The organism is Bacillus silvicola (assembly GCF_050524305.1).
Lineage (GTDB): Bacteria > Bacillota > Bacilli > Bacillales > Bacillaceae_G > Bacillus_A > Bacillus_A cereus_AT.
Window position 1 is genome coordinate 1,095,174 of the sequence record NZ_JBNGVC010000001.1, and the last position, 115,343, is coordinate 1,210,516.

A 115,343-nucleotide genomic window follows, 5' to 3' on the forward strand; every position below is an offset into this window, starting at 1 on the left:
AATAGGTAACATCGTTTTCTTTATAATTATTTTTGAAATCACGAACCCATTGTTTAGCAGTTTCTGTACGAGGTTTCGTATCCAAAAAGACTTCAATTGTTGTCTTATTCTCTTTCGTATACGCTTCAAATATAGGAGTTATTTTCGCAGCTTCTGGTGATTGTAACATTCCAGCAACTTGATCTGCTTTCATTCCATTTAGCCCGTCATATACACTTTTCACCTTATATACTTTCTTATCATCTTTTAACTTTTGAACAACATCTTCTACCTTTTGTAAGCTTTCTTTTTCTGTCATATTTTTCTTCGTCTCTACTACTAATGTAACATCAGCATGTGTTTTGACAGTTTTATTAAATGCTTCTTCATATTTCTCATAAGCAACCCTTGTGTCACTCTTTTCAGGTAACGCTTCAACACCAGGAAACTGCAAGTTAGCTGTACGTAGCGGTAATAAACAAATAACAATAAATGTTGTAACAGCAATAATCATGACGATTGGATGTTTCATTACAAACTGTGCAAATTTACGCCATGCATTTGATGGCGTAGGCGCCGCCTGATTCTTTTTTAATATCCTTTTACCAATTAAAGATAATAGCGCCGGAAGAAGTGTGAGCGAAAACAAAATGCTCATAATAACGACAATCATCCCGCTAATAGCAACAGACTGAATATAATCAATCTTAAAGAAAAATAAACCTGATAAACCGACGAATACACACAGCCCTGAAAATACGATAGCACGCCCTGCCGTTTGATACGTAGTCGCTATCGCTTCTTTCACTGTTCTCTTCGCCACTTCCTCTCGAAAGCGATTTACAAATAACAGTGCAAAATCAATTGATAATGCAAGCCCAATCATCGGTGCAACATTTAATACAAAAATAGATAACTCTTTATCGCTACCTATAAAATATAAAATCCCCATCGTACTGATTACACTAAGTAGGCCATTTAAAATCGGCAAAATAGACGCAAGCAGACTACCAAATGAGAATAATAGTACGAGAAAAGCAATAGGCAAACCAATCATCTCTGCTACTTTTAAATCATTTTGCGTCCTTTCATTAATCTCCTGATTAATTTTCGGATATCCTGTCGGTGTTACTTTTAATACTGCATTACTTTCCTTCACAATTTTTTCAGCGAATTGTAATGTCTTTTCCATTCGTTCTTTATTTGTTTTCCCGGAAAATAATATCGTCGCATAACCGATATCATCTTTTAGCATCTCTTTATTTTGCATCGGATGATGGAAAGATTCGTATGTTTCCTTCTCTTGAATGTGATTTATAATTCCATCTATACGCTTTTGAAACTCCTCTTGAGAAGCATTCTTTTCTTTCTCAAAAACGAGTAAAAGCGTATCTTGAGACTGCTTAAAATCTTTATCTAAAATTTCTTTCGTCTTTTGATAATCTCCTTCTGTTTGGAAACCATCACCACCTAATACTCCTGGAAGCTTCGGAGCAAAAATCCCGAGCCCTACTGCGAGCAATAGTAGCGCTACAATTACCGTATACCGAAACTGATATAAAAAGGCTCCTATCTTTCCCCATTTATCAACTTTATGTACATTTGTCTTCACACATTTTCACCTACTTTATTTAGTGCAATCATCTACTTATAATGTATCACATCCGAATATAAACAAAAAATGCCTAAAAAACTATAACGACAGTTTTTTAGGCATTGTTCTATCTTTCTCTATTAAGCCCTAATCTTTCAGAAAGTAAACGATGACAATAAATTGCTATAATTAACAAAATACCACCTACGCAGTAACCTGCTAAAATATCAGTTGGATAATGCACATTTAAAATAACTCTACTTAAACCAATCAATAAAATTAATATTCCCATCAAAATCGTAATACCATATTTCCCAGCTACACTCTTCAAATTGGCAGCAATGATATAGGCAAGAAAACCAAATGTCATAATAGATAGCATTGCATGTCCACTTGGGAAGCTATATCCAAGTGCGTCAAGTGCCTCGTTTAATGATGGACGGTCTCTTTTTACAATTTCTTTTATCCCTTTATTAACAAGATGTGTCGTTAATATAGCCATTGGATACACGATCATAGCAGCATAATAACGTTTTTTCCAAAAAACGAGCAAACTTATAATTAGTGTCGTTATAACTCCAATTGCAGATCCTAGCTTTGTAAAATATGTGAAGAATGTAATTGAGCTTTCTGTTTGTAATCCTTTTACCATCTCTCGGACATATGTATCCAATGCTGTAACTCCGCTTGCTTGTACTCTCCAAGCGATAATGCCGAATAAAGCAAGTAATAAAATCATACACATGAACTCATATCGATGTAACTTTTTCTTCAAACGATTTCCTCCTACTTATGAAAAAATGCGATTTCTACTTTAGAAACCGCATTCCCTTACTTATTTACCTTTTGTTTTTAACTCTGTCCAGTAGCGATCATAGTCTTTTAACTTATCGTCTACATCAACAAGCCATTCAGTACGATCTAATTCTTCTTTCGTTAAGAAAATCATGTGGTTTTCACGATATTCTTTACTATGAAGAGGACGAGCTTTTTCATTTGGATTACTGTAACCAATTGACTCATAGTTTTTCACACTTACTTTTTCATCTAATAAGTAATTCATAAACTTCTCTGCAAGTTCTTTATGTTTCGCACCTTTTGGAATCGCTAACGTGTCAGCCCAAATTGTGCCTCCTTCTTTTGGTACAACGTATCCTACATCTTTGTTATCTTTCGCAATAAATGCTGCGTCTCCAGACCATACAGTCCCGATCCATGCATCTTCTGTAATGAATTTTTGTTTAATATTATCTGTATCAAATGCTAATAAGTTTGGAAGTAGCTTCTGTAAATCATTAGACGCTGTCTTTAACTGTGCATCCTCTTTTGTACTATTAGAGAAACCATTTTTCTTAAGTCCCATTCCTAATACTTCACGAGAATCGTTTAATAAAGTAACATGTCCTTTATATTTCTCGTTCCATAAATCATTCCAGCTTGTAGGTGTTTCTTTCACATACTTTTTATTGTATGCAATGCCTGTTACACCCCAAGTATATACTAGAGAATACTTATTCTCTGGATCAAATGCAGGTGTTTTAAAGTTAGAAACAAGGTTCTCGATGTTCGGGATGTTCTTCTTATCTAAAGGCGCTAATAAGTCCATCTTCGCCATCGTTTTCACCATGTAATCAGATGGCTGAATTAAATCATATGTCGCGCCACCAGCTTGTAATTTCGCAAGCATTTCTTCATTACTTGCATATTTATCATAGTTAATTTTCACGTTATATTTCTTTTCAAAATCTTTTAAAACTTGCTCATCAAAGTTGTCAGCCCAACTATAAATATTCAATTCTTCTTTCTTCTCACCACAGCCCGCAAGTACACCTGCAACAAGGCCGAAGCTAATAGCTGCGCCAGCTAATGTCTTCATCAATTTCATTGATTTTTTACCTCCTCGTTCTTTCTATATCATTCGTATTATAAAGGAAGGTGTCCTCCAGAGTTTTCTTCACCGTCTGCACCTTTATTACGGAAAATTTCCGATAGCACCATTAATCCTACAATTACAACAATTAATATTGTAGAAAGAGCATTAATTTCAGGTGATACTCCGCGCTTAACCATACTATAAATGTATAATGGCAATGTTGTTGATCCTGGTCCTGATACGAAGAAACTAATTACAAAATCATCAATCGATAATGTGAATGTTAATAATGCGGCTGAAATAACTCCTGGTGCAATTGCTGGAAACGTTACATAACGAAACGTTTGCCACGGCGTTGCTCCTAAATCGTTTGCAGCCTCTTCTAAATCACGTCCCATACCAGAAAGACGTGCCGCTAAAATAACAACAACAAATGAAATACTGAATGTAATGTGTGCAATAATAATTGTTGTTTTTCCAAGTTCCATACCTAATTGACTAAATAGGATAAGTAAAGATAATCCCATTAAAATATCAGGAATTAAAATTGGTAAATATACAAGACCGTTAATGGCTCCTTCAAAACGATATTTGTAACGGTGTAATGCAATAGCAAAAATCACACCAAAAACTGTCGTCACAATTGTCGTTATAAGAGCAATCGTAATACTATTTACAAACGCATCAATAACATCTTGTTTTTGAAATAAATCTGTATACCAATGGAGTGTAAAGCCCTCCCATTCCGCATTAATGCGAGAATCGTTGAAGGAATATACCATTAAAACCATCATTGGAAAATACAAAAACAATAAGATTAACCAAGAATAAGAAACTAAAAACTTCTTCATTTTTGCCTATTCCCCTCCGTTTCCATCATATTTATATACTTTCGTTGCACGATAATATAAGTAAATTAACAGAACAGAGAATAGAACAACAATCATAGATAACGCGGAACCAAACGGCCAGTCACGTGAGCCTAAGAATTGGTTTTGAATTACGTTTCCGATTAATGCTACTTTCGATCCACCCATAACGTCTGATACAACAAACATTCCGATAGAAGAAACAAATACTAAAATAGAACCAGTTGTAATCCCTGACATCGTCATCGGTACTGTTATATTCCAAAATGCCTTTACTGGTGTTGCTCCTAAATCATAAGCTGCCTCTAACTTACGCTTATCAAGCTGCTCAATTGCTGCATACACTGGTAAAATCATAAATGGTAATAAAGAATATACCATTCCGAGTATTACAGAAGGTGTATTATATAGCAGATTTAAAGGTTCACTAATGATACCTAGTTTCAATAGCAATGTGTTTACAAGTCCTTGTGAACGTAAAATAACAATCCATGCGTATGAACGAACAAGAAAGTTAATCCAGAACGGAATCGTTGCCAATAATAGAAGGATAGAACGATATTTACGATCAACAATTGTAATTGTATAGGCAAATGGATAACCGATTAATAAACATAGTACTGTAGTAATAACAGCTATCTTCACTGTTTCCCATAACGTCCCCATATATAATGGATCAAACACACGCGCTATGTTATCTAATGTAAATTTCATCTCCACTGTCCCGTATGCTCCGCGCTGCATGAAGGCAAATGCTAATACGAACAGAAGTGGAATTAGGAAAAAGAGTAACAGCCATACGACTGTAGGTAATGCGAGTAATTTCCCTTTCTTCAATTTAAGGTCACCTCGTCCTCTTGCTCCCAGCCTACATATACATTATCCCCAATGCTCCACTGCGTTGCTTCTTCAGCAGTTTGGTATGCCATTAGTAATTCCGCTGTTTTCTCCTCACGTACATATAGCTTTTCCATATTTCCAACAAATTCAATATCTTCAATATGTCCAAGGTGGTATTCTTTTAAAATTGGCTCTTCAACCGAGCGAACTTTTACATTTTCAGGGCGAACTGCTACGTAGTTTTCCCCATTTTTCACGATATTATTTTCACCGATGAACGTCGCAACAAACAATGTTTTCGGTTGATTGTAAATTTCTTTAGGCGTGCCGACTTGTTCGATATGCCCTTTATTCATAACGACAATACGATCACTCATACTCATCGCTTCTTCTTGATCGTGCGTTACGTATATGAACGTAATTCCTAAATTACGTTGTAAGTTTTTCAATTCACGTTGCAAATCTTTTCTTAACTTAAAGTCAAGCGCTCCAAGTGGCTCATCTAATAGTAATACACGTGGGTTGTTCACAATTGCTCTTGCAATTGCTACACGCTGCTGCTGTCCACCAGAAAGCTTAGAAGGTTTACGATTACGGAACTCAAGTAACTGCGTTAAACGCATTGCCTCTTCCGCACGTTCTTTCTGTTCTGCTGCTGATACTTTTTGCATTTTCATACCGAAACAAATATTTTTTTCAACATTCATATGTGGGAATAGTGCGTAATGTTGGAACACTAAATTCATATGACGCTTGTATGGTGGCAAATCGTTAATCTTTTCATCATCTAATAAAAGATTCCCTTTAGTTGGCGTTTCAAATCCTGCGATCATACGAAGTAAAGTCGTTTTCCCGCAACCACTCGGTCCTAAAATTGTTAAAAATTCTCCTTCTTTAATATCTAAAGAAAGAGGGGGGATAATCACTTGATTTCCAAAATGTTTTTCTACTGCTTCAACTTTAATAATCTTTTTCATTTTCCCGTCCTATCTACCTTAAATTTTAATTTTTATATTCATGAATAAATATTTATGTTCTATAGACTATTTTTTGTTTCGATCCAAACAAAAATGGTTATTTAGCAAGCGTTCACTTCTATTCTATATGTAGTATGTTTGATTCATTTTCGCATGATACATATGTCGAACAGAAAAACCCCTTCCATTGCGAAGGGGCTATTATCATACGGCTACGCCTACTGATAAACACCATCATCATTTTAACAACTTTCGTATGAATTTTAAAGCACTTTTTGTAGAAGAGTAACGAATTTTCATGTCGAACGCTGTAGATTGGGACAAAATGCTTTTATAATGGGAAAAAGTCCGAAAACTTTCTTCACCATGATAGCCGCCTAATCCACTGCTCCCCACTCCCCCAAAAGGTAAATATGGCGTTGCAAGATGATACACAACATCATTAATACATCCTCCGCCATATGGGATATTATTCGTCACTTGCTCTTGCACTTTTCTATCTTCAGAAAAAACATATAAAGCTAAAGGCTTCGGATGTTGCTGAATCGTTTTAATTACATCTTCTAGTTTATCATACTCAATAATCGGTAAGATTGGTCCGAAAATTTCATCCTCCATAACAGCACTTTGCCATGTAACATTTGTTAAGACTGTCGGCTCAATGTGCAATGTTTCTTTCTTATAACTCCCGCCAATCACCGGCTTGCCGTCTTGTAAAAATGTACATAATCGTTCAAAATGACGATCGCTCACAATTCGCACGTAATTGTCATTTTGTAAAGGCTCTTTTCCATACTGCTCTGTGATTTCATGTCGTAATGCCTCGATTAACTGTTCTTTCACTGAAGAATGAACATACATATAATCAGGTGCTACACACGTCTGTCCTGCATTTAAAAATTTGCCCCAAACGATACGTCTTGCAGTTACATCTAGCTTCGCATCTTTATGTACAATACATGGACTTTTCCCGCCAAGTTCTAACGTAAGAGGCGTTAATTTTTTCGCCGCTGCTTCCATTACAACTTTTCCGACTCCAACACTACCTGTAAAGAAAATATAATCAAATGGCTCCTTTAAAAGTGCAGTGCTTTCCTCAACACCGCCTTCTACTACCGATACAAGCTCTTCTGGGAATAATTCTTCTATTATTCTCGTAAGCACTTTTGAAACGTTTGGTGTTAACTCTGATGGCTTTAAAACAACTGTATTTCCGGCTGCCAACGCTCCTACAAGTGGTGCAATTGCTAATTGAAACGGATAGTTCCACGGTGCGATAATAAGAGTCACACCATACGGTTCTGGCACTACTTTCCCCTTTGATCCAAAATGAGTCAGTGCTGTGCGAACTCGCTTTGGTTTACTCCAAGAGGAAATATGCTTCATTTGAAACGAAATCTCTTTTAATACATATCCAATTTCTGTTGTAAATGATTCGTGAACTGATTTATTCAAATCTAATTTCAACGCTTGAAAAATCTCATCCTCAAAACGCTGAATTCCTTCATAAAGCTTCTTCAAATTATTCTTTCTCGTTTCTACACTTCTTGTATGTCCTTTATAAAAATATTCCTTTTGTTTATTTACAATAGAGGAACTACTCATTCACTCACCTGCTTCCACTATTTTTATCCAATTCTTTCATTATTTATATAGATTTTATATGTAACAAATTTCTATTCGTAAAGTTACATTATATATGACTTTTCCAGCTATTTAAAATTCATTGCTCACAAAAAAACTACCGAAAGAAAATCTCTCGGTAGTTTTACTGTATTAACGATATAAACGAACAGCACCTGCAGAATTATCATCAGCTTGTCCTACTACTTCAAACTTCAGACCAAGATTCGGTAAAATACGTCCTGCATCTGGAATCTGCTGATTAATATACGCTTTAGAATCATCAAACTTCGGTACGCCCGCTAAACCATTGTACGTAAACGTTCCACGCGTTGGAGATACAACTTTCCAAGCTGGCGTTTTATCGAATGAGAATGCCGCATCAGCGATTTGGAATCGTGTACTACTCTTAACTGTTGGTTTACCATTTAAAGTTCCTACAATTGCTTCTGGGTGAGAATCAACTACACCAAGGAAACCATGTCCTGGATGTACACCAACCCAGTTATCTGTGTAAGCTGAATCCGCATACCATACAACCATACCTGTGTTATATTCTGGACCACGAGCAAATTTCAATGCTTTATCTGCACCAGCATAGTTTCTCCACTCTACATAGTAGTTATGTTTTTTCTTCTCTGTTCCATTAGATACAACGAAACCATCTAATTTTAATTGTGGTGTACCTTCTGCATCATCTGAGAATACAACTTTACCATCTACTGTTAATGAAGCATTATCAAGAGCGAATCCGTTTAATGCTAGACCACCATCAGTAATGTAATCAAATGTTAATTTCACTTTCTTACCTTTGAACTGACTTAAATCGTATGATTTGTCAATCCATTTTCCATTTGTCGTATCTGCATTTCCACTATTTGCTTTCTCACCAAGACGTTCAATTAACGTTTGTTTACCGTCTTCTGTTACAGCGTGTACTTCAAGGAAATCGTAACCTGCTTCAATCTCATATAATGACTTGAAATCGAATTTCGCATTCGTTGCATTCGTTAAATCGAACAGCGGTGTCTCCATTTTTGTGTGAAGGTCATCACCTTTTGTGCTGTAATAATATTGTTTACCGAATGCTGGTGCAATCGTTTTTACATCTTTATCTGGTAAGTTAACACGAATCATACCTGGTCGGTCAGATTTCGTAACACTTTGGTCTAAATATGTTGCTAGACCAATACCTTTATTTAATTTCTCGTAATCTACTTCTACGATATTTGCCCAGTTACCACCGATTGTTTTTTGGAAAAACTCTTTATTTTGCGGTGAAAAACTTGTTGGCGTTGTGCCTGCGATTTTACCAGCCCAGCTTCCGCCACTCATAATAGACCAAGCTTCAATCGGCTCACCCTGACCGCTATATTGTGTATCATACTCATCCGGAAGACCTAAATCATGACCATATTCATGTGCGAATACACCAACTGCACCATCTTCTGGTTCAATTGTGTAATCATACGCAGCCATCTTTCCGCCCCAATATGGAACTTTCGACTTTGTTCCTTCAATTGGGAATGGTTTTGGTCCAACTGTCCAGCGATGTGACCAAATTGCATCATCACCTAATTTACCGCCGCCAGCTTCTTGTCCAACACCCGCATGAATAATCATTAAGTGATCGATTAAACCATCAGGTTGATTTTTATTTCCATCTTCATTTACATCATATTGGTCAAATTGATCAAACTCTGATAAATCAATACCGCTATCTACAGCTGCTTTTAATGCATCTTTTACTAGATCACGTGGTCCTTTTGGTCCTTTATTATCATGGCCGCCGCCTGCAGCATCTGCACCGTAATCAGCTGCTTTACCAGGAACTGTTAACCATTTTGTAACTGTTCCATCTACAGTGTAGCTACCACCAGATTGCTCTTCATAATATTGTTTAAACGTTTCAATTTTACTTCCATCATCTAATGTAAACGGTTCGTTACCGAATAACATTTTTTCATAATGTTCTTTATTAAAATCGTTCGAATACATATAGCCAGGCTCTTTATCAATATTGTTATGTTTGAAATCAGCGTACTCTACAAGTAAAACGAGTACTTTATCTTTACGAACTTCACCGTTATACTCTTTTTGTTTTGCTGGAGCAGTTGGTACTTTACCATTTAAACCGCCTTTAACTGGGCCTGCCGCTGCAGGTGTACCTGTCGCAGGTTGGTCTAATTTTTCTTTCGTTTCTGCTTTCGCATCTTTCACTTTCTTTAAAAAGTCAGATGCATCTTTCGTAAGTTGGTCCCCATTTGCCGCTTCTTTCCCAGGATTTTCACCCTTTTTGTTCTCTACATACTTTTCGACAGCATTCTTTGTTTCTGTCTCTGAAGCAGATGCATCAATTACCCCACGTTTTTTTAGCGCATTTGCTAATCTCTCTTCTGGGATTAAGTGATCATCAACTGGGCTTGTAGCTGTCTTGTTCTCCGGCGTTTCAGCATATGTAGGCTGACTTCCAGCACCAAGTGACAAGCCTAGAACAGCTGTCAAAGCGATTGATGATAACACTTTAAACGGTTTCTTTTTCATCCCTTATTTCCTCCCCTAATAAAAAAATATGTATTACACATTATATTTTATTAAAAATTCAGTATTTTTTCAATATTTAGTCATGTTATGTAATTTTTTTAATATATTTGTAAAAATTCCTTAGTTAGTATACGAATATATCATAATTCAACAATGTTTTCAGAAAATATTGAAAAATTTTGACAGAAACCTTATACTTTCCATAGAGGGAATTTAATGGGGATTTTATCTTTGTTTCATCTACACAATATTCGATAATTTGACACATAAAATATAAAAGTCGGTTAATTATCGTCTACTATGTAGCAGCAATTATGACCAATAATTAGGGAGGAATTACATTTGTACAAAGATAAGGCTGACTCACTAGATCAAGAATGGATTGATTTAATACTTGAGGCTCTAGATGCTGGCATTGCCCTGCAAGATATTGAACACTTTTTTCAACGTATGAAGCATACGAGCCAGGCTCAATAGCCTCGTTCTTTTTAACGAATTTTATGTTATAATATTCACATCATAAGACGACTACATATTGATAGAAAGGTGCGCAAATATGATAGGAGAACGTATAAAACGCCTTCGTTTACAAAAAGGCATTTCACTAACAGAACTCGCCGAAAAAGCTGGTGTTGCTAAATCTTACATTAGTTCTATAGAACGAAATTTACAAAAAAACCCTTCCATCCAGTTTCTTGAAAAAATTGCAGCTGTTCTACAAATTCCAGTTGATACTTTACTTCACGATGAAACAACAACGGAAAGTCATCTAGACTCCGAATGGACCCAGCTTGTTAAAGATGCGATGAGCTCTGGTGTCTCAAAAGAACAGTTTCGTGAATTTCTCGAATTTACACAATGGAAGAAAAATCAACAATAATACATAGTAAGGAGTGCTTAAAATTGGCACTTCTTTTTCTTTATAAAAAAAAGCGGGGGATACCCGCTTTTGATTTATTATTTTTCTTCGCCATCTGTTTGGCTTGCGTTGAATGTCCATTCTAAGTTCAATGAATCGCCTTGGAATTTGTTTTGATCTGTACCATCATCTTCGAATACAAATTGTACCCATAGATAGTCTTCTGTTCCAGCGTCTAAGCCACCTTTTTCACCCCACTCTGGAGAAAAGATATCTTTAGCTACAAGATCAGGATCAGCATTTTGTAAATCCGCTAAAGTTGTTTCATATACAGGCTCACTTTGCTTATCCCAGTTCCAAAGGAATTTCACTTTAATGTGCTTACCAAAGTCTTCACCAGCATTATCGTTTTTTGCATCTGTAACACTGTACTTTGTCGCTAATTTAACGTCTTTAATCGCTAAAGTACCGCTGTTCTTTAATAAGAACTCTTTCTTAACAGAATCCCCTGGTTTTAAATCTTTAATATCTACAAGCGTTTTAGGGTTTAATGTAAGATCTAACGTCCCAGCTGCAAATGTATTGTTCGATACTTCTTTATCACTAAAGAATGCAAATGTTCCTCCACCAATTAAAGATAACCCCAATGCCGCTGATGCAACTCCCATACCTAATTTCTTTTTCAGACTCACAATCAATTCCCCCTAGCTGTTTTTTGTATTTTTATCTCTTATTTCAAAATAAGAGGTGTAACTAAAACTATATTAGCTTAGCTAATATTTGTTCTTTTTAAAAACCTTAAGTTCATTATAACGAACGAAACTATATAAACACAATATATTTTTTGATTATTTTTATTTATCAACAATTTTTCTTTTTTTCAGAAAAGTATTGAGAAATAAAGTGAAACTTTAATCAGTGTTTTTTGTCCATCCCCACTGATTATTAGCCTTCACCAAATAGTGTGCGGCCAACTAACTTCTTCGCATTCGTTGAATTTTTTGGCCCTTATACCTTCAAAAAAAAACAAAGTAAATAGATGAGTAGTAGGGCTCTCTCATCTATTTGTCTTATGATTGTATTTATACCTTCCGAAATGCTGCTGTATTTTACTTGCTATTCCTATTTCTTCTGTTCTTCTTGTTTCTTGCTCTCTTCTAACTTTTTCGCTTCTTCTTGCTTCTTACTTTCCTCTAGCTTTTTCGCTTCTTCTTGCTTCTTACTCTCTTCTAGTTTTTTCGCTTCTTCTTGCTTCTTACTCTCTTCTAGCTTTTTCTCTTCTTCTTGTTTCTTACTCTCTTCTAGCTTTTTCTCTTCTTCTTGTTTCTTACTCTCTTCTAGCTTTTTCTCTTCTTCCTGTTTCTTACTCTCTTCTAGCTTTTTCTCTTCTTCCTGTTTCTTACTCTCTTCTAGCTTTTTCTCTTCTTCCTGTTTCTTACTCTCTTCAAGGTTCTTTTGCTTTGTTGTTTCATCTACTAATAATTTCTCAAAAGCTTGAATTTGTTTATCAATTACCTGTACATTAACCTCTTTATCAACATACTCACAGTTTTCTTTCACTATATGAAAACCCGCATTCACATAAGAGAATACTTGCTTAGTGGATTCACTTTTATTTTCCTTTAACTCTTCTTTCACTTTGTTATACGGATTTTCTATTGATACATATACTTTTTGTAACAGTTCCCTCTCCGCAACAATTTTCTCACGTCCTTGTTTCCACGTAGCAAGTGTCTGTTCTAGCTCTTGAGTGGAAGTGAAAGTTAATTTTGATTTCATCTCTTCATACTCATGCAAAATAACTTCCTTATGTTGCTTAGCTTGCTCTGTTAACTGATCAACTGTTTTTGGAAAAATACTTGCTGTAGAAATAGTAGCCTGCACTTTCGTCTCATGAATGAAAGCTGCTTCGGTATAAGTCATCATTTGAGAACCTAAATAAAAAGTAATAGAGCACAAACATGGCAATATAAGCATCTTTTTGAATTTGCGAGGTGCCTTCAGCATCTTAATCTCTCCTATCGAACAACTCGTTCTTTATCAAGAACTATATCTTTATTATAATAAAGTGAATTACAAAATGAAATACAAATTATGTTTCTTTTTACATTTCTCTTTTAACACAAAAAGAGACTACCACTTTTGATAGTCTCTTTTTGTTGTCATTATTATTTCGTTTCACCATCGCCTTGTTGTGCATCAAACGTCCAAGTTAATTGTAACTTGTCGCCTTGGAATTCATTTTGGTCTTTTTTATTATCAACGAATTCAAATTTCACTTTGAATTTATCAGATTTACCTGCAGAAATACCTTTTTCATCCCAGAACCAAGCAGCTAAATCATTATTTACTGCTGTAAGTGTATCACCCTTCAATTTATCTAATGTAGTTTCTTTCACAATCGTCTCATGCTTATCTACATTTTTTAAGAATGTTACTTTAATATGTTGGCCAAAATCTTCTTTATTATCTTTCTTCGTATCTTCTACACTATAGTCTGTTTTTAATAGAACCTTTTTAATATCTAAAGATCCTTTATTTTCTAGTTTAAATTCTTTTTCAATTGTATCACCAGGTTTTAAATTCGATACGTTAACAACTGTTGATGGATTTAATGATAAATCAAGCGTACCAGCCGCAAATGTATTATTTGACACTTCTTTATCGCTAAAGAATGCAAATGTTCCTCCACCAACTAAAGCTGCTCCTAGTACTGCCGATGCGATACCCATCCCTAATTTTTTCTTTAAAGTCATGTCCAAATCCCCCATAATATATATTTGTTAATTTCCTAGTAGGAAATTATAACTAAGATAACTAGACGGATTGTTCTACTTTTTTATCTTTCTTTTCTCCGTCGATGCTACGAATAGCGCCAAAAATAGAAATCGCGGAATAGCCAAGTAAAAAGACTCCTGGAATAATAAGAAGTAATGCTGCTCCCGCTTTTGAACTCGCATAATTCAGTCCATAACCAACGTATGGAACTGTAATATCTGCATATTTTCCGATTACATTCTCTGCAAGTACTGGTGCTAAATCTGGTCCGTTGTTGTTATCCCCTTTTGTTTCATACATTACTTTTCCGTTTATATCTTTCACACCGATAATACGATGAGTGACAATTTTGTTATCTTTCTCTTTAAACGTAATAACATCACCTTTTTGATATTTAGAACCATCTTTCGTTGGCTCGATCGCAATGATTGATCCTGTTAAAAATGTCGGTTCCATCGACCCTGAAAGAACACTTTTAAATTGATAGCCCATCACTGTCGGGTCCCCACCACTAGCTTTTGAAGAAATAACTACAAAAGCTAAACAAACCATTACTGCAAATAAAACAAATGAGATAACGTTGCTAATCACCTTCCAAATTAATTTCATCGTCTCTCTCCCTCTCCGTTGTTTTATATTATTTGAAGTATGCAATACCCACCTCGGTTCTCTAACAAGAACACAACTAAATAATATAACGAACGATAGAGGAATGCAATAAGAAAATTTACAATTATTAGTTATTAATAAGGGGTGTATTAACGCAAAAAAGACCGTGACAAAATCTCATCACAGTCTCCATACTAGCCATTTTATTTTTCTTCTGATTTCATCCCTTGGTTATTTCGGCGCAGCACTACATATAAAATCGCTCCAAATAATACAATCGCACCTATTCCAACACTTATCACTTTCACATTCGATTCCTTTACTTCAGGTTCAACTGTATCTTTTTTAGGCATCGTAAAAGTAACATCTTCTTTTGAAAGAACGTTTATCGTCGCAATTGTTTGATTATTCTTCGTGATATCCACTGCACCAACTACCTCACCACGGTGGATTCCTTTATGATACAACGAATCTTTATCTAATGAAGCCGCCCGGAAAGCCGTTCTCACATTTTTCCCTTCATCTTTCTTAAGCATAAGTTCTACACTTTTTTCAAGTTCACTATCAATATCTTTATTTAAATACGTTGTCTTTTGATGCCAACTATGTTTATCTAGTACCGTTTGCTTCACAAATTGACCAAAAGAATATTCCGCCATCTGCTTTAAATCTTCATAAATTTCAGGTCTTTGAGAAGCCATTACTACATTTATAATACGATTTCCATCTTTCTCATTTAATAAAACGAGCGTATTGCGCGCTTCATTCGTAAAACCCGTCTTACCACCAATACTATATGGATTTTCAAAATAAGTAGACTTATTAAAAATAGAAACCGTCTGGCTAGACGTCGTAACCGTCGTCCTTTTCGTATTCATCGCTTGTAAAATCTCAGGATACTTCTGCACCCCTCTTGTAATCATGGCCATATCATATGGCGTCGTATAATGATTTGGATCATGCAGTCCATTTGGCGTTACAAAATGGCTATCTTTCGCCCCTAATTGTTTCGCCTTTTCATTCATCATATTAGCGAAATTTTCAACACTTCCTCCAATACGCTCCGCAATCGCATACGACACATCATTCGTACTCAGCACCATTAAAATCATAAGTGCAGTATTTCTATTAATAGTTTCACCAGGTTGAAACTCAATTTGATAATTACTCTTCTCTTGATCTAATGCTAATTGTGAAAACGTAAATTGATCCTCTGGCTTCGTATGTTCCATCAGTAAAATCGCCGTTAACACTTTCGTTATACTAGCAGGAAACGCACGATGATGTGCATTTTTGTCGTACAACACATCTCCTGTTTTCGCATCAATCGTAGTCGCAAACTGACTAAAAACATTCGGCCCTTCCGCAGGCGGCGGTGCCACTTGCTCCGGATTTACTCCAATATTCGTCTCAGCATATAACGTCATAGGTGTCAAAAAAAATAAACAAATAACCATAATAAAAACCGAAATTTTCTTAAAATTTACCATATGACTCTCCCTTTTCACTTTACTTTCACATTCTATAAAATAACTCTACCAATCTATATGTAATTTGTATTAAATTGGAAGAATATTCACTATTTTTTACTATATCACACTTTTACGATGAGGAACATAAATATACAACAAAAAATAAGAAGGAATTACTCTTTCTTATCCTTCTCATCAATCAACGAATCTATTAACTTTTGCCCAGCTTCCTCGGCTGTAATCTCATCCGTCATACCCATAAACGACCAACCTTTAGAATCGACCCACTCTACAAACTCTTGCAAAAACTCATCATGTGTCACATCCACATCAAGAATCGATCCATTAATTGAAATCGTTCTATTTCTAGACACGCGCATCTTGAACGTTTTTCTTACCATTACAATAATTCTCCCTCTACTCCTGAATATTTATAAATATCTTGTACTTCATTTATACATGATTTCTTGAAAATTGTAAAAAGGATATATTGGCCAAATCGCATACTGAAAATGAAAATCTCTTATTATATAATTCTCAAACTGCATTCATTTGATCATAAATTGCATAATACATCCATATAAAAAAAACAAAACAACTTACATTTTATCACTTCAAATACAAATGACTTTAGTACAATAAAATAGAATATACTAGAAAAAACTGAAAATGAGGAGGAACTCCATGGCGTGTTGCACGTATTGTAAAAAGAAGTGGAAAGTAAAAGATGTATGGTCAATACTCTTGATATTTGAAAAAGATTGTCCATATTGCTCCGGAAGGCAATATCTATCAAAGAAAACATTGAACGCTATGCCAGAACTTATAAGCTTACCTTTACACTTCTTATTCCCTTTTCTTGTTGATTTGAGTGATAAAGGTCCTTTGGATTGGTATCGGAAATCATAACACCTCAGCATCTTCTACTTATTAAATATAAAAACATACATACTAATATACCTCTGAAATAAACCTATTTTCTATTACACTACCTCTTTAAAAACTTACTACACAAAAACATTGTAAATTTTCAGTTAATTATATATAATTGCTTTAGCATGATTATTAAAGATGCTATTATATAAGTATTTTTGAAGATCCCGTAGCTCAGCAGGGAGAGCGCCACCTTGACAGGGTGGAGGTCGTGAGTTCGAGCCTCTCCGGGGTCATATCCTTTTGTGTCAACTGTTGATAATTTCATATTTTGACCAAAACTAACGGTGAGTACCGCTCAAGTTTTGATTGAAACTCCTCCTTTAACTCTAAATGAGACTGAAGGAGGTTTTTTTTATGTCTTTAACATACTTCACCGAAAAAGAAATCGTAAAAAAACGACAACCCCACAAACGAAAAACTAGCAAAATTTCAAAAGAAGATTCTGTTGAGCGTGTATTCGAAAGATTTGTTGATAGCAAAGTAAAACAGAATTTACGCCCAAAATCCTTAAATCAATTCCTTCTTATGTTTAATAGCATTAAGGCATTTCATGAAACACAAAATGCTCATACGTTTTATATGACCGACATTACAACAAACTTTATTTCTGACTGGGTTTACTGGTTAAAAAATGAATATGTACGCTTTGATGGTCATGCATATGTACCTGAAAGTGCTCAAACTGTTGGATTAGCGGATGAAACTATCTCCAGTAGAATCAAGCGATTGAAAACATTTATAAATTGGTGTTTACGCCAAGAAATCATCAGCAAAAATCCATTCAATAAATTCGAGGGATTTCGGAAAGATAACACACAAATTGATATTCTCTCAGTTGATGAATTAAACAATCTATTGAAAGTGGCGAAATCATATTCCAATAAGAGTTTCAAGCACTTTCGTGACTATGTATTGTTACATCTTCTCGTTGATGGCATGTTTCGTATCACCGAAGCATTGTTGTTATCGCCATCAGATATTGACCATACAAACCGAGCGGTAATTATACAATCAAATAACGCCAAATCACGAAAATCTCGTACTGTACCATTATCGAATAAAACATATCGTCTACTCATGCAATTGCTGGAAGAAAATGAAGAATTTGAAGGCGATGTTGACGATTTAATCTTCTTATCATTGAGCGGGCGTATGTTAAGTAAAAACAATGCGTTACGCGATATGCGTAAATACGCTATTGAAGCAAAAATTAAAAAACGCTTCTATTTACATTTGATACGTCATTCAGCCGCTACTCATTATTTATCATCTTCTGGTGACGTTGAATCGTTGCGGAAAATCCTTGGACATGCTGACTTACGAACAGTGCTCATATATAGTCATTTAGCGGATACTACCGTCCAAGAAAAACATGCAACTCATGGATTCTTTGGAAGTGAAAATGTAATCAATCGTAAACGTAATAATAGAAGGAAATAAAAATAAAACCGTCTACTCCCCCACCGACCAAAGTTTGGGATTAAACGGTTCGCACAAATCCGAGAAGGACTTGCTTATTTAATTGTAGCAAAGTTTCTTCTCCATGAAAAGGAGAATGGAACATGTTATTAAACGGAAGACCAGAAGAATTAACACGGTATTCGAAATTGAAATATGATGCGAAATTATTCATTCAGAAAGCGTATGAACTATGGGAATACAGTGATTTACAGATTAGATGTGTATATTTAATATCCGACTTAGCAAAAAAAGGTCAGGGGGTGTTCAGCATCGCATATAGCACATTTCAAAAAATGTTTGAACAACGCTTTGATATGAAAATATCATTATCGACTGTTAGAAGATTTTTCGCTTTGATGGAGAAAATTGATCTTATCTCGATTCATGAAGCAAAACGGAAAAATGAACAACAATCTGCCAATGTATATGTTATTGAACAACAATGCGACGAGCCACAACATGAACAACCTGTAGAGCACCCATCTGAACATCAAAATACTGTTTCTAAAGAAACAGAAAACGATAAACAAAAACTTTAAATAATACTGTTGTTAACAATGATGTAATACACGAGGAATATGTACATGCACGTAAAAATGGGATTAGTAAGAAGATGTTCTTTAAGGTGATTGATGAAATAAAAAATAAAAGTGGCATAAATAACATAGGAGCATATATCCGTGGAGCGATTAATAACATAATCAATCACATATCGTTCCGTGACGGTACAAAAACATATGACAATCCCATGAGTCAATTATTTTATGAATGGCTGCACGAATGATATGTTATTTTATAAAAAGAATAATTGTTTACAAACGTTAATAAATAGTTGAATATTAATATTCAAAAAGTATCTTAAAAAAATAAATTTTCGGAATTTAGGAGGAATTGGTTGTTCGGTGTGGTAATAACTATACATACCACATAAAGGAGTGATATGTATGTCAACTGAAGTAGATTATGAAAATATGACCATTGGTGAAGGATTAGAACATTACAGTAAATTAATGCGAATGTTCAAAAAGAAAGGTGTCATACGAACCAACATGTTGGTGGGAGATATCGGAGAGTATATCGCAATTGAGCATTATAATAATACGCCAGAGTTACCCAATTTACGTTTGGTCGAAATAGGTACAAAGGACATTGATGCCATCAGCGATACCAATGAACGATACAGTATAAAAGCGTCAAGTGGAAGTGCTACGGGAGTATTTAAAGGATTGAATCCGCCAAATTCCAATTTGCTTGAGGAAAAGAAATTTGAATATGCAATTGTTGTGCTATTCAATGATGATATGAAGTTAAGAGCCATCTACGAATTTGATTGGCAATCTTTTTTAGAAGTGAAATTGTGGAGTAATACGCATAAGGCGTGGTATATAAATATAAGCGAAAAATCGAAACGTAAATCCAAAATAATATATGAACAATAACATACATAAAAAAATAACCACGTAGTTTCCAAGTACGTGGTTATCCTGTGAATGTAATTATAAATGAATGATAAACATGTAATAATACTATTATATTTGATTACTACCAAATGTAAGGAAGCCACATGAAAAAAGTTGATCTTGAGAATCTCATAAAATCCACATTTTACACATAAAAAAAATACGGAGTCCCGTAATGGGAACTCCGTCTCATTATCCGATACGAATTGCTTTTGTGCGAATGATTGATGGGCATTTTGGATTTGATAATGCTGTAGCATAATCAATTGCAAATCCGTCGGTAATAAATCCAGTTGCTAATGTTGATTCCAGTTCGTATGTTTGACCGTAAGAAGTTGCGAAAGATGGTCTTGGTGATACGCCCCAACCACCACTGATACCCAAAACGCTGAAAGATTTAATGGCTATTACTTTCTTATATTCAACTGCCATGATTATTCACCTTTTGCCTTTCTGTTGCGTGTAGTTTTTTGCTTAGCAACTTGTGTTTTCGGTGTTTCTTTAATTTCTTCGACTTTATCAACAGTATCTTCAAGTACTTCTTTCGGTTCAATTTCAACAGATTGAGCTTTTACAGATGCTTGAATTACTTTGGGATTAAAAATTTTAATTGCATATGGATTTACGACCATACCAGCTGCGCCCATTTCACTGTAGATACATTTATATCCACCTAAAGCGGTTGGTGTGTCACCATCAATTAAATTGGAATACATATCTCGCTCGTCAACAGAATAAGCATATGCTTTGCCTTTCATTAATACCATGTCAGCTTTACCGTTTAAATCATGTTGTAAAACAGGAATGTCACCAAAGATTGTGCCAATTGCACCATCAATACTTTTGCCTGCTTTAAAAATTGGTTGACCAGCAACATCGATCAAAGTTGAAACAAATTTTACACTTTTCACGATGCAAATTGCTCCGATTAAATTTTCAGGTTGTTTAATAAAGTCATCATACATTTCAATTGCATCTGTAAATGTTTTGATGTCAGCAATTTTATTTACATAATTGTTGTATTCAAAGATTGATTGCATATGTCCGTTAGAACCATCTGCATTTCCTTTTCCAAGTGTTTCACTTTGCATCTTTCTTAATAGACGTGGAACATTGCTTTCTTCAGATACTTGAACAACATCAATTGGCGTATCGTTAATCATTTGTTGTGTAATATTTGTGGAAGCTGACACTGTATCCTGTTCGAATAGGATAGGTTTAAAAATTAAATCTTTATCAATTAAGTTTTCTGGATTAATATCGCCTTCTTCTACGTCATAAAAGAAATAGCGTTGTGTGGAACTTGAAGCTTTAAACATATCAAATTGATTTGCGATATATGGTAAGTTTTTTGCTGATTCCACAAATGGGATTGTAATATCTGTTTGCTTAAATTGGTTTAAAATCATGTTATTATACCTCGTCTTTTTAGATTTTCAATAAAAAATAAGAGCCGTTATTTCACGACTCTTACTGTGTTAAGCTTGCATTTTTAGTTTTGCAAAACATTCCTTATTCGAAATTTTTCCATCAATATAGGTATCGAGAAGAAGTAAATGTTTGCGTTTATCTCTGCTGGCTTTATCTTTCCAAATATGTTCCAAATGTAAATCTTTTTTTACAGTTGTAGCATATCCTTCACCGAAATTCGCAAATAAAATAGGAGTTTTTCCCGCTTCAACTTTATCCATATTGTCGTCAAACACAATTGGATTTCCAAATAATTTTTGAATCGGAGCACCAGTGAGTTTATCTGGGAGAATTAATGAAGCACCTGTTTCATCTTTCATTTTCAATAAATGTGAAAATGTTGAACTATGCATCAACCAAATTCCGTCTTTAGAATATTGTGGTTTAACATTTAATACTACATCGTACAACTCTTCTGCGGTCATTGTATTCTTGGAAGCGGATTTAATTGTTGTAATTTTATCTATTCCATTTTCATCCAATGTTAAAACGCCTTCTAATCCTGTAGCACTGTTGTTGCCAAATAAAATATCCTTATCTATTACTCGACTTAATCTACGTCCAAGTACACCAAACGCATATTTTAATGGATTTAGGCCCATGTCATTTGCAACTTTATCAGCTAGTTCGATTGCTGTGCCGACACGTTTTTGTCCAAGTGAAATTTTATTCATTGAGAAATCACTTGATTCTATTACAATATTCTCGCCAACGAATCCAGCGTTACCAATGTTGTCTTCACGTAAGATTTCCAATTTACCTACAACAGCTGGATACTGTTTTGTACGAGAAAACAATTTAGCATCGTGGTGAATTTGTTTAATAATTTGGTCTGAAATTGAAGTTGGTACTAAATAAGCTCCAGTTTGCTTATTTGTTGTTAGAGCACGAACTTCATCATTCATTTCGCCTTTCATAACTGTTTCAATGGCACGATGTTCAGCGGTAATTTCTTCTGTTTTATCTTCCGAAATTACAATGATATTACGTTGTTCATTTTTATCAAGCTCTTCAATTTTGGATTCGAGTTGTGTTTTACGTTCTAATAAATCTTGTTTTTCTGCTTCCTCAAACTCATTTAATGAACGATTTTCTTTTCTAGCTTGAGCTTCAAGTTCTTTGCCTTCTTTGATGATGGCAATGCGTTCAGTTTTTAATTCGTCTTTTGTCATTGTATTTAAATCTCCTTTAATTTCGATATCTTCGACAATTTCCATAGAACGGGCTTGAATTGAACTTTGAATGTAAGCCGGTTTCCTAACTGCGCTCACTTCTAATAATTCAAGTTCATGTACTACACGTTCGTAAATTCCGTTTACACCTTTAGTAACTTTGTCTTTTAAGAGCCTGTTTATAGTCTTATAAATATGTTAGGATGTATGCAAAAACAGGAGATGAGTGTATGTCTTATCCAAGTGATATCAGCCGTGAAAAATTCGAGATCATTCGTGAGGAACTAGAAACGTTTAGCAAACGCACAAGTCCGCGAAAGTATGACCTTTATGATGTGTTCAATGCACTACTCTATGTTCTGAGTACAGGCTGCCAGTGGCGTGCTTTACCAAAAGATTATCCCAAATGGCAAAATGTTTACCGCTACTATGCAAAATGGAGTAAATCCAATGCCGAAGGTAGTAGTCTATTAGAGACCTTATTAAAAAAATTGTTGGGCAAATAAGGGAAGCAGTGAATCGCCCCAAAAGCTCTAGCTTTAATATTGTCGATGCCCAAAGTGTTAAGAATGCAGATACGGCTGAACAAAAAGGTTATGATGGTGGTAAGAAAGTTTCTGGTATTAAACGACATATCAGTGTAGATATTCTTGGATTTCCCCATGCAATCCATGTTACCACTGCCAATGTCACAGATCGAAAAGGCGCACTCGAAATGTACGAGCAATATCCTGAATTGAAAGAAACCATAGAAGCCATCCTCACGGATGGTGGGTACACAGGAGAAAAGTTTCAAAAAGAAATTCAAAAGCTATTGAATGCTGAAGTACAAGTTGCCAAGCGGTCCGAATTGCATCAATTTCAAGTGATCCCTAAAAGATGGATCGTAGAGCGCTCATTTGCTTGGTTAGAAAAATACAGACGATTGTTCAAAAATGTAGAGAGAAAACTAGAAACAAGTAAACAAATGGTTGTCCTAGGATTTCTCGCTATTTTAATAAAAAGATAAGACTATAAACAGGCTCTAACGCTCGGAAACCAAATGACATATGTTTGACTACGCCATTTTTGATAAGTTCGAAAGCATCTTTTCCATAACTTGTTGGAACAATTTTTGCTTCCATATACAAACCACGCGGATCTTCTCTAAGCGTCAAAGTGTTGCTTTCCACATCCGCTAACACTTGGTTTTTGTCATGGTTATATAAGAAATCAACGTTAGAATTTTTGCTTAATGCACGTTGAAAAGCTCCTGGTTCGATTTTTTCAATGAATCTTGTATTTGTTCCGAGTGTTTGACTCCAAGAACCCGTTTCATTTACATAGCCAGAAACTAAAAGAGACCCGTCGGCATTGTATTTAACACCGTCGAGTCTCATGCTTCTAACTTCTATTTGGTTTTTATTCATTTTGTTTTACCTCCGTGTTTTGTGTTTCAGTTCCTCCGTCCATATTTGGAACTTTCCATTTTTTTGTTGTTGGATTATACAAGGCATGTCCAATTGTATATTTCACAAATTCATCGTCATATGGTGCTCGGTCAAGTGTTTGACGAGCCTCATTGTTTGTGTAAAGACCTGCATTTACACTTTTAACTAGCGAATCAATTCGTTCAGATTCAGTAGCTCGTTCGATTTCTGCAACGTCAAATTTGAAGAAAAATCCTTCGTCTTTTTCGACATCATCAAGCAAGGAAATGTTACAACTCGCTTCAAAAGCATTGATGATTGGAGCTAAACAATATTTCAAAAAATGAAGATTGTTTGCTTCCATTGAGCCGTATTTATTAGCCGCTGAGCTAATCATTGACTCAGGAACATTGAATAATTTGCAAATTTCAGAAATTGTAGATTGCTTTAATTCGTTTAATTGTAAATCAGCTGGTTTTATTGAAATTGGTGAATAGTTCATACCTTCTTCCAAAATAACTGTCTTGGCGGAATTAGCGGAACCACCATATAAAGAAGCCCAAGAATTTCTCAGTCTGTCAATTGCAGTTTGAGATAATCGAGAGTTTGTTTGTAATAAACCAAGTGGTAAAGCTCCACGAGACATAAGATTTTTTAGATACCTATCTTCATGTAAAGCACGTTCCAAAATTTCACGACCATTTGTTAAAATACCGACACCTTGAAATCCGTGTTTTGAATTTTGTAAAACACGCAAAACCTTATCATGAGTCAAAATATCAGTTGAGTTTTCTTGTTGTTCTCCGTCACCAGAAGTGGTTACGGTGAATTTTGCATCAACAGTTTTATAGCCCTTTTTAGCAATTTTTACATCAACGTTTTTATTCGGTAAATAATGCAATTCATCTACTGTAAATTCAAAATCGTTAACAGTTTTTTCGATAGCTGCATAACCAGTTCCATGAAGTAAATAATCGACAATCAATTGTTTTTTAAAATTAAAACCATCTGCATGTTCATTTGGGGCAATATTTAATAATTTCGTTCGTTCGTCGCCTTCAATTTCAATCCGATTATGTTTTTCATCATTTTTATATAACAAGATTGGCATTTGAGCGATTGAGCCAGCAATTAAATTAACACAGGCTGAAACTGCTGGGATTTGCATTACATTTTGTTCATTGGGAGTAATCGTATTGCTTGATTGTGTATATACACCTTCAAAATTTGTATAAAGTTGTTCCGTAAGTTTCTCGACTTGAGTTGTCAAATTGCTTTGACGAACTTCAAATTCTTGTATTTTTTCAGTAGTTGCTTGTAATTCTTGCTCACGATGTTCTGCAAGATTCATAAATACTTGTTTTTGCTGAGTTTCCTTTTTTAAATCTAGCGCACGTTTCTCAAGCAACTTTTCTTTTTTTGAAAGTTCTTGGTTACGTTTTTTTAGTTCGTCTTTATGTTTAGGCCCATCTAAATAATCTCTGATTGCCATGAATTTCACCTCTTCTTTAAAATGCAAAAAACCACAGGAAAATTGATCCTGTGGTAATCGTTTATCAATATTGGAAAAGGCACGATAAATTCATGCCTTTTGAATGCTGATAAAATTTAGTACATTGACTTTTGAAATTGCAATCAAGCAAACTATAACCGAATTGAACCGTAGCGGAATGGAAGGATTCCCTTACAAAAGAGTGTTATAAATAACACCAAGCACACCACCAAATAAATGACATAGGACAATGCGTATATAAAATGATGATGGTGGTGTGTTTGCTACCATCTATTTATTCCACCATTTTTTGACCCATGATAATGAAATTGGTGATTGGTTGTGTCTGGGCAATCGTCTATTCATTCGTTTTAACACTTCTTTTTGTGTTAATTTGTGTTGTTTGCCTCTATTATCGTAATATCTAAAAGACTTTGCTTCTTGTAATTCTAAAGTACGTAAGATTTCATAGTATCTTTTTTCACCGATATGTTGAATCAGTGAAGTATCTAACATTGCCATTGGGCGTCACCTCTGTTGTTAATTATTAAGAAAGGAGTCCACCTTCAAAATTAATGAAAGGTGGAATGAACATTGGAGAGGGTTACATATCGTAACCGCCCTCATAATATATATACACTCCTTAATAGAAAGCAAAGACGTTTTTGCAACTTTTTAATCTTTTTAGCTTAACATCTCTAAAAATTAATGATTGCTTATGTTAAATTATTCATATCGACAATACAATGAATTTAATCAGAAAGTAGGAGCAATTTTATGATTCCAGAGGACTTCAGAATTTGTTTTCCAGAAAAAAACATTTTTATATCTTGCAATCACAATTGGGCATTCGCAGCTTGGGAGTTGTATAAACTACAAAAAAAAATAAAACCTAACGCTACATTAATTCATGTAGATGCTCATTTAGATGATATGTGGGATGGTTTAAAAGTAAAAGGTTTACATAACATAAAGAAACCCGAAGATGTGTATAATGTTGCTGGAAATTTACAAATTGAAAATTTTATATGGCCAGCAGTAGGAACTGGCACAATTGATAAAGTAATTTATGTTTCACAACAAAATTACGGTGACGAACCGTTTGATTTCAAAGGTTGGGATTTTTCCGAACCAGAATTAAAGCCAGTAAAAGATATTCTTGATAGTAAAAAATACATTGGCTTACGCTACTGGAATATTGAAGAGTTCCTTTCAAACAATGATGCCGATAAAATTCGAACTTTAGTAGGGGGCAAAGATTTAATTCTTGATTTAGATTTGGATTATTTTAATGAGAATGAAAACAATATAATTCAAGACAATTTAATGGATGAACAAAAAATAATAAATAATTTAACAACTTTACGAGATTTATATCCTTGGAGCTTAATTACAGTTGCGTTATCCCCCATTTACTGTGCGGGTGATGATAATGCAACATATTTATTAAACTTATTCTTTAAAGTTTTTGGTTTAAAGTCTGAGGATGCTATAAGCTGGTAATGGCATATACAAAACAGGAACGACAAGCTTGTCATTCCTGTTTCTTTAAAAATCGTATACTATATATACGCTACTCAATAAGAAGTAAAATTTGACCAAAAAATCCCAATAGGTACCTCTGGTGTGAACAAAGGTACAACTGGTCCTCTGCTCTTCTTAAATTTTTTCCTAAAACATAACGGGGGTATATAATCATATTAGATGAATAATTGAATATTAATATTCAACTTTTCAATCCATCAACTGTTTCTTCGAATGCTTTATCTTTGTGCCATTTGTTATATATGTATAATGGCATTGCATATTTACCATCCATGTACAATTGTGCATGTGATTTTAACAATAAATGACGTTCCATCATTTCTTCTATTTCTGTAGGTTTTGTCCCAACTGGACGTTTCACATCAACGACCTTGATATGACTTACATCAATTTCAATATCCGTATTATGTGGTTCGTGCTTATTCAATCCGAAATATGATTTCAATTTTTCTTGAATATGTGGATTGATAATTGGTTCGTAAATTACCACACAATAATGTAAACCATACGCTTCACCGACTTCTTGCAACACTTTCTTCCGTAAAAAGAATTTCGCTTTATCAATCTTAGAACTTTCGATCTGCTTTTTTATCATTGGAACGATTTGTTTTTGAAATTCTTCACGATATATTGTTTTATACGCTGAATCAATTGCTTCTTGTGCTCGTTCTCCAAGTCGTTTCCGATACCCGCCAACACCATTAACTGCGTAATCGTAATATATTTTCTTTGCAACCTTTTTGTGATACGTCGGATATATTTCCCCTGTTTCCATATCACATTTCCGATTTCCGATTTCATTATCATCCCATACTGGTATTTCTATGGGGTCGAGAATAACTTCATTTTCTTTAAAGAAATCTATGTAATTACTAATCGTTGTTTTGGATTTTACATTTTGAACCCCATTGTGACGACCTGCATTTGCTAACTCTTCATGTGCTGGAACAATTTCTTTTTCCAATAACGCTTTTAATATAAATTTCATTAATTCGATATTTTTATCTCCAATATCATCGCAATTCAAGATTGCGAGAAAATCATCATTTGCTTTTTGGTGCTCGGTTTTTCCTACTTCTTCAAGAATATATACGGTATTTCTACCACGTCCGTTTTTTATTTCAGTGACTTTATATCCCATAGATTCAAGTTGAGGGATATACGTTTTTTTCTTATTTCGTCTAAATGTATTTTCATCAATACCATTAAAGAATTGTTCACACAATTCTACGGCTAAATATTCGTTTGTCATATTAGTAGATTCCCTTCGTTTATGGTGGCGCTGAGTGAACTTGTCGACTTATATATACACTACTAAGCGGACAACTTGGCTCAGCGCTAAATTGCAAGTTCCTGTAAATCACGTTTTGCTTTTGTTATTTCAATTAAATCTCTAGTCAGTGTTTCCGTATTAACAAACACAAAAATACAAAATTTTGAGTGTTCAGGATTAGGAATTACTTTCTTCAACTCATGACCTCTTTTGATTAATTCCGTCGCTAACCATTTTGCATAAATATCTTTATATTTCATTTGAATTGCTCCTTTTGATTTGAAGGTTAGTAGAAGTTACGATCCGTAACCTTCTACTATATATATACGTAACTTGCATGTGACGAAAATGTTTTTCGAATGTACAACCATTATATTGAGAAGTTTTGAAATGTAAACTTGGCACACGTATTTTTTTGAAATTATTTTCTCTTCATTATATAAGTTGAAAAACCTTGGACTCCACAGACAAGCTGTGTCGTCAATTCACTGCGCTTTGCTCCGTGAATTAGCGGTGTTTCTTTTTTTTGTTTTTTTGAATATCAATTACAACCTACCGAAAGGAACAGTGATACCTGAGTACGGAGTACGAAGGTGATGAGAAAAGCGTAAGCTTTTATCATCGTTTTTTCGTAGCATAATTAGGTAATGTTATAAGTTACATTGCTACGAAAAAACGATGCCACAGGCAAGCTGTGACATCACATTCATTCGCAAGCTCATGAATGTATCATTGTTTCTTTTTGTTGTTGTTTTTTTGAATATCAATTGCACAATTAAACAACAACAAAAGGAACACCGCTACCTGAGTACGCCAGTACGAAAGGTAATGGTGAAGGGCTTGCCCGAACCATTCAAGGTTTTTCGTAGCAATAGTAACCAATATATAATCAGTAGCAATGATAAAAGGCAGCAATACGGTTACTACCTTTTTAACTGTAATTTTTTCAAATTTCATAATTCGCATTTGCATGCCCCTACAATCGCTTTTATCCCTTCCCCTGTATCTCCCATTAATCATCATAACAACGTCATTTTTATCTAGCGGCAAATCAATTTGCCGCACATGCTAAAACTACATTTAGTCCTCGAATAAAGACGAACAATAAACTTATATATAACTTATAAGTTCGTGTTTTATTGGTTAATACCAGAAAATACCTAGACTTAATTCGTTTTTATTGATAATATAAAAACAAGTCAATTAACGTTACAAAAATTGACAAATTACATAATATGCCTCCAATTACTAATGAAAAATTATAATTTGATGGAGGAATGAAACATGGCAACAATAACTATATTGAAAAAAATTTTTGAACATATAAAGCAAGTCGATGGTTACATCGGCTACGAAAAACCAGACGATCCAGACAAGTTGTGTCACCCACTCCATTCGCTACTTTCATGTCGCGAGCGCTCCCCTTGTGAGTATTGTTGATTTATTAATATGTCCTTCAGCGTTATTAAGGTTTGAGAGCAACTTTTAATGCTAATATAATTAAATTGACAATATTTAGGGGGAAATGACAATGAAAAGACAAAACGTATCATCGGCAATTGGAGCTTTAACGACGTTATTTTATGTGCATCAGGACACGGAAATGGGAATTAGAACCATGGAGTTCTTTATAGAACATGGACTATTAAATGATAAGAGATTACTAGCGCAAATATTTGAAGAAACAAGATGTTGCGACTTACTTAATGTAATAAAGTTGTTTGATATGACAGCTGCGGAACAGATTGAAGACATCTTGAGAGGTGCGACATTATGACCGAATATATAATGCAACCTATAGATACACATCAGTGGGTTCATGATAATGTCTTAACGACTCCAGAAGCTATAGAACTGCTAGGAATATCACGAGCAAGATTGTCACACATGATTCGGAATGGAAAGATTGTTCCCATCAAGAAACTGGGTTGTACGAGCATATTCTTGAAATCTGATTTAGAAAAGAAAAAAGAAGAGTTGATGACATTACGATTGAAGTATAGGCCTGATTTATATGAATAACAATTGGGGAGAAGTACGAATGGAGAAAAAAAAAGAGCCTGTAAAAGTTATATATAAATACAGCTTGTTTCAATACTTGGTGAAAAATGACTGTCAGTTCTTGTATTCCACAAGAAACCGAAGCAAACCTGAATGGCAATGCTATATGTTTTTGCATGATGAAAGATTGGACCAAGCCTTAGACGAATATCCAAATGAGAGGTATACCAATGGTGAAAAAACGAGTAGATTTTGATCGTGTGAAAACAATATTGTTATTCGTGTCGGTAATAATAATGATGCTAATGTTCGCCATGACCGTGTGGGACGATTTGTTTCATAAAGATGATGAAACAATACGTATGGAAAAGGAAGGGGAAGAAAGACGGATTCAACGTGAAGAGTGGTTAAAAAATATGGAGTGAGGGTTCTCATAATGTGAGAGCCCTTTTGTTATTTCAAGGGTAGAAACAATCTTTCGAACCTTTGATATTTCATCAAGGGTCGTAAAAATGTTACGAACCCATTTTTATATACATATGAAGAAACCAGTTGCTACTTAAAATTTTCACGAAAGATGATACCAAACCTGAAGATGAAAATAATGAAACAATCGTGCTATAAAGGATATAAAAAGTACCGCCCCCGTGAATTAAAATACAAACTAAAAAGCAGGTTGCTTGATACATCCTGCTTTTACTGTACGGCTTCAATCGAAGCTTCGCTTTTTTCTTCTGGTTGTTTATTTTGATTTATTAACTTAATAACATCTGATATAGGTATAACCTCATTTGGTGATACACCATTCAATGTCGCTCCCTTTACTGCAACCGCTATAACTTCATTATTTTCATTGACTATAGGTCCCCCGCTGTTACCACCGTAAATTGTTGTTGTTATCTCATGGCGAATATATTTTCTAAGCCTATCTCTGCTTTCATTTATTCTGATACCTTGTATAGTACCTTCTTGAATCCTAATTTCTTGTCCTTCTCTATAATTAGGAAAGCCTACCAGTTCAACATTTTGACCTTTCTCAATTAATTCGTTATATTTATATCCTGTTTTGGAAATATCGATATCTTTCACATCAAGAATTGCAATATCCATGTCAGTATCATAGTAAAGAAGCTTAGCCCAATGTTTAACATGATAATCAACCGCCCTAAAAAACGAAATATAAAATTCTTTTTGAAACTTACCTTGTTTTTTTCTACAGTTTTTATAACATCTTCTATCACATGTGCATTGGTAACCAAACCTATGTCTTTTAGAAGGAAACCTGTCCCTTGACCATACATTACTTCCTCGTAACCGTCTTCAGTGAAGTACATTTCAAAATCTGGGTTATCAATGACATATGTATGATTTTCTTGAAATCCTTTTTTCGTTATCGGTAATCTAAAAGGAGGCAAATCGCTGAGTTCCACGACACCATTAAAACGGGTTGCAAGTTTTAAATATAATGGGTCTTTCTTTCCCTTTACATTTCCCACATGAGCTATCATCCCTTTTAATATGTGAAACATATCAGGTATACCATTTTCTCGTCTTTGACGATAAGGGTACTTCGACTCGAAGATTTTTTCAGCACGTACTATATCATTTTTATTTTTTTCAATGCAACTCAAAATCGAACGTATTCTCCTAATATACGTCCTATTTACGTTTAATATTTTATTAACAGTTATTCCTGTAACCGTTTGATTCTGTTTATGATTTTGGAGCCTCGTTTTCTCATGATTAATTTTAAAACCATGTTTCTCCACAATATTTAAAATAGTTTCACTTAATTTGATATTTCCATCTACTACATAAGCAATCTCTTGAGGAAACTTCTTATTATTAGTTGAAAATGTAATATCATCCGCATAGCGAGTGTATTTACACCATTTAGTATTCTTGGCGATTCTTGTCATTTCTTTATCCAAGCCATTAGCCATAATATTAGATACAATGGGAGAAGTTGCTGCTCCTTGTGGTAAAAAACCTTTTGGATGACAACAAATATTTGCTAACGTGGTTGCAACCTTATCATTTAACCCAAAATACGATATAAACATTTGCCTAACCTTGCGAAATTTTATACTTTCAAAAAAATTTTCTAAATCAAAGTTAAGCACATAGCGCTTGTCTAAATGTTCGCATGCATTTGTTACAATACTTCGTTTTTTTGCAAAACCATGAGCTCTGTGATGCACATTGTATTGTAAAGATAAAATATGGGCTAGCTTTTTTTGAAGAATAGCTAAGTTGGATGTAGGAGAATAAATGGTGCGTTCACCACCATTTTTTTTTCGCAGTTTAAAAAACTTATAATTTTTATGTTTATCTCTGACGAGAATTTTCCACAGAAATTCTACTGGTATTTCCAACAGAAGTGCAATATCCTCAAAATCTTGTAAACCTTTAAATCTTTTACTTATAACGGAAACGTCGCTTTTTAATTCTACATATATACGATTAGATATAGCAACCTACCCCTTAAAATTTAAAGTAGACAAGCAAAGAAATTCTACCTTTCTAACACCGGCCGAGCCTATAACGTATAACTAACATGTAAACAAATGAGAGTACACACGCAAAATAAATTACACCTTAAAAAAACAGGCAGCGATTTCACCACCATCAAATCAATGTACCTTTGCTTGTCGACAATAATTATACTACATTAGTTTTAATTATCAAACAATATATATAGCTAGCATTCATTTTTTTGATTTTATATACAATATTAAGCTTTGGTTCTGCATCTTTGGGGTATGTTCATTCAATTCACTCCATGATGAAATTTCCGAGGAAAATAGAAACATAGCATATAAAAAAAGACACGAAGAATTCTAGTGGTTAGTGCAAATGAACATATTAAGTTCCAATATTATTTAAAAAGTCGTAAGCGGCATCCGATTGGTTATCATTTTAAATATTGTTGTTAAAATCCCTTGTAGGGCGTCAATCAAATATGTATAATTGTGTTAATAGAGTTATCGGAAAAGTTGAGTTATCAACAATTATACATATAATGATACCCTATATTCACTGTCAAACCTTGACAGGGTGGAAGTCGTGAGTTCGAGCCTCTCCGGGGTCATACTGATAGAAATCGTATCAAATTAACGTTTGATGCGGTTTTTTATTTATTTAAACTTATCCTCAAAAACACCAGTGGTCACAGAATTGGTCACATTCCCTACAAAATCTCTTCTATTTTGTTTACCGCATCTTCTTGCATCATTGGCAACACATGTGAGTAAGTATCCAATGTGATTTTGATTTTACTATGTCCTAATCGTTCAGAAATCACCTTCACTTCTAACTTATCTACGGTTAGCTAACTACTTTACTTAAACTGATATGCAAGTTCAATAATCTTATGAACCTCAAGGTGTGATATTTAACTTATATAATTAAACTCAGATATACTATTTTAGTTCCTCTAATTAACACAAAATAAGACCCCGCATCCCAGCAAGGCCTTCCAAACAAAATATAACACTACTCATATCACTTGGTTTTCAAAATGGCATTTCAAACTTTTACTGTATTCCGGAACATCTAAAGTAATATTTAAATCAGCTGTACTCAAGTATTTTAAAGCTAAATACATTGCATATAGTTTTGCATCTGATTTTGTTTCAGTAACGATAATATGTAAATCAAAAGTCCTATATTTCTTCTTCAATTCTACAACTTCATCTATAACATCTGCAGGGTCAGCACCGATCTCAGATACAAAAAGATATTCATCTTCATGTGTTATGACAAATAAACCTGGTAGATGAGAATTTTCATCTATAAAAGAAAAAATATCCCCATTTATAACAAATAACTCGAATTTTGAAGAAGATTGGACATGTTTGTGTAAAACTAATAAACTCGGCCTTAAATCAGCAGGATCAATTCGTACATATTCATCAACTAAGTCGCTTGCATATTCTAAGAAAGCTTCAACATCAAAGTTTTCCTCCTTAGAATTAGCTTCTCTAAGCTTCCAAGTAAATGTTTCTGAGGGAAACCTAATTCCACTGTGAAAAAGAACATCATCATACTTCGAAGTGGCGACATGAATAAGATTAGCAAAATACAAAACTTTAACTATGTAAAAATCACTAAGACCTAAAGAACGACATAACTTACGACAATATCCCGAGTACAAATCAGGATTATCCTTGAAATTATCATACCAATATTGACTCATTACTCACCCTCCTTTACCTATTATATTTTAATATAAAGATTTTATATTGTAAATGTATAATTACCCTCTTTATATAACTCATCATTCAATAAACCATGAATATAAAAAAAGATGCTGGCACAAGCCAACATCTTTTCTATAACTCCTATAAATTTTCACACTAAATTTTGTAAGTGATCTTTCTTTCAATTCGTCACCTTTGTCTCTTTTAAATGCAAATTATATTTTTCTGATGTATGTATTTTTAACTCTTCTAATTTATTAATTATATCTAAAGAGTTGAAGGTTCTTCTAAAAAATGCTCGTGTCCATCTTCATTTAGTCGTATTTCTCAAACAAAATTCTTATTACGTACTTAAAAAAATTTATAAGTGCTCCGCCATTTAAGTTTTGTGCCTTGAATGTATTTATAATTTGCTCAACAGATGGATTATACGTAACTACTTTTTCAAAAGTTGCCGATTTCCATTTCATAACGCCTACTACTCTCTAGTAAATTCCCTTTTCAACATATGCTTTCACTATTGCTTTTAATTCGTTTCAGCACAATCTATCTTATTTTGACCAGCTGGCTGATTTAGATTATAACAAACTGATTGTCCAACTGCATTTGTCTTATTAAAAATTAATTGATTATTAGAAGTAAGGGTAACTTGAAATGTTCTATTTTTTACCACTTCCTTTATTTTCTTCTCTTTAGTATCATATCGATACTCCATATCAGTTTTAACGTTATATGTACTTGAATTCCCTATTCTTTCAGGTGCTTCTTGCAGCGTAATATCATACAGATCTATTTTGAATTTGTTAGTATGATGTTTTATGTAATCTTCTGTAGATACATATGTAGTAGTTCCCTCATCATAAAATTTCTTAACTAATGAAAAATCTCCCTCATTATGTGCTTGCACATAATTTTTCGAATAATCTTTCAGTTGTTCCTTAACAACTTCGTAGCTATTCGTAGCCGTTTCTTCTTTCTCTGAAACAGTTAAACTTTTAAAAACACTAGAATTTTTAATCACATTCCCCCCAAAGGCATAAGGACACTCTGCCAAAAAGGTGCAAGGATGTACACCTCTATTATTGGAACTATCCAATACAATGCTTTTTTAAAAGATCCCACTTCAAAAAACACCAAATATATAATAATCTTTTATAATTACTATAGAGTTCGAGTTCAATCAAACAACTTTTCTTCTTTCATGGTAAGTGTAAATAGTTTATATTTTCTACAACAAGCCCTCTACTTGATTGACTCCTTTTAATTAAAGTACTTGTTTTAACATCGGCCTTGCTACTCTATACCCTTCACTATTAGGTTCTTTTACAAGTATGGGACGCCTTTCATCCTCTTCTTCTAAAATCATTTCAAATACTTCTGTTTTTTCTTGTAATATGTTGGATTCACTATCTTTAGTAGGCTCTTTGCTTGTTTCAATTTTCTTTGTCACTTCGCCAAGCTTTTTCCCGACTTCTTCTGCTTTTGCAGGTTCATTCGTAACGTAGTATTCCTGGCCCTCCCATACTAACATAGGTGGCACTTGTTCTCGTTTGTTACATATTATGTAAGTAATACTAGCTATAAGTAGTAGACATACTGCTATAAAGAAGATAGCTTTTTTATTCATATACTATTCTCCTTATCTATCATTTTATTGGATTATATAATATAGAGAATAGATAGTAAATGGGTTTTATGGTAATTTTTGTTTTATTTTTCAAAAAGAAAAACCTTACAAAAGTAAGGTTCCATTTTTAAATTCTATAGTGACTGATTTATTAAAACGATCATTACGATAATCGCTATAAACATAACAACTAGACAGCCGATCATTTTATAAAATCCTCTTTTCGTTAACGTCCCGCCTTGAACATCTTTACGAATAAATAAGAATACGGCTAAAAATAATACAAGCCCAATGCCAAAAGCATACATCATTTGCATATGTTAATCTTCCTTTCTCTCTTCCATCTTAATATCTTTTCGATAAAACAACAAATGAGATAAAAACTGTACTCATCGTAAGCGCCATAAGTATATTCAATAATTCAACCGCAGATAGTGTAATTACTTTTAGGTTCAAACCAATAGAGAAAAGAAGATAATATGCTGTTAGAGCAAAAAAGCTGAAGAACATCCCTTTATAACGAATGAGTTTCATTCGCTCATCTTTTTCTTTAAATTGCGGGTGCAAGTAGCTTAGGCAGAAACACATAATCATCATTGCAAGCACGGTATAAGTTGGAATTGGCGGTGCCGAATGCGTCATTATACCTGCTAATATCATAAATCCACTCATAATTAAAAAGATAATTCCCATAATAACAAAGTACTTTTGTGAATAATTCATCCTTTCTCCTCCTCTTCTTTTCCTTCATAAATAAATACATGTTCTATCGTTGTCTGAAATGTTTTTGCTATTTCAAATGCTAATGGAAGTGATGGATCATATTTCCCTTTTTCAATTGAAATGATGGTTTGTCTGGAAACCCCAAGTTTCTCAGCCAATTTTTCTTGAGATAGTCCAAATTTTTTTCGGTATTCGACCATTTTATTTTCCAAGGAAATTTCTCCCTCCTTCCTTATATCGAGTATATATGTAAAGGAGACTTTACGTCAAGGTTCCTTTACATTCATTTCGTTTTATTTTTCGTTCTATTTATATATATAAGTTGAATTAAAAGATTACAATCGAATGCATAATCGATCGATCACTTTTTCAGGTGTGCGATTTAATTCCTGAATAAAAGCCTGTACATTTTTTTGAATTTCATAAATCGATGAATAAAAAACATTATGAATGATGTCTGATTTGAGCCATTTCCATACCCCTTCAATTAAATTTAAATCGGGACTGTAGGGAGGTAAAAACACTAATTCTAAGCGATGACAGTGTTTCCTTAAAAGTGGTTGGATGAGCTTCGCATGATGAATACGCGCATTATCTAGAATAAGAGCTATTTTCCCGTTGGGATACAGTTCAAGTACATGCTGAAGAAAACGAAGAAATGCTTCGGCATCATACCGCTCCTCTTCTACACAAACTAACTCACCTGTTTCATAATTAAGTGTACCAATAAGTTTAACACCTTGGTGTTTCCCATAAGTAGGAATACTGCGTTGTTTTCCTTTTAAAAACCATGTATGCTGCAGTGCTTGGTAATCGCGGATCATGGACTCATCTTGAAACAGAAGATGGTCAATCTCCTCGTTTAAAAGTTTTTTTTTTATAGGCGGGGAAGGTAACTTCCCTAAACTCTTGTTGTTTCACCGGGTCTGCTTTCGCTAATGTATACGTCGGTTTTGTGTAACTAAGCCCTAAATCATGTAAAAGTCGAGACACCCCGCGAAGTGTGTAACTTACGTTCCATTCTCTTTTAATGAAAGAAGCGATAATGGATAAAGTCCAATTATGTTTAGCTGGAAATCCAACATCAACGGGTAGATGAGATGCAATCACTTGAACTAACTCCTGTTCTTGTTCAGGGGCTAATTTACGTGGTGCTCCTGTTGATTGTCCCATGAGTAAGCCATGCAATCCTTTTTCTTTGTAAGCATTCACATAATTATAGATTGTTTTTTCAGAACGACCAATCATGTTCATTATTTCTTTTATAGAAAAGCCTTGTACATAGAAATAGATCGTTTGATAACGTTCATACATTCGTTTCGTTTTAGTCGTTTTCATTGCTACAAGTAGGCTTTCTTTTTCGTTTTGGTGTACATGTGTCATTTTGCTCCGCTCCATTTGTCAATATATGTTACTTATTATATTTCGACAAACAGTAGCTGTAACCTTTTAATTCAACTTATATAGAAGAAACTTTTTCAACTTAATCATGTCTATTTTGAAATGAAACATGGAACAATGTATATATCCGTTACTATATCTCCTCCCCACTTTTGTGAAAATTTAATATCTCCATATTTGTTTTATTCTTTAAAGCTATTTCATTCCTCTCCTTATTAGATGAAATGTGCTATTGTTTTTACGTTGTTTTTCGCCATATTTATAGAAACTAACGGTTTATGAAGCATTTTTTATGTTTAGCCACTTTTTTTGTAGAAATCCTTCGTTTTCCTTTCGATATTTAACACTATCGAAATAAAGTTTACGCTAAATTCATAATTTTTTATTTTTTATACTATATTCCGTTATATTGTTGTATAATATCAATGAAAGCGCTTATTATTTCAATATACATAATTCAAACTAATCTTTATCGAAACATTCTAACAATTTTACTTATATTTAAATACAACAATTATAGTTATTAATGTAGGTATACCAAATATATCCACCCCATTTTTCTGTAAAATTACTTTATAACATGAAAGATTAACTTGGGTGATAAGTTATTGTGAATGTTTTTTTACAAAACAGATAAGTAATAGTGTTTGGTATTATGTAAATTATTGTAATAACATAAGAGTAAAGAAAACAATTACATTAATTTTTAGTTCATCAATTATTGAAAAAGAGCAAAATGCACCTTTTGTATAGGAAAAGGATTATATGCATTGGGAGGTTTAAACAAATGACGAGGAAGAATACAACGACAAACCCTTGGGCCAAGTTCCATGGTCCGAACCTTGGTTATGTTATTGAACAGTATGATCTTTACGTAACTGGAGCAGGTTCTGTTGATCCGGAATTACAAGAGCTTTTTGAAATTTTTGGAGCTCCTTCGTTTCAAGATGATGTCGTAACAGGGGACAACACAGCAACACATTTTTCTCCTCAAAACACAGGGAACATTGAAAAGATTCTTAAAGTCGTTCAACTTGTTGAACAGATTCGTTCTTTCGGGCATACGTTGGCTCACATCAATCCGATGGAAGATGCTGCAAATGGACAATCTCTTCTTGAAAAAGCAATGAACGAACTGAGCGATGCTGATTTGAAAGCGATTCCAGCTAAAACAGTATGGCAAGATGCACCAGAGGGTATTCACACTGCATTTGATGTAATTCATAGATTAAAAGACGTTTATACAAAATCTTTAGCTTATGAATTCTCACATATACAAGATAGTGAAGAACGCGTGTGGTTGCATCAAATGGTGGAATCAAATTTATTGCGTCAACCATTATCAAATAAAAAACGAACTGCTCTTTTAAAACGTTTAACTGCTGTTGAAGGTTTCGAGCAATTCTTGCATAAAACATTCGTTGGTCAAAAACGTTTCTCAATAGAGGGCGTTGATATGCTTGTACCTGTACTAGATGAAATTGTTTCAGAAGGTGCTAAAGGCGGCGTTGAAGATGTCATGATTGGTATGGCTCACCGTGGTCGTCTAAGCGTACTCGCTCACGTACTAGAAAAACCATATGGTCACATGTTTGCTGAATTCAAACATGCAAAAATAGAAGGCGCAGTGGCAAATGCTGGCTGGACTGGCGACGTGAAATACCATTTAGGTAGAGAGCAAGTCGTTGGTAATGAAGAAGTTAGCACTCGCGTTACATTAGCAAATAACCCGAGTCATCTTGAGTTCGTTAACCCTGTTGTTGAAGGTTTCGCACGTGCAGCTCAAGAGAATCGTAAAAAATCTGGTCTTCCAGAACAAGATACTTCAAAATCATTCGTAATTTTAGTTCATGGTGATGCTGCATTCCCTGGTCAAGGTGTTGTGTCTGAAACACTCAACTTAAGCAGATTAAATGCATACCAAACTGGCGGAACGATTCATGTTATCGCTAATAATGCAGTCGGCTTTACGACTGATAGCTATGATTCTCGTTCTACTAAATACTCAAGCGACCTTGCAAAAGGTTTCGATATTCCGATTGTTCACGTAAACGCTGATGATCCGGAAGCTTGTCTTGCTGCTGCTAACCTTGCAATCCAATATCGTACGTTGTTCAAAAAAGACTTCTTAATCGATTTAATCGGTTACCGTCGATATGGTCATAACGAAATGGATGATCCAGCAGTTACGCAACCACAAGTGTACAAAAAAATTAAAAATCACCCAACTGTAAGAGCAATTTATGCAGATCAATTACAATCTGCTGGCGTTCTGAATGCAGATGAGATTGAAACAATTACTCAGTTTATACAAGAGGAATTAAAGGCTGAATACGCACAAGTGCCACCAGCTGATACGAGCGCTGCAACAATTCACGTTAAAGTTCCAGAGGTTGTTGCAAAAGGAATTCAATCGATTGACACTGGTATTTCAATTGACTCCCTTCGTGCAATTAATGAAGGACTATTATCTTGGCCTGAAGGATTTAACATATATCCGAAAGTGAAGAAAATTCTTGAGCGCCGTAAAGATGCTCTTGAAGAGAATGGTAAAATTGAATGGGCACTTGCTGAATCGTTAGCATTCGCTTCTATCTTACAAGAAGGCACGCCAATTCGTTTAACTGGTCAAGATTCACAGCGTGGTACATTTGCGCATCGTCATATCGTATTACACGATACTGATACAAACGAAACATATTCACCATTACATCGCTTACCGAACATTAACGCTTCATTCTCTGTTCATAACAGTCCGTTATCAGAAGCTGCTGTTGTTGGTTATGAATATGGTTATAACGTATTTGCTCCAGAAACTCTTGTTATGTGGGAAGCTCAATATGGTGACTTCTCAAATACTGCGCAAGCATTATTTGATCAATATGTTTCAGCAGGAAGAGCAAAATGGGGTCAAAAATCTGGTTTAGTTCTTCTATTACCACACGGTTATGAAGGTCAAGGGCCAGAACACTCTAGTGCACGTCCAGAGCGTTTCTTACAATTAGCTGCTGAGAATAACTGGACAGTTGCAAACTTAACGAGCGCGGCACAATACTTCCATATTTTACGTCGTCAAGCATCTATCTTAGGAACAGAAGCTGTTCGACCGTTAGTGCTTATGACGCCAAAGAGTTTATTACGTCATCCACTTACGCTTTCAACTGCTAGTCAGTTAAGCGAAGGACGTTTCCAACCTGCTTTAGAACAAGAAAACCTTGGTACAAAGCCAAATAAAGTAAAACGTCTTGTTTTAAGTACAGGTAAAATGGCGATTGACTTAGCTGCAGAAATTGAGTCTGGAAAACATGAGTACAACTTAGATGAAGTTCATATTGTTCGTATTGAACAGTTGTATCCATTCCCTGCTGAAAAAGTTCAATCTATTATTAAACGCTTTAAAAACTTAGAAGAAATTATTTGGGTTCAAGAAGAACCTCGTAATATGGGTGCATGGCATTACATGGCTCCAATTCTGTTCGAACTAGCTGGAGATAAAGTAAAAACAGGTTACATTGGACGCCCGGATCGTTCTAGCCCATCTGGTGGCGATCCATTCGCTCACAAAGCTGAGCAAGAACTAATTGTTGCACATGCTTTAGATGTGAAGTACAACTTCCGTCAAGATAAACAAGAAATTGAAGTTTTCAGCAACTGAAAGTAACAACGAATTTCATTAGCTCGACTTGGGCAGATATTCTGCCCAAGTCGAGCTAATACATGGAGATTACCGAAGATTAAAGAAGACAAAACACACCGTTAGGCAAATAAGGGGAGGACATTTAAAATGATCGAAATTAAAGTACCTGAGCTTGCAGAATCTATTACCGAAGGAACTATTTCACAATGGCTTATCAACGTAGGTGACAAAGTTGAGAAAGGTGGCAGCGTTGTTGAGCTTGAAACTGATAAAGTCAATGTAGAAATCATTGCAGAAGATTCAGGTATTGTATCGAAGTTACTAGGCGAACCTGGGGATACAGTTGAAGTTGGCGCAACTATCGCAATTTTAGATGTAAACGGAGCACCGGTTGCAGTAAGTACACCTGCACCACCTGCTGAGCAACCAAAACAAGAAACTACTGAAGCACCGAAAGCAGAAGCTCCAAGTGCTGAACAAAATAAAGCGTTACAAGGTTTACCAAATACAAATCGTCCTATCGCATCACCAGCTGCTCGTAAAATGGCTCGTGAGTTAGGAATCGACTTAAACGACGTACGCAGCACAGATCCACTTGGACGTGTGAGACCACATGATGTACAAGCTCACGCTGCAGCGCCAAAAGAAGCACCAGCTGCTCCAAAAAGTCCAGCTCCTGCTCCAGTTGCAAAAACTGAATTCGAAAAACCAGTTGAGCGTGTGAAAATGTCCCGCCGCCGTCAAACAATTGCAAAACGTCTTGTAGAAGTTCAACAAACGTCTGCAATGTTAACAACATTTAACGAAGTTGATATGAGTGCGATCATGGAATTACGTAAAGAACGCAAAGATGCTTTCGAGAAAAAACATGATGTGCGTCTTGGCTTTATGTCATTCTTCACAAAAGCAGTTGTGGCAGCATTAAAACAATTCCCATTATTAAATGCTGAAATTCAAGGCGATGAGCTTATCATTAAAAAATTCTATGATATCGGTATTGCAGTAGCAGCTCCAGATGGATTAGTTGTTCCAGTTGTACGCGATGCTAACCAATTAAACTTCGCTGAAATCGAAAGCGAGATTCGTAATTTAGGTATGAAAGCACGCGATAACAAACTTTCATTAAAAGAACTACAAGGTGGTACATTTACAATTACAAATGGTGGCGTGTTCGGTTCTCTAATGTCAACACCAATCCTAAATAGCCCACAAGTAGGTATTCTAGGAATGCACAAAATTCAAGTAAGACCAGTTGCAATTGATGCAGAACGTATGGAAAACCGTCCGATGATGTACCTTGCACTATCTTACGACCACCGTATTGTCGATGGTAAAGAGGCGGTTAGCTTCCTTGTTGCTGTTAAAGATATGCTTGAAGATCCAAAATCATTATTATTAGAAGGTTGATAGACTATTAGTCTATTAAAGGCTGTAGAATGAATCATTCTACAGCCTTTTTTTATTGCGTTCATACGGGACAAATTGCATTACATAGACTAATAATGTATGCCTAGAACGTAAGGAGGATTAAAATGAATAACCTTCCAGCTCATGCAAAACTGAAAGCAAATAAAGATACTTTCTTCCTCCCCGATTCAAACGGGGGTGTCTATTTTCGAAATAACGCCAGTTCATTCCGCATGGACGGTGATGGGATTTATAACTGGATTGAAAAATTAATGCCTATGTTTAACGGTAATTATTCTTTAGCAGAAATAACCGATGGTCTCCCTCTCCCCTATCAAAATCGTGTATTTGAAATTGGAGATATTTTATATGAAAATGGTTTCGCCCGTGATGTAAGTCAAGATGCTCCTCATGAATTAAACAGTGCGTTACTCGACAGGTACGCTTCTCAAATTGAATTTTTAGAAGCCGATTCACATTCAGGTGCTTTAAAATTCGAGACGTACCGTGCGGCAAATGTCCTTATAATTGGTTCTGGAGATATGCTTACTTCCTTAGTTTCTTCTTTACTAGAGTCCGGATTACCTAAATTTCATTACCTTGTCACAGATTATGCGGAAACAAATTACGACCGAATTCATGAGCTCGTAGAACGTGCATATGAACTTGATGACAATGTACTTATTCAAGAAATAGATACTACAATAGATCGTCCTTTACATGAAGTATTCGAGCCTTTCGACTGGATTTTATACGTTTCTCAAAATGGAGATATTGAAAGTTTAAGAGCAATACATGCTATTTGTAGAGATGAGGGGAAAAATTTCATACCAGCTATTTGCTTATCAAGAGTCGGTTTAGCTGGCCCCGTCGTAATAGCAGATCGTGAAGAATGCTGGGAATCCGCATGGCATCGTCTACACGAAACTACTTTACAAAATGAAAATCCGCCCGAGCCTTTCTCACCAATCACATCTGCAGTGTTAGCAAATATTATCGTTTTTGAATTGTTTAAACATGTCGCTGACGATTTACACCGGCAGCATAATCCTCAATTCTTTTTATTAAACTTAGAAACACTTGAAGGAAAGTGGCACCCTTTTATAAAGCATCTTCTCGCAACCGATGAAATCTTTACAATTGATACGGTGCAAAATCTTCAAGAAAACCTTGCCCATCGTTCTGGACAATATACTTCAACTGAACTTTTTCGTTTTTTTGATACATTAACTTCTAAAGAAGCTGGCATATTCCATATGTGGGATGAACAAGATTTGCACCAATTACCTTTATCACAATGCTATGTTCAAGTTGCAAATCCATTATCAGACGGACCTACCTCTCCCCTTCCTGCTATAACTTGTGGTGGTTTAACTCATAATGAAGCACGCCGCGAAGCTGGTTTAACAGGAGTTGAAACGTATGTAGCTGAAATGATTCATCGTCTTATCCCCGAACATACTGATATCGGTATTGGTGCTGGGGAAACGATGACAGAAGGTGTATACCGTGCACTGCAAAAACATTTAAATAATAAGTTGTGTGAACGCCAATCACATATGCTAGAAGAGGTTACAGAGCTTGATTTAACCGAAATTCATGATAAACATTGTAGGTTTTACTACGATGCTCTCTCTACAATTCATGACATACCTAAAGTGGGAATGAGTGAGGAGTTACTTGGTTTTCCTGTCATTTGGATTGGTATAAATGATAGATGGTACGGTGCGGCAAATATTAATATAACATTGGCATTAAGAAACGCTCTGCAACAAGCACTCCTTCATATTCAAAATGAAGAGATTCCTTATAAAGCTAATATTTTGCCAGAATCATCCGTTGTTGTATATAGTACAGATTCTGTTAGAGTAGCAATACAAGAAGAGGAAGAAATTCCAGGCGTACAGTCTTTACAAGTTGCCTTACAAAATTTAACGGAAAATAATTTTTATCCATTCGTTTTTGATTTAGCCATTGAATCATTTTTAAGAGACAACTTAGACGGTGTATACGGGGTATTAATTGCAAAGGAGGACGGTCTATGACTCAAAATATATTGCTTATAGGAGATGGCCTACTTGCAGACTATGTACATGATCAATTATGCAAACAATATTCCATCATTCGCCAGCATACAATTACAGACGAACTCCCTGAAAATATTCACCTCACTCTCGTATTACATGACGGCTCTCCTTCTACTATTCATCAGGATGCTGAGCTGACATTTCGTTCGAATCATATTCCGTGGCTTCGTGCATTTACTTCATTTGGTGAAGGCGTTATCGGTCCTTACATTCATCCTCTTGCAACGGGATGTACCCATTGTGCCGATGGACGACGCTTTATCGCTGGATTTGATCAAAAAGAAATGTGGGAACTACAGCGGAAATATGCGTTAAAAGCGGATAACGAGACGAGGCGTGATGTACGTGCGACTCAAAATGGGATGTTACAAATGTGTCAGCTCATTCATGCTGAAACTGAAAAAATATTAGCTCACGGACATTCTTCTTTAGAAAATGAAATCATTTTACTAAACTTACAAACCCTGCAATGTACACGGCATTCTTTCCTTCCAGACCCTCTCTGTCCTGTATGTAGTATTTTACCTGATGATACTGCGGATGCGGCAGAGATTTCTTTACAACCGAGCTTAAAAACAAGTACTGAAACGTATCGCTGTCGTTCTATTCATGAGCTAAACACATTTTTAACGAGAGACTATTTAGATTACCGGACTGGTATTTTGAATGGAAAAATGCAGCATTCTTTATTGCCATTTGCTGACGTCATTATAAACATGCCGTTACTATTCGGAAATGAAGGTGTTGCAGGCCGAACTCATTCATTTGCACTGAGTGAGGCAACTGCTATTTTAGAAGGTTTAGAACGATATTGCGGTATGTCACCTCGTGGGAAAAAGACAAATGTGCATGGTAGTTTTCATGATTTAAAGGATCATGCACTGAATCCCCTCACACTCGGTGTGCATACAAATGAACATTATAATCGTAATAGTTTTCCGTTTAAACCATTTGATCCTGATTATGAACAAAACTGGGTATGGGGATATTCTTTATCACAAAAACGGCCACTTTTAGTTCCAGAATCAATCGCCTATTATAGCCTTGGTCATAGAGATGCTTTTGTGTATGAAACATCAAATGGATGTGCGATTGGTGGTAGTTTAGAAGAGGCCATTTTTCATGGCATATTAGAAATCGTAGAGCGCGATGCTTTTTTACTCACATGGTATGCAGAATTACCTCTTCCTCGTCTTGATCTTAGTTCAGCAAATGATACTGAATTACAATTAATGATTGAGCGCTTGCGTACGATTACTGGATATGAATTACACGTTTTCAACGCAACAATGGAACACGGTATTCCGAGCATTTGGGTGATTGCGAAAAACACGAGGCAAGATGGGATGAATCTCGTCTGTGCTGGTGGTGCTCATATGGAGCCCATTCGAGCAATCAAAACTGCGATTCATGAAATAGCTGGCATGTTACTTATATCAGATGATGATTTGGAACAAAACAAAGAAAAATATGAAGACTGTTTACGTGATCCTTATCTCGTTACGCAAATGGGTGATCATAGTATGCTGTACGGATTGAAAGAAGCGGAAGAACGTCTTCACTTCCTTTTACGTGAAAATGCTCCGGTGCAAACGTTTCAAGAAATGAGGGCATTACAATCATTTGATATGGATTTAACATCTGATCTTCATCAACTTTTAAACAGGTTACATCAATCTGGACTTGAAGTAATCGTTGTAGATCAAACCGTTCCTCTCATAGAAAAGAACGGATTACATTGTGTAAAAGTATTAATTCCAGGCATGCTTCCAATGACATTCGGACATCATCTCACTCGGGTTACAGGGCTGGATAGAGTGTATACCGTACCAATGACACTTGGATATATGGCTGAGCCTTTAACGAATGAACAATTAAATCCACATCCACACCCGTTTCCATAGTAAAGGAGGGGATTTCATGCAGCTGGATGCTTTTTTACATCATCTCCATTTTTCTATTGATAAAATTATGCCGAATCATGAGGTAGACTGGGACGACGCACCACTTCCTTATAAATTATATCGAAATTTACCAGTCATCCCTCTCTCTTTAGAAATCCCATTAACTTTGCGGAACTCTTCTACTAAACCTAACTTAGAGGAAATCGGGCATTATCTTTGGTACTCATTTGGTTTAACACAATTATGTCAACCTACTACTAGCCTAGAAAATAATAAAACAACGACTCTATTTCGAAGATTCATCCCTTCTGGGGGTGCTTTATATCCAAATGAATTATATATGTATTTAAAAATTGATCATTATCCAGACGGCATTTACCATTATGACGCCGCGCATCACCGTCTTATCTTACTTCGCGAGGGAAATTTCGATTCTTATCTTACAGAAGCACTCGGCAATCGTTGTAACATACATTCTTGTTTTGGCGCAGTATTTGTATCCACTATGTTTTGGAAAAACTTCTTTAAATACAATAACTTTTCATACCGGCTTCAAGGGTTAGATAGTGGTGTTCTAATCGGGCATTTACTTGAATGTGCAAAACAATTCGGTTACATGAATGGAGTATATTTCCAGTTTCTAGACCGAGCAATGAATCATTTACTTGGACTGCCTGAAGGCGAGGAAAATGTGTATGGTGTTATTCCTCTAAGTACAGAACCACAGAAAGATTGGTTTCATAATGATTACCGTGAAAATACAACTGTTACTTCTCATGACTTGTTACAGCAAATCCCGCCGTTAACACATGAGCATTTCGTTCGCTCAAAGCATGTAGATGAATATCCGATGATAACAAAAGTTAACGCAGCTTCTATGATTGAATCGACAGAACATTTCCAAACATTAACTCAAGAAAATCGACAGCAATACAGTGCACATGCTGTACAGCTACCTAAAGTGGAACGTTTATCCTATGATTTCTTACATCTTTGTAAAAAACGATATTCACCTGATGCTGACTTTACTTTAACAAAATGGGATACTCGTTCACTTGCTACTTTATTACAAGAAGCGAGCCTCGCCTTCCCTTATTACAACGATCTTGATGGCAATTCTTTAAATGAAAACGCACGACTCTCATTATATGGATGTTTTTATAACGTAACAGGTATTGAAAACGGTGCTTACGCTTATAACAGTAAATTACATTCCATACAGCCAATACGATATGGAGATCTTCGTTATTCCCTTCAATCAAGTATGACGATGGATAACGTAAACCTTTTTCAAGTACCGCTTTGTCTACATGTAGTCGGAAAGAAAGATTACTATACACATACATTAGGCTATAGAGGATATCGTATTCACCAAATGGAAGCTGGTATACTCGTCCATAGACTTGTTTTAGCTGCGACTGCTATGGGAATGGGTGGCCATCCTTTACTTAGTTTTGATACAAATTCATGCGATCAATTGTACGGAATAGATGGCGGCAATGAAACATCTCTCATTCAAATTCCGGTTGGGGCGTATCGAGCGCGTAATTGGTTGAAGGGGTATTTGCATAATTAGAAGCACGCCGATTAATGGCGTGCTTTTTTTAGAGGAGTTAAATTATTAAAAGCGAAATAAGTATATATTCTTACATAAAAGGAGCGTTTAAATTGGGCATTTTACAACGTTTAATCGAACAAGCGAAAAATCCTCGCGGGACAATTGGTTCCTCAATGCTTCGTATTATGAATGCTGCGCATATGAGACTGACAAATTGGGCTTTACAAAAAATACATATACGTGAAGATGCAATCATATTAGATATCGGCTGTGGCGGTGGTAAAACAATACAAACTCTTTCAAAACGAACTCCATTTGGGAAAATTTACGGGATCGATTACTCCGATCAAGCTGTGAAAAATTCTATACAGACGAATACAAAAGATGTTCAAATGAAAAAAGTAATTGTTCAACAAGCAAGTGTCTCCTCTATTCCATATCATCCGGACTTCTTTGATCTCATTACCGCTTTTCAAACCCACTATTTTTGGCCTGATGTTGAGAATGATATGAAAGAAGTATTTCGCATCTTAAAATCGAACGGATCCTTTTTATTAGTTGCTGAAACTTTTAAAATTCAATATCATATGGATAAATTTAATACGACAGAAGAATTAGTAAACCTTTTTTATAAGACGGGATTTACAAGCGTGAAATATTACGAAGAAAGAGGTTGCCTTTGTGTAATAGGAAATAAGTAAAAAAAGCAGCCCTTTAAGGTCTGCTTTTTTTACTAGATTAATTTAAAGATACTCTTAATTTGTCTTGCAAATAACCAATTTTTCGTACCGTAGTTATCATTTAGACTGTCTAAATCGATAGATTTCCCGTTAGCAAACTTTAGTTCTAACGTTGTATTTTTGTCATTTGTTTTTAGATTGCTATTTGTAATGTCATCATACTTTAGTTTCTCAATTTCAACATACTCTTCTTTTTCTTGTCCGATAACGACATGATCTTGGAAGAAGAACAATACTTCTACTTTCTTACCGAAACAAAATACATTTTTCGTATAAATTAATGTCGCGTTATCAAGTCCGACACATACTTCTTTCATTTCTTCAACAACGTGTCCAAAGTCTTCTTCATTTCTTGCGTTTGATTCAGCAATCCATTCTTCAATTGTTTTCATGTTAATTGCCATGTTGTACCCCCTGGTTCGTTCATTGCTTTGTAAAAAAATAAATACTATATGACAATATAAGCGATAAGTACTATGTTTTCAAGGGTGAACGGTATATTCAAAATAAAGTTAAATTTCAAAGTAATATATTAGGGGCACCTATTTAATTATATTTTAAACGTTTGAACGAGGCATTCTTCATCATCAATTAGCTGTGTTTGCTCGTCAAATTCAATATTCAGTTCTCTATATACTTTCTTCCAAAAAGAAACAGCTGGTACATTTTTTATAAGTTCAATAACGAAATATTGTCCTCGTTTCTCTTCTAGTAAATTTTCCATAACCTTTTTTCCGATTCCTTTTCCCTTATATTGATTCAATATGAAAATATCATTAATACCAAAGTCGTTTTCTTTCTTCAAAAATGGACGTTCCAATAGTAATAAAAATCCTACAATACTACTATCAACTTTTATAAAATACGGAGTGATTCCATCATTTTTCCAAAACATGTCTAAATCTTCGTATTCAAAAAAACCATCCGCTCCAATCGTTATATTAGTCGTAAATTTAGAGAGGTCATGAAGATATAGTGAATATAAATTACGTAAAATCATTTTTTCTGATTCTTGAACTTTTTGAAGTGCCACAACCATTTTTAAGATCCCCTCTCCTATATAGAACTATTTCCCAAACCTCTTTATTCGACAAAATTGATTACTCCCCTTTAACGAAAAAAAATAGCACTTAAAAAGTGCTATTCCGCTCGCCTTGCCGCTTGTTGTATTGGATCCCAAACGCTGTTATATGGTGGTGCGTAACTTAAGTCGACATCTTCTAAATCGTGAATACTCATTTTATTGAAAAGCGCCATCGCGATCACATCAATTCGCTTATCTACACCTTCTTCTCCAATTACTTGACCGCCTAACAATTGTTTCGTGTCGGCGTGATATAGTAATTTCAAGTAAAGTGGTTTAGCACTTGGATAATAACCTGCCCTATTTGTTGAATCTACTTTGACCGTTTTATATGAGATGTTTAGCCCTTTCGCTTCTTTTTCATTTAAGCCTGTTCTTGCAAGCGTCAGCTTCATAAATTTAATAATGCCTGTACCTAACGTACCTTTAAATGCTCTTCGTTTATCAACCATATTGAGTCCGGCAAGTCGCCCTTGTTTATTTGCAGTCGTTCCGATCGGGATATGATCATGAGTTTCCTTTATAACATGGTAATGTGTTGCACAATCACCAGCAGCATATACGTCTTTCACATTTGTTTGCATATAAGCATTTACTTCAATTGCACCTTTAGGATTTTTACGTATGTTTGTCCCCTCAAGAAAATCGGTATTTGGTTGTACACCGACAGATACTAAAACGAGATCAGTTTTGTACGCCCCTTTATCCGTCTCCAGTTGTTCTACTCTTTCTTTTCCTTTAAACGCTTTTACATTTTCATTTGTTAAAATTTCAATATTATGTTTGTCTGCTTCTGTATGTATATATTCCGCCATATCGGCATCATAAATTGTACCGATATGATCGTTCCGCTCAATCATTCTTACTTTCTTACCAAGTTCTACAAATGTTTCTGCCATCTCTAGACCAATCGCACCACCGCCAATAATTGTCACATCTTCAACTTTACTCGTTTCAAGTGTACTTAATATGCGCTCAGCATCCGGAATTGTTTTTAAAAGATGAACACCTTGTAAATCTTTACCTTCCCAATCCGGCATAACAGGTCGCACTCCGGTCGCAATTAATAAACGGTCATACGAAAATTCAAATACATCTTTCGTCTTCGTATGTACCGCATACACAATTTTCTTTTCCGTATCTACTTTCGTTACTTCATGACGCACTTTCGCATCAATTCCATATTTATCACGAAACGTCTTTACATCGCGTGCAATTAACTTTTCAGTAGAGGCGATAACACCACTAATCACATACGGTAATCCGCACTGAGCATATGAATAGATTTCACCTTTTTCTAACGTTACAACATTTGCAGTTTCATCATTTCTAACAATTTGCATCGCTGCACTCATACCAGCTGCATCCCCACCAATAATGACATAGTTCACTTTACCACTCCTTCTTTTTACATACTCTTTACGATTTCCATATTTTATAGAAATAACACCTACTTAAATTGTAAAGAAAAAGAATTTAATCTACAAATTTGGTGCACAAACCTATGCTTTAATAGGTAACCGTCGTGTCTTATAAACAAGAAATTTAGTATGCTATAACAGTAACTATTGAAAGTAGGTGAAACATACATGTGCGCCGGCCTTCTCGTCCAGCTTCCAGAGGAACCGATAGAACCGAGACCCGCCCTCCCGCTTGAACAAGAGTTTACCGTTAGCGTAACTTTATACAGTGCACGTGCTTGGTTATCTGATAATGACACTTTCTCACAAACTATTTGGAAATCGACTCGCTTTGCTTCTGCATCACACGCTCGCAAATCCATCTTCCCAGTTGGTACTGTTAAAATTGTAAACTTTTCTGAGGATACAATAACGGTTACTATATCATCAGAATCAGATGATGCTCTCAAAATAGTCGTTCCCCCTCGTTCTGAAGTTGCTTTAACGTCTAGTTCTTTATCTGATGTGCAAGCAAGTACATCAGGAAGAGCAAGTAAAGTCACATTCCTCTTTCACATCTTTTTCTCAAGAGATCCTGGTCCAGCTACACAACCATAGAAAAGGTACAGTAATATACACTGTACCTTTTTCATGCATTCTATTCTCTTGATTTAATCAGTTCAACATTATAAGCTTCCACACTCGTTAACGTTCCTGTAAAATACGGATTCTCTCTATACCAAGACTGTTTTGAAAAATATGCTTGCATATCTTTCGTTTGAAACATATGTCCATGCCTTGCGTATATTTCATTTCTAGCAATTTTCAACTGTTCTTTCGATAAATATGTTAAGTCCGCACTCGTTAATTTTCGAATATCACTATCAGGGAAGATGAAACCATTATATACATAATGAGTAGTAGGAGGCGGAGTAACATTGTAAACAACTGTTTTTTCTGTACTTTTCTTTTGGAATGGAAGATTATAAGACGAAAGTGCCGTTACCGTTTCTACCTTTGTCGTTTCCCTTCCATTTTCTCCATTTCGTTCTAAATAAATCGCCGCACTTCCATCAGTCGCTACCGGTCCCCACGTAATTTCTTCTCCGGTCAACGCAGTAACTAGCTTTTGATTCACGTACAATGTTGCACCAGGCGCATTCGTTTGAACTGTAATATATTGCCCTTGCAACGTTAAATCTACCGTTACATTATTTTGACTTTGTTTTATAAGTACAACCTTTTCCTCTCGTGATAGTTTTACATAGTCATTTTTATATTCCGCTTGAAACACTTGAGTCCCTGGAAGAAACGGTCCATATTGCTTCTCAAACTTTTTATCATTTGTCTTATCAATTTCTTTTCCGTTCATTTTTAATAATGTACCTTTTTCATTTGAAAGCAGAGTCGTATAATACGTCTTCGCTTTCAATTTATACCGATCAAATATAAAGAAATACTTTCCGTCTTTCGTTAAAGAAAGATCTGCTCTTTCTATTCCATCTCCTTGTTTTTCACCTTGCCTCAAATATTCTTTCAATTCATTCACGTAAGATGGATTTTCTTTTATATATGAAAATAGAGGCGTTACACTCTCTCTCGTGACAATAACGGCTGGATCATCTGCCATGATGATCTCAGCTAATTTCTCCCCGTCCCTCTCTTGTAAAATAGTAATCATTCGGTCTACTTGTGCCGTTTGCTTATAATACGATGATCCATACAAATACAATCCACCAATTACTATAACAAGTACTATTAAGAGTGTAATGCCAACTTTTGTACCGCCGCTCATTTTCTTCTTTACTACAAGACTTTCCCTCTTCATCCCGCAGTTTTGGCAAAATTGCACTCCATCTTCATACTGAGCTCCGCACTTTGTACATACATTCATCCATTCAACCACCTTTTCATTAGAAGCCCGTTAAACCCTGTGTAAAAGCTTGAATTATTGTATAAATGTAAGACCAAAGTACAATACATGTTGCGATTCCGATTAAAACATTTGCAATAAGAAGAGTGTAAACAAGATCCAATCCCCCGCTATCTAGTTTTAATATAGATACGATGATACTAATTGACATATACGTTGTAGCCACCCCTAATAATATTGGTAGAAAAAAGATCAATAGAAAACTAAACAGAAAAGAAAGAACTAATATAGCAATAGCTGGCGTCGCTATCGTTCCCCATATCCCGAATACTTCGAGAAACGAAAAAGACGATTTCATCATCTTACCACTTACAAAAATAATAAATCCGACAAATACAGTTAAAATTAATAAAAAGAAAAAGACTTTTAAAGATTCTCCAAAGAAAGTAGGAGTAGTTATATCTGGTACTAATGTTCTCGTTACCGCTGCCCCAGCACTCATTATTCTATAAAAAATACATGCTCCTAAAAAACAAATAAGTACAAGGCTTGTAATTCCATTTCGTACTTCAATATTTCCACTTTTCATAATGGCAGATGGTGATTTAAAAGCATTTTTAAAGAACTGAAAATAGCCACTTGCAAATTGTTTTGCTTGCTCTACTGTTTCATTTGGGCGAGTTTCCTTTACTTGTTGCTTGCGCGATAGCTGCCCTTCTTCCTGCCCACCACTCGCTACCACTTCTTCCGTTAATGAATGTCCACAATTCCCGCAAAACTTTGCTTCCGCTGCATTTTCTGTATGACACGCCGGACATTTCATTCTCTCATCCCTCCTTAAGCATATACCTTATAGGGTGTTACAAATTCAATATATGACTTTGGACATAAAACATGACTACAAGAAAAAGAATATGAAATCCTTCTTTTAAACGAAACTATATGTGCTAGTAATATAGAAAAATAATGTTATTATGAAACAGAGCAAATAACATTTTTAAAAGATTGGATGAAGACAGTGGAATTTGTAAACTCGATTTTTCAAACACTCCTTACAAGCGTGATCCAATTATTTTCTTTAATTGGTGTCATCATTGTAATTGGATTTATATTAGGTTATTTAGAATCTCTCACACGAATGTATTGGTCGAGAGCTTTTGGTAGGAAAGGCTTCCTTTTAACTGCGTGGATTGGTGTCCCTATTCATGAACTTGGACATGCAATTATGTGTATACTATTTCGTCATAAAATTGTAGCAACGCAGTTCTTCCCGACAGATACAAGTCAAGGAGCTTTAGGTTACGTACAACATCAATACAATCAAAAAAGTATCTATCAACGAATTGGGAACTTCTTCATTGGAATTGGCCCTATTATTTCGGGTATTACAGCACTAATCCTTTTAATGCGCTATTTCGTACCAAATTCATATTTCTTATTTAATACAACTCTCGAAAAAACAATCGCTTCTACTTCTATTAATGTAGAGATGGTTCAAAACATGCTACTATCGACGTTTGTATTATTGAAAAGCTTATTTACAATAAGTAATTTATTGAATCCTTCCTTTTGGCTATTTTTATTTATCGCCATTTGTATTTCTGCACATATCGCTTTAAGTAAGCCAGATATTAAAGGATCAATAGACGGTGTTATCGTCATGTTTATCGTATTATTTTTATTCAATATAATAGCGGGGCTTTTTCAGTACGACAGTAATCAGCTAATTGGACAGGTTATGAAATATAATATGTATCTCATTGCATTTTCTAGTGTAGCTTTACTTTTTTCTTGTCTTTCTACACTTGTTAGTTTTATGTTTTATAAGATGAGAAGAGGACGTTCGTTTTAAAAATAAAAGGGTATCCAAAATTTTTTGGGTACCCTTTTATTTCAATATATGTTTTTCATAAAGATATTTTTCTGGTGATACTACTTCGCAATTTTCTCCTTCTTCCAAAAAACGAGAAACGATAGAACAATGAGACGCACCAACTATAAATAAAATACGTTCCTCAGCTGAATCGATTAAACGTTCAATATTCGAATACATAATTAAATTTCTTTTGTACCACCACGTTAACCATTCCATTCCGACATAGTGACCAAACTCACCGATGCGCGCCATATTTACATATAGTTTATGCAATTGATTTAATATTACTGGATCATTCAATTCTTTATAGTAATCTAGCACACTCTTATCATCCGTTAAGTTACAATCTGGTACTAAACTAAATATTTCTTCAAAAAGTCCTGGCTGATTTGAACTGCACCCCAATTGTTAGACACGACTAACAATTGGAGGTGCAGTTTTTTTATGGCTAAATTTTCTTCAAAAGAAAAAATACAAGCAGTAAAACGATATTTAGAAGGCCCAGAAGGCGGGACAAGCATTGCTAAATCTATAGGCGTGGATCAGCGGGTATTTTATCACTGGATTAGCCGATATGAATATTCCGGTGAAAAAGCTTTTGAAAAACGCTATACATCTTACTCTACGCAATTTAAACTAGACGTACTTAACTATATGATTGAAAATAGGACGTCTATCAGGGAAACAGCGGCAATTTTTAATATTCCATCTTATGAAACGGTTCGTAAATGGAAAGTAGCTTATGAAACAGAAGGATTGGATGCCCTACAACTTAAAGAAAAGAGGCATCCGTCTATGAATAATAAAAATCACAAAATAGTGAAAAAGCAATTACCAGTCGAAGGCTCCATTGAAGAACTCCAAGAGGAGTTAGAAAGGTTACGTATGGAGAATGCGTATTTAAAAAAGTTGAATGCCTTAGTTCAAAACAAACAGAAGTCACAAAAAAAGACAAAGCGCAAGTAGTTTATGAATTAAGGCATCAATTTCCGGTACAATCACTTTTAGTGCTTGCCAATATTCCACGTAGCACATATTATTATTGGTTAAAAAATGCCAAACGTCCGGATCCAGATGCAGATTTGAAAGTATTAATTCAAGCTGTTTATCATGAACATGAAGGCCGTTATGGTTATCGCCGTATTCGTGATGAACTTACTAATCGTGGACATAAAATAAATCACAAAAAGATACAACGCATTATGAAAGAATTAGGATTAAAGTGTTTGGTCCGTATGAAGAAATATCGCTCTTATAAAGGAACTGTTGGAAAGATTGCCCCTAATATTTTAGAACGTAATTTCAAAGCAGAAAGGCCAAACGAAAAATGGGTCACGGATATTACGGAGTTTAAATTATTTGGAGAGAAATTATATGTATCGCCAATGTTGGACTTGTTTAATGGTGAAATTATCACGTATACAATTGGTTCAAGGCCAACCTACGCCCTTGTTTCTAATATGTTAGACCAATCCTTTGAACGCTTAACAGATGAGGATGCCCTCCTTATTCATTCCGATCAAGGTTGGCACTATCAAATGAAAAAATACCGTGATTCTCTTCATAAACGTGGTATTACACAAAGTATGTCTCGGAAAGGGAACTGTTACGATAACGCAGTTATCGAAAATTTCTTTGGTATTATGAAATCTGAATTTTTATATCGAAAAGACTTTAAGAATATGGAACATTTTGAACAAGAACTAGCAAAATATATATCTTACTATAATCATAAGAGAATTAAGGCAAAATTAAAGGGTATGAGTCCGATACAATACCGGACCCACGCCCAAAACGCTGCCTAATGAAATAACCATGTCTAACTTTTAGGGGTCACTTCAATTTTCTTCCACCCATTTATGTATATCCCAGAAGTCAACAACATCACTTCCACCCATCCAATCAATCGCATATACTTGTTCATGTTTTAAGTTCGCTGCCATCCTAAACCCAATTTGATCTATTTCATTTAATGCCAATTTATATGTACCTAATTTATACTGCTTAAAATTCTCATTTAATTTATTCTGATTATCTGTAATGCTCTCAACTGCAATTTTTGTTGGCTGGAACTTCTGCATGATAGAAACAAATTCTGTAATCTCAGCTTGTCTCTCGTCCGACAATAATTCTTCATGCTCACTCATATGGCATGATCCTAGTATTAGAACTTTCGGTTTGTTTTTTGTCATTTTATCCCCCTCCACCTATAACTTTCAGTCTATTCAATCATATCAAATTAAATCTAATTGTATCCCGTAAAAAAAGACCACCTAACTTGCGATGGTCTTTCTAGTTCTAAAAAACTATCTCTTACTTCTATAATCACAATGCTCAACCGGAACACGAGGATGTCCCTCTTCATCGGTACACCATGACTGTGATTGGAATGCAAGAAAGATACCGATCCACTCTTCTTCCTTCTCAAAGTGAATGAGTATTCCACCATCTTGCCATATACCATTATCCCCTTGCCATTTCTCTACATTCCCTTGATTCATGTGAATATCATATATCATGTATAAAACATTAATTTCCTAAAACCGCACAAAACGGCTACATTACGCAGTTTTGTACTATATCTAAATTTATAAATGGCAACATATTTCTGGTTATTTGTGACCAATTTGTTACCGAAAAAATGCAAAATAAAACTAATAAAAAAATAAAAGAGCACAGCGTGTATAAGTAATGCTTCCAACACTACTTATACCGTCCGCCTACCATAACTAGGCAAACACCTGCTGTACTCTTACGGACTATTTTACAGTACGTAAGGGCTCCTAGCAACAGTTTGCTTACATTTGGCATTCTGTTGCTTTTTTGTTTATACAAAGGAGTTCAATATTATGAAGAAAAAGCAAGCCATTACGATTATCGCTGGAGAAGAAACATACGAAAACCTAGCATCCTTTCAAACTCTTAAAGAATTAAATGACACTGCTCGGACATATAAAGAAAAATTTGCTGATCGGTTAAATAAAAACCAATTGGCTGTATTCAATCATTTACACAACCATTCTGCAAAATATTTCGGTGTGTCTTTTAAATCCAAAAAGAAAATTGCAGAAGCACTTCATATTAGCCGTAGAACGGTTATTCGTGTATGCCAACATCTAGAGTCACTTGGCATGATTAAACAACTAGAAATGAAGCGTAAGAGCGACATGAAACAAACAAGTAACGTTATTGTTATCCAACCGATTAATGTGGAGGAACAGGTTGTCACACAAGCTCCTATTAAAAATGCTGAAATTTGTCACACCAATAAAACTACTACTATTTCCTTAAAACAAAATATAAAAGATATAAAGATACGTAAAGAGAACGACATGCCATCTTGTGAAAATGATAAAGATTTTATCGACTATCGTATTCCACAATCAATGCGTATGAAATTAGCAACTGCATTTGATTCAAATGTTATGAATGAGTCATTCCAAAATGCTATAAATATCGCTAAAAAAGCTGCAAAGAAATGTAGTTTACTAGCGGATAAAGATATATTTAACAACATTCTTACAAATGCTTCTTCCGCCTTATTCTCTAAAACGCATGAATTTGAGCATAACGGGACTCTGATGAAAAATCCGATTGGCTACTTTACACGAACGTTCAAAAAGATGGTCTATAACTACATCGATAACTTTAGAGAAATTCATAATGTTGCTAAGCGTAAAGAAAATGTACAAGCTCTATTTCCCCAACTTTACAGTGATATTATCAAGGCGTCTAGAACATCTAAAAAAGTTAATAAGAGCCATTCGAACGCATCAGAGTCACATACCAATGTTCTTTTCTATAATTGGCTTGTGGAAGATGGCAAAAAAGCAATAACAACCAGTACATCCACAGATGCAATAGACGGTTCTCTTGTTCCAGGTGTATATTACAAAATATCTAAAGAAGAAGCTGATGAAATGGGATTATATTAAATGTGGAAGATTTATAGTTTGCGTATTTCAACGGTATTGTGAATAACTTGATGGACAAGTACTTCTTTGATCGTGAGTTTATGCATGAGGAACAATCGCTTCACATGTAACCAAGGACACTACTGCATGATACTGTGTAATAAGATTATTATCCTATATTTTCAAAAAAGAAACTACCGTATGGCCAATAGCTCTCCTTCATTTATCAAGCAAAATACTAGCTCGATAACTACTATATATATTATAATTTAATGGAACGAAAATCTATATGTAGTATTTAATACTAAAAAACATAATATCCGAGGAGGTTACACATGAATCAAAACAGTAATAACAATGGCATGGATTCCCAACCGAAGCATCCCTTCACAAACGCACCAGGTTCTGAAGTCCAACAAATGAATTACAAAGATTGGATGCATATGGATACAGCTGGAGCGCCAATGGCATTATCTATTAATGATCAAGCTAGAGATGGGGTTATTATTGCTACAGGCATCGGATGGGCAATTCTTGGATTTGTTCCAGTTGTTGGTCCTGGATTATCCGCTGCTGCAGGCGTACTAAACGTAATAGTCCCATTCTTATGGCCAGAAAATGGGAATTCTCAAATTACATGGGAAAAATTAATGAGCACGGTGGAAGAACGGATAGATCAAAGAGTTGATACTCTGATAAAAAGCAGAGCTATAGAAACCACACGAGTCTTACAATCACGTATGAGAGATTATCTGCAAGCAATTAGTAATTTGAAAACAGATCCAAATAATGAAACATATAAAGCGGATGTAAGAAGGGAATTTGATCGTGCCGAGGATGATGCGAAAGCTGCCATTATTCAGTTTAATCCTCATAATGCAAATGGAACTGAAGACACAAAACATAATATTTTACTATTAGCTAATTATGCACAAGCTGCCAATTTACACTTACTTTTATTACGTGATGTTGTTCAATATGGAGCACAATGGGGATTTTCGCCACTTGAAGTTCAACAGTATTATTCTAATACAAGTTCAGTCGGTAACCCAGGTATGCTACAACTGTTAGCACAATATACAGACCATTGTGTAAATTGGTATAATACAGGTTTACAGCAACAATACGACCATTGGAACTGGGACAAATTCAATGATTTCCGTAGGGATATGACCATAATGGTACTCGACATTGTATCTTTCTGGCCAACTTATGATCCAAATTTATATGCAGTTCCCACCAAATCACAACTTACACGAACTGTGTATACACAGTGTGTAGGAAAGGAGAAACGATACGGTTTCATAGAACCGACCCTTGCTGCGCCACGTTTATTTTCATGGCTAAATCAAGTGAAGTTTCACGTTCAATCGTCAAACTACGAAACATCGATAGCAGGTTTGCAACAAACCTTTAAAAATACTTTGAGTGGCACTTCATGGCAAGAGGGATTAAAAGGACTGGTGTTTGGTAACGAACAAAATCTAAACTTTCCTTCACCGACAACTGGTGATGAGGTCTGGTGGGTTATTACTCATTTGAAATACAATCGATTTAGCGGCCGTGTGGAAGATATGAATGGCTTTCAATTTGAATTTACTCAATCACCAGTCAGAGATATAGCCTATTTATCTGATAACCCTGATTACAAAAAGATATCGGGGCTCCCTTGTACTGGTGGGAATGTTGCTTGTACTGATAAAAACCTTTATAGTCATCGATTTTCATATTTAGGTTCCTATGGGGCCTATGATGGGAGCAACAGCCCCCACCCACATCAAAATGCTTTTACTCATGGTTGGACACACATCAGTGCAGATCACAACAATTTGATAGACGCTCAAAAGATTACCCAAATTCCAGCGGTGAAAGCATCTTCAATTAGTGGAGGCGCTAGGGTGGTAAAAGGTCCTGGTAGTACTGGTGGGGACTTGGTAGAACTACCCTTTTCAACAGCAGGTCGCATTACTTTGAATGTTACCCTTGCAGATATTACGAAGTCTTATCAGGTTAGACTTCGTTACGCATTTGGTTCGGCCTCCACATCAGCAGCAGATACATTAAGATATACTGATTTTCCTTACTCTGATCCCGATATCGTAACCACAGATTCTACAGAATACACATATACTTACACCCTTAATCCTAGCGATTTTGGGGGGCTTGAAGGAAAATTCTTTATTGACAAAATCGAATTCATTCCGATTGAAGAATCTCCAGCTGTATATACGGCGAAACAAGATTTAGTATAGGCACAAAAGGTAGTAAACGCCCTATTTACAAATGAGTCGAAAAACACCCTCGAATCATTCGTTACAGATTACCATATAGGTCAGGCCAACAACTTTGTCTCTTGCTTATCTAACGAAATATGTCCACAAGAAAAGATGGACCTACAGGATCAAGTCGAGTTTGCGAAACAGTTAATTCAGGTACGTAATCTGTTAAAATATGAGGTCAAAAGATCGATCCAATAAGCATAAATAGAAAAGCCGTTGAGGTAAGATGTATTACTTCACACGTACAAGCAATATGTTTACTTTATATATTTTATTTATGTAAATGGAAAAAAGCCGATCCCCTTAACTTACAGGAATTGGTTTTTTATGTAAAGACTTGCTAAACAGATGGAATTTTCAAATGGCACTATCTCTTATTCATATGTTTAGTAATCAGTTGGAAATAAAAACTAAATAATAACCTATTTTTTCATGTATCTCGGATGAGTCGAAATTTGTCGATTTTTTCACTTCAAGTTCATATGAACTTCACATAAGAACTTTATTATTGGACTCGTACAGATAATTCTTTATCTTGTATACAAGTTATTAAATAGGAGGACGTTAATTATGAGATTTAAAAAGACTGTAGCAACTGTTTTATCAACATCTATACTTATGTGTGGTGCACCAGCTCTAGCTAGCGAGAATACTCAAAATCCTGCAAACAATTCACACAACACCTCTACATTAGCTAGTAGTAGTATTCAAAATTCTGTAAGTAATTTAGACGAAGCTCCTGCATTACATTATACTGGTGAGATTCCTTTTTTTAGAGAGGCGGGGAATTATAAGACTTTTTATACTGTGCACTCACCTGGTGATCGTGTTGGACAGCTTCGTTTTAATGGTGCGACGAATTTTGAAATTCTTCCTCCTTCTTATGCACTCTATAGAGTCGTTAGACTTAGTGACGGTGCTACTCTGCAGGAGGGACGAATAGGTAACTGGCATCCTGCGCAGCCACCTCAATTTAATACTGCAAATATCCAAGAAACGTATGGCGTACCGATTGCTATTGAAGTTGCCGCATACGATAATACTGGACAAACACTTAGCTTCACATATAATTAAAAGATGACGGTCACCCAGGACCTCCTCAGGTTATCCAGTAATTAGTTCGAAAGCGTTGTGAAAATCACGAATATTCAAAAATAAACACATAAAGAAATCCGTCTTCTCGGGAGAATGATAGTACTCAAACTATCTCCAGAAAGGGCGGATTTCTTTTATATTCGAACACAAGGTAATCTACTCAATAACATCACTTCACACATACAAAGGATTTATTTGCTATTACATGATATGTTGTACCTTTTGAACTGTGCACTTCATAATGAATCCCCTTCCCTAGCCTTATCTCCTAATCCATTACAAGTTCACCCTAAAATATCAGACAAGCCCACACCACTTTCTTCTATGCCGCATATCTTATAAACGAGATCGCAACATATCTCAATATGATTTCATCAGAAAGGATGAATACAATTTGGATAAAAAAGAAAAATATCTACAAAAATTGTTAGGTAAACGTGCAAAAGTACAATCAACGGCTGATTCTCTGCAACAGAACCAAGACTTGGAGAATATCCTGGAAGAGCTCGTAGCTGCGTTTCCCCCTGGATGTTTCTGCCCCCCATCTCAGCAAACCATCACACAAATCGAAAATGCATTAAACGATTTATTAGTATGGAGCACATCTGCACCGATCAGTAATAGTTTGAAACTCGAGCTACAAAATGCAATCAATGCGGTAAAAAATCAATTAGACGCAAACCCATTTTCATGCTGTAACACCATCAAAGCATTAGAAGCACTAGAAGTGGTACTAAGTAAAGTACTGGCAGCATTGCAACTAGGCACATCTCAAAAAGTAACGATTCTTATACTATTACAGCAACTACAAGCACTGTTTTCTGGTTATATAGCTTGTCTTGCTTGTGAGCCGGGGCCTACTGGACCTACTGGGCCTACTGGACCTACTGGACCTACTGGGCCTACTGGGCCTACTGGACCTACTGGGCCTACTGGACCTACTGGGCCTACTGGACCTACTGGGCCAGGACAATTCTTTGCTTATGTCACAAACAATGGGGACAACACGGTTTCTGTCATCAATACCTCTTCCAATACCGTTACTGCTACGGTTTCCGTTGGTAATGGTCCACAAGGCGTAGCCATTACACCGGATGGGAATTTTGCTTATGTCACAAACGTCCTCGACAACATGGTTTCTGTCATTAATACCTCTTCCAATACCGTTACTGCTACGGTTTCCGTTGGTAATGGTCCATCCAGTGTAGCCATTACACCGGATGGGAACTTTGCTTATGTCGTAAACTTTTCTTCCAACACGGTTTCTGTCATCGATACCTCTTCCAATACCGTTACTGCTACCGTTTCTGTTGGTAATGGTCCACAAGACGTAGCCATTACACCGGATGGGAATTCTGCTTATGTCACAAACTTCTTCAACAACACGGTTTCCGTCATCGATACCTCTTCCAATACCGTTACTGCTACGGTTTCTGTTGGTAATAGTCCTATTGGTGTAGCCATTACACCGGATGGGAATTTTGCTTATGTCACAAACGCTGGGGACAGCACGGTTTCTGTCATCAATACCTCTTCCAATACCGTTACTGCTACGGTTTCTGTTGGTAATGGTCCTTTTTTTGTAGCCATTACACCGGATGGGAATTTTGTTTATGTCACAAACAATGGGGACAACACGGTTTCTGTCATCAATACCTCTTCCAATACCGTTACTGCTACCGTTTCTGTTGGTAATGGTCCACAAGACGTAGCCATTACACCGGATGGGAATTCTGCTTATGTCACAAACTCTGGGGACAACACGGTTTCCGTCATCGATACCTCTTCCAATACCGTTACTGCTACGGTTTCCGTTGGTAACTTTCCATTTGGTATCGCAATTAAATAAACTTTATAAATTTAAAGTAATCGATCTATTTGATTCATATGCATAATTCATAGAGAGCATCTTCTCTCCATCCAAGGTGCTCTCTTTTTTCATTCTTTCTATTTCACCCACACATACGTGTCGCTTGCCGTAATATAGTATGTTTTGCCCTTGCTGTTGTATACTTTGTACTGCGGTGATCCATTGACTATTATTTCCGCATCAATCGTAAATCCTAAACCAGCATCTACAGAACCAGAAACATCTTTATCCTGCCAAGATGGAGCATCATAGAAACGTAGATTGTTCCCTTTAGAAACAACACGCTTCCCTACAATAGCTGAATCCACTGTGCTTTTCTTATCGAACTTCACATAAGATGGATCGTTTTTTATCCATTGTTCTCCGCCAAGATTTAACCAACCATCCTTTTCCGCCCACACAATATAAGATTCTGGTTTGTTTAACTGACGAATCTTAGAATAGCTTGTACCTGGTCCTTTACGTAAGTTAACGTTGTAACCTTCAATATAGGCAATACCGTCTGTTACTGCTGTCGGTACTTCTGCTGGTTTAGATGGCTTGTCAGGTACAGAAACATCTACATTAGCATTATTGTATGCTCGTTGTACATCCGCTCTAAATTGAGCTTCTGGAACACCATGAGACTTTAAGTAATCAAGTGGATCTTCATGATCTGTACCACCAAGATGATGTGTTACATCGCTATGCGTCCACAATCCTTTTTCTACAGATAACCCACGGTCACGTAAGATTTTAGCTAGTAACTTAACATATTTATCATAACTGCGTTTGAATTTATCGTAGTCTGCCGTTTCACATAATTCTACATGAACAAATCGTTTATTTGCTCCTGGTCCGCCCCCATAAGCAATATACTTTGTATCCGCAATTTGAATTGTTTCGTTCCAATCGACTGCATAATGAACGAATGCGTTGCGCCATGTACGAGACTCATACTTTTGAATATTAATAGCTGGTGCTTCTGGAGTTGCCGTGCTATGCGCCACAACGCCCTCGTAAGCACCAACACCATTACGGTATGGTTGTTTTGGTAAATCAGGAATAATAAGTGTTCTATCAGCAAAAGCACTTGTAGCAAAAGAACTAGCAAGTACTAGAATCATAAGGAACGAAGTAATATGTTTCATTGTCTTTTTCATTTAGCATCAACATCCTTTTTCATAATTTTTGTGTGGTCAAATAATCCACTTGCTGACAGTCCGATGATGATTCCTTGGAATACATTCGTTTTAATATCTCCGCCCAAAAATAAAACGCCTAGCACAATGCCAAGCGTTAAATTCAATAATGGAACGTATTTTGTTTGTAATCCAATTGTTTTCGCAATCTGTGAAAGACCAACTACAATTCCAATCATTACAGTGATTTCAAACATTACATACCACCTCCTTTCAATAGTAAGCCGATAAGTGCTGTTGCGATTGCACCAATAATGATGCGGAGAATCCAGGTAGTATTGGCGCTTATTTTTTCAAGTTGCTTGTTTATATTCACAATGTCTTTTTCGTTTATAGTAGTACGTGTTTCTAATTTGCGAATATCATGCTGCATATCTTTTTGATCCAATTTAATTTGTTGGATCTCTTGCTTTAAATCTTGGATTTCTTGCATTTTTTCAGCTCCTTTCAAAATAAAAAGAGAGACGATGTTCGCCCCTCTTGTGTTATAAAAGCCTTATTTTATACAAATTAAAACAGACCAGCTATTAATTTTTGAACCAGCTCTTCTAATGTTGCTATTTTGCTGTTCATTAATGTAATTTCTTCATTATGCTTTCTCTCGATTTTTTGTATTTTCTCATTTTGAATTTCTTCAAGTTCTTGTAAAGCTTTAATTGTAAGTGATGCGTACGAGTACAAGTGAATCCCTTTCCCACTTTCATCCACAAATGCTTCATCAGATTCATCTACAATTGCTCCGTAATATTTTTTTATATCTTGTGTTGTCACTGGTGGATCATTAGGATTTTTCTCTTCTCTCATTTTGTAAAGCTCGTTTACCGCGTTCTTATAGTTAAATTCTCTTACTCTAACATTTCTAATTTTTTCTAAAGCAGAAAAAGACACATCACGAATATTAGATTTGTACTCACGTAGCGAAGGACTCATAAAGTTACCTTGAACAGCGCCCCATCCGTTTTGAGTAACAGACGACTTAACTTGGAGAACTCCGGTATATCCTGCTACACGGCTATTACGTAATGTGATATTAGGTAATCTTAAATCTGCATCTGAGCTATTATCTTCGATTGCTAATGTAGATTGATATAGACCACTTTTTCCTCGTCTGAAATGCCAGTTTCCATTTCCGGCATAAAGAGCATGATAGTCGTTTGCGTGTAGAACACTAATTCCGTTTCTGTTAAGCTCCCAAAACACAGATTTTCTTATCTCACTATCAACTATGTCATCAGTAATACCAATGTTCGCACTAGCCTGAGGCCATCCGGTCCCCATTTGAGATATAAATAAAGTACCTTCAGGAGCGCTAGTTTTTTCATCTGATCCTAAGATGAAAGTTGGTTGTACTGCACCGTCTCGTCTTCGATAATATCCAAGAAACGCTCTAGGGACACCACTTTCATATAGACGTACAAATTGGTAATCTAAGCTTACATAGTTATTGGTATTTGATGTTCTAATCTGGCAACCACTTAACAAACCTGCCATTAACCACTCTGCTTTTACTTTTCCGACTAAATCTATTCTTGCCGCATTTAGCTTAATATTTTCTTTACTCATATTGAATGCTGCAATGACATCATTTTCTTTTACTGATATGCTAATGCCCTTTTCAGTTAGCTGAAGGCGACTTTCCATATCTCTTACATATCCTGAGGTAGCAAATTGCCCATTCGCTTGTTCTTTTGTATATACTTCTGTTGTTTTGGCTGATGCATCGATACCTTTCTCATTGATAATAAAACGATTATCAATTTGAGTCATTCTCTGATTGAACTGCTCAGTTGCAAGTTTGTTAGCTAATTCTGCTAATAGATCTTCTTTGTTTTTATTAACCGTATTCTTTAAATCAGGAATCTTAAAACCAGCAACATAGTCTTCTACTTCCTTGATTGCTACTTTAGCCCCGATTTCCTTTGCCTGTTGTTCAATTTTAGAATTGGCATCAGTAAGCTTCTTTCCTTGATCGGATACTACATTGTTTAAATTAGTAACTGTGGAAGATAATCCGCGTGCTGTTTGCTCCACCGTACTCACACGTTTTTCGAATCCAACTTGGCTGTTTTGAACGTTGGTTACAGTGGTTTTAACGCCTTCCACACTTTTTTCAATATCTGTTGTTTTCTTGGTGAATTCATCGATTGGAGTAAGATCATATCTAGAACGAGACCATGCAGTAGGTGTATTAGCTTTTTCTAGTTTAACTTTCTTGAATCGAATGTTTTTGCCGTTTGACGCTACGTTGCGCGGAAATCTAAAGCGAATGAACCAACCTGTTGCATTTACGTCTAATTTGAATGTATATGAGAAGCGTTGCCAACCACTTGTTGCATCAATTTTCTTGATTAGCTTTGTTTCATCCCATGCATTATTGATAAATTGGAAAATAGTTAAATCAATGCCGTTCATGTCATTCTGCATATCAAGGCTTAAAGTTATGTCAGTGTTAACATCAAAATCACGTAAAGAGTTATTTGTAGAGTTACCGATTTGGTAAAACGAATCTGTATAATCAGAGCATGTTATCCCCAGATAATCCGTACCAGGCCATGAAGTTGCTTTATTAATTATTACACCTTTATCATCGTACATTGCAGGACGTTCATTTTTTGCGGATGAATTGATAATGTAGTTTTCACCATCGATTGTTGTATTAGCTATTTTCGTTTCTACACTCTCTAATTTTTCACTGATTTTCCCAGCTTTTTCTGTAATTTCAGTTGTTGTTTTCTTTAGGTCATTTGTTGTTTGCTGCACATCAGAAATAGTCTTTTTCGTACCTTCCACAGTTGATTCAACCGCATTTAATTTATTGCTAATTCCGCTATCTTTTTTAGTTAACGATTCAATAGAAGTTTTAAATCCATCTGCGGTTTGCTCTGATTTAGTAACACGCTCACTGATCTTACCTTGTTCTGTTTGTATGTTGGTAACTTTTGTTGAAACCCCATTAACGGTTTCTTCTATTGCAGTAGTCTTTTTGGTAAAATCTGCAACTGTTTGATTTACTTTAGAGTCCACTTGTGAAATGGTACGTGCATTACCCTCAGCAGTTTGTTTCGCTTCATTAGCAGTTTTTGAAACTTGTGTTAGGTTATTACCTAAATCAATAACGCTTTGTTTCTCTGCCTTTGATTTGATAGCTTCATTTGTTTGTTCAACGGATGTATTGATTTCTTGGAACTTCTTAACGTTTCCTTGCTTATCAGTTTCATAAATTTGTTTACCTATAAATCCATTATTAATCTCATCTTTTGTGAAAACACCTGATTTATCAGCTTTATCTTTAATTTGTTCCTTAACAAAATTTGAGTCTACTTTTCCCAGAATCTCTTTTTTAACATCAGAAATTTGTCCAGCTATTTCTTGCGCTTTATTTTCTACACCTTGAACTTTTTGATTTAACTCTGTTTTTGTGGTTTCAATATCTTTATTAACCTGCTCTAAGGTTTCTTTCTTTACCTTATCTACATCAGGAACAACCGATTCCCAAGCTGTGCCTGTCCATATTTTCAAAATGCCCGGCTTTCCATTACTAATATCACGCCAAAGCGTTTTATACGGTTTAAGCCCTGTTGTCGGTGGATTCTTGGATTCTATAATTTCAACGGTATTATTTTTAATATTCTCTTGTACTTTCTCAGCAAGTGTTTTTGCCGCTTCTGATTCCTTCTTAGCACTACTAGCCGTTTCATTAGCTTCTTTCACTAATTTATCTAGCTGATCTATCATTTCTTGTTTATTGCCAAGTGAACTAAGGATACGATTGTAAATCTTTCTTAATTCCTCATTTGGATCAACAATTTCACGATAGTCACCAAACACATATTTATCTTGTGTAGGGTTAGTAAATGATTCATCGCCAGCAATAACACGGGCTTCAAGATACAATTCAGGTGTAAAACCTGTATCTTTAATTTTGATTGTATCCCCTTCATTAATTAACTCATGAGCTAGTCCGAATACACGACCAATTGACTGTGCTTCAACTTCATAAGAAACGGATGTGTTTACACGCTTTTTAAACTCGGTTTTCATCAAAGTCATTAATCGCCCAGGTGTCATATTTTGTTCTTCTGTTTCTGGCGTATAGAAACCAAATTTATGTTTTCCATGTTCATTCCAACGCTGGAAAGCATCGCTATCCGTGATATAAGGAAGACCGTTATTTATACTCTCAACAGTAATGACTTTTTCCTCTTCACCACGTACAAAACCAACAAGAGCTGTACAAATATCGCGCGAATGTTCGATACGTTTAACACCAACTAAATCTTTTCCGAGCTCCACTTCTTTTCCTGTTTCTTGACCGCGCTTTTTAACCATATCTACATACCAACCGGTAATTTGAGATCCAACTACTTCTACACGATATTGAATTTCCAAATCAAATAAAGAAGCGATTTTCTTTAAAAACGTAAGCGGATCGATAAACTCATCAATGGTCATGGTATGAAATCCGGCATACTCAGTATTCCCACGTTTCCACTTCATCCCCAAGAGTGCCATATCAATAAATTCATTAACCGTTTTACTCTCGATCCGTTGCGGATTTATAATCCCTGACTTAGCGATTTGAATCCAAGCACCTGAAGCATATGCGGTAATAGATCTATTATCGGAATTCTTTTCGGTTTCAGTAATAACATATGGGATGACACGGCCATCACGGACTTCTTTTAAAACTAGGTTTTGTTGCTGCAATGTAATTGCGTGTTTTGTTCCGTCAAAAGTTGTGAAATCTAGCATATCAATATTGTTTTTGATTTCCCAGTGGCGATTATCGTCCCAATAGTCCTGTGGTTGAATAGCCGAGACAATTTGATCAGTTTTGAAATCCACAACATGCAATATTCCGCTTGGTGTTCTCATCTGTATCTCTCCCTATAACTAACTGTTGCGTTTACATCTGGTGGCATGATATCTATACGATTATCGCCACTTATTATTTTAGGGAAATTACTGAATATATCTTTTATATTGATTGCATTCTTCCCATTGATTGTGACGAGACTTCGTTCTGTATCAATAACAATTTTGTCTCCGGTATCGAAAATATAAGGCTTTGTATTTGAAGGTACTTTGTTTACCTTCCAAATCTTTAAATCATCAATCTGCATGACATCAACGGGTTTATTTACATCCCAACTCATGATTGAAATCATTACTTGTGCAATTTTTCGTTCTGTCATTGGATTCCCAGTTTCATCAATCCAACGTTCAACAAGCGAAGCGTCATCTATTTCTGTACCATCTCTAAAACGGGCTACATAAACAGACCACTCTTTTCCGCGCCTTGCAATACGTAACCTACCGTAAAATTGATTAAATGTATTAGGATGTGCCCCACTTGTATCTACTAATTTTCGCATACTGTTAGGCGTTCCTGCATTTCCAATACGCATGTATGCTTTCGTCATTTCAGCATCCCAATATAAATCATTCATGTTAATTCGTGTGACGATATTACTTGTATCATCTAAAAGAAGTACCTCAACACGCCCCATTTCTCCAATACTTTTGGATTTCAAACGTACCCATGCCTCCATTTCGAAATCTTGTAACGGTCCGCCTGGAATGTTCTTCTTAGCTATTGCTCCATGGAATCCTTTCTCTTGTCCGTAATCTTCGCAATATAATGCGTAACCATCCCTTGATTTGAAACTACCCGTTCCTTTCATTTCCTCAACTTGCCCAGTAACAGGTGTCCATCCTATAGGTGTAGCCATTTCATCCCACATGACTCTTTCTCGTTCTTGTACTGTTGTTTCTTCCACAGTAAGAGGGTAGCCAATTCTAAAATAATCACGATTATGCGGATATTCTCCAAACCATACATCTAAAAAAGTGCTGGTTTTTTTTGCAGTCATTTCAATTAACGCTGGGGCTTCTACACTTCCCTTATTAGTAAAATAAGAAGTTATTTCTGTAGACCAGTTCTGAGTAAACGTATGATTATTTGTTTTCCCTAATTTATAAGGCATTGGACAAACAAAAGTAATAACACCTTTACCTCTATTGACTATTTCATCCAAGTCTACAGACCCATCAATTAACGCTAAATAAGTCCTGTCTAATTCATCATCAAAAATAAGTTCGGCTGGTTGCTCTGTATATAACCAGTCCGCTAAATCTTCCTTTATCTTTTGCAAGTCGACCATATCTTTTTTAGCTTTAATAACAAGAGGAACGTCAATACGACGCTCCTCCGTTTCTGTATGAATAAAAAAAGCTCCTGGACGATGAGGAACTCTTACAAGCTTTCTTTTAATTGGAGCCCATGAAGGACGTTTCCTCCCTACAAGCATTTGAATATAATCTTTGCGAATATTATTAAATGTAAAGCTTAATTTACCCAAAAATATCACCGTCCTTAAAATTGCTCTTTTCGTTGTCGATCACGATCTTGAAGTTCTGTAGTATACCTATAAGTTCCACCTGCTAACTCTTTCCCATCTAAAACGTTTGTCATATTCAATGTAAGATTTAGTTCTTTTTCTTCAGGTCGTCTGTTTGGGAATACCTTTTTACTAGTAGCCGAGTTATTAGGAATATTAGGCTGCATATAATTTGTTAAACCACTTACCGCATCATTTGGGACACTATAATGAGAAGTTTGGAATCCAAAATCAAAAACAGATGGCATATTTCCCATTTGCTTCTTAACGGTTCCAACTACATTTTTTGCTGCATCCACAACAAAACGTTTTCCGCGATCCATACCTACTCCAACGCCTTCTGGAACAGCGCTACCAATAGGTATCATTACTTTTGATGGACTATTTACTTCAAGCGCTCCAGAAATAGTCTTTTTAATATCGTTTGCAATGCTTTTCGCCTTACGATATAAGCCACCTGTTGCATCATCTAATCCATTTTCAAGCCCTTCTATAATTGATTTACCAATGGAACGTAAATTTATAGTGCTGAAGAATTTCTCAACTGTGTTCCACTTCTCTTCAATTCCACTTTGTATTTCTTTCATTTTATCCGTAACAGCTTTTTTCTTTTCTTCAAATTTTCTTGAAACTATATTTTTAACTTCATCAACTGTACTACTTGTAGATTTTTTTGTTTCTTCCCACCAATTTTTTATACCTGACCAAGTTTCTTGCATTTTTCGAACTACATTATCTTTCATTTCTTGGTATTTTGACTTGATCTGACCTGTTTCCCAATCTACTTGATTTGCATGCTCACCAGCTTGTGCTTTCGCTTCATTCACAACTTCAGTATGTTTATCTTTTGCCGTGGAAACTGTACTATCATATTGGCGTTTTGCTTCTGCAATAACAGCATCCGCTTCTTGAGCATTCAGCCCACCCATTTCATCACGTTGACGAATAGCTTCAGCTATTTTATCGTCACGCGTTTTTTTAGCATCCGCTATAACTTTATCCCTAGCTTCTGCACTATGCTGAACAACTTCAGCTGCTTGTCTAGCCGATATTTCACTAGCCTGTACACGCATATTCTCAAGAATTACCTTTTGCTCCATTTGATTTTGTGTCATGTGCTGAACAGCTATTCTATCCATTTCGTCTTGTAAAGCTTGAATAGCAACATTCTCACTATGTGTCTTTTCTCGATGTTCTGCTGCTGCTAAATCATTAATCTCTTTTATTTTTTGATTTTTTTCAGCTACTTTTATTTTCTCATCCTCATACTTTTGATTTAGTAGCTCTAACCTTTTATTTTCTTCTTCACTAGTAAGAACATATGAATCAGCAAATAATTTTCTCAAACGCTCTGTTTCTTTCTGCTTACGTTCATCAACTTTTGTAATAATTTTCTCGGTCAATTGATCGTATTGTTGACCAAGTTTTTGAGCTTGTTCGGTTGTCATTACTTCATGATTCAGTTTAATTTCAGTTAACTTTTGTCTAAGAACCTGTCTAAAATCTGAGGTATAATCTATGTAAAAAGGATGATTCCTATGATACACAATTATACAAGTAATATATCCCGTGAACAGTTTGAACTGATTCGAGAGGATTTAGAAAACGCACGGAAAAGGACGCGCCCCCGCACAGTCGATTTGTACGAGGTATTTTGCGGTGTACTGTACCTGCTCACAACAGGCTGCCAATGGCGTAATCTTCCAAGTGACTTTCCAAACTGGAAAACCGTGTATGCCTACTATCAAATTTGGCGGAAAGTAGACGAGAATGACACAAGTCTTCTCGAAAAAGTGCATAAAAAAATTGGTCGAAACATATCGTGAGCAAGATGGGCGGAAGAAACAGACGAGTTTCTGCATCGTAGATGCACAAAGCGTGAAAAACACATGGACAGCTGGTGAAAAAGGCTACGATGCCGGAAAGAAAGTTTCAGGAATCAAACGACATATCGCTGTAGATACCAACGGTCTTATTCATGCGATTCAGGTAACAACTGCGAATATAACAGACCGAGAGGGTGCCATCCAAATGTGTGAAAAGCATAAGAAAGCATTGGACAAAGTGACAAATATACTTTGTGATGATGGATACACGGGCCCATCATTTGCACAATCGATAAAAGAAACGATTGATTGTTCGGTTGAGGTCATTAAACGCTCTGAACTTCACAAGTTTGTTGTGTTACCGAAACGCTGGATTGTGGAACGAACTTTTGCTTGGTTGGAAAATTACCGCAGACTGTGGAAGAACTGTGAACGAACACTTGAAAATAGTAGACAGAGTTGCTTATTGGCAGGTGTGGCGATTTTACTAAAAAGATTTTAGACAGGTTCTAATACACCATCCTTAACTTCTGGATATCCTTCAATATCTGCTTTCGTGGATAGTGAAAGTCCTCGAACTTCAATTTCAACCTCGACTTCACCGTCAGACTCAGCGATTTCTGATTTCTTGTTATCGCTCCACATAATCTCAGAAGCTACCTTTTTAGATGTTTTAACCTTTACGGCACCTTCCATTTTCTTCACGTCTGAATACGAAACTCCTGTCGCATCATCTTTTAATATTTTTGAATATACAAGACTATCTACACCGACAGTCGAACTAATTGTAACAATCTCTCCAGCCATCTATAACTCCACTCCTTTCGCGAATCGCATCGCGTAATGATAAATTTGTGTATCATCTTCATATAGATCAGCAACCGCATAACGTGAGAAACCAATACTTTTCATGACTTCATTCACTTTTTTATGGATTGCTGTTGTACTACCTTTTGACCAAATATCGATTTGGAATAAGATTTCACTTTCAATTTCTTCATTATCCGCAAAGCCATCTGGCCTATTGTCTAATTCAAAAAATGTAATCCGTGGAAACTCTTCTGCATTCTTGGCTTTACGATAATAAACACGCTTGCCACCCAATAAAGAAACAAGCTCCTGATTATTCTCAAGAACTTGTAAAATATCCGGGCGTAAATTCATCACAGATTTAGCCTCATTTCATTTTTTAAAATATCTGTCATAGCACGAACTGCGGCTTCCTTTGAAGAATTGAAGCCAGGTTCTATAAATGGTTCAGCTGGCATTTTTGACGTTCCCCATTCATGAAACTTTAAATAGAACCATGGGGAACGATCTGCTTTATCGATTCCGATTTTAACTGTTTTAATACCACCTTCAAGTTTAGCTTTCGTAACTTTTATATGATCAGCACCATGTTGGCCAGTACGCCACGGTTCACTTTTAGACGGTTTCTTAGGACTATCACTTCTTGGTGCTCGTTCGGCAATCGCTTTTCGAATCGGTTCGCCACCTGCTGCAAGGGCTTTATCTTCAATCTTTTCTCCACGTAATCCCATTTGTTCTAATTCGGAGACTAAACGGTCAAATCCTAAGAAATCAACACCATTAGCCATTCATTCCACCACGCTTCCACATGATTGATAACGTGTGTTTTTCAGTTGGAATAACTGAAACAATGTCATAAATCGTGTTCTTATATTTGATTTTCATATCTGCATTCATACCGTCACGGTATCGAATTTCTGTTTCACCTTGCACTTCACTGTTGGCTGCGGCTGCTTCAAAGTACTTTCTTCCCTTTAAAAAAATGAAGGAGCCCCATACAGTGAAAGAGTCTTTATAACCATCTATTGGTTCACCATCCGGGCCCTTCGCATCCTCATCTTTTATTTGAAATACAAGACGTTTATCTAATTTACCTGGATTCATGTGGAATCACCTACGCAATATTGCAATTGAACTAATATTGACTGCAAACTAAATGCTAGTTGTTCCGCTTTTCCAACTGCTTCACGGTTTTCATACCAATGAGAAATTAAAATGCGAGCCGCTAGTTTAGCAAGCTCGCTCTTTAAATCTACATTTTTACTTGTTGCATTCTTAATATATATTTCAGCTGCTGTTATAAAGGATGAAATGAGGGATTCCTCCTCATCGCCATCCACACGAAGATACTCTTTAGCTTCCTCTAATTTCAGTACCAAGAAGGACACCTCCTATATCATTAAGCTCCAGGTTTCGCCACAACTGTAATTTGTCCATACACAACCGCCTCTGAATCCCAAAGCGTAACGTCTTCACGTTCGATTGCTCGGAACTCAGAAGTATTTGATCTCCATGCGTTTCCACCTTCTTTAGTCATATCGATAGATAATTGTTTTCTATCCCAAAGAACAATCGCTTCTTTCAAATCCCCAACAATGAATGGTGCTTTTCCGTCTTTATCTGAAGCAATTGTCTTATTGGATAAAACAATAACTGGTTTTCCTGACAATAACTTACGAGTTGGATTTGTTGGGTCTGGTTGAAGTAGCGGACGGCCATCCTTATCTTCTATTTGATCTAAGTAATTGAATCCATCTTGGTTTGTAACAATGTTTGCTACAGCCGAGAAGGCTGGATCTAATGTGACATTTAATGCAGTTTTAATGCCTTTATAATCCTTAAAATCAACCTTTGTTAACTTGTTAACTTCTTGCAAAATTAAATAGTTACGAGTTGCAATAGATTTTTTCGCGATCCATTGACGTAAATAACTTTCTAAAGCTTGATCTGTATCATCTAACAAGTCATTTGGTACTGGTAAGAATCCAGCGTAATCTTCAATAGCATAAGATAAACGATCAAATTGTGGTGAAGCGATTTCCTGCATCGCATTTGGATTTCCATACTCAGATAGTGGAGCAAAAGGTGTAGATGCTGCACGTTTTTCTAATGTACGAGATCCTTTATTTGTTGAAACAGGTTGTACACTTACATATTGCTCTAAGCTATCAACCGTTTGTTTTAGCTGATTAATTGTTGTAGTAATATCCTCAGGGACGATATAACCGCCATCCTTGCCCGTATTCTCTGATAAGGATGCTTTATATTCCTGCATAACACTTATTTCATCATGGCTTAATGCTTGTCCACGTAAAGCTTTCATAAATACTTCTTTATAAGAGACATCTTCATTTTTCACAGGTGGTGGTAACGCTCCAGCTTGTGAATTTACAGGTTCAGGAACTTGAATTTGCTTCATTGCTAGATAATTATCTAGTTCATTTTTTGCGTTTTTCGCTTCCTCAATTTTCGCTTTTGCATCTTCATATTTACCGCTATTGTTAAACTCTTCTGCTTTTGCTTTTAAATCAGCGACTTTCTGACGTAATTCTTGTTCATGTTTATCCATTCGGTATTTCCTCCTTGTTTTGGCACAAAAAATAGACCTATAGTTCTAACAGGTTTAGTGCGTTTTGTATTTTTAATTGTTCGTTAGTATCCTTCTTAGGAATAGAAGGAGCTTTTGCTACTACTTTATTAGGTGTTTTTTGATATTTATCAAAGTAATCACTCATACATGCTGCGACTTCTTTTGCTTCCACAACTTCGATGTTGAAGTATTTCTCAGCTTCTTCACCACTTAACCAAGTCTCGGCATCTACTAATTGTTGAATTTCTTCAATATCAATGCCTTCTTTTAGGTTTTCTTTGTATACATTCATGATTCCAGATTCGATGTTATCCAGGTCTTCTGCTGCTTTTCGGAAATCAATTGCATTTCCAGCTGCATATGTCCACGGCTTATGAATCATTAAGAAAGCATTGGAAGGGACAACAACACGATCACCAGCTAGGGCGATTACGGAAGCGATAGAAGCTGCAACGCCATCTACATAAACAGTTTTTTGAGCCTTATTGCGCTTTAACATGTTATAAATGGCTAAACCAGCAAATACAGAGCCACCGCCACTATTTACATAGATATTAAGGTTACTTTTATCATCCAATTGCCCCAAAATATTTTTCACATCATCGGGCATAATGTCAGAATCATCCCACTTCCAGCCTGTATTATTTATGATGTCACCATAGATAAATAGGTCTGCTGACGATTCCGTTTGATTTTTAATCGTAAACACGTCTTTAATTATCCTCATCTCCTCTCTGCGACAAACCTCCACTAGCTTTCGCTAATTGGTATTCATCCGCAATTTCAATAGATATATGGTTTAAATCGACACGGTGTTTATCACCATGCTCGCCAATTCCATCCTTATCCTCCAGTTCTAACACTTGATTAATGGAGAAAGCGCCAGCATCCAACATGATTTTATAGAACTCTGCCCTCGATTTAGAATCAGCTCGTAACAAACTTGTTAGATTGAATTTTAGATAGTATTTCTTTTGTTCATTAAAAGAGAATACTTTATATGAAAACTCTTCTTCATACTGGATAAGAATTGGACTTAATGTATTTTGAATGAAATCCAGTGCTTGTTGCTCAATGTTTGAGAAGGTAGCACGATCTAACTCGTTAATCATGTGCAATGGAATGTTAAAGATATTTGCAATCTCAGCCTTATCGAACTTCATTCCTTCAATAAATTGAGCATCTTTTAACGGCATACCGACTTTTTCAAACTCGAGTCCAGCATCTAAAATTGCTATCCTTTGAGCATTATTTAAACCTGTGTTTGCTTCTTCCCAAGCATCACGAAGTACATTTTTCGCTTCTTTATTTAATGGTTGTTGAGTTTTTAATATCCCACTATGAGCTGCACCATTTGTAAAGAATTTCCCTTTAAACTTTTGTGCCGCCTGTGAGCTACCTATAGATTCTCTTGCGATTTGGATAGGTGGTTTTCCTTTCAATCCATCTGTAGATAATGTAGTAAGATGAATAATGTCATCATCAGGTATTTTTACTGGTGTACCATCTGGCAAACTAGTAAAATACCATAATTTATTCGTCTTTAAATCCACAGTTGGAGTTGTGACAGCTGGATTCAATGCCCATAACTCTTTTGGTCTGCCATCCACTCCCCAATGAATATTGATGTAAGCATTTCCCCAGGTATTGCGGTGCGTTTCGATTAAATGTTTGAATTTAAATGGGCTTTGGTAAGGGTTTGGTCGTCTTTCCAAAACAAACGACACTTGATGCATCTTATCTCGTTCTCTTCCTTGTGATGTCTTTCTAAAAACTTGAAAAGGAAGCATTGCAACACTGTTTGCAAGGATGTTAATGCATCGGTATACCGTTGGAACACCTAAAGATGATTCAACTGTTACTTTTTCACCACTCGCGGCTTGATAACCAAATAGACTTTTAAACCAAGGAGACGGATTTTTCAAATCGGTCGTATCTTGATTCTTAAATAAATGCCGGAAAATCAAAAGTTTCACCTCCTATCTTCTTATCATTACCACCCCCAGCATTGTGAGAATAAGTCCTAATAGATACCACCCATAAATTGGATTAATAAAAAAAGTCGTCCCAACAATAATGGACAACCCCGAAATAAGTAAAATATCTTCTAAAATACTAATAAAGAACAATAAAAACCGCATGTAATTCCTCCTAGAATGAGAAATCTTGACTTAAAATATATGAATTTAAGTCCATTTCACCAGAACCCAGCATACAGCGAACGTGTGAGTTAATCACAGCAGCGATTGGATCAATTCTTTCTGTAGCTTTTGACTTGTCCAACATGATATTTTCATTCGCATCTTGTTTCGTTATGGCATTACTAACAGCCCAATTCAGTACAGGATTGTTGTTGTGGATGACCTTCTTTTGATACACTTGTTCACGAAAATCCTTTGTAGGTCCTGACAAAGTTGCCATGCCTTGGCGTATCTCTATCATCGTATAACCCTCAGCTTCCATGTCTTGCATAAATTGCGTTGCATTCCAAGGATCAGCACAAATTTCTTTGATTTTGAACTTATTTTCTTTTTCCATAGTTTTAATATGTTTTTTAATAAATTCATAATCAACTACTGCACCAGGCGTTGTTGTAATCCACCCTTGCTGTATCCATAGATCATATGGAACTTTATCTGTCTTTCTTTTCTCATGTAAAGTATCTTCTGGCATAAAGCTGTGACTAATTACTATATACACATCGTCCTTTTTAAACTCGAAATCTACACTTGTTAAATCGATTTTTGCTGATAAATCGACTCCTACTGTACATTCCATACCTTTTAACTCTGATAACTCTATAGTCCCATCACAATCTTTCCACTTTTGCATGTTCATGTAGCCGTTTTCCTTCATATCAACCCATCTATTCATGTTTTTCGTGAGATAATTACGCATTTTCTCAGGTACATCAAGGGCTGACTGAAGTTCTCCTTTTAAGAAAGAGCGTCCTTCTTCATAACTACATAGAATTGGATTTGCTTTCTCCCACACTTCTGGATTCGTAATCTCATCATCTTTATCTAATTCATTAACCATGACAAAATATTCTTCGTTTTCAATATCAATATTATGGTCCAAAATTTTAGAAACATATTGATATTCCACACGATAACAAGGATTGCTCAGATTAAATCCCGCTGTTGTAATGATCATCATGAATGGATTAGAACGAGCACCAGAACCAGAAACAAGTACATCGTATATTTCAGAAGTAGTATGAGCGTGATACTCATCGATAATCCCACACTGAACATTGAGCCCATCACCTGACTTACCAGCATCTTTGGATAGTGCTGATATAAATGAATCAGTTTTTGTGTGTTGGATTTTTCCATAAGCAATGTTAAATTTACCTTTAAGATCTTCGCATCCATTCATTTGCGCCTTAATTTCATTCCATACGATTTTACTTTGTTCAGATTTAGTTGCACCAATATATACTTCAGACATATTTTCACCAAAAGCCATTGCTTCATAAGACCCAACACACGCTAACGATTGAGACTTTGCGTTTTTACGTCCTACTTGCCAATATGCCTTTTTAAATCGTCTTAATCCTGTATTTCGATGAACCCACCCATAAATATTACTAAAAACAAAGGTTTGTATAGAATGTGGTTCAATTCTTTTACCAGCTAATTTTCCTTTTGTATGTTTAAAAAGAGACATCCATTTTAAAAAACGAAGCGCTTTTTCTTCATTAAAAATATAAGGAAAATCTTCTGTTCCTTCACGCTCAATGTCTCTTAAAAATCGTTCACAAGATTGTTTATGCTTTTGACAAGCAATGACTTCGCCATTTAAAACATCATCACAATAATCAAGCATCCATTGTCTTATCATGTTATACATCAAACTCCTTTTCTACAGTGGATTTCGCTCCTTTTTTTGCACTTGGTATCACTATTTTCGCCCTCGCGCTTGGAGTAAGTCCGAATTCCACAGCTAGAGCCTTCATTTGTTCATGCAATTGCTTTTTCTTTGTTAGTAGTGGATGGGGAACCTTGTTGGTTTCAGCCGCTTTGTTGGTGTATTCCACAAGCAAACCTTCTTCTTGTATGATCTTGGTGCATCCAACATAGTCCGAATAAGCATCACAATACGTCGCTAATGCATTCACATCTATATTTGTAATAACATCTAATTCTAATAACTCGCTTGCGATACGTTCAAATTCTTTCTTAGCAACAGGATCTAGCCATTCTGGAGGATTTACCTTGTCCTTTTTGGCTTGTAATCGCTGTTCAGCTTCTAACCGTTGCTCAATTTCCTCTTTTGTTAACCGATTCGCATTTCCTTCTAGTAGATGTAGATGAATTGGCTTTGCTTTCCTTCCTATGAGAACCACCTCCCTCGAACCCCCTTTTATGAAATAAAACGAACTTTTTACGCGGAAAGCTAAGCGGCGGTCTCCAAGGAGTCGCCTTTTGCTTTTTCATGGTGGGGGGTTGTTTATGATTTTTTTCTTTCGAATGATTTTTTATTTTTCTTCTCATCGTCTTTTGTTTTCTTGTTATGGCAAGCATGACAGAGTGTTTGTAAATTAGTTGGTTCTAACCGCTTTGACCAATCAATACGAATAGGTATGATGTGATCGACTACATCACCTATCTTAATGATGTCCTTGCTTCTACATTGAACACATAGACCATGATCTCTACGATAAATAAGCTTACGCATATCCTTCCACAGTCTTGAATTGTAGAAGGAACGTGAGCTTTTGTTTCGTATGTATTTGTCATAGTGTCTTGTGGTCTCCTGTACTTTATCTTGATGCTTACTACAATACTTATCCCTGGTTAGTTCGTTGCAACCTAACGACTTGCAAGGCTTGAATGGTTTACTTGGCACCTTCTACCCTCTTCCTCAACCGTTTCATTTCACCCTCGATAGCCAGATTCTTTTTATTAATTCGCTCATGACACTTTGACCTGGTCAAGAAAAACTGGAACATCAATTAGATTACGCAATTGATTTTGAATACTGATACGGAGTCATGCCATTTAATGATGAGTGGGGACGAATGGAATGATAGTACATATAAATAAATTTAGCCACTAACTGATTGACTTGAGCGAGAGAACTCAGTTTTTCTCCATGTAAACATTCACGTTTAAAGATGCTAAAAAACGATTCCATCACGGCGTTATCCCAACAGTTCCCCTTGCGGGACATACTTTGTTGAATCTTTTGTTGATTACAAAAGTCAGTAACTGTATAACTGGTAAACTGAGATCCTTGATCACTATGAAATAAAATCCTTTTTTGACCGCCATAAACATTTTTGACTTGCTGAATTGTATCTTTTACTAATTGAGCATCTTGGTGGGTATCCAATGAATAGCCAAGCACCCGTCGGGTGCTAATATCTAATGCAGCACAAAAATATACTTTCAGCCCATTCACTAAACGAAACTCTGTGATATCACATACAACTGTCGGAACGTCTTTCTTACCAGGTTTAAAGGATCGCTCTAGTACATTTGAAAATGTAGGATGTTCTTGCTTTCTTTTCTTATAATAAGTAATAACTTTTGACTTCAATCCAGCTCGACATAAAGCTTGTCTTACTTGAGATAAAGTAACCATGGCGCCTTTATTTACAAGGTAATGGTACAATTTTCGATATCCCATCCTGTCTTTAAAGCGTTTAAATTGCATGACAATATAAGCCGCTGTCTTTGCACGTTTTTTCTGATTTCCAGTGGGTTTACGATGAAAATAGTCATAAAAACCACTAACAGAAACCTGTAATCGACGGCAAAGCCAGCGCACTCCAAATATTTGTTGATATTGTCTTATGAACTGAAAACGTGTTAGTTTTGGTTGCTGGCAAAGAAGGTTGCCGCCTTTTTTAGGAATTCATTTTCCTTTTTTAATGCTTGGATTTCTCTTCGTAAAGAACGAAGTTCTTCCATATCAGATCTCTCACCATCCAAAAGTGAAGAAGAATATTTTTTTATCCATGCATTGAGGGTCCCATGACCCAAGTCAAATTCTCTTTGAATACTAGAAATTGTACGCCCTTCTTTAACCACCAATTCAACACATTGTTTTTTAAACATTTCATCATACTGTTTTTTCATCTGAAACACCTCTTATATAGAATAATTTATCTCTATACTGTGTTCCAGTTTTACTGTACCACCTCATATTCTTTATTGCAGTTAGAACAGTAGACTTGCATCTATCCTCACTCCTCGTAAAGAAAGTCATCAATCGCTTTATCTAACACATTCATAAGCGTTTCTCGATTTTGCTTTGGTGTCATATCATCACTTATCTCATTATGTAAAGCTACAGCCTTTTCTAATTTCTGTGGATCCATGTGTTGCTGTACGAATTCCAAACCAATAACATTGGTTATTAAATGACCAACAACAACTGTTTGTTCTTGTTTATTTAGTTTCATTTATTTCACTCCCTTTAATTACACGACCTTGAATGGAATCTGCTGTATGTCTAACCATAGATTCAGCTAATACTTTCCCATCTACTGAAATACCAACTTTACAATCCATTCCTACCGATTTACTATCGTTAATCTTTTTAATTACTACAGATTGTTTGACCATTTCTCGAACATGAGTTATGTCAGCTTTCATTGCTAATTCTGTTTCTAACATAGTTACTTTTCGTGCTAGTTCTTCAATCGTTTGTTGTAGTCCCACAACTTGAATTCTTAATTCAACAATTCCAACTTTCATTTCGTTGTTTTGATTATCCATTCTTCATCCCCCTCCAAAACACCCGAATGGATGCTTTCTCACTCAATCTATTTTGTATTGTTACATTCGGTATGTGATATTTTATTACCCATATAAAAAAGAGAACATCCTTATAGATGCTCTCTCCTCTCAACGGATACATTCAATCTGCACCATTGAAGCTGGTTTCGGATTTGTGTTGCCACATAAACGAACCGTTTAGAATATGAAGTTTACCATTGTGATTGGTGATTTCCGTCACCTTTCACTTTTCCATACTACCATAATACCTCATTTTTTGAGGCCAAAAGTGACATGATAGTGACATCTTTTATCTTTCTCCCAGTTTTTCTGCGATTGCATACACAATTCCATCCCGCCACCGAAGTGCCGTTCGCTTTGTTATGTGAAGATCTTCTGCGATTCCATCCCAGGTTTTACACTGTGGTTTTGTCCAATATTTTAATTTGATTAACTTTTTCTTCTCGGGTCCTAATAACACATACACATGTTCAATCGCATCTGCTAATTCTTCTAGGCGTCTTAGTTTTTTATGTACCACCAACTTTGTTCCGATACGTTCGGTTGGACGATCTGGTACATTTCTTCTCCCGCCTCCGATATTTTCATCATCATGTGGAGAGCAGAAAATCAGATTCTTTCTTAAAAATGCGATTTCACGAAGCGTATCACTGTAACCATATAATTCACTTTCAATATATTTAAATGTCGCTCCTTTGAGTTTCTCTGTTGTTGTACTCTCCATCATAGAAATCCTCCCGTTCACACTCGTTTCGTTGAATTCGTTTATACACACATACAAGCCTCTCTAATCGGTTTTCCTCATCCCGATACCTACGGTATTCAAAAAGAATTTGAATGTCCATTCACTCCGTTTTATGGAGCCGTTTTTACTAAGAATGAAGTTTTCATTTCGTTTAAGGTCAGGTTCACGATGGACCTAACCTTCTGTTATGCTTTCATTGATTTTATCGATTAATTCTTCTAGTTCCGCCGCCGTTTCTAAATCTGCCCTATTGTCCGCAATCTCTGTTAACTTTGCAGATAATGCCAATAGAAAATCTTTGGATGCTCTCATCTTTATCCCTCCTGCATAAAATTCTAAATTTGATTCATACTATCCATAGGCTGATAAATAGCTGAGACCTGATTTAATTAGATTCCTTCCTTTTACGGAGCAGTTAGCGCTTGCTAGCTGCTTTTCGGTTCTTATCCTTTTTCATATAACATATATTTGTAATGTAGCTCATTTCGTTCAAAGACAGAGTTACCTCCTAACTGTAGAGCACGATACCTATGTGCTTTTTTTTATATGCAAGACACAAGAAAAAATTACATGCATACCTTATAATGAGCAGACTCACACGATATGTTTTCTCCTGAAATTCTTGGTTAAAGAGCATCTATACATGGTGCTCTTTTTCATTCTCTATAAAATGAAATTTTTATTCTCCAGGAGGATATACCATGTTAAAAGGCCCCTGTTTTCAAATAATGTTTCGCATGGTAATACAGAACATGATATATCCAATTGCCCACAAGTTTTTTATCTAAATAGACGATTTCAAAATCATATTTCGCTTTAAACGTATTCAGCCTACCGAGTAATGCCAATGGATTATATCTTGAACGATATTCACCCTTTAGTATTTTTTCGTAACCACGTGGGTCTTCCACAATTAAAGTGAATGGAATATCTTTCGAACGAATCAATTCATTTTCAAATCTTGTTTGCGTATCTTTTTGCAGGTTACTTGTCATTTCATCAATACTTGCTTTTCTTTCTATCCGACGATTTAAATACATATCCCGTGGTATTCCAAGTTCTTCATTTTTCGGAATCATGCAGCCATAATCACCAGTATCTAATTTTTGATTTTTAATCGAAATACCTTTTTGATGTAAGTAATCACGAATATGGTCATTTGCGTTTTCACGAGTATCGATAACAATTGTGAGTGTTTTAAGAATTTTATTTATTTCTGTATCTGTATAACGATAACTGATCACTCTCCTACTCCTCTCCTTGCATATATAACTGCACGTTCATATATCTTTCTCGCCATTGCATCCGATTCGTCATTTTCAAATTGACGATGATCCTCATACATGTCTGTCCATCCGTTCTTTGCAAGCATAATCGTCCAGTCATAGAACATTTGTAATGAATCTATATCAGCAAGCAACCAATCATATAATTTCTGATTCTGTTGCCATCCACAGAACTGATGGAGTATCTTCATAATTGTTAGTTTCTCCGCATTTGCTTCCTTCCAAGATTGAAACCAATCCTCAATAGCTGGATAATTTTGTTCAGCAGCTTTCATGAATTCCTTTGAAATTAAATGTTGTCTCGTGATTCCAATTCGGTTATCACTCGGATCCAGATAAATATTTGCACCCGATTTCCAAATTTCACTCAGTATTTTTATTACTTGTGTCACCTCATCTCCCTCTTTCCCACCAAAATGGCCATTAATTAGGTTCTGGTTAATAAAAAATCCGATTTCCCTCCTTAATTAACACATTTTTAGTTAAAAATAACTTTATTAACCCGTTAAAAACGTTGTTATATCAAGGGTTATAGCTCTATTTTTATCATTGGCGTTATCAAGGTTACCTTGATTCCAGGTGTACAGAAATAGTATATATATGCTTTTATAAATATTTATTATTTTTGGATATATACAAAATAAATAACCTATAGTAACCCAACAGAAAAAACAACTCTCTAAACCCTTGATATAACTGAAATTCAGGTCATTTTAAAACCGGTTACCAAACTTTTTTTCGGCTCATTTTCGTTTACTGAATTGGTAACTTCCGGCTGTAAATATTTATAACTCTCTTTTTGCAGACCGACACCATATAAAAATAATTTGTTTTTTGTTCCCCGCTTTTTATAGATATTCTTGTTTTCTAACAGTCTGTAAAATGTTCGATTCTTTAGGCTGATTTCTCCCTCATCATTACACCAACGAGAATATTCGTTATACAGCTCTTTCGCCTCTATTCTAGCCTGTGGATGTAAAAAACACTTATCGATTAAAAAAGGCTCAAGAATATCCATTTCTTCTTTGTAATGACTAGTCGCATCTTGAATTGCTTTTGACATTCCTAATCCCTCACGTTGCCATTTTAAGCAGCCTTCAATTGCCCAATTTAATATGCCCGACATCTCCATTGACAACTTTTCGGGAAGCTTACGATCTACCTTCTCTTTCGGTATGGTCACAGTAAACGGAATCATTCGAACCCTACGCCATATTCCTTCATCCATACCTTTAATAATTGGTTTATGATTCGTTGTAAAAAACACTTTAAACTCAGGCGTAAATTCAAAAAACTCTTGGCGTAAAAATCGCGCGCTAATTGGTTCTCCACCCGTAATTTGTTTGACTAACGCTTCTGATAATTGTTGACCTTCTTCACTCTCAACAGCCGATACAAAACGTGCACCCGCTAAACGTGCGATATCATTATTCGCTCCAGAATCATGTTTCTTTTTAATAAACGTATCGCTATTTGTTTGTTTTGCATAATCTCCTAACAAATTTTTGATAGTGTTAATAAATGTGGATTTCCCATTTCGACCACCTCCATAGAGAAAGAACATGACCTGTTCTGATATATCACTTGTTAAAGAATAGCCGATTGCTTTTTGAATAAAATCAATTAATTCATAATCTGTATCCCCTTCGGGATTTTTGAAAATACTTTCTAAAAAAGCTTTCCAATGTGGACAATCTTCATCCTTTTTACATTCAATATTTGTCATTTTTGTTAGCATGAAATCACGATCATGTAATGACAACTCACCTGTTTTTAAATCCATCACACCATTTTCGACATTCAAAAGATATTCGTGTTTATCAAAATCTTCACGCTGAGCAGGTACAAGTGGAATCATATCCTTGATACTATTCATTCGAATTGCACGTTTTTCGCATTGTCTTCCCCATTTCACTTCACGTTCATCTTCACTTTTTAGTAACTTCCTAAGCGTTTTTGAAGTGATGCGTTCGATCTTCCTACTCCTATCTTCTTTCCAACGTTTCCCGTCCCATGTATACCAACCAGAACCGTTTACAAAACGAATAACGTGTCCATATTCTGTTGCAATTCGTTCCGCATTTCCCATTTCAGTGAGCATGAATTTTCGATCTGTTGATCTTGCTTCGTCTTCACTGCCTTCATCACTGTGGAAATCAAAAGAAAATTCTTCGAATTGTTGTTTATTATCTAAAATAGTTGTGGAAGTAGATGATATAGCCTCTGCTATCGTTCTTTCACCGTATGTTTCGTTTGTATCACTAAAATGGATAACATCCCATTTATCACGCATTAAGCTCGTCTCACGGAACATGGAATCTATTCGAGGTGCTGAATTCCCTGTCCAAAATGCTAAGTGATTACATAAAGCCTGATCGCTTCCAGAATGGTCATTATTAATTATGTTTCCATTGAATAGTGATCGAATTTTATCACCGTTTTTACTTCGAAACATCCTGTCCCATAGAGCTTCATTTGAAATTTTGATTTCATCTTTCTCAAATTCAGCTAGATTTACTCGACCTTGAATGTCGCTATCATCAAAATACTGTTCAAACACTTCTGCTAGTTCATCCGTACGATCATACACATCATTGGAATTTTCACGGTTTCCAGTGAAGGTAAAGAATCGGCCGTATGAGTAAATTTCTAAACCGTGTTTTGTATTTTTCCTTCCTGTACCTAAAACAGATTGTGGAAGGCTACCTTTGATGATGATGTGGATGCCTTTCATAGATGGTGAAAACTCTGTATAGCTGTCTAATATATCGATAATCTCCGTTGAGAAAGCATTTGTTTTCCCGTCCATAACACACTTATCAATATCTATTCCTATATAGTTATCTTGCCTGCTAAAAACAAACCCGATGCCGTCATAGTCGCCTTCTAAGTAAAATTTGACCGCTGTTGCAAACGTTGACCAGGTACGTCTATTGTTTGCCTGCGCCATTTCACCAGTTACTTGACACGGAACTTTTGTCTGCTTACCATTTCGTGTTTCAAACTTCCACAAAATCCATTGAGGAAGAGCCTTTAACTCGGCAGGAATTTCATTAAAATTATATGGATTTTTTTTCATTTCGCCCTCCAATTAGCTTTTTAAGGTATAAAGAAGAGAAGTCGGTTACAACCAACCTCTCTATTTAGTTATTTAAAACGGTAACATTTCATCACCGATTGTTACTGTTGGACCACTTGTTATCGGATTTACGTCCGACACATCATAATATTTTGCTTTGGCTGCCTTACGTTTTTGTTTCTGTCCATCCACAACCTTGTCGTATTCTTCATGCTTTACAGTGATTTTTAAATTCTTATTGATAAGTTGCTTGCCCATATCTTCAGCAGAAGCGAAAGCGTGATTATTACCAAATCCACATGCTTTTAATAGTGAGTTAACGATTTTGACTGAAACCTCATGTTCAAATGTAAATGTGTTATAAAGTACTTTTGCGCCTTGATGATTTTGCGGTACATCACTGCGAATCTCGAAATCTACCGATAATTTATCTTTACCAGCTTGTGTTTTACCAGCTTCCGTATTAACAATTACCGCTTCATATTTACCTTCTGCTACTAATTCAAAACCTGTATTTACGTTTGTTTCATCAAATTTAAAGAAACTCATTATTTATTTCCCCCTGTTTGTTAGTTTGTGGATGGCAAAAGAAAAATTTCTTCCTGTTTGCAACCTTTTCTATCGTCTAACTGATTTTTTGCATACATACTGTTTGTACCTTCTAAAACAAATCCTCTTTCGCCTTCTGCATTCATCATTAATCGACCAACAACATCGCATAAACCAAGTACATTATTTATAATTTTCGTGTTGATCTGAGGATAAGAACGATTATATTGTTGTCCTTCTGATGTAGTATACAAGTCTGTTGTTTCCCAAGCATTAAATACAATGATATCCGCTAAATTTTTCATCCACCTAAATGAATTAACTATACGGAACTGCATTTTTTGATAATCACCTTGTGATGGCACACCTTGGTTGCGTCCAATAAAACCTAAATGCGATAATAAGCAACGTTCTAGCTCTGAAACATTATCAACCGCAATATTGTTATATTTCCCCTTTGTATCTTTGAGATGATTCAATAAGGCTTCCCAATATTCCCAAGTGTTTTGGTTATCAACATAGATAATGTCTATATTTTCTTCTCCTTTGAGCACCTGTGATGTACGATCAATATCCAATACTAACGTTTTACCCGGCAGATGACGTAATGTGTGTGTCTTACCCATACCAGGATTCGCATATAGTAAGTATGTTTTTCCTTGTTTTACAATATCGGTTGCATTTTTCGTACTAAAATCGAATTGTTGACTCAACTTTTACACCTCCGCCATTTTCTTCAGAATAAAAATTGAAGCTTCAAGGTTTTGAATTTCGCTTTCAGCGTCCTGAATGTATTTTTCAACAATAGGCTTTCTTTCTATTAACCTTTCTAATTTGCGGTGATAATCGTTTAATTTTCCTTGTGCCACATCTAACTCCTTTTCCAGCGCTTTAATCCCAGCGTTCAAAACGGCATCACCTCTTTTCGCTGGCTGGCTTCATATATTTCCATAAGATCCTGTAATCCATGTTCATAAGCAGCAACCATTGATGAAGCATGTGGCTCATCACTATGTTTATATCGTTCTATTAAATTCATAGTGATTTGAATTTTTGATTCAATTTTTCCTTGCAGCATCCAATCTTGTAAGTTCATATTACTCACCCGCTACTTTCTTTATAGAATGGGACTCTACATATTGTTTGATACATTCTGTTTCGTCGTGTATGGAATCACCATCTATATCTCGGTACTCTTCACCGAAATAGATTTCTTTTCCACAACTTTTGCAATACCCCATGATGTTATTCATCGGTGAATCATGAGGATTCCCTATAATCATTGGATTTTCAATTATGGTGAACCCCTCCTTGTTATCTATCGATTACCACTTCATATTCCACAGTTTTTCTTACCACAACACCGTTTATCTCCTGAGCAATTTTCTTTGCTGTAGAATGGTCAAACTCCATCGCACCTTTGCTATTTTTAGATACCACTAACGGATTGGGATTCCCTACAAATATGTTCCCTATCATAACTAGGTAAGACGTTTGTACTTTTAATTGATTATTCATGTTTAACATCCCTCCACATGCAAATAACTAAAAATTCTGCATTTCAGGACTAGTATTTCCCCTACACGTTTGTTAAAATATGGGTAAGTTATATTCTTTCACGAAATGCCCTTGTTTTTGACCTGCGGAAACAGGTCTTTTTTTACGTTTTGGCATACTTTACATCACCAGGAGTTGCTGGCGATTTCCCTTCAATGATCGCTTTCCTAAGAAAAATGATTTTTGTTTCATCGGTTTATAATCTGGATTGATTTTGAGAAATGCTTCATTTTTCTTTTTATTCACTGTGGATTTCCCCATCTCAAACTTCCTTGCAATTTCTCTTGTGGTATATCCCTCACCAACGTGCAGAATGATTGACTTTTCTTTTTCTTCCAGCACACTTGTTACTTCTTCAAATTCAACGGATAACAGCGCTTCTTCTTCCACATTGATAGGAGAAACTGCATAAAATTCATTTACTGTTTCCTCATCTCGATGCAAATCAATCGAATGAATATTAATTTGATTCCTTTCTTCATGACTCACTTTTCTACTTACTTTAAAAGCCGTTCCTTTCATGTGAAGTTCATCACTCATGGCCCATTTCATACCTTTCATCACATATGCATTGAATGTCTTGGCTCTCTCTGCATCATAATTCACACAACAAGCCTATAAATGCATACAACCCACTTGAATTAAATCATCTAGCTCCATATTGTTCATTTCTGCAATTTGTGTAGCTCTTGCCATACTTCCAAATCTTTGTTTAATCGCAGCAAATACTAGATGTTGTTTTTCTTCGAACAACTGCTGTGCTGTCATTTTCTTTTACCATCCTTTCCTTGTCTTTTATTGTGGTAATTTGTTATAATTTAAGTGCATTCATTACTCGTGGCATGTACATGCCAAATATTCCTTTCTAATCTAATATTGCTGATGAGAAGACCTAATTTTAGGTCTTTTTGTCTTTCTACGTCAAATTTTCTTGTTTAACATGAAACATGTATCTGTTACAATTTGAATGAAGGCAACATGTACATACTTGTAATCGAGACCTCGTATGTGCACATTCAAGTAGTGTTTTTGCTAAAAGTCCTATATTATAGGGCTTTTTCGCTTTCTAAGGCTTGTACATGCAACTTCCCTGTATCCATTGCATGTTTCTGTAAATCCTCTAGAATTGCTTCCCCAGCCTCTATACTATGCTTATCAATAATAGCTATCACCAATTGATTAAAATCCCACATTCTCGCAATTCCAACTTGTTCTACTAGTCGTTTCTCACGCTTGCCATATTTTTTTATGTCCATAATTTCTCACTCCAATATGCATTATTTCATATTATCTTTTTATATCAGTTCTTAAAATCACATGTTATAATCATTCAGTATTAGTAATTATTTCTTACCAACCTTGAAGCCCTAGTCCCTAATGCTAGGGCTTTCTCCTATTTTAGGAACAAGCTCAATCCACATCCTTCATCCATCTTTTATCAATCTGATCCATCACATATGCAAATCCACCTAGGCCAACAAAGAATAACCCAACCATACATAGTGAAAATGTACTTTCTTCCACCACCCTAACGACTCCCTTTCTTCATGAAGGTATCAAGCTTCTTCCAAGTTAGTTCTTTTAACAATGTTTTATGTTTCTCTACTAAGCAATTCGGAATATCATCAATTGATTTTAGCCCTAACTGTTCCTTTAGGTACGATGTGATGTGGCGCATCACTCGTGTGACTTCCTTTTTAATTAACACCTGTACGTGATGCTCCAAGTCGGATTTCGTCCCTTCCATTGCTTCGAATGTCAGCTGGACTTTATTGCCTACGAATCCCTTTGCCTTCGCATGGCGTTCTTGCTGTAGTTGGTCTCTTACGATTTTAGACGCCACATTCTCCAACTGTGTTTGCGTCAGGCGATTGTCAAAGCTCTCAACGGATTCGCTAAGAACCTGTCTAAAATCTGAGGTATAATCTATGTAAAAAGGATGATTCCTATGATACACAATTATACAAGTAATATATCCCGTGAACAGTTTGAACTGATTCGAGAGGATTTAGAAAACGCACGGAAAAGGACGCGCCCCCGCACAGTCGATTTGTACGAGGTATTTTGCGGTGTACTGTACCTGCTCACAACAGGCTGCCAATGGCGTAATCTTCCAAGTGACTTTCCAAACTGGAAAACCGTGTATGCCTACTATCAAATTTGGCGGAAAGTAGACGAGAATGACACAAGTCTTCTCGAAAAAGTGCATAAAAAAATTGGTCGAAACATATCGTGAGCAAGATGGGCGGAAGAAACAGACGAGTTTCTGCATCGTAGATGCACAAAGCGTGAAAAACACATGGACAGCTGGTGAAAAAGGCTACGATGCCGGAAAGAAAGTTTCAGGAATCAAACGACATATCGCTGTAGATACCAACGGTCTTATTCATGCGATTCAGGTAACAACTGCGAATATAACAGACCGAGAGGGTGCCATCCAAATGTGTGAAAAGCATAAGAAAGCATTGGACAAAGTGACAAATATACTTTGTGATGGTGGATACACGGGCCCATCATTTGCACAATCGATAAAAGAAACGATTGATTGTTCGGTTGAGGTCATTAAACGCTCTGAACTTCACAAGTTTGTTGTGTTACCGAAACGCTGGATTGTGGAACGAACTTTTGCTTGGTTGGAAAATTACCGCAGACTGTGGAAGAACTGTGAACGAACACTTGAAAATAGTAGACAGAGTTGCTTATTGGCAGGTGTGGCGATTTTACTAAAAAGATTTTAGACAGGTTCTAAGCTTCCCTATATTTTGGTCCACCTTGGTTAATTTGTTATTTTGATTCGCAAATTGCGTTTGTACCAATGCAATTAGTTTTTCCAATGTTTTATCATCCGTACGTTTAATGACTAAATCCCCAGCTTCGTTCAATGTGATTGGTAATTGTGCGATATGCTCCATCTTCCATCCTCCAATTAGTTAATTTTCCTACCTGTCTTCGCTATCTTGAGATCATTTAAAAATTCCTGAAACGCTTCTATACGTGAATCTAGTAGTTCTTTCGTTGCATCACTTGCAGTCGCAATCGAGCCGCGCATGAGGGATGAAACCACCACATCTTTCAGAAATTCATCCATATAGGCAATCAAATTGTGGACGTTTTTATTTGCGATGTAATTCATAGAGGATTCTTCAAGTTGTATATCATCCACATCTTTTGATAGGGCATCCGCCTTTTGTTTATAGAAATCCGCTGTATCCTTGAGTTCTGCATTTTTATCCATTAATTCGTTTCTAATGTTAATATGTTCTTTAGATTCTATTTCTACCTCTTTCACCACTTCCCGTTCGATAATTTGTGGTTCTTGTTGTTCTAACTCTTCGAGTTGCTTACGTGTAAGTTGTTCAGATTTACGAGCTTGCGTGGCTTCTTTCCGGGCGAGTTTTGCTTTTTCTTCGGCTTGTTGAAGGAGCTTGTCCTTTTCTTTAAGTGACTTTTTGACTTCCCTTAGTTCTCTAACAGTCATTTCATTAACTGTTTTTTCTTCTCCTGTGGAAGGAATCGTGTGCGGTTCTTCGATGAATTGTTGACGATTTATTTCTTGTGGTAGAGATAACATTTCAAATATTTTCCCTACTGGTAAATGTCTAGATGTCGCGACATTTGAAAATTGTTCGAATGATTGAATAAATTTATGAGCTGTTTTTCTATTTAAATCAATGTCTTGTAACCAATTCACAAACTCTCCATGTACCAGATCGTTCTCTTTCACATGCTTCAATCGTTTTCCAATTTCAAATATCGATTGACCTGCAATTTGTTGATAGCTTTTTATTTCTGCTGTAATTACGTTGATGTCACTTGATAAATTCATCAATTCATTCACTGTTTCACCTCCTATCCTATTCACTCGGAATGACTCGTATTGAGTTCGTATGACGATGTACTAAGTGTAATTCGCCATCTACTTTCTTAAAGATTAACCAACTATCAGGATTTAAGTTATAGCAGTTGATATGTATCTTCTCTCGCTTCGTTGGTCGTTTGCCGTTTTTCACTTATTTCCCCTCCCCTATTTCTCAAAAAGCTCGTCCACTGTTGTTTTGAAATACTTTGCTAGTTTCTGTGCTTCTTTTAAAGTAAAGTCACTTTTGCCGTGTTCTTTAGCAAAATATGTTCTCGGTGCAATATGAATTAAATTTGCCGCTTTCTCTTGTGTCATGCGTTGTTCTTTTCTCGCGATGAATAGGTTTTTATGCATTACCATCACCTTCCTCGTAAGAGTCTTTCTTACTCGATTTTATTTTTTCCGCAATTCGTGGAAATACTGATAAAAAAATTTCTTCCGAAGGGAAATCCATTTGCATAGCCAGTTTCAATACCCGTTTTTCCGCATTATGCAGATAAGAAGGTAATAATAACCACTCTACTGGAAACTCTAAGAACGTTGCAATTTTCATTGCCAAAGACGTTCCTGGAGTCCTCCTTCCAGTCTCGATATCTGCATAGTGTGTAGGGCTTACATTTAAAGCTTCCGCAATATCTGCTTGCGTTAATTCATGCTGCTTTCTTATTTTCACAAGCCAATTTCTTTTCATGATGTTCCTCCTCATTTCGCCTATTGCTCATTATATTATACGCTTTTTGCGTAAATGTAAATACTTTCCCCTACGCAATATGCGTAGATTTTTTTTTTATTTTAGTGTAAGCTATTATTATCAATACTTGCGGTACAGTACGGCACCGTACATTACCCTATTTTAGGAGGTTATTATAAATGGATGTAGGAAGAAACTTAAAGTTTCTACGTAAGAGATATGGATGGACTACTGAACATGTGGCCAATAAACTAGAAGTCTCAATTTCAACCTACAATGGTTATGAAATAAACTATAGAAAACCCAATCCTGAAATGCTATGTAAATTGGCTGATGTATTTAATTCTACAACTGATTTCATACTTGGGAGAACAGATAATCCAGATGGATCCAAAGATAACCTACAAGATATTTTAGAAAACGGTACGCTTAATTATGGAGGCCGAGAACTCACTGTGGAAGAAACTGAAAAAGTACGTGATTTTTTCAATATTGCCATCAAACGGATGTTGAGTTAACAAAAAAAGGATTAGCCAGACGCTATTCCTTTTTTTGTTTCAGTATATATGTAATTTCATCAAATTCATCTTTTGTAAATAACTCCATTTTATACAATTCATTTATTACATACTCCACATCACAACTTACCTTTTTAGGCTCTACTAGTGTTCCAATCATAGCTTTTGTTTCTTCTACTATTCCTACTGTTCTTAACATCAAAATTCCTCCCTTTATTAATGGTAAATACTAGGTGACAATCTTTTGTAGACCCCCCATTATAGAATTGTCACCCCTAAAAAGTGCTAAAAGCCGCTACCAAGTAGCGACTTCTTTTTTTATATCAACTATACTAACTTCCTCCAGGATCTTTTACATACATCTTCAATTTAGATTGTTGCTCCATGTTTTCTGCATTGATTATATTTCCATTTAACCCTACCACTCCTACTATTAGCAAGAGCATTGACATCATCCTTCTCATATTGACACAACCCCTTCTCTGTTAAGAATCATTTTATACATTTGTCCATAAAAGCTCAACCCCATCAATTCGAACTCCAAAAGTGCCTGTTTAATACCTTCCAAGTCGTGAATACATAATGAATATGAAATGCGTTGAAACGGGGTGAAGCCCCCTTTCTTTAATTCATCAAATATTGATAGTCCAAGTTCTCGATCTCCGAAAATACATTCATATGTCGCTCTTTCATTTGGATGAAGTAAAGATACATCAATTTTATCAACGTTAATGTTATTATGTATACGCACATGAGCTAAAGTTGTATGCAACGCTATAAACTTTTGAGCTTTTTGAGCAACATTAATCGTTTCTAGTGCTTCCGTAGCTTGAACTAAAATTGCCTCCGCAGTCTGAGGGTGTTCTATTTGATAACTTTCTCCGAGCCCACATAGTGCTGTACACTTAATCATTGGAACATCTACTTCCGATTCTATAATAGTATTAAAAATTTTTCTACACTGTTCTAATTCAATTCTCCACAAATGCATATATGCAATTCTCTCATCAGCTAACATACGAAGATAATCTTTTATGCGCCCCTCTTCGATTAATGCTAAATTTGATTCAACATCATCCACATATTGAATAATAGCATTATTATTTGGTTTATCAGCTAAAGAGAGCATATAAAGAATATTCACCATTACTTGAACATGAGGATTTGCAGAAAACTGTGTTTCCCTAATTTTTCTATATAGCGCTTGTCCTCTTAACTCATTTTTATTACGTTTGTTAAATAATTTATAGATTGTAAAATAAATCGACAAACTAGCATTTTCTTTATGTGTATGAATTATTTCACTCATTAATAAATAATCGCCTTGCACCTGACTATAGAGTAATCCGACAACAAGGTTAGATGGTTGATTGCAAGAAGAGAAATAGTCTCTTGTCAGCTCTCGCTTCACCTCAGTGTTAATATCTAAATAGTTAATGGCTTTAAAAAATAATTCTACATCCATTTCACTTTCACAAGCTATTCCCTTACGAAACGTTTCACGGCTTACGTCCATTTTTATAGCGAACTTTCTCCGAGAAAATCCAGATGATTCTATCTTGGATAATAATTCATTCATAACCTTCAGCAAAAAAACTTCCCCCTTCTCCGAACATAAATCATCCATCCTAACTTTCTCAACCACAACATTTTGGAAACATGATATACTTAAGTGGACTCATATGAGGTAGGTGTTTCCTAAGTATGGTTAGGGAACGGTTGGAGAGAGCTTCAGCTCGCGTTTCTCTAACACGCTTCTATGGGTCTTTATTTATGTCCATTTTATAAATTTTCTTTTCAATGTATTATTCACATGTTCGAAAATAAACACTGTGAATAACCTATTTAAAAACCATATAAACCCTTGGTATATCAGGTTTCGTTTATTAACATACTCAACATTAGCATATCATGATTGGACATATCCCAACATAATTTTCAATACATTTAAAACTTTCTCAAGTTTAACCGAAAATAAATTTACAGAATATACAAAAAATATAAACTTATTATTATAATATCTCAATTGGATGAGCTAAAAACCAGCCAATTCTATAATATTTTACCCAACCAATCCTTAATCTATATCTACGAACATAAATTTTAGACTTAGAACTTTCTCAATATTTGTCGACATAAATGTATGTTACACTATGCTTACATGAAACCCTTTCTGTTATTGTTTATTGAGATGGTTATCCAACACAACAAAGAAAAGACGCTTTCTTTATGATTGCGTCTTTTCTTTGTTTATAAAAGTGTGTTAGAGTATTTACACGTATTCATATATCCTTCACATCGACTAGTGTGGAAAGCTAGTCGCCATCCATGGACCTTTATCTCAGGTGGTCAGAGCAGGCGGCTCATAACCGTCCGGTCAATAAGGTCCATTTTAGTTTTAAACCTCGAGTTCATTGCATATTGCTGTGGACTCTTTTTTGTGAATTGTAATTATTTATTCTGTTTGGCTTTTGCCAATAAAAATCTAATTTTCTCAACAAGCAATATAATTTAATATGGTAAAATACGATTGGGTGGGAGTTCTAAATATATATTATACCTGTGGTGCTAGTTGAAATTTATCCGTTATTTTTAGTAAATATTAGGTTTGAAACCTGGAAAAAATCATAAAAATATTGGAAAATACCTAGAAATATGCAAAATTTTACTCCGTACAGTTTAAAAACATCTTGAATTTTTCTGTTTCATACCATTCAAAATAAGAAAATACACGCATTTTCACGACTGTTTGGACAGTAGGAATTCAACTAACACCACGGGTATATTATTAAAATTAAAGTGGTTCAAGTCAAAGAGGGGCGCTCAATTTATATTGAGCGTCTTTTCTTTTGGTAACAAACAAGTTATAATTTACTCAATAAATTGAATTATCAATCTTTACATATACAGGAGGCGCTTCTATGGTGATCTATAAGGATGAACAACGAGGAACATATTTTTTTGTGGTGAGAGTCCGTCAATTTGATGGTACTCAAAAACAAGTAAAACGTCGTGGTTTTAAAACAAAAAAAGAAGCACGTGAAGCGGAAGCAAAAATGTTAGTTGAAAAAGAAACAAACTCTAGCTTAACGTTTGCTCAAGTTGCGGATAGTTATTTTGATTGGTATTGTCAGAGGAGGAAACCAACATCTATAAGCATAATTAAAAATGTTATCTACAATCATCTACAACAAGAGTTTGGCAAAATGAAAATCGATCAGATTACTGCCAGGCACATAATGAATTACCAAAATAAAATCATATCTCATTACTCTGCCGACTCTCTTAAAAAGATTCACACTGTACTTTCCTCTATTTTTAATTTTTCAATAAAATTCCATGGTTTAACTAGTAATCCAGCACGTATTGCAGGGAATTTTGAAAAAGAATCCAATAAACGAATGAACTTTTGGGAATTTGAAGAATTCCAACAATTTATCGAGGTTGTTAATGACCCGTTGTATGAAACCTTTTTCTCAACACTATATTATAGCGGTGCTAGAAAGGGAGAGCTTCTAGCTTTGACTTGGGAAGATGTTGACTTTCTAGGGAAATCTATCAATATAAATAAAACCGTACACAACAGGCAAATTACAAAACCTAAAACTAAAGCATCAAATCGTATTATTATGTTGCCATCTCTTGTCATTGATTTATTGAAAAATTTAAAAGAGCATGCTACATTAAAAGCACCTGTAAAAAGTGATTATGTTGTATTTGGCGAATTTTACACTTGCATCTCGGCAAGCACTTTGGGCAGAAAATATACAAATTATGCGCTTTCTGCTGGGGTTAAAAGAATCTTACTACATGAATTTAGACATTCTCATGCATCCTATCTAATCAATAAAGGCGTAAGCCCCCTTATGGTAGCTCAACGTCTAGGTCATTCAGATGTAGCAACAACTTTAAATACTTATAGCCACTTATATCCATCAAAACAAGCAGAAGTGGTTGCATTTATAGAAGAAGATTTAATGCAAAAACTACCAAAACGTTACCAAGGACTCTAAAACCCTTGGTATAACAATCTAAATACACATGAATATCGTGTATACCGTTTCCAGGTGTAAAGTGGAAATACGAATCCGGAACCTTTTCTTCTGGTCCCCACCTTTCACCAAACGCATAAATAATCGCCTTTCCTTCTATTGCTCGCTTTATATAACGCTCTATCTTTTCATTTAAATCATTATCAACTCCTGCTTTTTCAGCAGGTAAAGGAATCATTTGCTTGGAATCAAATAAATTACCTCTTACATAATCTAAAGCTACTTTCGGTTCATTATTTTTTATTTCTGTAAAACCGAACGGTAATGTCGGTAAAATATGAATTGCCTCTGATCGAATATCGTCGCTCGCAAAATATAAAACTTCCGATGGATAACTTTGCGATTTCACGTTAATTGCAATGCGATAATCTACTCCTGCTTCACCTTGTAAATGAACTTGATAATGAGGTGTTTTGCCTTTTCCAATCTTAGATTGTATAACTGTACCTTTTAATACACCGTAGTTTTTTAAGGGCATACCTTTCATCTCCTATTCATTTAGTAGAAGCTTTTCATATTTAAAACATTATCCAGTCATAAAGAAAATCCTCCTATGTTAGGAGGATTTTTAATTTCTCAATATATACCAAAAGAAAACTTCCACTACTACAAGTAACACCGCACCAAAAATCATTAACGTCGTCTTCTTTAATAGTTCATTTTCACGATACGGGATATTGCATAAATACGCGCCTAGTGTAATCCGTGATGGACAAGCGATTGTCGCTACTGATGATGCGGTGTTTTGGAGCGTTGTGACGTATTGCCACGGGAGTGCTACGTTTTGGGCTGTTTGCATTTGTAGCTTTATAAACATCGCATTGGATCCTGCGTTACTACCAGTTAAAAAGCCGCCTATTCCTCCAATGAAAGGAGCAACGAAAACGAAAAAGGTACCAAATGTTTCACCAGCTGTCTTTGCGAGTAATGAATGCATACCAGATGCCCCCATTAACTCTGAAATCGCAATGAACATTGTCGTTGTAATTGCGAATGGAATCCATTGTTTTATCGTTTGCGAGAGTGATTTTTTAATAATATTAGATGGAATGCGGAAGAAAATAATTGTAAATAAACAAGTCATGGCGAGCCAAAACCCTGGCGAATATAGTAGCTCTAGTTTGTAAGAGTATGATTTTAAATCGAGAACCGCATATGACCTGAGCAAATCATGTAATGCTGGAACGAGGCGAGAAAGTAAAATACAAACTGTTAGAAATATATAAGGGCTAATAATTTTTATAATAGATACTTCTCTCTCCGTTGTAGCCGCATGTTCTGTTATTAGATTTTGTTCATTTTTCCCTTTTAATTTAATGATAAGAAAACCAAATGTAATGGTAACGATAGAACTTAATATCCCTGCTAATTCAACACTTACGTATGCGTTAGAAAGATAGATTCCGAGCGCAAATAATAGAAAGAAACCAACGCCTTCCTTCCACTTTTCTATAACTGCCTGAAAGCCACCGACAACGTATAAAGAAAGAAAGATAAAGTATGCAAAAATCGGGATGCTTAATAATGCTGTATTTGTGCCAAGAGTTGTGAGCGGCATGTTAATAAGTTGCGCACCGATAATCGTACCCGTTGCCATCGCGCCCCATGAACTAGCGAGTAGACCGATAAACGAAAGTAGTACAGCTTGAAACGGCTTATAACCGAGAGAAAGAAAAATAGGTGCTGCAACCATAAAACCAATACCGAACCCACTCACCGATTCAATAAGTGGACAAATACCAAAACACATAAGAAGCATTTGCAATAAGCGATCGTGCGTGATTTGTTCTAGAAATCGTGCTACTTGATCGATGTATCCCATTTTGTTCATGAGGTGAAATAAAAAAATACCGAAAAACAAAACGTATCCGACAATAAAACAAATTAGCCAACCTTTAATCGTAGCGTGTACAGTTTCACTTATCCCTAACCGAAATGTTGGTGAGAGTAAAACGATTCCGACAGAAACGGTATAAGAAATTAATGAGGCTCTTAATGACGTTTGTTTAAATAAAAATAAACAAATGAAAATCATCATAATTGGGATAAGTGCCAACAATATGGCCATGTTATCATCTCATTTCATTAAAAATACAACTTTTAACTATTATATAACAGATGTCATATTTTTCAATTGTTTTTACAACAGATTCAAAAAAGGAGCCATTTGGCTCCTTTTTTGAATCACTCCCATTTTCTTTTATCCTGAAAAATCGTCTGTTGTCCGATTATTTTTTCTAGCACAACAAACACAATATAAGCACATATTACTTGCAGTACAATATTACCAAATTTCATTAATGAAAATGAATAAATCCCCCGAAATAACTCGTTTAATAACACAATCGAAACGATACTAAATAGTTCTATACTAATCGAAAATATACATACTTCTAAAATAGATTGCTCTTGTATTCGATTTAATTGGGAAAAGATGAATACATATCCTAAAAACAGAGCCATCAACTCTATTTTCGTCATGCTAATGAGCCAAGCGTATAATGGTACAGTTAAAAGAAGATATAATAGTTTACGTCTTAGCATGCCTTCTCACCCTCTAATTTATAAGTATTTTCTGTATATTTTAACATTTATCACACAAAACAAAAAGAAGAGACTCACGCCTCTTCTTTTTGTTTTGCTGCACGTATTAACTCACATATTTCCTCTTGCTTTTCATTTTCTAAAAGCTCAATAACTTTACTTCCAACGACAACACCGTCACATATTGTAATCATTTCTTCTACATGTTCCTTCGTTGAAATACCGAACCCTGCCACTACCGGTAAATGCGTATGTGATTTTACTTTTTCTAAGTAACTATGAATCTCACCTTTAAAGTTTTGACGTACTCCCGTTACACCAGCTACTGTAACGGCGTAGACGAATCCTTGTGATTCACTCGTAATTTTTTCGATTCGCTCAATTGGGCTCGTTACAGTAACGAGCGGAATTAAAGCTATATTCGCCTCGCGTAGAAGCGGTGCAATGATGTCTTGTTCTTCATAAGGTAAGTCCGGAACTATAATGCCGTCCACACCTGCTTCAAGACAGCTCTCGATGAAACGTTCTTTTCCGAATGCCAGTACTGGATTTAAATATGTCATGAGTACAAATGGAATTTTCACTTCTTTTCTTACTTCTGCTAACGCTTGAAAAATACCTTTTAATGTTACACCGCTATCTAGCGCTCGTTTCCCTGCTCTTTGAATCGTTGGGCCGTCTGCGACTGGATCTGAAAACGGGATACCAATTTCAACAATACTTGCTCCCGCTTCATCTAAAAAACGAATCCTTTCTTTTAACTTTTCAAGTCCACCGTCTCCGCCCATTACGTACGGAATAAATGCTTTTTTACCATTTTCAAACGCTGCTTTAATTTTTTCTACTCCCATTTTTTACACCTCTTCCATATAACGTTTTATACTCTCTACATCTTTATCACCACGGCCAGATAAACAAATGACAAGTCCTTCGTCTTGCTTCATTTGCGGTGCTAGTTTTAAAGCGTACGCAACAGCATGTGAACTCTCTAATGCCGGGATAATGCCTTCTTTTTTCGTTAATAATTGGAACGCTTCTAACGCTTCCTCATCTGTAATCGAATGATAAGAAACGCGGCCGATGTCTTTTAGTAAGCTATGTTCTGGCCCAACGCCTGGATAATCTAGCCCTGCTGAAATAGAATGCGCTTCTTGAATTTGTCCTTCTTCATTTTGCAGAAGGTACATCATCGATCCGTGTAAAACACCGACGCTTCCTTTCGTTAAAGTCGCTGCGTGCTTTTCTGTATGAACACCTTTTCCAGCTGCTTCAACACCGTAAAGAGCAACTTCTTCATCGTGTACGAACGGATAAAACATTCCCATTGCATTACTACCACCACCGATACAAGCAACGACTGCTTCTGGTAATTCCCCTTCTAACGCTTCGTATTGTTTTTTCGTTTCTTTCCCAATTACACTTTGGAAATCACGAACAATTTGCGGGAATGGATGCGGTCCGAGAACGGATCCCATAATGTAGTGCGTATCATTCACATGTGAAACCCAGTAACGAAGCGCCTCGTTCACCGCATCTTTTAATGTACCGCTACCTGCGGCTACGCTTTCTACTTTCGCTCCAAGTAATTCCATTCGGAACACGTTTAATTTTTGACGTCTCACATCTTCTTCTCCCATGAAGATGACGCATTCTAGACCGAGAAGGGCACATACAGTAGCTGTCGCAACTCCGTGTTGTCCTGCTCCTGTTTCGGCGACAACTTTTTTCTTACCCATTCGTACGGCAAGAAGTGCCTGACCGATTGTATTGTTAATTTTATGTGCGCCTGTATGATTCAAATCTTCACGTTTCAAATAAATTTTTGCACCGCCGCAATACTTCGTCATATTTTCAGCAAAATATAGCGGTGTTTCTCTTCCAACGTACGTTTGTAAATAATGGTTTAATTCCTTTTGAAACTCTTCATCTTGCATCGCTTCTTTATATACTTCTTCTAATTCTAATACGGACTGCATTAACGTTTCTGGAACGTATCGCCCCCCGTATATACCGTAGTGACCTTTTTCATCTGGATATGCGTAGTTCATTTTGAACACTCCTTCGCTTTTTTAATAAATTGTTTTATTTTCTTTATATCTTTCTTTCCTTCTGTCTCTACTCCACTACTCACATCGACCATATATGGCTGAACGGTTTGAATAGCTTCTTCTATATTAATGATGTTTAATCCACCAGCTAATATCGTTTTCTCTCGCAATGCTTTTGGCATATGCGCGAGTAACTCCCATGAGAATGTCTTTCCATTTCCTCCGTAGAACTTTTCTTTCGGGCTATCAAATAACATATAATCTGTTTCGTATTTTTTCGCATGTTCCATATCTTGCTCTAAAGCTACTCCTACAGCTTTTATAGACGAAATTTTCAATCTTCCGATGTAATGATTGTCTTCATCCCCATGTAGTTGAACATGCGTTAACCCGCATTCCTCTGCAATTTTTCGGATCACTTCTACTGATTCATTTACGAAAACACCGACCTTGAGAACGTGGGCTGGAATTTCCTCAATAATTTCTTTCGCTTGCTCTGGAGTGATTTTTCGTTTACTTTCTGCAAAAACAAATCCGAGTGCATCTGCGCCGTATTCACACGCACTTTTCGCTGTTTCAATATCAGTAATACCACAAATTTTCACTTTCATATATTCACCTTACAATCTTCGAAAAAGCTACTAATAGAAGATGATGTCATAAGTGCTTCTCCGACTAACACGCCTTTTGCACCCGCTCTTTTAACGCGGATAATATCTTCTTTTGAATGAATGCCGCTTTCACTAATCCAAAGTAACTTTTCCTCATTCAATCGTTTTCCGAGCTTTTCTGTTTGGCTTAAATCAACTTCGAATGTTTTTAAATTACGGTTGTTAATGCCGATAACGTGCGGATTTAATCGGATCGCAATTTCTAATTCCTGTTCATCATGAACTTCAACGATTGCTTCTAATCCTTTTTCTAGTACGTAGCTATAAAGCTCTTGTAACTTTTCTTTCGTTAACGCCGCTACGATTAATAAAATAAGATCTGCTCCAGCTTCATACGCCCTATCGATTTGGATTTTATCGATTATAAAATCTTTACATAATAGCGGTATATTACTTTCTGCTCTTGCTGTTTGTAAATCGTAAAACGACCCTTTAAAAAATTGACCGTCTGTTAAAACCGAAACTGCTCCAGCACCGCATTCTTCATATGTTTTCACTTGTTTTGGCACATCAACGTGTACATTAATATCTCCTTTTGATGGAGACGCTCGCTTTACCTCTGCGATTACAGTAAACTGCTCTAAAGCTTTTACAAGTGAGTGTGTTTTCCTTTTTTCTTTCACTGGTGAATATGTTTCATATAACTCCGCAACTTCTACTTTCTTTTGCTCTACAATTTTTTCTAAAATCGTCCCCACTTTAATTCACCCTTTCTAATTTTTCATGGCTTACTGCAATTAATAAGTTTAGTTTGGCTAATGCTTTTCCAGAGTCAATGCTAGATGTCGCTAGTTTAATCCCCTCTTCAATCGTTTCCGCTTTTCCGTTTGCGAAAAGAGCAAGCCCTGCATTTAGTAAAACGGTATCGCGGTATACACTTTTTTCTCCGCTCAATACTCCGATTGTAATCTTTGCATTTTCTTTTGAATTCCCGCCTCTAATTTCTTCATTTTTCACTCTTGAAAAACCATATTTTTCAGGCTCAATACTCATTTCGATTATTTCATTGTCTTTTAAAATAGCGACGCAGTTTTCTCCTTGTAATGATGCTTCATCTAAAAAGCCACTTCCGTTTACGACGAGCGCTTGTTTTCTGCCAAGTTTCTGCAACACTTCCGCTACTGGCAATAACATATCTCGTTTATAAATACCGACAAATTGTGTTTCTAACTGAACTGGATTCGTCAACGGTCCAATTAAGTTAAAGATCGTCGGAACGTTTAATTCTTTTCTTATTTTCATAATGCGTCTTAATGCTGGATGCATCGCTGGTGCGAATAAGAAGGCAATACCTACATTCTCTAATAAATAGTCAATCTCACCAGGCGTACAACTAATGTTTACACCGAGTTCTTCTAATAAATCAGCACTTCCTGTTTTACTAGAAACAGCGCGGTTTCCATGTTTCGCAACCTTTACGCCAGCTCCGGCAAGTACAAATGCCGATGTTGTACTAATATTGAATGTTTGTGCACCGTCACCACCCGTTCCGCAATTGTCCATCGCTCCTTTTATATGATTTGAAAACGGCAATGCCTTTTCGCGAAGAGCACGAACGAGACCGTATATTTCTTCTGCTGTTTCGCCTTTCGCTTTCAGCAATACTAAGAAAGCTGCAACTTCACTTTCCAATATGTTGTCACTTAATAAAAGGAGCCCTGCTTCATACATTTCTTCCTCTGTTAAATGCTGTCCCTCTACTAATTTTCGAAGATAACTGTTCATACTCTCTCCTCCTCTTTCACTTGTGCTAAAAAGGCACGTATTAATTTTCCGCCTTCTTCTGTTGCAATTGATTCTGGGTGAAACTGTAATCCGAAGAGCGGATAATAGTTATGACGAACTGCCATGATTTCTCCGTCATCCATCGCCGTCGCGAGTATGTCAAAGCATTGTGGTAAACTATTTTGTGCTGCGACGAGTGAATGGTAACGCATTGCCGTTAGCGGCTGAGTAACGTACGAAAAGATTGACGTTCCGTTATGTTTCACACGTGATGTTTTTCCATGTTTAATGCGCTCTGCTCTAACAATTTCTCCTCCAAATACGGATATGATTGCTTGATGGCCAAGGCAAATTCCTAAGATGGGAACGTCCTTATAAAAGTGACGAATAACATCGATACAAATTCCAGCATCTTCTGGTTTCCCAGGTCCCGGTGAGAGCACAATTCCTTTCGGCTTCATCTTCTCTAATTGTTCAATTGTTATTTGATCATTTCTTACGACGACGATGTTTTCTTCGTACTCGCCTAATAGTTGATACAAGTTATATGTGAAGGAATCATAGTTATCAATCAGTACAATCATTTCATAACCTCCAAAAGCGCTCTCGCTTTATTTAATGTTTCCTCATATTCAGCAACCGGATCTGAATCGTAAACGATACCCGCTCCTGCCTGAACGTACGCTTTCTCATCTTTCACAACCATCGTTCGAATTGCTAGCGCCATATCAAGGTTTCCTGAGAATGAAATATATCCAACTGCTCCGGCGTATACATTTCTTTTTTCATGCTCTAATGTATTGATAATTTCCATCGCCCTTATTTTCGGAGCTCCTGACACTGTGCCAGCTGGTAAACAATACGCTAATGCATCAAATCCGCTCATCTGTTTTTGCAATGTTCCGTAAACTTCAGATACAATGTGCATAACGTGAGAGTATTTCTCTACTTTCATATATTTATCTATCGTCACAGAGCCAATTTCACTTACTCTGCCAATGTCATTTCGGCCTAAGTCCACAAGCATCATATGCTCTGCTCGCTCTTTCTCATTTCCTAACAATTCTTTTTCGATTTCCTCATCTTCCTGCTTCGTTTTCCCCCTCGGTCTCGTACCCGCAATTGGGTTCGTCATCACTTTATCCTCTCTTACTGATAACAAACTTTCCGGCGAAGAACCGAGTACAACATAATCTTGAAGATCGATATAAAACATATATGGCGACGGGTTTGCAATGCGAAGTTTTCGGTATAATGCAAATGGATCACCTTTACACTCACTTTTCAAACGTTGAGATAATACGACTTGGAATATGTCCCCGGCTCGTATATGCTCTTTCGCCGTTTCTACCATTTCACAAAATTCTTTTTCCGTTATTGAAGAAGTAAATGATAACGATGATATTACTTCACTCACATTCTCTTCTTCACCGTTTAACACTTCCTCTTTGTATCTTTGCAATCTTTCATATACTTCTTCATAAGAAGCTGAATCTTCTTGCCCGCATACATATACAAACGACAACTTTTGGCGTAAATGATCGTAAACGATAAACTCGCGATACAGTAGTACGTGTACTTCTGGAATATTTAATGGATCATGCAAGTCTAATCCTATATTTTCATACTGCCGAATTACGTCATATCCGATATATCCAATCGCTCCTCCGCAAAACGGAAATGGACTCTCTACTTGTTCTGGTGCGATTACCTCTTCTAATACTTGCAATACGTTACCTTGCAACTTTTCTGTTTGTCCATACATCGTTCGTTCTACTTCTATACCGACACTTTTCACTTCTCCATAAGGATTACATCCTAAGTAAGAATAGCGCCCTTTATCTTGATGAAGCTGTGAACTTTCTAGTAAAAACTTTTTCTTACCCTTCATACGTCTATATAAAGAAATTGGCGTAATGCTATCTCCTTCTTCTTCAGCAATTACTAAAAATGTTTTTCCTTGTTCTTTTTGCTTCATAAATTCCTCTTTTGTCATCATGCCTTTCACCTCACTCTGAAAAATAAAAAAGTCCCCTACATATCGAAATATGTAGAGGACGATAAATTTACCGTGGTACCACCTCAGGTTGGACGCAAAAGCATCCCGCTTTATTCAGGTACAAAATATATACCTTATCCTTGTAACGGCGGAACCCGGGTTGCCTACTGAATAGAAATTGTTCAGCATACCTCTCGTAAGCCCATTCCGTATATGGTACCGTACCGGGCTCCCACCTGCCCCCGGCTCTCTGTAACGTCTCCAAATATACGTACTCTTCTTACTTAAACGATTTCATTTATTTAATTTTTTATACACAAAAAGGGAGTACTCATCCTATAGAAAGGACGGGTACTCCCGTGGTGCCACCTTAATTCGTTACGAATGTAACGCACTTTACCGTATCAAAAACAATACGTGTCTCTTGTATCGATGAGATCATGTCGCCAAAGCCTACTTCTTTCGTTTCGGTTTGGAAGCTCCGAAGCCCATTCCACATCAATTCCATACTGATTCGCACCAACCATCAGCTCTCTGACATGTTCATCATGTGTACTCTTCTTCATCAACGCTTGCATTTTTTTAAGTTGCACTCATTATATTCCTCACGTTTCTAAAAAGTCAATGCTTTTTCCGAAAAAAATATTTTTTCTTCATTCAATATTATATTGACAAAACAACCTATTTTTATGTAAATATAATAAATACTCTATTTAAATTAAGGTTTTTTGTCATAAAATTATATATTACAAAAGAAAAACATTGTCGAAAAACGCTTACATTTCAGAAAATTCGTATTTTAGAATGGATTTTTCTGAATAATCATGATAGATTATAAATATGCAAAATGCATCAAAAGACATTACAAAAGGAAGGGGAACTACATGAGTACGCAGATGTTAACTTTAACTTCTATCTCTATTTACATGCTCGGGATGTTAGTAATCGGCTATTTCGCCTACAAACGAACGTCCAACTTAACAGATTATATGCTTGGCGGGCGTACACTAGGCCCCGCAGTAACAGCATTAAGTGCTGGAGCATCCGATATGAGTGGTTGGCTTTTAATGGGATTACCCGGTGCAATGTTTAGCGTTGGATTAAGTAGTAGTTGGATTGCGATCGGCCTAACACTAGGCGCATACGCAAACTGGCTTTATGTCGCTCCTCGCTTACGTACCTACTCAGAAATTGCAAACAACTCTATTACTATCCCAGAATTTTTGGAACACCGTTTCCACGACAAATCTCATATGCTACGCTTAGTATCCGGACTTGTTATTATGATTTTCTTTACTTTCTATGTAGCTTCAGGACTAGTTTCAGGCGCTGTATTATTTGAAAATTCATTTGGTATGAACTATCATGTTGGATTATTCATTGTCGCAGCAGTTGTCGTGGCTTACACACTATTTGGTGGTTTCTTAGCGGTAAGTTGGACAGACTTCGTGCAAGGAATCATTATGGTAATCGCTCTTATTCTTGTTCCTATCGTAACAATTATGAATTCGAACGGACTTGGACCTGCGTTTGATACGATTCGATCTGTAGATCCAACACGTTTAGATATTTTTAAAGGTGCCTCTACTTTAGGAATGATTTCTTTATTCGCATGGGGCCTTGGTTATGTTGGACAACCTCATATTATCGTACGCTTTATGGCAATTTCGTCTGTAAAAGAAATTAAAAGCGCACGAAGAATTGGTATGAGCTGGATGATTTTCTCTGTTGTCGGAGCTATGTTTACTGGTCTTATCGGTATTGCTTACTATTCACAACAAGGGTTGACATTATCTAACCCAGAGACAATTTTCCTTGAACTAGGAAAAATTTTATTCCACCCACTTATTACTGGATTTTTATTAGCAGCTATTTTAGCAGCGATTATGAGTACAATCTCATCTCAGCTTCTTGTTACCTCTAGTGCTATAACAGAAGATTTATATCGTACATTCTTTAAACGCTCTGCTTCTGATAAAGAGCTTGTATTTGTCGGTCGTATGGCTGTACTTGTTATCGCCTTAGTTGGGTGCGCATTAGCGTTTAAACAAAATGATACGATTTTAGCTCTTGTTGGATACGCTTGGGCTGGATTTGGTTCTTCATTCGGACCAGCTATTTTATTAAGCTTATATTGGAAACGCATGACAAAATGGGGTGCGCTTGCTGGTATGATTTCAGGTGCCGCTACAGTAATTATTTGGACTCAATTCAAATTCTTAAAAGATTTCTTATATGAAATGATTCCTGGTTTCGCTATTAGTTTACTAGTAATCGTAATTGTTAGTTTACTAACACAGCCTTCAAAAGAAGTTGAAGAGCACTTTGAGGATTTTGAAAAACAACATCGTCATAATCTATAAAAAGGAAGCACTGCTGTCACAATAACAGCAGTGCTTTTTTATTACAGTTCGACAATCTTCTTCTCAAATTTAACAAATTCTTTATGTTTCGTTAAATTTAACATAACACTACTCCTTTATAGTATTAGTATCAGCACTTATACAGAAAGGGGACTCCAACATGTTAGCAGCTTTCCAGCGACAACATATAAGAAAATTTTCACCTATCACAAATACTTCTGCTTCTTGTTTAAACATACAACCTAATCCACCCAAAATTTCTATTGCTCCTTCTGTTATTTCAGTCATCGGTGTTCATATGGAAAAAAATAAGTTGAAAGTAAGAACTGGACAAAGCATTGAGTTATCAGCTTCCGTTTTGCCAGTGCAAGCAACGAATAAAGAACTTATTTGGACAAATATGAATGCTGATGTCATCACAATGTATCCAAAAGGTGATACGGTAACGATTACTGGAAAAAGTGCAGGAAGAGCGGTCGTAATTGTTACAACTGCTGAGGGGAAATTTCGTGACCTATGCGTCATTCATGTACAACCTTATATGACAAACCCAAAGTAAAAGAGTGGCTACGAAGCCACTCTTTTACTTCATTTCAATGTGCGGATTTTTACTTTTCACAAGATTAATAAACTGTTCTTTATTTTTAGGAGAAATAATCTCTGTTTCATATGACCCGTAAACAATTTCAAGTCGATCGAATGATAATGCATGAGCTGCTATTGGATTTTTCGTATTTGAAATTTGTTTTATATCTCGTATAAATATGCGCTTTTTAACGAGACCAGATCTAATAGTAATTGTTTCTTCTCCGACAATATATTTTGTCGAAAACCAACTCCAAATAAATAATATTGCTAACGGAATTGTAAAAAATAAAAGAAAATATTCTCTCCCTACAAATATGGGAGCAAAACACGCTCCAATGACAACGAAAAAAATCGGATATAACCATACATCTTTTTTTGATGGAAATTCCACTAAACTTCCCCTCTCTTGATTTAAGTCAATGAATCTCCTCCTCTTCCCTATTACAATGAAAACAACATTAGAATAGGAGGACGTATTATGACTGAGCGAAAATTTGCCTTATTTGCAGGCACTTCTCTTCTTATCATGGCATTCACTGCATTTTTTTCTTACGGTTTTGTTCACGGAAATCTCGTTTTACCAAGTAATGCGAGCACGACACTCCATAATATTCAAACTTCAAGTTCACTTTTCAAAGCAGAAATTTTCGGATGGATTATCATTTTCATTACGGATATTATCGCCTCTTGGGCTCTTTATTTCTTTCTAAAACCTATCCATGCTAGCCTCTCATTACTAGCTACCTGTCTTCGTCTTATGTATACAGCTATACTTGGGATTGCTATATTCAATTTAACATTTGTATTACTTCTTTCAAAAAGTACAGTTGCCAATTCAGAAGCATATACAATGTTATTTCTAGAAGCTTTTGAATACATTTGGTCTGTAGGGTTAATCATTTTCGGCTTACATCTTTTCGCTTTAGGATATGTAACTTTTCTATCTAAACAAATACCGAAATTGATTAGTGTATTACTATTCATCGCTGCTATCGGTTATATCGTAATTCACGTCATGAATACAATGTTTTCACAATATGATGCGATGATTTCCATTCTTAATGTTGTCTTTCAACTACCGATGATCGCAGGTGAACTAGGATTTAGTATATGGCTATTGATTAGAGGTGGAAAAAACTCTACTGTTTGAGTCGTTTCTTAATTCTACTTAATGATTCTGGCGTAATACCTAGATAACTTGCCAATTGATATTGAGGAACACGATTGATTAAATGAGGTCGTTTTTGTAATAATGATTTGTAGCGCTCTTCTGGTGTCGATGCAATAAATAATGTAAGTTCTTCTTGTACCTCACCAAAATTGTATTCAATCATTTGACGTGTCATTTCTTCTAACTGTGAATATTTCTTATACATGTCCTTTTCACAATACAGGTCGCCAACTACAACTAGGCAGTCTTCTAGACACGTTAATGTATGTGGGGATGATTTATCTGGTTTATGATGATTGAAATTTGCAATTGCTTGTTCTTCTGTATAAAAATTTGATGTAACTTCTTTCCCGGCTTCATCTATACAATGTTGCCTCACGCATCCTGTTAATACAAAGTAACATTTAGATGGAACATCTCCTTGTCTTAGGAGTACTGTTCCTTTTTTATATTCTTCAATTTGTAATTCTTCCACGATTATACGCTGCTGCTCTTCGCTTAATGTTGTAAGCTTCGTCATGTATTTCATTAAAATATCTTTCATTTGGTCTCTCCTTTCCCCTTCTATATTTGTATGAGAAACGTATGATGTAACTCCACTTTATATTATCTTTTTTCATGCTATATGGCGGGAATTCCCCCTATTGATCTGTTTTATTTTCTGCATAGAACAAAAAAAGAGAAGTTACCAATAACTTCTCTTTTCGTATATTAGAATAGGCTCGTTATAATTCCTGTGTATAAGCCGGTTCGTTCACCACATTTTTTGATGTTCGTTTTTGTTGCTGCAGTAAGAAAACAGATACACCAAACAATACGAGCATGCTACCGATAATTTGCATTGCGTTTAATTTTTCCCCAAGTAAGAAGAACGCTAGTATAGTTGCTCCAACTGGTTCTCCTAAAATACTCATTGAAATTGTTGTTGCATTTACGTAGTTTAATAACCAGTTATTAATGACATGTGACACTGTTGGCACAATCGCAAGTAAAAGAAAAACGGTCCAGTCCCACTTCGTATAACCTGTAAAAGGTACTTGCAGCACTATATTATAAATCCCCATAAAAATACCTGCGAATGCAAAAACTGTAAAGCTGTAAATCCAGTGTGATACTTTCTTTACTGTCGTTTGCCCGATAAATAAATAACCGACAACTGCTATCACACTTAAAAAGGATAATATATCCCCATAAATTGCTTGTTCACTTAGCCCTAAATCTCCCCAGCCAATACACATTACACCTAGTATCGCAATTCCCATTGTCGCAATAGCTGAGTATGTTGTTCTTTCTTTAAATAAGAAAAAACCTCCAACTAAAGATACGATTGGTTGAAGTGCTAAAATAATCGTCGAACTAGCAACTGTCGTATGCTTTAAAGATTCAAACCATAAAAGAAAATGAAGCGCTAAAAAGAAACCAGAT

The 115,343-nt window shown here is 35.8% G+C and carries 120 protein-coding genes, 1 tRNA gene, 10 pseudogenes and 2 other annotated features (2 of these 133 cut by a window edge); of the genes and pseudogenes, 33 read left to right on the top strand and 98 right to left on the bottom strand.

Features of this window, described 5'->3' with window-relative positions; all coding sequences use genetic code 11:
• The 8 genes from ACP6L7_RS05795 to inhA1 all read right to left on the bottom strand — a co-directional run.
• On the bottom strand, window positions 1-1,591 hold the 5' portion of the coding sequence (locus ACP6L7_RS05795) for an MMPL family transporter (protein ID WP_097830137.1). The gene continues 602 nt to the left of window position 1, outside the view; the window shows 1,591 of its 2,193 coding nt (coding positions 1-1,591); the start codon lies at window positions 1,589-1,591; the stop codon falls past the left edge of the window.
• 109 nt (window positions 1,592-1,700) lie between these two features.
• The gene (locus tag ACP6L7_RS05800) at window positions 1,701-2,348 is read right to left on the bottom strand and encodes a phosphatase PAP2 family protein (protein WP_141533328.1); all 648 of its coding nucleotides are present in this window, start codon (window positions 2,346-2,348) and stop codon (window positions 1,701-1,703) included.
• 60 nt (window positions 2,349-2,408) lie between these two features.
• Window positions 2,409-3,458 (bottom strand): spermidine/putrescine ABC transporter substrate-binding protein PotD, encoded by a 1,050-nt coding sequence (gene potD, locus ACP6L7_RS05805; RefSeq protein WP_097830136.1) that lies wholly within the window; start codon window positions 3,456-3,458, stop codon window positions 2,409-2,411.
• Window positions 3,459-3,496: 38 nt separating this feature from the next.
• Window positions 3,497-4,297 (bottom strand): spermidine/putrescine ABC transporter permease PotC, encoded by an 801-nt coding sequence (gene potC, locus ACP6L7_RS05810; RefSeq protein WP_097830135.1) that lies wholly within the window; start codon window positions 4,295-4,297, stop codon window positions 3,497-3,499.
• A 6-nt stretch (window positions 4,298-4,303) separates the two neighbouring features.
• Window positions 4,304-5,152 (bottom strand): spermidine/putrescine ABC transporter permease PotB, encoded by an 849-nt coding sequence (gene potB / locus ACP6L7_RS05815; protein ID WP_097830134.1) that lies wholly within the window; start codon window positions 5,150-5,152, stop codon window positions 4,304-4,306.
• Window positions 5,149-6,132: a spermidine/putrescine ABC transporter ATP-binding protein PotA gene (gene potA / locus ACP6L7_RS05820; protein WP_002117249.1), complete on the bottom strand. Its 984-nt coding sequence runs from the start codon at window positions 6,130-6,132 to the stop codon at window positions 5,149-5,151. The genes potB and potA overlap by 4 nt, the downstream gene beginning before the upstream one ends.
• 237 nt (window positions 6,133-6,369) lie before the next feature.
• Window positions 6,370-7,737, bottom strand: a complete 1,368-nt coding sequence (locus ACP6L7_RS05825; protein WP_097830133.1) for an aldehyde dehydrogenase — start codon at window positions 7,735-7,737, stop codon at window positions 6,370-6,372.
• Between the two features lie 171 nt (window positions 7,738-7,908).
• On the bottom strand, window positions 7,909-10,299 hold the full coding sequence (gene inhA1 / locus ACP6L7_RS05830; RefSeq protein WP_097830132.1) for a M6 family metalloprotease immune inhibitor InhA1: 2,391 nt from the start codon (window positions 10,297-10,299) through the stop codon (window positions 7,909-7,911).
• A gap of 342 nt (window positions 10,300-10,641) precedes the next feature.
• Between inhA1 and ACP6L7_RS05835 the strand changes: the two genes are divergently transcribed.
• Window positions 10,642-10,776, top strand: a complete 135-nt coding sequence (locus ACP6L7_RS05835; protein ID WP_002011474.1) for an anti-repressor SinI family protein — start codon at window positions 10,642-10,644, stop codon at window positions 10,774-10,776.
• Between the two features lie 79 nt (window positions 10,777-10,855).
• A complete protein-coding gene (locus tag ACP6L7_RS05840; RefSeq protein WP_002011473.1) occupies window positions 10,856-11,179 on the top strand; it encodes a helix-turn-helix domain-containing protein in 324 nt (107 codons plus the stop codon).
• A gap of 77 nt (window positions 11,180-11,256) precedes the next feature.
• Here ACP6L7_RS05840 and calY read toward each other — a convergent pair whose 3' ends face one another.
• The 6 genes from calY to ACP6L7_RS05870 form a co-directional block, all read right to left on the bottom strand.
• On the bottom strand, window positions 11,257-11,850 hold the full coding sequence (gene calY / locus ACP6L7_RS05845) for a biofilm matrix protein CalY (RefSeq protein ID WP_097830131.1): 594 nt from the start codon (window positions 11,848-11,850) through the stop codon (window positions 11,257-11,259).
• A 430-nt stretch (window positions 11,851-12,280) separates the two neighbouring features.
• Window positions 12,281-13,165, bottom strand: a complete 885-nt coding sequence (locus ACP6L7_RS05850) for a DUF4047 domain-containing protein (RefSeq protein ID WP_430528907.1) — start codon at window positions 13,163-13,165, stop codon at window positions 12,281-12,283.
• Window positions 13,166-13,326: 161 nt separating this feature from the next.
• The gene (locus ACP6L7_RS05855) at window positions 13,327-13,914 is read right to left on the bottom strand and encodes a CalY family protein (RefSeq protein WP_097830129.1); all 588 of its coding nucleotides are present in this window, start codon (window positions 13,912-13,914) and stop codon (window positions 13,327-13,329) included.
• A gap of 61 nt (window positions 13,915-13,975) precedes the next feature.
• Window positions 13,976-14,545, bottom strand: a complete 570-nt coding sequence (gene sipW, locus ACP6L7_RS05860) for a signal peptidase I SipW (protein WP_097830128.1) — start codon at window positions 14,543-14,545, stop codon at window positions 13,976-13,978.
• A 203-nt stretch (window positions 14,546-14,748) separates the two neighbouring features.
• A complete protein-coding gene (locus ACP6L7_RS05865) occupies window positions 14,749-16,035 on the bottom strand; it encodes a D-alanyl-D-alanine carboxypeptidase family protein (protein WP_430528908.1) in 1,287 nt (428 codons plus the stop codon).
• Between the two features lie 155 nt (window positions 16,036-16,190).
• A complete protein-coding gene (locus ACP6L7_RS05870; protein ID WP_000251863.1) occupies window positions 16,191-16,418 on the bottom strand; it encodes a hypothetical protein in 228 nt (75 codons plus the stop codon).
• A gap of 283 nt (window positions 16,419-16,701) precedes the next feature.
• Here ACP6L7_RS05870 and ACP6L7_RS05875 point away from each other — a divergent pair, with 283 nt between their 5' ends.
• The 5 genes from ACP6L7_RS05875 (at window position 16,702) to ACP6L7_RS05895 (ending at window position 19,853) form a co-directional block, all read left to right on the top strand.
• A complete protein-coding gene (locus tag ACP6L7_RS05875; protein WP_097830126.1) occupies window positions 16,702-16,926 on the top strand; it encodes a hypothetical protein in 225 nt (74 codons plus the stop codon).
• 187 nt (window positions 16,927-17,113) lie between these two features.
• Window positions 17,114-17,186 (top strand) — tRNA-Val (locus ACP6L7_RS05880).
• 121 nt (window positions 17,187-17,307) lie between these two features.
• Window positions 17,308-18,393: a tyrosine-type recombinase/integrase gene (locus ACP6L7_RS05885; RefSeq protein WP_430528909.1), complete on the top strand. Its 1,086-nt coding sequence runs from the start codon at window positions 17,308-17,310 to the stop codon at window positions 18,391-18,393.
• Between the two features lie 122 nt (window positions 18,394-18,515).
• On the top strand, window positions 18,516-18,953 hold the full coding sequence (locus tag ACP6L7_RS05890) for a hypothetical protein (RefSeq protein WP_430528910.1): 438 nt from the start codon (window positions 18,516-18,518) through the stop codon (window positions 18,951-18,953).
• Window positions 18,954-19,358: 405 nt separating this feature from the next.
• Complete coding sequence (locus ACP6L7_RS05895) at window positions 19,359-19,853, top strand: DUF6998 domain-containing protein (RefSeq protein WP_430528911.1); 495 nt, start codon at window positions 19,359-19,361, stop codon at window positions 19,851-19,853.
• A gap of 213 nt (window positions 19,854-20,066) precedes the next feature.
• On the opposite strand, the gene ACP6L7_RS05900 is transcribed toward ACP6L7_RS05895, so the two are convergent.
• The 4 genes and pseudogenes from ACP6L7_RS05900 to ACP6L7_RS05915 all read right to left on the bottom strand — a co-directional run.
• Window positions 20,067-20,306: a hypothetical protein gene (locus tag ACP6L7_RS05900; RefSeq protein WP_430528912.1), complete on the bottom strand. Its 240-nt coding sequence runs from the start codon at window positions 20,304-20,306 to the stop codon at window positions 20,067-20,069.
• Window positions 20,307-20,308: 2 nt separating this feature from the next.
• Window positions 20,309-21,283 carry a hypothetical protein gene (locus ACP6L7_RS05905; RefSeq protein WP_430528913.1) on the bottom strand — a complete coding sequence of 325 codons (975 nt, stop codon included), beginning with the start codon at window positions 21,281-21,283 and terminating at the stop codon, window positions 20,309-20,311.
• A gap of 69 nt (window positions 21,284-21,352) precedes the next feature.
• Window positions 21,353-22,516: a phage major capsid protein gene (locus tag ACP6L7_RS05910; RefSeq protein ID WP_430528914.1), complete on the bottom strand. Its 1,164-nt coding sequence runs from the start codon at window positions 22,514-22,516 to the stop codon at window positions 21,353-21,355.
• A gap of 45 nt (window positions 22,517-22,561) precedes the next feature.
• Window positions 22,562-22,711: pseudogene (locus ACP6L7_RS05915) on the bottom strand (HK97 family phage prohead protease); the annotation flags it as partial.
• A gap of 35 nt (window positions 22,712-22,746) precedes the next feature.
• On the opposite strand from ACP6L7_RS05915, the gene ACP6L7_RS05920 reads away from it, so the two are divergent.
• A protein-coding gene (locus ACP6L7_RS05920) for an IS5 family transposase (protein ID WP_430528891.1) occupies window positions 22,747-23,525 on the top strand; the annotation gives its coding sequence in 2 pieces (ribosomal slippage) (window positions 22,747-23,008 and window positions 23,008-23,525; 780 coding nt in all).
• Here the strand turns inward: ACP6L7_RS05920 and ACP6L7_RS05925 are convergent.
• From ACP6L7_RS05925 to ACP6L7_RS05935, 3 genes are all read right to left on the bottom strand, one after another.
• On the bottom strand, window positions 23,506-23,925 hold the full coding sequence (locus ACP6L7_RS05925; protein ID WP_430528915.1) for an HK97 family phage prohead protease: 420 nt from the start codon (window positions 23,923-23,925) through the stop codon (window positions 23,506-23,508). The two genes, ACP6L7_RS05920 and ACP6L7_RS05925, sit on opposite strands and share 20 nt — an antisense overlap.
• Window positions 23,918-25,417, bottom strand: a complete 1,500-nt coding sequence (locus ACP6L7_RS05930; protein ID WP_430528916.1) for a phage portal protein — start codon at window positions 25,415-25,417, stop codon at window positions 23,918-23,920. Before ACP6L7_RS05930 ends, ACP6L7_RS05925 begins: the two co-directional genes overlap by 8 nt.
• 291 nt (window positions 25,418-25,708) lie before the next feature.
• On the bottom strand, window positions 25,709-25,939 hold the full coding sequence (locus ACP6L7_RS05935; RefSeq protein WP_430528917.1) for a hypothetical protein: 231 nt from the start codon (window positions 25,937-25,939) through the stop codon (window positions 25,709-25,711).
• A gap of 255 nt (window positions 25,940-26,194) precedes the next feature.
• On the opposite strand from ACP6L7_RS05935, the gene ACP6L7_RS05940 reads away from it, so the two are divergent.
• Entirely contained in the window at window positions 26,195-26,920 is a 726-nt protein-coding gene (locus ACP6L7_RS05940) for a peptide arginase family protein (RefSeq protein ID WP_430528918.1), read from the top strand.
• A gap of 223 nt (window positions 26,921-27,143) precedes the next feature.
• On the opposite strand, the gene ACP6L7_RS05945 is transcribed toward ACP6L7_RS05940, so the two are convergent.
• The 3 genes from ACP6L7_RS05945 to ACP6L7_RS05955 all read right to left on the bottom strand — a co-directional run bounded on the left by ACP6L7_RS05945 (window position 27,144) and on the right by ACP6L7_RS05955 (window position 29,201).
• Window positions 27,144-28,214, bottom strand: a complete 1,071-nt coding sequence (locus ACP6L7_RS05945) for a hypothetical protein (RefSeq protein WP_430528919.1) — start codon at window positions 28,212-28,214, stop codon at window positions 27,144-27,146.
• Window positions 28,215-28,300: 86 nt separating this feature from the next.
• On the bottom strand, window positions 28,301-28,495 hold the full coding sequence (locus ACP6L7_RS05950) for a hypothetical protein (protein ID WP_430528920.1): 195 nt from the start codon (window positions 28,493-28,495) through the stop codon (window positions 28,301-28,303).
• 469 nt (window positions 28,496-28,964) lie between these two features.
• Complete coding sequence (locus ACP6L7_RS05955) at window positions 28,965-29,201, bottom strand: hypothetical protein (RefSeq protein WP_430528921.1); 237 nt, start codon at window positions 29,199-29,201, stop codon at window positions 28,965-28,967.
• 565 nt (window positions 29,202-29,766) lie between these two features.
• On the opposite strand from ACP6L7_RS05955, the gene ACP6L7_RS05960 reads away from it, so the two are divergent.
• The 3 genes from ACP6L7_RS05960 (at window position 29,767) to ACP6L7_RS05970 (ending at window position 30,661) form a co-directional block, all read left to right on the top strand.
• Window positions 29,767-30,012 carry a hypothetical protein gene (locus ACP6L7_RS05960; protein WP_430528922.1) on the top strand — a complete coding sequence of 82 codons (246 nt, stop codon included), beginning with the start codon at window positions 29,767-29,769 and terminating at the stop codon, window positions 30,010-30,012.
• Window positions 30,009-30,257, top strand: a complete 249-nt coding sequence (locus ACP6L7_RS05965; protein ID WP_430528923.1) for a helix-turn-helix domain-containing protein — start codon at window positions 30,009-30,011, stop codon at window positions 30,255-30,257. The genes ACP6L7_RS05960 and ACP6L7_RS05965 overlap by 4 nt, the downstream gene beginning before the upstream one ends.
• Before the next feature lie 209 nt (window positions 30,258-30,466).
• Window positions 30,467-30,661, top strand: a complete 195-nt coding sequence (locus tag ACP6L7_RS05970; RefSeq protein ID WP_430528924.1) for a hypothetical protein — start codon at window positions 30,467-30,469, stop codon at window positions 30,659-30,661.
• A gap of 271 nt (window positions 30,662-30,932) precedes the next feature.
• Here ACP6L7_RS05970 and ACP6L7_RS05975 read toward each other — a convergent pair whose 3' ends face one another.
• From ACP6L7_RS05975 to ACP6L7_RS06025, 11 genes and pseudogenes are all read right to left on the bottom strand, one after another.
• Complete coding sequence (locus ACP6L7_RS05975; RefSeq protein ID WP_430528925.1) at window positions 30,933-31,346, bottom strand: S1 family peptidase; 414 nt, start codon at window positions 31,344-31,346, stop codon at window positions 30,933-30,935.
• Window positions 31,322-32,611 carry a reverse transcriptase domain-containing protein gene (locus ACP6L7_RS05980; RefSeq protein ID WP_430528926.1) on the bottom strand — a complete coding sequence of 430 codons (1,290 nt, stop codon included), beginning with the start codon at window positions 32,609-32,611 and terminating at the stop codon, window positions 31,322-31,324. The genes ACP6L7_RS05975 and ACP6L7_RS05980 overlap by 25 nt, the downstream gene beginning before the upstream one ends.
• Before the next feature lie 815 nt (window positions 32,612-33,426).
• Window positions 33,427-33,552, bottom strand: a pseudogene (locus tag ACP6L7_RS05985) (site-specific integrase); the annotation flags it as partial.
• A 183-nt stretch (window positions 33,553-33,735) separates the two neighbouring features.
• Window positions 33,736-34,434, bottom strand: a complete 699-nt coding sequence (locus ACP6L7_RS05990) for a hypothetical protein (RefSeq protein WP_097830097.1) — start codon at window positions 34,432-34,434, stop codon at window positions 33,736-33,738.
• A gap of 203 nt (window positions 34,435-34,637) precedes the next feature.
• Window positions 34,638-34,908: pseudogene (locus ACP6L7_RS05995) on the bottom strand (hypothetical protein); the annotation flags it as partial.
• 56 nt (window positions 34,909-34,964) lie between these two features.
• A complete protein-coding gene (locus tag ACP6L7_RS06000) occupies window positions 34,965-35,459 on the bottom strand; it encodes a TcaA NTF2-like domain-containing protein (RefSeq protein WP_097830096.1) in 495 nt (164 codons plus the stop codon).
• A gap of 243 nt (window positions 35,460-35,702) precedes the next feature.
• On the bottom strand, window positions 35,703-36,065 hold the full coding sequence (locus tag ACP6L7_RS06005; RefSeq protein WP_098361673.1) for a hypothetical protein: 363 nt from the start codon (window positions 36,063-36,065) through the stop codon (window positions 35,703-35,705).
• Window positions 36,066-36,199: 134 nt separating this feature from the next.
• Complete coding sequence (locus ACP6L7_RS06010) at window positions 36,200-36,382, bottom strand: DUF3976 domain-containing protein (protein WP_001178300.1); 183 nt, start codon at window positions 36,380-36,382, stop codon at window positions 36,200-36,202.
• Window positions 36,383-36,410: 28 nt separating this feature from the next.
• The gene (locus ACP6L7_RS06015; protein WP_001109920.1) at window positions 36,411-36,788 is read right to left on the bottom strand and encodes a hypothetical protein; all 378 of its coding nucleotides are present in this window, start codon (window positions 36,786-36,788) and stop codon (window positions 36,411-36,413) included.
• Window positions 36,785-37,000 carry a helix-turn-helix transcriptional regulator gene (locus tag ACP6L7_RS06020; protein ID WP_002011455.1) on the bottom strand — a complete coding sequence of 72 codons (216 nt, stop codon included), beginning with the start codon at window positions 36,998-37,000 and terminating at the stop codon, window positions 36,785-36,787. The genes ACP6L7_RS06015 and ACP6L7_RS06020 overlap by 4 nt, the downstream gene beginning before the upstream one ends.
• Before the next feature lie 123 nt (window positions 37,001-37,123).
• Window positions 37,124-38,171, bottom strand: a pseudogene (locus ACP6L7_RS06025) (IS630 family transposase).
• 805 nt (window positions 38,172-38,976) lie between these two features.
• On the opposite strand from ACP6L7_RS06025, the gene odhA reads away from it, so the two are divergent.
• From odhA to ACP6L7_RS06055, 6 genes are all read left to right on the top strand, one after another.
• Complete coding sequence (gene odhA, locus ACP6L7_RS06030; protein ID WP_097830094.1) at window positions 38,977-41,844, top strand: 2-oxoglutarate dehydrogenase E1 component; 2,868 nt, start codon at window positions 38,977-38,979, stop codon at window positions 41,842-41,844.
• Between the two features lie 129 nt (window positions 41,845-41,973).
• Complete coding sequence (gene odhB, locus ACP6L7_RS06035) at window positions 41,974-43,233, top strand: 2-oxoglutarate dehydrogenase complex dihydrolipoyllysine-residue succinyltransferase (protein ID WP_097830093.1); 1,260 nt, start codon at window positions 41,974-41,976, stop codon at window positions 43,231-43,233.
• Window positions 43,234-43,358: 125 nt separating this feature from the next.
• On the top strand, window positions 43,359-45,278 hold the full coding sequence (locus ACP6L7_RS06040) for a putative thiazole-containing bacteriocin maturation protein (RefSeq protein WP_097830092.1): 1,920 nt from the start codon (window positions 43,359-43,361) through the stop codon (window positions 45,276-45,278).
• Window positions 45,275-47,224, top strand: coding sequence for a TOMM precursor leader peptide-binding protein (locus ACP6L7_RS06045; protein WP_097830091.1), 1,950 nt, complete (start codon window positions 45,275-45,277; stop codon window positions 47,222-47,224). Before ACP6L7_RS06040 ends, ACP6L7_RS06045 begins: the two co-directional genes overlap by 4 nt.
• A 16-nt stretch (window positions 47,225-47,240) precedes the next feature.
• The gene (locus tag ACP6L7_RS06050; RefSeq protein ID WP_097830090.1) at window positions 47,241-48,800 is read left to right on the top strand and encodes a SagB family peptide dehydrogenase; all 1,560 of its coding nucleotides are present in this window, start codon (window positions 47,241-47,243) and stop codon (window positions 48,798-48,800) included.
• 92 nt (window positions 48,801-48,892) lie between these two features.
• The gene (locus ACP6L7_RS06055) at window positions 48,893-49,483 is read left to right on the top strand and encodes a class I SAM-dependent methyltransferase (protein WP_097830089.1); all 591 of its coding nucleotides are present in this window, start codon (window positions 48,893-48,895) and stop codon (window positions 49,481-49,483) included.
• Window positions 49,484-49,515: 32 nt separating this feature from the next.
• On the opposite strand, the gene ACP6L7_RS06060 is transcribed toward ACP6L7_RS06055, so the two are convergent.
• The 3 genes from ACP6L7_RS06060 to ACP6L7_RS06070 all read right to left on the bottom strand — a co-directional run bounded on the left by ACP6L7_RS06060 (window position 49,516) and on the right by ACP6L7_RS06070 (window position 51,997).
• On the bottom strand, window positions 49,516-49,926 hold the full coding sequence (locus ACP6L7_RS06060; RefSeq protein ID WP_097830088.1) for a DUF3908 family protein: 411 nt from the start codon (window positions 49,924-49,926) through the stop codon (window positions 49,516-49,518).
• A gap of 146 nt (window positions 49,927-50,072) precedes the next feature.
• Window positions 50,073-50,561, bottom strand: a complete 489-nt coding sequence (locus tag ACP6L7_RS06065; RefSeq protein ID WP_097830087.1) for a GNAT family N-acetyltransferase — start codon at window positions 50,559-50,561, stop codon at window positions 50,073-50,075.
• 101 nt (window positions 50,562-50,662) lie between these two features.
• Window positions 50,663-51,997, bottom strand: a complete 1,335-nt coding sequence (locus tag ACP6L7_RS06070; RefSeq protein WP_097830184.1) for an FAD-dependent oxidoreductase — start codon at window positions 51,995-51,997, stop codon at window positions 50,663-50,665.
• Between the two features lie 198 nt (window positions 51,998-52,195).
• Here ACP6L7_RS06070 and ACP6L7_RS06075 point away from each other — a divergent pair, with 198 nt between their 5' ends.
• On the top strand, window positions 52,196-52,624 hold the full coding sequence (locus tag ACP6L7_RS06075) for a hypothetical protein (protein WP_097830086.1): 429 nt from the start codon (window positions 52,196-52,198) through the stop codon (window positions 52,622-52,624).
• A gap of 40 nt (window positions 52,625-52,664) precedes the next feature.
• Here ACP6L7_RS06075 and ACP6L7_RS06080 read toward each other — a convergent pair whose 3' ends face one another.
• Both ACP6L7_RS06080 and ACP6L7_RS06085 read right to left on the bottom strand, forming a co-directional pair.
• A complete protein-coding gene (locus ACP6L7_RS06080) occupies window positions 52,665-53,900 on the bottom strand; it encodes a TcaA 3rd/4th domain-containing protein (RefSeq protein ID WP_430528927.1) in 1,236 nt (411 codons plus the stop codon).
• Window positions 53,901-53,919: 19 nt separating this feature from the next.
• Window positions 53,920-54,702 (bottom strand): zinc ribbon domain-containing protein, encoded by a 783-nt coding sequence (locus tag ACP6L7_RS06085; RefSeq protein ID WP_097830084.1) that lies wholly within the window; start codon window positions 54,700-54,702, stop codon window positions 53,920-53,922.
• 195 nt (window positions 54,703-54,897) lie between these two features.
• Between ACP6L7_RS06085 and ACP6L7_RS06090 the strand changes: the two genes are divergently transcribed.
• Window positions 54,898-55,731, top strand: a complete 834-nt coding sequence (locus ACP6L7_RS06090; RefSeq protein WP_097830083.1) for a hypothetical protein — start codon at window positions 54,898-54,900, stop codon at window positions 55,729-55,731.
• 36 nt (window positions 55,732-55,767) lie between these two features.
• On the opposite strand, the gene ACP6L7_RS06095 is transcribed toward ACP6L7_RS06090, so the two are convergent.
• The gene (locus ACP6L7_RS06095) at window positions 55,768-56,160 is read right to left on the bottom strand and encodes a DUF5694 domain-containing protein (protein ID WP_430528928.1); all 393 of its coding nucleotides are present in this window, start codon (window positions 56,158-56,160) and stop codon (window positions 55,768-55,770) included.
• 39 nt (window positions 56,161-56,199) lie between these two features.
• Here ACP6L7_RS06095 and ACP6L7_RS06100 point away from each other — a divergent pair.
• Window positions 56,200-57,560, top strand: a protein-coding gene (locus ACP6L7_RS06100; protein ID WP_430528870.1) for an IS3 family transposase whose coding sequence is annotated in 2 segments (ribosomal slippage) — window positions 56,200-56,656 and window positions 56,656-57,560 — 1,362 coding nt in all. Because the reading frame shifts where the segments join, the coding sequence is not laid out codon by codon here.
• 33 nt (window positions 57,561-57,593) lie between these two features.
• Here the strand turns inward: ACP6L7_RS06100 and ACP6L7_RS06105 are convergent.
• Window positions 57,594-57,947, bottom strand: coding sequence for a DUF5694 domain-containing protein (locus ACP6L7_RS06105; protein WP_430528929.1), 354 nt, complete (start codon window positions 57,945-57,947; stop codon window positions 57,594-57,596).
• Window positions 57,948-58,061: 114 nt separating this feature from the next.
• Window positions 58,062-58,271 (bottom strand): annotated as a pseudogene (locus tag ACP6L7_RS06110) (DUF2278 family protein); the annotation flags it as partial.
• Window positions 58,272-58,604: 333 nt separating this feature from the next.
• Between ACP6L7_RS06110 and ACP6L7_RS06115 the strand changes: the two are divergent.
• From ACP6L7_RS06115 to ACP6L7_RS06135, 5 genes and pseudogenes are all read left to right on the top strand, one after another.
• Window positions 58,605-59,690, top strand: coding sequence for a helix-turn-helix domain-containing protein (locus ACP6L7_RS06115; protein WP_430528930.1), 1,086 nt, complete (start codon window positions 58,605-58,607; stop codon window positions 59,688-59,690).
• A gap of 314 nt (window positions 59,691-60,004) precedes the next feature.
• Window positions 60,005-61,921 carry an insecticidal delta-endotoxin Cry8Ea1 family protein gene (locus ACP6L7_RS06120; protein WP_430528931.1) on the top strand — a complete coding sequence of 639 codons (1,917 nt, stop codon included), beginning with the start codon at window positions 60,005-60,007 and terminating at the stop codon, window positions 61,919-61,921.
• 12 nt (window positions 61,922-61,933) lie between these two features.
• Window positions 61,934-62,146, top strand: a pseudogene (locus ACP6L7_RS06125) (hypothetical protein); the annotation flags it as partial.
• A gap of 372 nt (window positions 62,147-62,518) precedes the next feature.
• Window positions 62,519-63,022 carry a hypothetical protein gene (locus tag ACP6L7_RS06130; RefSeq protein WP_430528932.1) on the top strand — a complete coding sequence of 168 codons (504 nt, stop codon included), beginning with the start codon at window positions 62,519-62,521 and terminating at the stop codon, window positions 63,020-63,022.
• A 415-nt stretch (window positions 63,023-63,437) separates the two neighbouring features.
• A complete protein-coding gene (locus tag ACP6L7_RS06135) occupies window positions 63,438-64,892 on the top strand; it encodes a beta-propeller fold lactonase family protein (protein WP_430528933.1) in 1,455 nt (484 codons plus the stop codon).
• 98 nt (window positions 64,893-64,990) lie between these two features.
• On the opposite strand, the gene ACP6L7_RS06140 is transcribed toward ACP6L7_RS06135, so the two are convergent.
• From ACP6L7_RS06140 to ACP6L7_RS06165, 6 genes and pseudogenes are all read right to left on the bottom strand, one after another.
• Window positions 64,991-66,055, bottom strand: coding sequence for an N-acetylmuramoyl-L-alanine amidase (locus ACP6L7_RS06140; RefSeq protein ID WP_430528934.1), 1,065 nt, complete (start codon window positions 66,053-66,055; stop codon window positions 64,991-64,993).
• Window positions 66,052-66,291, bottom strand: a complete 240-nt coding sequence (locus ACP6L7_RS06145) for a holin (RefSeq protein ID WP_265620022.1) — start codon at window positions 66,289-66,291, stop codon at window positions 66,052-66,054. Before ACP6L7_RS06145 ends, ACP6L7_RS06140 begins: the two co-directional genes overlap by 4 nt.
• Window positions 66,291-66,527, bottom strand: coding sequence for a hemolysin XhlA family protein (locus ACP6L7_RS06150; RefSeq protein ID WP_430528935.1), 237 nt, complete (start codon window positions 66,525-66,527; stop codon window positions 66,291-66,293). The genes ACP6L7_RS06145 and ACP6L7_RS06150 overlap by 1 nt, the downstream gene beginning before the upstream one ends.
• 77 nt (window positions 66,528-66,604) lie before the next feature.
• The gene (locus ACP6L7_RS06155; protein ID WP_430528936.1) at window positions 66,605-70,969 is read right to left on the bottom strand and encodes a phage tail spike protein; all 4,365 of its coding nucleotides are present in this window, start codon (window positions 70,967-70,969) and stop codon (window positions 66,605-66,607) included.
• The gene (locus tag ACP6L7_RS06160) at window positions 70,966-72,456 is read right to left on the bottom strand and encodes a distal tail protein Dit (protein WP_430528937.1); all 1,491 of its coding nucleotides are present in this window, start codon (window positions 72,454-72,456) and stop codon (window positions 70,966-70,968) included. Before ACP6L7_RS06160 ends, ACP6L7_RS06155 begins: the two co-directional genes overlap by 4 nt.
• 14 nt (window positions 72,457-72,470) lie before the next feature.
• Window positions 72,471-73,985 (bottom strand): annotated as a pseudogene (locus tag ACP6L7_RS06165) (phage tail protein); the annotation flags it as partial.
• Window positions 73,986-74,033: 48 nt separating this feature from the next.
• Between ACP6L7_RS06165 and ACP6L7_RS06170 the strand changes: the two are divergent.
• Window positions 74,034-74,823, top strand: a protein-coding gene (locus ACP6L7_RS06170; RefSeq protein WP_430528938.1) for an IS5 family transposase whose coding sequence is annotated in 2 segments (ribosomal slippage) — window positions 74,034-74,291 and window positions 74,293-74,823 — 789 coding nt in all. Because the reading frame shifts where the segments join, the coding sequence is not laid out codon by codon here.
• A 5-nt stretch (window positions 74,824-74,828) separates the two neighbouring features.
• Here the strand turns inward: ACP6L7_RS06170 and ACP6L7_RS06175 are convergent.
• The 28 genes and pseudogenes from ACP6L7_RS06175 to ACP6L7_RS06310 all read right to left on the bottom strand — a co-directional run.
• Window positions 74,829-75,128: pseudogene (locus ACP6L7_RS06175) on the bottom strand (major tail protein); the annotation flags it as partial.
• Window positions 75,129-75,488 carry a tail completion protein gp17 gene (gp17, locus tag ACP6L7_RS06180; RefSeq protein WP_430528939.1) on the bottom strand — a complete coding sequence of 120 codons (360 nt, stop codon included), beginning with the start codon at window positions 75,486-75,488 and terminating at the stop codon, window positions 75,129-75,131. It lies immediately after the preceding pseudogene.
• Window positions 75,485-75,919 (bottom strand): HK97-gp10 family putative phage morphogenesis protein, encoded by a 435-nt coding sequence (locus ACP6L7_RS06185; RefSeq protein ID WP_078206878.1) that lies wholly within the window; start codon window positions 75,917-75,919, stop codon window positions 75,485-75,487. Before ACP6L7_RS06185 ends, gp17 begins: the two co-directional genes overlap by 4 nt.
• Window positions 75,912-76,235: a phage head closure protein gene (locus ACP6L7_RS06190; protein ID WP_078206877.1), complete on the bottom strand. Its 324-nt coding sequence runs from the start codon at window positions 76,233-76,235 to the stop codon at window positions 75,912-75,914. The genes ACP6L7_RS06185 and ACP6L7_RS06190 overlap by 8 nt, the downstream gene beginning before the upstream one ends.
• The gene (locus ACP6L7_RS06195) at window positions 76,232-76,510 is read right to left on the bottom strand and encodes a head-tail connector protein (RefSeq protein ID WP_430528940.1); all 279 of its coding nucleotides are present in this window, start codon (window positions 76,508-76,510) and stop codon (window positions 76,232-76,234) included. The genes ACP6L7_RS06190 and ACP6L7_RS06195 overlap by 4 nt, the downstream gene beginning before the upstream one ends.
• Before the next feature lie 20 nt (window positions 76,511-76,530).
• Complete coding sequence (locus ACP6L7_RS06200) at window positions 76,531-77,700, bottom strand: phage major capsid protein (protein WP_430528941.1); 1,170 nt, start codon at window positions 77,698-77,700, stop codon at window positions 76,531-76,533.
• A gap of 37 nt (window positions 77,701-77,737) precedes the next feature.
• Window positions 77,738-78,448: a head maturation protease, ClpP-related gene (locus ACP6L7_RS06205; protein ID WP_430528942.1), complete on the bottom strand. Its 711-nt coding sequence runs from the start codon at window positions 78,446-78,448 to the stop codon at window positions 77,738-77,740.
• Window positions 78,435-79,688 (bottom strand): phage portal protein, encoded by a 1,254-nt coding sequence (locus ACP6L7_RS06210; RefSeq protein WP_430528943.1) that lies wholly within the window; start codon window positions 79,686-79,688, stop codon window positions 78,435-78,437. Before ACP6L7_RS06210 ends, ACP6L7_RS06205 begins: the two co-directional genes overlap by 14 nt.
• 184 nt (window positions 79,689-79,872) lie before the next feature.
• Window positions 79,873-81,567 (bottom strand): terminase large subunit, encoded by a 1,695-nt coding sequence (locus ACP6L7_RS06215; protein ID WP_430528944.1) that lies wholly within the window; start codon window positions 81,565-81,567, stop codon window positions 79,873-79,875.
• Between the two features lies 1 nt (window position 81,568).
• Window positions 81,569-82,072: a phage terminase small subunit P27 family gene (locus tag ACP6L7_RS06220; RefSeq protein ID WP_430528945.1), complete on the bottom strand. Its 504-nt coding sequence runs from the start codon at window positions 82,070-82,072 to the stop codon at window positions 81,569-81,571.
• Between the two features lie 104 nt (window positions 82,073-82,176).
• Complete coding sequence (locus tag ACP6L7_RS06225; RefSeq protein WP_430528946.1) at window positions 82,177-82,575, bottom strand: HNH endonuclease; 399 nt, start codon at window positions 82,573-82,575, stop codon at window positions 82,177-82,179.
• A gap of 111 nt (window positions 82,576-82,686) precedes the next feature.
• A complete protein-coding gene (locus tag ACP6L7_RS06230; RefSeq protein WP_430528984.1) occupies window positions 82,687-83,586 on the bottom strand; it encodes an IS3 family transposase in 900 nt (299 codons plus the stop codon).
• The gene (locus tag ACP6L7_RS06235) at window positions 83,541-83,810 is read right to left on the bottom strand and encodes a transposase (protein ID WP_002187590.1); all 270 of its coding nucleotides are present in this window, start codon (window positions 83,808-83,810) and stop codon (window positions 83,541-83,543) included. Before ACP6L7_RS06235 ends, ACP6L7_RS06230 begins: the two co-directional genes overlap by 46 nt.
• Window positions 83,811-83,917: 107 nt before the next feature.
• Window positions 83,918-84,136 (bottom strand): hypothetical protein, encoded by a 219-nt coding sequence (locus tag ACP6L7_RS06240; protein WP_430528947.1) that lies wholly within the window; start codon window positions 84,134-84,136, stop codon window positions 83,918-83,920.
• On the bottom strand, window positions 84,123-84,452 hold the full coding sequence (locus ACP6L7_RS06245; protein ID WP_430528948.1) for a hypothetical protein: 330 nt from the start codon (window positions 84,450-84,452) through the stop codon (window positions 84,123-84,125). Before ACP6L7_RS06245 ends, ACP6L7_RS06240 begins: the two co-directional genes overlap by 14 nt.
• Before the next feature lie 310 nt (window positions 84,453-84,762).
• The gene (locus tag ACP6L7_RS06250) at window positions 84,763-85,200 is read right to left on the bottom strand and encodes a DUF722 domain-containing protein (protein ID WP_430528949.1); all 438 of its coding nucleotides are present in this window, start codon (window positions 85,198-85,200) and stop codon (window positions 84,763-84,765) included.
• Window positions 85,201-85,392: 192 nt separating this feature from the next.
• Window positions 85,393-85,530: a hypothetical protein gene (locus tag ACP6L7_RS06255; RefSeq protein ID WP_430528950.1), complete on the bottom strand. Its 138-nt coding sequence runs from the start codon at window positions 85,528-85,530 to the stop codon at window positions 85,393-85,395.
• Between the two features lie 392 nt (window positions 85,531-85,922).
• Window positions 85,923-86,462, bottom strand: a complete 540-nt coding sequence (locus tag ACP6L7_RS06260) for an ERCC4 domain-containing protein (RefSeq protein WP_430528951.1) — start codon at window positions 86,460-86,462, stop codon at window positions 85,923-85,925.
• Window positions 86,459-86,896 (bottom strand): hypothetical protein, encoded by a 438-nt coding sequence (locus tag ACP6L7_RS06265; protein ID WP_430528952.1) that lies wholly within the window; start codon window positions 86,894-86,896, stop codon window positions 86,459-86,461. Before ACP6L7_RS06265 ends, ACP6L7_RS06260 begins: the two co-directional genes overlap by 4 nt.
• Window positions 86,897-87,207: 311 nt before the next feature.
• Window positions 87,208-89,583, bottom strand: coding sequence for a phage/plasmid primase, P4 family (locus ACP6L7_RS06270; protein ID WP_430528953.1), 2,376 nt, complete (start codon window positions 89,581-89,583; stop codon window positions 87,208-87,210).
• A gap of 72 nt (window positions 89,584-89,655) precedes the next feature.
• A complete protein-coding gene (locus ACP6L7_RS06275; protein ID WP_430528954.1) occupies window positions 89,656-90,132 on the bottom strand; it encodes a DUF669 domain-containing protein in 477 nt (158 codons plus the stop codon).
• 20 nt (window positions 90,133-90,152) lie between these two features.
• The gene (locus tag ACP6L7_RS06280) at window positions 90,153-90,845 is read right to left on the bottom strand and encodes an AAA family ATPase (protein ID WP_430528955.1); all 693 of its coding nucleotides are present in this window, start codon (window positions 90,843-90,845) and stop codon (window positions 90,153-90,155) included.
• Window positions 90,846-90,848: 3 nt separating this feature from the next.
• Window positions 90,849-91,040, bottom strand: coding sequence for a hypothetical protein (locus ACP6L7_RS06285; RefSeq protein WP_430528956.1), 192 nt, complete (start codon window positions 91,038-91,040; stop codon window positions 90,849-90,851).
• Window positions 91,037-91,228 (bottom strand): hypothetical protein, encoded by a 192-nt coding sequence (locus ACP6L7_RS06290; RefSeq protein WP_327926882.1) that lies wholly within the window; start codon window positions 91,226-91,228, stop codon window positions 91,037-91,039. The genes ACP6L7_RS06285 and ACP6L7_RS06290 overlap by 4 nt, the downstream gene beginning before the upstream one ends.
• A gap of 218 nt (window positions 91,229-91,446) precedes the next feature.
• Window positions 91,447-91,650 carry a hypothetical protein gene (locus ACP6L7_RS06295; RefSeq protein ID WP_430528957.1) on the bottom strand — a complete coding sequence of 68 codons (204 nt, stop codon included), beginning with the start codon at window positions 91,648-91,650 and terminating at the stop codon, window positions 91,447-91,449.
• Window positions 91,651-91,809: 159 nt separating this feature from the next.
• A pseudogene (locus ACP6L7_RS06300) lies at window positions 91,810-92,457 on the bottom strand (sigma-70 family RNA polymerase sigma factor).
• A 278-nt stretch (window positions 92,458-92,735) separates the two neighbouring features.
• Window positions 92,736-92,945 carry a hypothetical protein gene (locus ACP6L7_RS06305; RefSeq protein WP_430528958.1) on the bottom strand — a complete coding sequence of 70 codons (210 nt, stop codon included), beginning with the start codon at window positions 92,943-92,945 and terminating at the stop codon, window positions 92,736-92,738.
• 272 nt (window positions 92,946-93,217) lie between these two features.
• Entirely contained in the window at window positions 93,218-93,532 is a 315-nt protein-coding gene (locus ACP6L7_RS06310) for a hypothetical protein (RefSeq protein ID WP_430528959.1), read from the bottom strand.
• A gap of 105 nt (window positions 93,533-93,637) precedes the next feature.
• On the opposite strand from ACP6L7_RS06310, the gene ACP6L7_RS06315 reads away from it, so the two are divergent.
• Window positions 93,638-94,427, top strand: a protein-coding gene (locus tag ACP6L7_RS06315) for an IS5 family transposase (RefSeq protein ID WP_430528960.1) whose coding sequence is annotated in 2 segments (ribosomal slippage) — window positions 93,638-93,895 and window positions 93,897-94,427 — 789 coding nt in all. Because the reading frame shifts where the segments join, the coding sequence is not laid out codon by codon here.
• On the opposite strand, the gene ACP6L7_RS06320 is transcribed toward ACP6L7_RS06315, so the two are convergent.
• From ACP6L7_RS06320 to ACP6L7_RS06340, 5 genes are read right to left on the bottom strand one after another with little or no spacing between them, the layout of a single operon-like run.
• Window positions 94,413-94,601, bottom strand: coding sequence for a hypothetical protein (locus ACP6L7_RS06320; protein WP_430528961.1), 189 nt, complete (start codon window positions 94,599-94,601; stop codon window positions 94,413-94,415). The genes ACP6L7_RS06315 and ACP6L7_RS06320 overlap by 15 nt on opposite strands.
• Window positions 94,602-94,615: 14 nt before the next feature.
• Window positions 94,616-95,527 carry a hypothetical protein gene (locus tag ACP6L7_RS06325; RefSeq protein WP_430528962.1) on the bottom strand — a complete coding sequence of 304 codons (912 nt, stop codon included), beginning with the start codon at window positions 95,525-95,527 and terminating at the stop codon, window positions 94,616-94,618.
• Window positions 95,528-95,543: 16 nt separating this feature from the next.
• On the bottom strand, window positions 95,544-95,699 hold the full coding sequence (locus ACP6L7_RS06330) for a DUF6906 family protein (RefSeq protein WP_430528963.1): 156 nt from the start codon (window positions 95,697-95,699) through the stop codon (window positions 95,544-95,546).
• A gap of 14 nt (window positions 95,700-95,713) precedes the next feature.
• Entirely contained in the window at window positions 95,714-95,902 is a 189-nt protein-coding gene (locus ACP6L7_RS06335) for a helix-turn-helix transcriptional regulator (protein ID WP_085308741.1), read from the bottom strand.
• On the bottom strand, window positions 95,895-96,239 hold the full coding sequence (locus ACP6L7_RS06340; protein WP_430528964.1) for a helix-turn-helix transcriptional regulator: 345 nt from the start codon (window positions 96,237-96,239) through the stop codon (window positions 95,895-95,897). Before ACP6L7_RS06340 ends, ACP6L7_RS06335 begins: the two co-directional genes overlap by 8 nt.
• 179 nt (window positions 96,240-96,418) lie before the next feature.
• Between ACP6L7_RS06340 and ACP6L7_RS06345 the strand changes: the two genes are divergently transcribed.
• Window positions 96,419-96,757 carry a helix-turn-helix domain-containing protein gene (locus ACP6L7_RS06345; RefSeq protein WP_430528965.1) on the top strand — a complete coding sequence of 113 codons (339 nt, stop codon included), beginning with the start codon at window positions 96,419-96,421 and terminating at the stop codon, window positions 96,755-96,757.
• A 22-nt stretch (window positions 96,758-96,779) separates the two neighbouring features.
• Here the strand turns inward: ACP6L7_RS06345 and ACP6L7_RS06350 are convergent, their stop codons facing one another.
• From ACP6L7_RS06350 to ACP6L7_RS06360, 3 genes are all read right to left on the bottom strand, one after another.
• The gene (locus tag ACP6L7_RS06350) at window positions 96,780-96,956 is read right to left on the bottom strand and encodes a hypothetical protein (protein WP_430528966.1); all 177 of its coding nucleotides are present in this window, start codon (window positions 96,954-96,956) and stop codon (window positions 96,780-96,782) included.
• A 133-nt stretch (window positions 96,957-97,089) separates the two neighbouring features.
• Window positions 97,090-97,221, bottom strand: coding sequence for a hypothetical protein (locus ACP6L7_RS06355; protein WP_430528967.1), 132 nt, complete (start codon window positions 97,219-97,221; stop codon window positions 97,090-97,092).
• Entirely contained in the window at window positions 97,218-98,348 is a 1,131-nt protein-coding gene (locus tag ACP6L7_RS06360) for an AimR family lysis-lysogeny pheromone receptor (RefSeq protein ID WP_430528968.1), read from the bottom strand. Before ACP6L7_RS06360 ends, ACP6L7_RS06355 begins: the two co-directional genes overlap by 4 nt.
• A gap of 1,330 nt (window positions 98,349-99,678) precedes the next feature.
• Between ACP6L7_RS06360 and ACP6L7_RS06365 the strand changes: the two genes are divergently transcribed.
• Entirely contained in the window at window positions 99,679-100,770 is a 1,092-nt protein-coding gene (locus tag ACP6L7_RS06365) for a tyrosine-type recombinase/integrase (RefSeq protein WP_430528969.1), read from the top strand.
• A gap of 25 nt (window positions 100,771-100,795) precedes the next feature.
• Here the strand turns inward: ACP6L7_RS06365 and ACP6L7_RS06370 are convergent.
• The 10 genes and pseudogenes from ACP6L7_RS06370 to trpE form a co-directional block, all read right to left on the bottom strand.
• Window positions 100,796-101,287: pseudogene (locus ACP6L7_RS06370) on the bottom strand (DUF2278 family protein); the annotation flags it as partial.
• Between the two features lie 90 nt (window positions 101,288-101,377).
• The gene (locus ACP6L7_RS06375; RefSeq protein WP_097830080.1) at window positions 101,378-102,877 is read right to left on the bottom strand and encodes an L-lactate permease; all 1,500 of its coding nucleotides are present in this window, start codon (window positions 102,875-102,877) and stop codon (window positions 101,378-101,380) included.
• 116 nt (window positions 102,878-102,993) lie between these two features.
• On the bottom strand, window positions 102,994-103,353 hold the full coding sequence (locus ACP6L7_RS06380; protein ID WP_097830079.1) for a DUF4029 domain-containing protein: 360 nt from the start codon (window positions 103,351-103,353) through the stop codon (window positions 102,994-102,996).
• A 74-nt stretch (window positions 103,354-103,427) separates the two neighbouring features.
• Window positions 103,428-104,204, bottom strand: coding sequence for a tryptophan synthase subunit alpha (gene trpA, locus ACP6L7_RS06385; protein ID WP_097830078.1), 777 nt, complete (start codon window positions 104,202-104,204; stop codon window positions 103,428-103,430).
• Window positions 104,205-104,207: 3 nt separating this feature from the next.
• On the bottom strand, window positions 104,208-105,401 hold the full coding sequence (gene trpB, locus ACP6L7_RS06390) for a tryptophan synthase subunit beta (protein ID WP_097830077.1): 1,194 nt from the start codon (window positions 105,399-105,401) through the stop codon (window positions 104,208-104,210).
• Window positions 105,398-106,012: a phosphoribosylanthranilate isomerase gene (locus ACP6L7_RS06395; RefSeq protein WP_097830076.1), complete on the bottom strand. Its 615-nt coding sequence runs from the start codon at window positions 106,010-106,012 to the stop codon at window positions 105,398-105,400. The genes trpB and ACP6L7_RS06395 overlap by 4 nt, the downstream gene beginning before the upstream one ends.
• Window positions 106,009-106,770, bottom strand: coding sequence for an indole-3-glycerol phosphate synthase TrpC (trpC, locus tag ACP6L7_RS06400; RefSeq protein ID WP_097830075.1), 762 nt, complete (start codon window positions 106,768-106,770; stop codon window positions 106,009-106,011). Before trpC ends, ACP6L7_RS06395 begins: the two co-directional genes overlap by 4 nt.
• A 1-nt stretch (window position 106,771) precedes the next feature.
• Entirely contained in the window at window positions 106,772-107,797 is a 1,026-nt protein-coding gene (gene trpD / locus ACP6L7_RS06405; RefSeq protein WP_097830074.1) for an anthranilate phosphoribosyltransferase, read from the bottom strand.
• A complete protein-coding gene (locus tag ACP6L7_RS06410) occupies window positions 107,794-108,381 on the bottom strand; it encodes an aminodeoxychorismate/anthranilate synthase component II (protein WP_097830073.1) in 588 nt (195 codons plus the stop codon). Before ACP6L7_RS06410 ends, trpD begins: the two co-directional genes overlap by 4 nt.
• Window positions 108,378-109,796, bottom strand: a complete 1,419-nt coding sequence (gene trpE, locus ACP6L7_RS06415) for an anthranilate synthase component I (RefSeq protein ID WP_141533319.1) — start codon at window positions 109,794-109,796, stop codon at window positions 108,378-108,380. Before trpE ends, ACP6L7_RS06410 begins: the two co-directional genes overlap by 4 nt.
• A gap of 51 nt (window positions 109,797-109,847) precedes the next feature.
• Window positions 109,848-110,094: a binding site (T-box leader), on the bottom strand.
• A gap of 42 nt (window positions 110,095-110,136) precedes the next feature.
• Window positions 110,137-110,374 (bottom strand) — a binding site (T-box leader).
• Window positions 110,375-110,680: 306 nt separating this feature from the next.
• Between trpE and putP the strand changes: the two genes are divergently transcribed.
• Both putP and ACP6L7_RS06425 read left to right on the top strand, forming a co-directional pair.
• A complete protein-coding gene (putP, locus tag ACP6L7_RS06420; protein WP_097830070.1) occupies window positions 110,681-112,159 on the top strand; it encodes a sodium/proline symporter PutP in 1,479 nt (492 codons plus the stop codon).
• Window positions 112,160-112,319: 160 nt separating this feature from the next.
• Window positions 112,320-112,718, top strand: a complete 399-nt coding sequence (locus tag ACP6L7_RS06425; protein ID WP_097830069.1) for an Ig-like domain-containing protein — start codon at window positions 112,320-112,322, stop codon at window positions 112,716-112,718.
• A 24-nt stretch (window positions 112,719-112,742) separates the two neighbouring features.
• Here the strand turns inward: ACP6L7_RS06425 and ACP6L7_RS06430 are convergent, their stop codons facing one another.
• On the bottom strand, window positions 112,743-113,138 hold the full coding sequence (locus tag ACP6L7_RS06430; protein ID WP_097830068.1) for a PH domain-containing protein: 396 nt from the start codon (window positions 113,136-113,138) through the stop codon (window positions 112,743-112,745).
• A gap of 87 nt (window positions 113,139-113,225) precedes the next feature.
• On the opposite strand from ACP6L7_RS06430, the gene ACP6L7_RS06435 reads away from it, so the two are divergent.
• The gene (locus ACP6L7_RS06435; protein ID WP_097830067.1) at window positions 113,226-113,897 is read left to right on the top strand and encodes a DUF4386 domain-containing protein; all 672 of its coding nucleotides are present in this window, start codon (window positions 113,226-113,228) and stop codon (window positions 113,895-113,897) included.
• Here ACP6L7_RS06435 and ACP6L7_RS06440 read toward each other — a convergent pair.
• A complete protein-coding gene (locus tag ACP6L7_RS06440) occupies window positions 113,887-114,462 on the bottom strand; it encodes a Crp/Fnr family transcriptional regulator (RefSeq protein ID WP_097830066.1) in 576 nt (191 codons plus the stop codon). The genes ACP6L7_RS06435 and ACP6L7_RS06440 overlap by 11 nt on opposite strands.
• 181 nt (window positions 114,463-114,643) lie before the next feature.
• On the bottom strand, window positions 114,644-115,343 hold the 3' portion of the coding sequence (locus tag ACP6L7_RS06445) for a DMT family transporter (protein ID WP_097830065.1). 212 nt of this gene lie beyond the right edge of the window; 700 of the gene's 912 nt are visible here — the last part of the coding sequence; its start codon lies off the right edge, out of view; the stop codon is at window positions 114,644-114,646.

Excerpts from the sequence above, each read along its gene's own strand:
- ACP6L7_RS06435 (WP_097830067.1), top strand. The coding sequence starts at position 113,226 with ATGACTGAGCGAAAATTTGCCTTATTTGCAGGCACTTCTCTTCTTATC.
- ACP6L7_RS05935 (WP_430528917.1), bottom strand. The coding sequence starts at position 25,939 with ATGGCAATGTTAGATACTTCACTGATTCAACATATCGGTGAAAAAAGA.
- ACP6L7_RS06340 (WP_430528964.1), bottom strand. The coding sequence starts at position 96,239 with ATGAAAAGAAATTGGCTTGTGAAAATAAGAAAGCAGCATGAATTAACG.
- ACP6L7_RS05850 (WP_430528907.1), bottom strand. The coding sequence starts at position 13,165 with ATGCTGAAGGCACCTCGCAAATTCAAAAAGATGCTTATATTGCCATGT.
- ACP6L7_RS06350 (WP_430528966.1), bottom strand. The coding sequence starts at position 96,956 with ATGTTAAGAACAGTAGGAATAGTAGAAGAAACAAAAGCTATGATTGGA.
- ACP6L7_RS06250 (WP_430528949.1), bottom strand. The coding sequence starts at position 85,200 with ATGATGGAGAGTACAACAACAGAGAAACTCAAAGGAGCGACATTTAAA.
- ACP6L7_RS06105 (WP_430528929.1), bottom strand. The coding sequence starts at position 57,947 with ATGACAAAAAACAAACCGAAAGTTCTAATACTAGGATCATGCCATATG.
- ACP6L7_RS06270 (WP_430528953.1), bottom strand. The coding sequence starts at position 89,583 with ATGAAAAAAAATCCATATAATTTTAATGAAATTCCTGCCGAGTTAAAG.
- ACP6L7_RS06440 (WP_097830066.1), bottom strand. The coding sequence starts at position 114,462 with ATGAAAGATATTTTAATGAAATACATGACGAAGCTTACAACATTAAGC.
- ACP6L7_RS05965 (WP_430528923.1), top strand. The coding sequence starts at position 30,009 with ATGACCGAATATATAATGCAACCTATAGATACACATCAGTGGGTTCAT.
- ACP6L7_RS06145 (WP_265620022.1), bottom strand. The coding sequence starts at position 66,291 with ATGTTTGAAATCACTGTAATGATTGGAATTGTAGTTGGTCTTTCACAG.
- ACP6L7_RS06080 (WP_430528927.1), bottom strand. The coding sequence starts at position 53,900 with ATGAATGTATGTACAAAGTGCGGAGCTCAGTATGAAGATGGAGTGCAA.
- ACP6L7_RS06190 (WP_078206877.1), bottom strand. The coding sequence starts at position 76,235 with ATGAATCCAGGTAAATTAGATAAACGTCTTGTATTTCAAATAAAAGAT.
- ACP6L7_RS05885 (WP_430528909.1), top strand. The coding sequence starts at position 17,308 with ATGTCTTTAACATACTTCACCGAAAAAGAAATCGTAAAAAAACGACAA.
- ACP6L7_RS06375 (WP_097830080.1), bottom strand. The coding sequence starts at position 102,877 with ATGGCCATATTGTTGGCACTTATCCCAATTATGATGATTTTCATTTGT.
- ACP6L7_RS06185 (WP_078206878.1), bottom strand. The coding sequence starts at position 75,919 with ATGGCTAATGGTGTTGATTTCTTAGGATTTGACCGTTTAGTCTCCGAA.
- trpE (WP_141533319.1), bottom strand. The coding sequence starts at position 109,796 with ATGATGACAAAAGAGGAATTTATGAAGCAAAAAGAACAAGGAAAAACA.
- inhA1 (WP_097830132.1), bottom strand. The coding sequence starts at position 10,299 with ATGAAAAAGAAACCGTTTAAAGTGTTATCATCAATCGCTTTGACAGCT.
- ACP6L7_RS06085 (WP_097830084.1), bottom strand. The coding sequence starts at position 54,702 with ATGAAATGTCCGGCGTGTCATACAGAAAATGCAGCGGAAGCAAAGTTT.
- ACP6L7_RS06130 (WP_430528932.1), top strand. The coding sequence starts at position 62,519 with ATGAGATTTAAAAAGACTGTAGCAACTGTTTTATCAACATCTATACTT.
- ACP6L7_RS05945 (WP_430528919.1), bottom strand. The coding sequence starts at position 28,214 with ATGACAAACGAATATTTAGCCGTAGAATTGTGTGAACAATTCTTTAAT.
- ACP6L7_RS06005 (WP_098361673.1), bottom strand. The coding sequence starts at position 36,065 with ATGAATAAAAAAGCTATCTTCTTTATAGCAGTATGTCTACTACTTATA.
- ACP6L7_RS06200 (WP_430528941.1), bottom strand. The coding sequence starts at position 77,700 with ATGGATAAACATGAACAAGAATTACGTCAGAAAGTCGCTGATTTAAAA.
- ACP6L7_RS05855 (WP_097830129.1), bottom strand. The coding sequence starts at position 13,914 with ATGACTTTAAAGAAAAAATTAGGGATGGGTATCGCATCGGCAGTACTA.
- ACP6L7_RS05990 (WP_097830097.1), bottom strand. The coding sequence starts at position 34,434 with ATGAGTCAATATTGGTATGATAATTTCAAGGATAATCCTGATTTGTAC.
- ACP6L7_RS06410 (WP_097830073.1), bottom strand. The coding sequence starts at position 108,381 with ATGATTGTACTGATTGATAACTATGATTCCTTCACATATAACTTGTAT.
- ACP6L7_RS05905 (WP_430528913.1), bottom strand. The coding sequence starts at position 21,283 with ATGATTTTAAACCAATTTAAGCAAACAGATATTACAATCCCATTTGTG.
- ACP6L7_RS06335 (WP_085308741.1), bottom strand. The coding sequence starts at position 95,902 with ATGCATAAAAACCTATTCATCGCGAGAAAAGAACAACGCATGACACAA.
- ACP6L7_RS06235 (WP_002187590.1), bottom strand. The coding sequence starts at position 83,810 with ATGAAAAAACAGTATGATGAAATGTTTAAAAAACAATGTGTTGAATTG.
- odhB (WP_097830093.1), top strand. The coding sequence starts at position 41,974 with ATGATCGAAATTAAAGTACCTGAGCTTGCAGAATCTATTACCGAAGGA.
- ACP6L7_RS06215 (WP_430528944.1), bottom strand. The coding sequence starts at position 81,567 with ATGATAAGACAATGGATGCTTGATTATTGTGATGATGTTTTAAATGGC.
- ACP6L7_RS06295 (WP_430528957.1), bottom strand. The coding sequence starts at position 91,650 with ATGAATAATCAATTAAAAGTACAAACGTCTTACCTAGTTATGATAGGG.
- ACP6L7_RS05870 (WP_000251863.1), bottom strand. The coding sequence starts at position 16,418 with ATGGTAAGAAAAACGTTCAAGATGCGCGTGTCTAGAAATAGAACGATT.
- sipW (WP_097830128.1), bottom strand. The coding sequence starts at position 14,545 with ATGAAATTAATTTGGAAGGTGATTAGCAACGTTATCTCATTTGTTTTA.
- ACP6L7_RS05970 (WP_430528924.1), top strand. The coding sequence starts at position 30,467 with ATGGTGAAAAAACGAGTAGATTTTGATCGTGTGAAAACAATATTGTTA.
- ACP6L7_RS05975 (WP_430528925.1), bottom strand. The coding sequence starts at position 31,346 with ATGGATATTGCAATTCTTGATGTGAAAGATATCGATATTTCCAAAACA.
- ACP6L7_RS05865 (WP_430528908.1), bottom strand. The coding sequence starts at position 16,035 with ATGGTAAATTTTAAGAAAATTTCGGTTTTTATTATGGTTATTTGTTTA.
- ACP6L7_RS06065 (WP_097830087.1), bottom strand. The coding sequence starts at position 50,561 with ATGGTTGTGGCACTTCAAAAAGTTCAAGAATCAGAAAAAATGATTTTA.
- ACP6L7_RS06075 (WP_097830086.1), top strand. The coding sequence starts at position 52,196 with ATGTGCGCCGGCCTTCTCGTCCAGCTTCCAGAGGAACCGATAGAACCG.
- ACP6L7_RS05890 (WP_430528910.1), top strand. The coding sequence starts at position 18,516 with ATGTTATTAAACGGAAGACCAGAAGAATTAACACGGTATTCGAAATTG.
- ACP6L7_RS05910 (WP_430528914.1), bottom strand. The coding sequence starts at position 22,516 with ATGACAAAAGACGAATTAAAAACTGAACGCATTGCCATCATCAAAGAA.
- ACP6L7_RS06380 (WP_097830079.1), bottom strand. The coding sequence starts at position 103,353 with ATGCTAAGACGTAAACTATTATATCTTCTTTTAACTGTACCATTATAC.
- trpB (WP_097830077.1), bottom strand. The coding sequence starts at position 105,401 with ATGAACTACGCATATCCAGATGAAAAAGGTCACTACGGTATATACGGG.
- ACP6L7_RS05950 (WP_430528920.1), bottom strand. The coding sequence starts at position 28,495 with ATGAAATATAAAGATATTTATGCAAAATGGTTAGCGACGGAATTAATC.
- potC (WP_097830135.1), bottom strand. The coding sequence starts at position 4,297 with ATGAAGAAGTTTTTAGTTTCTTATTCTTGGTTAATCTTATTGTTTTTG.
- ACP6L7_RS06060 (WP_097830088.1), bottom strand. The coding sequence starts at position 49,926 with ATGGCAATTAACATGAAAACAATTGAAGAATGGATTGCTGAATCAAAC.
- ACP6L7_RS06010 (WP_001178300.1), bottom strand. The coding sequence starts at position 36,382 with ATGCAAATGATGTATGCTTTTGGCATTGGGCTTGTATTATTTTTAGCC.
- ACP6L7_RS06245 (WP_430528948.1), bottom strand. The coding sequence starts at position 84,452 with ATGGATAATCAAAACAACGAAATGAAAGTTGGAATTGTTGAATTAAGA.
- potA (WP_002117249.1), bottom strand. The coding sequence starts at position 6,132 with ATGAAAAAGATTATTAAAGTTGAAGCAGTAGAAAAACATTTTGGAAAT.
- ACP6L7_RS06045 (WP_097830091.1), top strand. The coding sequence starts at position 45,275 with ATGACTCAAAATATATTGCTTATAGGAGATGGCCTACTTGCAGACTAT.
- ACP6L7_RS06205 (WP_430528942.1), bottom strand. The coding sequence starts at position 78,448 with ATGAGGATAATTAAAGACGTGTTTACGATTAAAAATCAAACGGAATCG.
- ACP6L7_RS05925 (WP_430528915.1), bottom strand. The coding sequence starts at position 23,925 with ATGAATAAAAACCAAATAGAAGTTAGAAGCATGAGACTCGACGGTGTT.
- ACP6L7_RS05825 (WP_097830133.1), bottom strand. The coding sequence starts at position 7,737 with ATGAGTAGTTCCTCTATTGTAAATAAACAAAAGGAATATTTTTATAAA.
- ACP6L7_RS06140 (WP_430528934.1), bottom strand. The coding sequence starts at position 66,055 with ATGAAAAAGACAATGAAACATATTACTTCGTTCCTTATGATTCTAGTA.
- putP (WP_097830070.1), top strand. The coding sequence starts at position 110,681 with ATGAGTACGCAGATGTTAACTTTAACTTCTATCTCTATTTACATGCTC.
- trpD (WP_097830074.1), bottom strand. The coding sequence starts at position 107,797 with ATGAACAGTTATCTTCGAAAATTAGTAGAGGGACAGCATTTAACAGAG.
- ACP6L7_RS06040 (WP_097830092.1), top strand. The coding sequence starts at position 43,359 with ATGAATAACCTTCCAGCTCATGCAAAACTGAAAGCAAATAAAGATACT.
- ACP6L7_RS05960 (WP_430528922.1), top strand. The coding sequence starts at position 29,767 with ATGAAAAGACAAAACGTATCATCGGCAATTGGAGCTTTAACGACGTTA.
- ACP6L7_RS05955 (WP_430528921.1), bottom strand. The coding sequence starts at position 29,201 with ATGCGAATTATGAAATTTGAAAAAATTACAGTTAAAAAGGTAGTAACC.
- ACP6L7_RS06365 (WP_430528969.1), top strand. The coding sequence starts at position 99,679 with ATGGTGATCTATAAGGATGAACAACGAGGAACATATTTTTTTGTGGTG.
- ACP6L7_RS06120 (WP_430528931.1), top strand. The coding sequence starts at position 60,005 with ATGAATCAAAACAGTAATAACAATGGCATGGATTCCCAACCGAAGCAT.
- ACP6L7_RS06290 (WP_327926882.1), bottom strand. The coding sequence starts at position 91,228 with ATGAACTTACAAGATTGGATGCTGCAAGGAAAAATTGAATCAAAAATT.
- ACP6L7_RS05930 (WP_430528916.1), bottom strand. The coding sequence starts at position 25,417 with ATGGCAATCAGAGATTATTTAGATGGGCCTAAACATAAAGACGAACTA.
- ACP6L7_RS06320 (WP_430528961.1), bottom strand. The coding sequence starts at position 94,601 with ATGGAGCATATCGCACAATTACCAATCACATTGAACGAAGCTGGGGAT.
- ACP6L7_RS05940 (WP_430528918.1), top strand. The coding sequence starts at position 26,195 with ATGATTCCAGAGGACTTCAGAATTTGTTTTCCAGAAAAAAACATTTTT.
- ACP6L7_RS06050 (WP_097830090.1), top strand. The coding sequence starts at position 47,241 with ATGCAGCTGGATGCTTTTTTACATCATCTCCATTTTTCTATTGATAAA.
- ACP6L7_RS05875 (WP_097830126.1), top strand. The coding sequence starts at position 16,702 with ATGGCGTGTTGCACGTATTGTAAAAAGAAGTGGAAAGTAAAAGATGTA.
- ACP6L7_RS06115 (WP_430528930.1), top strand. The coding sequence starts at position 58,605 with ATGAAGAAAAAGCAAGCCATTACGATTATCGCTGGAGAAGAAACATAC.
- odhA (WP_097830094.1), top strand. The coding sequence starts at position 38,977 with ATGACGAGGAAGAATACAACGACAAACCCTTGGGCCAAGTTCCATGGT.
- ACP6L7_RS05895 (WP_430528911.1), top strand. The coding sequence starts at position 19,359 with ATGTCAACTGAAGTAGATTATGAAAATATGACCATTGGTGAAGGATTA.
- ACP6L7_RS06240 (WP_430528947.1), bottom strand. The coding sequence starts at position 84,136 with ATGAAACTAAATAAACAAGAACAAACAGTTGTTGTTGGTCATTTAATA.
- ACP6L7_RS06155 (WP_430528936.1), bottom strand. The coding sequence starts at position 70,969 with ATGAGAACACCAAGCGGAATATTGCATGTTGTGGATTTCAAAACTGAT.
- trpA (WP_097830078.1), bottom strand. The coding sequence starts at position 104,204 with ATGGGAGTAGAAAAAATTAAAGCAGCGTTTGAAAATGGTAAAAAAGCA.
- ACP6L7_RS06425 (WP_097830069.1), top strand. The coding sequence starts at position 112,320 with ATGTTAGCAGCTTTCCAGCGACAACATATAAGAAAATTTTCACCTATC.
- potD (WP_097830136.1), bottom strand. The coding sequence starts at position 3,458 with ATGAAATTGATGAAGACATTAGCTGGCGCAGCTATTAGCTTCGGCCTT.
- ACP6L7_RS06150 (WP_430528935.1), bottom strand. The coding sequence starts at position 66,527 with ATGCAAGAAATCCAAGATTTAAAGCAAGAGATCCAACAAATTAAATTG.
- ACP6L7_RS06255 (WP_430528950.1), bottom strand. The coding sequence starts at position 85,530 with ATGAGAGCATCCAAAGATTTTCTATTGGCATTATCTGCAAAGTTAACA.
- ACP6L7_RS06355 (WP_430528967.1), bottom strand. The coding sequence starts at position 97,221 with ATGAGAAGGATGATGTCAATGCTCTTGCTAATAGTAGGAGTGGTAGGG.
- ACP6L7_RS06345 (WP_430528965.1), top strand. The coding sequence starts at position 96,419 with ATGGATGTAGGAAGAAACTTAAAGTTTCTACGTAAGAGATATGGATGG.
- ACP6L7_RS05900 (WP_430528912.1), bottom strand. The coding sequence starts at position 20,306 with ATGGCAGTTGAATATAAGAAAGTAATAGCCATTAAATCTTTCAGCGTT.
- ACP6L7_RS06395 (WP_097830076.1), bottom strand. The coding sequence starts at position 106,012 with ATGAAAGTGAAAATTTGTGGTATTACTGATATTGAAACAGCGAAAAGT.
- ACP6L7_RS06015 (WP_001109920.1), bottom strand. The coding sequence starts at position 36,788 with ATGAATTATTCACAAAAGTACTTTGTTATTATGGGAATTATCTTTTTA.
- ACP6L7_RS06275 (WP_430528954.1), bottom strand. The coding sequence starts at position 90,132 with ATGAGTTTCTTTAAATTTGATGAAACAAACGTAAATACAGGTTTTGAA.
- ACP6L7_RS06305 (WP_430528958.1), bottom strand. The coding sequence starts at position 92,945 with ATGGACATAAAAAAATATGGCAAGCGTGAGAAACGACTAGTAGAACAA.
- ACP6L7_RS05840 (WP_002011473.1), top strand. The coding sequence starts at position 10,856 with ATGATAGGAGAACGTATAAAACGCCTTCGTTTACAAAAAGGCATTTCA.